This window comes from Oribacterium sp. HCP3S3_B9 (assembly GCF_052064255.1).
Classification (GTDB): Bacteria; Bacillota; Clostridia; order Lachnospirales; family Lachnospiraceae; genus Oribacterium.
Window position 1 is genome coordinate 1 of the sequence record NZ_JBQHVY010000005.1, and the last position, 108,294, is coordinate 108,294.

89 protein-coding genes, 2 pseudogenes and 1 riboswitch are annotated in these 108,294 nt (G+C 53.4%); of the genes and pseudogenes, 12 read left to right on the plus strand and 79 right to left on the minus strand.

The window, feature by feature from the left end; all coding sequences use genetic code 11:
• Positions 1 to 82: 82 nt before the first annotated feature.
• Together ACTNC3_RS04280 and ACTNC3_RS04285 are read right to left on the minus strand one after the other, a co-directional pair.
• Complete coding sequence (locus ACTNC3_RS04280) at positions 83 to 343, minus strand: helix-turn-helix domain-containing protein (protein ID WP_441226580.1); 261 nt, start codon at positions 341 to 343, stop codon at positions 83 to 85.
• A gap of 234 nt (positions 344 to 577) precedes the next feature.
• Entirely contained in the window at positions 578 to 2,281 is a 1,704-nt protein-coding gene (locus ACTNC3_RS04285; RefSeq protein WP_441226581.1) for an AAA family ATPase, read from the minus strand.
• Positions 2,282 to 2,556: 275 nt separating this feature from the next.
• On the opposite strand from ACTNC3_RS04285, the gene ACTNC3_RS04290 reads away from it, so the two are divergent.
• The gene (locus ACTNC3_RS04290; RefSeq protein WP_441226582.1) at positions 2,557 to 2,964 is read left to right on the plus strand and encodes a hypothetical protein; all 408 of its coding nucleotides are present in this window, start codon (positions 2,557 to 2,559) and stop codon (positions 2,962 to 2,964) included.
• Positions 2,965 to 3,214: 250 nt separating this feature from the next.
• Here ACTNC3_RS04290 and ACTNC3_RS04295 read toward each other — a convergent pair whose 3' ends face one another.
• The 13 genes from ACTNC3_RS04295 to ACTNC3_RS04355 form a co-directional block, all read right to left on the minus strand.
• A complete protein-coding gene (locus ACTNC3_RS04295) occupies positions 3,215 to 3,430 on the minus strand; it encodes a DUF3791 domain-containing protein (protein ID WP_410043510.1) in 216 nt (71 codons plus the stop codon).
• On the minus strand, positions 3,427 to 3,897 hold the full coding sequence (locus tag ACTNC3_RS04300) for a DUF3990 domain-containing protein (RefSeq protein WP_410043509.1): 471 nt from the start codon (positions 3,895 to 3,897) through the stop codon (positions 3,427 to 3,429). The genes ACTNC3_RS04295 and ACTNC3_RS04300 overlap by 4 nt, the downstream gene beginning before the upstream one ends.
• Entirely contained in the window at positions 3,894 to 4,133 is a 240-nt protein-coding gene (locus ACTNC3_RS04305; protein ID WP_410043508.1) for a DUF3791 domain-containing protein, read from the minus strand. Before ACTNC3_RS04305 ends, ACTNC3_RS04300 begins: the two co-directional genes overlap by 4 nt.
• Before the next feature lie 300 nt (positions 4,134 to 4,433).
• Entirely contained in the window at positions 4,434 to 4,646 is a 213-nt protein-coding gene (locus ACTNC3_RS04310) for a hypothetical protein (RefSeq protein ID WP_441226583.1), read from the minus strand.
• A gap of 99 nt (positions 4,647 to 4,745) precedes the next feature.
• Positions 4,746 to 5,222 carry a metallophosphoesterase family protein gene (locus tag ACTNC3_RS04315; protein WP_441226584.1) on the minus strand — a complete coding sequence of 159 codons (477 nt, stop codon included), beginning with the start codon at positions 5,220 to 5,222 and terminating at the stop codon, positions 4,746 to 4,748.
• Positions 5,223 to 5,377: 155 nt separating this feature from the next.
• Positions 5,378 to 8,464, minus strand: a complete 3,087-nt coding sequence (locus ACTNC3_RS04320) for a type III restriction-modification system endonuclease (protein ID WP_441226585.1) — start codon at positions 8,462 to 8,464, stop codon at positions 5,378 to 5,380.
• A gap of 13 nt (positions 8,465 to 8,477) precedes the next feature.
• Complete coding sequence (locus tag ACTNC3_RS04325) at positions 8,478 to 9,677, minus strand: site-specific DNA-methyltransferase (RefSeq protein ID WP_441226586.1); 1,200 nt, start codon at positions 9,675 to 9,677, stop codon at positions 8,478 to 8,480.
• Entirely contained in the window at positions 9,589 to 10,137 is a 549-nt protein-coding gene (locus ACTNC3_RS04330; protein WP_441226587.1) for a site-specific DNA-methyltransferase, read from the minus strand. The genes ACTNC3_RS04325 and ACTNC3_RS04330 overlap by 89 nt, the downstream gene beginning before the upstream one ends.
• A 17-nt stretch (positions 10,138 to 10,154) precedes the next feature.
• Entirely contained in the window at positions 10,155 to 10,340 is a 186-nt protein-coding gene (locus ACTNC3_RS04335; protein WP_441226588.1) for a hypothetical protein, read from the minus strand.
• A gap of 51 nt (positions 10,341 to 10,391) precedes the next feature.
• On the minus strand, positions 10,392 to 12,254 hold the full coding sequence (locus ACTNC3_RS04340) for a site-specific DNA-methyltransferase (protein WP_441226589.1): 1,863 nt from the start codon (positions 12,252 to 12,254) through the stop codon (positions 10,392 to 10,394).
• Between the two features lie 7 nt (positions 12,255 to 12,261).
• Positions 12,262 to 13,335, minus strand: a complete 1,074-nt coding sequence (locus tag ACTNC3_RS04345; protein ID WP_441226590.1) for an ATP-binding protein — start codon at positions 13,333 to 13,335, stop codon at positions 12,262 to 12,264.
• Positions 13,332 to 13,988 (minus strand): DUF4391 domain-containing protein, encoded by a 657-nt coding sequence (locus tag ACTNC3_RS04350; RefSeq protein ID WP_441226591.1) that lies wholly within the window; start codon positions 13,986 to 13,988, stop codon positions 13,332 to 13,334. The genes ACTNC3_RS04345 and ACTNC3_RS04350 overlap by 4 nt, the downstream gene beginning before the upstream one ends.
• A gap of 23 nt (positions 13,989 to 14,011) precedes the next feature.
• Positions 14,012 to 17,242, minus strand: coding sequence for a helicase-related protein (locus ACTNC3_RS04355; protein WP_441226592.1), 3,231 nt, complete (start codon positions 17,240 to 17,242; stop codon positions 14,012 to 14,014).
• A gap of 448 nt (positions 17,243 to 17,690) precedes the next feature.
• Between ACTNC3_RS04355 and ACTNC3_RS04360 the strand changes: the two genes are divergently transcribed.
• Positions 17,691 to 17,906 carry a DUF3791 domain-containing protein gene (locus ACTNC3_RS04360; RefSeq protein WP_441226593.1) on the plus strand — a complete coding sequence of 72 codons (216 nt, stop codon included), beginning with the start codon at positions 17,691 to 17,693 and terminating at the stop codon, positions 17,904 to 17,906.
• A gap of 207 nt (positions 17,907 to 18,113) precedes the next feature.
• Positions 18,114 to 19,367, plus strand: coding sequence for an ATP-binding protein (locus ACTNC3_RS04365; RefSeq protein WP_410043502.1), 1,254 nt, complete (start codon positions 18,114 to 18,116; stop codon positions 19,365 to 19,367).
• Between the two features lie 552 nt (positions 19,368 to 19,919).
• Here ACTNC3_RS04365 and ACTNC3_RS04370 read toward each other — a convergent pair.
• From ACTNC3_RS04370 to ACTNC3_RS04460, 19 genes are all read right to left on the minus strand, one after another.
• Positions 19,920 to 21,782 carry an AAA family ATPase gene (locus ACTNC3_RS04370; RefSeq protein WP_441226594.1) on the minus strand — a complete coding sequence of 621 codons (1,863 nt, stop codon included), beginning with the start codon at positions 21,780 to 21,782 and terminating at the stop codon, positions 19,920 to 19,922.
• Positions 21,783 to 22,002: 220 nt separating this feature from the next.
• Positions 22,003 to 22,704, minus strand: coding sequence for a histidine phosphatase family protein (locus ACTNC3_RS04375; RefSeq protein ID WP_441226595.1), 702 nt, complete (start codon positions 22,702 to 22,704; stop codon positions 22,003 to 22,005).
• 180 nt (positions 22,705 to 22,884) lie between these two features.
• On the minus strand, positions 22,885 to 23,259 hold the full coding sequence (locus ACTNC3_RS04380; protein WP_441226596.1) for a bifunctional adenosylcobinamide kinase/adenosylcobinamide-phosphate guanylyltransferase: 375 nt from the start codon (positions 23,257 to 23,259) through the stop codon (positions 22,885 to 22,887).
• A 116-nt stretch (positions 23,260 to 23,375) separates the two neighbouring features.
• Positions 23,376 to 24,176 (minus strand): adenosylcobinamide-GDP ribazoletransferase, encoded by an 801-nt coding sequence (locus ACTNC3_RS04385; RefSeq protein WP_441226597.1) that lies wholly within the window; start codon positions 24,174 to 24,176, stop codon positions 23,376 to 23,378.
• Between the two features lie 125 nt (positions 24,177 to 24,301).
• The gene (locus tag ACTNC3_RS04390) at positions 24,302 to 24,850 is read right to left on the minus strand and encodes a bifunctional adenosylcobinamide kinase/adenosylcobinamide-phosphate guanylyltransferase (protein WP_441226598.1); all 549 of its coding nucleotides are present in this window, start codon (positions 24,848 to 24,850) and stop codon (positions 24,302 to 24,304) included.
• Positions 24,847 to 26,250, minus strand: a complete 1,404-nt coding sequence (locus ACTNC3_RS04395; RefSeq protein ID WP_441226599.1) for a nicotinate-nucleotide--dimethylbenzimidazole phosphoribosyltransferase — start codon at positions 26,248 to 26,250, stop codon at positions 24,847 to 24,849. Before ACTNC3_RS04395 ends, ACTNC3_RS04390 begins: the two co-directional genes overlap by 4 nt.
• 57 nt (positions 26,251 to 26,307) lie before the next feature.
• Positions 26,308 to 27,828 carry a cobyrinate a,c-diamide synthase gene (locus ACTNC3_RS04400; RefSeq protein WP_441226600.1) on the minus strand — a complete coding sequence of 507 codons (1,521 nt, stop codon included), beginning with the start codon at positions 27,826 to 27,828 and terminating at the stop codon, positions 26,308 to 26,310.
• A gap of 24 nt (positions 27,829 to 27,852) precedes the next feature.
• Positions 27,853 to 29,178: a precorrin-6y C5,15-methyltransferase (decarboxylating) subunit CbiE gene (cbiE, locus tag ACTNC3_RS04405; RefSeq protein ID WP_410043494.1), complete on the minus strand. Its 1,326-nt coding sequence runs from the start codon at positions 29,176 to 29,178 to the stop codon at positions 27,853 to 27,855.
• Positions 29,179 to 29,236: 58 nt separating this feature from the next.
• Positions 29,237 to 30,316, minus strand: coding sequence for a precorrin-6A/cobalt-precorrin-6A reductase (locus ACTNC3_RS04410; RefSeq protein WP_441226601.1), 1,080 nt, complete (start codon positions 30,314 to 30,316; stop codon positions 29,237 to 29,239).
• A 32-nt stretch (positions 30,317 to 30,348) separates the two neighbouring features.
• Entirely contained in the window at positions 30,349 to 31,254 is a 906-nt protein-coding gene (locus ACTNC3_RS04415; RefSeq protein ID WP_410043492.1) for a precorrin-3B C(17)-methyltransferase, read from the minus strand.
• Between the two features lie 14 nt (positions 31,255 to 31,268).
• Positions 31,269 to 32,708, minus strand: coding sequence for a TIGR02679 domain-containing protein (locus tag ACTNC3_RS04420; RefSeq protein ID WP_441226602.1), 1,440 nt, complete (start codon positions 32,706 to 32,708; stop codon positions 31,269 to 31,271).
• Positions 32,698 to 36,930 carry a TIGR02680 family protein gene (locus tag ACTNC3_RS04425; RefSeq protein WP_441226603.1) on the minus strand — a complete coding sequence of 1,411 codons (4,233 nt, stop codon included), beginning with the start codon at positions 36,928 to 36,930 and terminating at the stop codon, positions 32,698 to 32,700. The genes ACTNC3_RS04420 and ACTNC3_RS04425 overlap by 11 nt, the downstream gene beginning before the upstream one ends.
• Before the next feature lie 108 nt (positions 36,931 to 37,038).
• Complete coding sequence (locus tag ACTNC3_RS04430) at positions 37,039 to 38,154, minus strand: TIGR02678 family protein (RefSeq protein ID WP_441226604.1); 1,116 nt, start codon at positions 38,152 to 38,154, stop codon at positions 37,039 to 37,041.
• 2 nt (positions 38,155 to 38,156) lie between these two features.
• Positions 38,157 to 39,638, minus strand: a complete 1,482-nt coding sequence (locus tag ACTNC3_RS04435) for a TIGR02677 family protein (RefSeq protein WP_410043488.1) — start codon at positions 39,636 to 39,638, stop codon at positions 38,157 to 38,159.
• A gap of 58 nt (positions 39,639 to 39,696) precedes the next feature.
• Positions 39,697 to 40,008 (minus strand): hypothetical protein, encoded by a 312-nt coding sequence (locus ACTNC3_RS04440; RefSeq protein ID WP_441226605.1) that lies wholly within the window; start codon positions 40,006 to 40,008, stop codon positions 39,697 to 39,699.
• Complete coding sequence (locus ACTNC3_RS04445; RefSeq protein ID WP_441226606.1) at positions 40,008 to 41,306, minus strand: AAA family ATPase; 1,299 nt, start codon at positions 41,304 to 41,306, stop codon at positions 40,008 to 40,010. The genes ACTNC3_RS04440 and ACTNC3_RS04445 overlap by 1 nt, the downstream gene beginning before the upstream one ends.
• 244 nt (positions 41,307 to 41,550) lie before the next feature.
• Positions 41,551 to 42,957 (minus strand): cobalt-precorrin 5A hydrolase, encoded by a 1,407-nt coding sequence (locus ACTNC3_RS04450; protein ID WP_441226607.1) that lies wholly within the window; start codon positions 42,955 to 42,957, stop codon positions 41,551 to 41,553.
• 107 nt (positions 42,958 to 43,064) lie between these two features.
• A complete protein-coding gene (gene cobM, locus ACTNC3_RS04455; RefSeq protein ID WP_441226608.1) occupies positions 43,065 to 43,859 on the minus strand; it encodes a precorrin-4 C(11)-methyltransferase in 795 nt (264 codons plus the stop codon).
• Positions 43,860 to 44,181: 322 nt separating this feature from the next.
• Positions 44,182 to 44,970 carry a ZIP family metal transporter gene (locus ACTNC3_RS04460; RefSeq protein ID WP_441226609.1) on the minus strand — a complete coding sequence of 263 codons (789 nt, stop codon included), beginning with the start codon at positions 44,968 to 44,970 and terminating at the stop codon, positions 44,182 to 44,184.
• Positions 44,971 to 45,841: 871 nt separating this feature from the next.
• Here ACTNC3_RS04460 and ACTNC3_RS04465 point away from each other — a divergent pair.
• Positions 45,842 to 46,957, plus strand: coding sequence for an SGNH/GDSL hydrolase family protein (locus ACTNC3_RS04465; protein WP_441226610.1), 1,116 nt, complete (start codon positions 45,842 to 45,844; stop codon positions 46,955 to 46,957).
• 56 nt (positions 46,958 to 47,013) lie between these two features.
• Here the strand turns inward: ACTNC3_RS04465 and ACTNC3_RS04470 are convergent, their stop codons facing one another.
• From ACTNC3_RS04470 to yiaK, 10 genes and pseudogenes are all read right to left on the minus strand, one after another.
• Positions 47,014 to 47,820, minus strand: coding sequence for a cobalt-precorrin-5B (C(1))-methyltransferase (locus ACTNC3_RS04470; RefSeq protein WP_441226640.1), 807 nt, complete (start codon positions 47,818 to 47,820; stop codon positions 47,014 to 47,016).
• 27 nt (positions 47,821 to 47,847) lie between these two features.
• A pseudogene (locus tag ACTNC3_RS04475) lies at positions 47,848 to 48,750 on the minus strand (cobalt-precorrin-5B (C(1))-methyltransferase); the annotation flags it as partial.
• Complete coding sequence (locus ACTNC3_RS04480; RefSeq protein ID WP_441226611.1) at positions 48,747 to 49,664, minus strand: ABC transporter ATP-binding protein; 918 nt, start codon at positions 49,662 to 49,664, stop codon at positions 48,747 to 48,749. The pseudogene ACTNC3_RS04475 and the gene ACTNC3_RS04480, both read right to left, overlap by 4 nt.
• Complete coding sequence (locus tag ACTNC3_RS04485) at positions 49,661 to 50,656, minus strand: FecCD family ABC transporter permease (protein ID WP_410043479.1); 996 nt, start codon at positions 50,654 to 50,656, stop codon at positions 49,661 to 49,663. The genes ACTNC3_RS04480 and ACTNC3_RS04485 overlap by 4 nt, the downstream gene beginning before the upstream one ends.
• Positions 50,657 to 50,716: 60 nt before the next feature.
• Positions 50,717 to 52,939 carry an ABC transporter substrate-binding protein gene (locus tag ACTNC3_RS04490; RefSeq protein WP_441226612.1) on the minus strand — a complete coding sequence of 741 codons (2,223 nt, stop codon included), beginning with the start codon at positions 52,937 to 52,939 and terminating at the stop codon, positions 50,717 to 50,719.
• Positions 52,940 to 52,941: 2 nt separating this feature from the next.
• Positions 52,942 to 53,550 (minus strand): thymidine kinase, encoded by a 609-nt coding sequence (locus ACTNC3_RS04495; protein ID WP_410043477.1) that lies wholly within the window; start codon positions 53,548 to 53,550, stop codon positions 52,942 to 52,944.
• A gap of 130 nt (positions 53,551 to 53,680) precedes the next feature.
• Positions 53,681 to 56,557, minus strand: a complete 2,877-nt coding sequence (locus ACTNC3_RS04500) for a glycoside hydrolase family 3 protein (protein ID WP_441226613.1) — start codon at positions 56,555 to 56,557, stop codon at positions 53,681 to 53,683.
• Entirely contained in the window at positions 56,554 to 57,552 is a 999-nt protein-coding gene (locus tag ACTNC3_RS04505) for a helix-turn-helix transcriptional regulator (protein WP_410043475.1), read from the minus strand. The genes ACTNC3_RS04500 and ACTNC3_RS04505 overlap by 4 nt, the downstream gene beginning before the upstream one ends.
• Before the next feature lie 368 nt (positions 57,553 to 57,920).
• Positions 57,921 to 58,373: a YhcH/YjgK/YiaL family protein gene (locus ACTNC3_RS04510; RefSeq protein WP_410043474.1), complete on the minus strand. Its 453-nt coding sequence runs from the start codon at positions 58,371 to 58,373 to the stop codon at positions 57,921 to 57,923.
• Between the two features lie 29 nt (positions 58,374 to 58,402).
• Entirely contained in the window at positions 58,403 to 59,488 is a 1,086-nt protein-coding gene (gene yiaK, locus ACTNC3_RS04515; RefSeq protein ID WP_410043473.1) for a 3-dehydro-L-gulonate 2-dehydrogenase, read from the minus strand.
• Between the two features lie 236 nt (positions 59,489 to 59,724).
• Between yiaK and ACTNC3_RS04520 the strand changes: the two genes are divergently transcribed.
• Entirely contained in the window at positions 59,725 to 60,435 is a 711-nt protein-coding gene (locus ACTNC3_RS04520; protein ID WP_441226614.1) for a GntR family transcriptional regulator, read from the plus strand.
• Between the two features lie 177 nt (positions 60,436 to 60,612).
• Here the strand turns inward: ACTNC3_RS04520 and ACTNC3_RS04525 are convergent, their stop codons facing one another.
• The 22 genes from ACTNC3_RS04525 to ACTNC3_RS04630 form a co-directional block, all read right to left on the minus strand.
• The gene (locus ACTNC3_RS04525) at positions 60,613 to 61,095 is read right to left on the minus strand and encodes a YhcH/YjgK/YiaL family protein (protein ID WP_441226615.1); all 483 of its coding nucleotides are present in this window, start codon (positions 61,093 to 61,095) and stop codon (positions 60,613 to 60,615) included.
• A 200-nt stretch (positions 61,096 to 61,295) separates the two neighbouring features.
• Entirely contained in the window at positions 61,296 to 61,967 is a 672-nt protein-coding gene (locus ACTNC3_RS04530; protein WP_410044016.1) for a cyclase family protein, read from the minus strand.
• A 339-nt stretch (positions 61,968 to 62,306) separates the two neighbouring features.
• Positions 62,307 to 63,224, minus strand: a complete 918-nt coding sequence (locus ACTNC3_RS04535; RefSeq protein ID WP_410044012.1) for a ketopantoate reductase family protein — start codon at positions 63,222 to 63,224, stop codon at positions 62,307 to 62,309.
• Positions 63,225 to 63,345: 121 nt separating this feature from the next.
• Positions 63,346 to 63,807: a threonine/serine exporter family protein gene (locus ACTNC3_RS04540; RefSeq protein WP_410044011.1), complete on the minus strand. Its 462-nt coding sequence runs from the start codon at positions 63,805 to 63,807 to the stop codon at positions 63,346 to 63,348.
• A 2-nt stretch (positions 63,808 to 63,809) separates the two neighbouring features.
• A complete protein-coding gene (locus ACTNC3_RS04545) occupies positions 63,810 to 64,589 on the minus strand; it encodes a threonine/serine exporter family protein (protein WP_410044010.1) in 780 nt (259 codons plus the stop codon).
• A gap of 112 nt (positions 64,590 to 64,701) precedes the next feature.
• Positions 64,702 to 65,658 carry a DNA-directed RNA polymerase subunit alpha gene (locus ACTNC3_RS04550; RefSeq protein ID WP_441226616.1) on the minus strand — a complete coding sequence of 319 codons (957 nt, stop codon included), beginning with the start codon at positions 65,656 to 65,658 and terminating at the stop codon, positions 64,702 to 64,704.
• Between the two features lie 184 nt (positions 65,659 to 65,842).
• Positions 65,843 to 66,694: a replication initiation protein gene (locus tag ACTNC3_RS04555; protein ID WP_410044008.1), complete on the minus strand. Its 852-nt coding sequence runs from the start codon at positions 66,692 to 66,694 to the stop codon at positions 65,843 to 65,845.
• Positions 66,695 to 67,681: 987 nt separating this feature from the next.
• The gene (locus tag ACTNC3_RS04560; RefSeq protein ID WP_441226617.1) at positions 67,682 to 69,181 is read right to left on the minus strand and encodes a hypothetical protein; all 1,500 of its coding nucleotides are present in this window, start codon (positions 69,179 to 69,181) and stop codon (positions 67,682 to 67,684) included.
• A 39-nt stretch (positions 69,182 to 69,220) separates the two neighbouring features.
• A complete protein-coding gene (locus ACTNC3_RS04565; RefSeq protein WP_410044006.1) occupies positions 69,221 to 69,613 on the minus strand; it encodes a hypothetical protein in 393 nt (130 codons plus the stop codon).
• 264 nt (positions 69,614 to 69,877) lie between these two features.
• Positions 69,878 to 71,020, minus strand: a complete 1,143-nt coding sequence (locus ACTNC3_RS04570) for a sigma-70 family RNA polymerase sigma factor (RefSeq protein ID WP_441226618.1) — start codon at positions 71,018 to 71,020, stop codon at positions 69,878 to 69,880.
• Positions 71,021 to 71,408: 388 nt separating this feature from the next.
• A complete protein-coding gene (locus ACTNC3_RS04575) occupies positions 71,409 to 72,086 on the minus strand; it encodes an MBL fold metallo-hydrolase (protein ID WP_441226619.1) in 678 nt (225 codons plus the stop codon).
• Positions 72,087 to 72,235: 149 nt separating this feature from the next.
• A complete protein-coding gene (locus tag ACTNC3_RS04580) occupies positions 72,236 to 72,763 on the minus strand; it encodes a hypothetical protein (protein ID WP_410044003.1) in 528 nt (175 codons plus the stop codon).
• 165 nt (positions 72,764 to 72,928) lie between these two features.
• On the minus strand, positions 72,929 to 73,492 hold the full coding sequence (locus ACTNC3_RS04585; RefSeq protein WP_410044002.1) for a hypothetical protein: 564 nt from the start codon (positions 73,490 to 73,492) through the stop codon (positions 72,929 to 72,931).
• A gap of 157 nt (positions 73,493 to 73,649) precedes the next feature.
• Positions 73,650 to 75,809: an ATP-dependent helicase gene (locus ACTNC3_RS04590; protein ID WP_441226620.1), complete on the minus strand. Its 2,160-nt coding sequence runs from the start codon at positions 75,807 to 75,809 to the stop codon at positions 73,650 to 73,652.
• A 138-nt stretch (positions 75,810 to 75,947) separates the two neighbouring features.
• The gene (locus ACTNC3_RS04595) at positions 75,948 to 77,984 is read right to left on the minus strand and encodes a HelD family protein (RefSeq protein WP_441226621.1); all 2,037 of its coding nucleotides are present in this window, start codon (positions 77,982 to 77,984) and stop codon (positions 75,948 to 75,950) included.
• 191 nt (positions 77,985 to 78,175) lie between these two features.
• Positions 78,176 to 79,645 (minus strand): C69 family dipeptidase, encoded by a 1,470-nt coding sequence (locus ACTNC3_RS04600; RefSeq protein WP_441226622.1) that lies wholly within the window; start codon positions 79,643 to 79,645, stop codon positions 78,176 to 78,178.
• A gap of 117 nt (positions 79,646 to 79,762) precedes the next feature.
• Positions 79,763 to 80,842 (minus strand): GTP-binding protein, encoded by a 1,080-nt coding sequence (locus ACTNC3_RS04605; protein ID WP_441226623.1) that lies wholly within the window; start codon positions 80,840 to 80,842, stop codon positions 79,763 to 79,765.
• Positions 80,843 to 80,868: 26 nt separating this feature from the next.
• Positions 80,869 to 81,792 carry a sigma-70 family RNA polymerase sigma factor gene (locus tag ACTNC3_RS04610; RefSeq protein WP_410043997.1) on the minus strand — a complete coding sequence of 308 codons (924 nt, stop codon included), beginning with the start codon at positions 81,790 to 81,792 and terminating at the stop codon, positions 80,869 to 80,871.
• A 15-nt stretch (positions 81,793 to 81,807) separates the two neighbouring features.
• On the minus strand, positions 81,808 to 82,356 hold the full coding sequence (locus ACTNC3_RS04615; RefSeq protein ID WP_410043996.1) for a histidine phosphatase family protein: 549 nt from the start codon (positions 82,354 to 82,356) through the stop codon (positions 81,808 to 81,810).
• A 135-nt stretch (positions 82,357 to 82,491) separates the two neighbouring features.
• Complete coding sequence (locus ACTNC3_RS04620; protein ID WP_441226624.1) at positions 82,492 to 83,943, minus strand: SseB family protein; 1,452 nt, start codon at positions 83,941 to 83,943, stop codon at positions 82,492 to 82,494.
• Between the two features lie 135 nt (positions 83,944 to 84,078).
• Positions 84,079 to 84,900 carry an HAD-IIB family hydrolase gene (locus tag ACTNC3_RS04625; protein ID WP_441226625.1) on the minus strand — a complete coding sequence of 274 codons (822 nt, stop codon included), beginning with the start codon at positions 84,898 to 84,900 and terminating at the stop codon, positions 84,079 to 84,081.
• 9 nt (positions 84,901 to 84,909) lie between these two features.
• Positions 84,910 to 85,500 carry an ECF transporter S component gene (locus ACTNC3_RS04630; RefSeq protein WP_410043993.1) on the minus strand — a complete coding sequence of 197 codons (591 nt, stop codon included), beginning with the start codon at positions 85,498 to 85,500 and terminating at the stop codon, positions 84,910 to 84,912.
• 209 nt (positions 85,501 to 85,709) lie between these two features.
• Positions 85,710 to 85,833, minus strand: a riboswitch (FMN riboswitch).
• Positions 85,834 to 86,150: 317 nt separating this feature from the next.
• On the opposite strand from ACTNC3_RS04630, the gene ACTNC3_RS04635 reads away from it, so the two are divergent.
• The gene (locus tag ACTNC3_RS04635) at positions 86,151 to 88,136 is read left to right on the plus strand and encodes a flavocytochrome c (protein WP_441226626.1); all 1,986 of its coding nucleotides are present in this window, start codon (positions 86,151 to 86,153) and stop codon (positions 88,134 to 88,136) included.
• Between the two features lie 1,459 nt (positions 88,137 to 89,595).
• Here the strand turns inward: ACTNC3_RS04635 and ACTNC3_RS04640 are convergent.
• Genes ACTNC3_RS04640 through ACTNC3_RS04655 form a run of 4 tightly spaced genes read right to left on the minus strand, consistent with a single transcriptional unit; the run spans position 89,596 to position 92,539 of the window.
• Complete coding sequence (locus tag ACTNC3_RS04640; protein ID WP_410043991.1) at positions 89,596 to 89,871, minus strand: acylphosphatase; 276 nt, start codon at positions 89,869 to 89,871, stop codon at positions 89,596 to 89,598.
• Between the two features lie 10 nt (positions 89,872 to 89,881).
• Positions 89,882 to 91,039: a beta-aspartyl-peptidase gene (gene iadA, locus ACTNC3_RS04645; protein ID WP_441226627.1), complete on the minus strand. Its 1,158-nt coding sequence runs from the start codon at positions 91,037 to 91,039 to the stop codon at positions 89,882 to 89,884.
• On the minus strand, positions 91,036 to 91,161 hold the full coding sequence (locus ACTNC3_RS04650; RefSeq protein WP_441226628.1) for a hypothetical protein: 126 nt from the start codon (positions 91,159 to 91,161) through the stop codon (positions 91,036 to 91,038). The genes iadA and ACTNC3_RS04650 overlap by 4 nt, the downstream gene beginning before the upstream one ends.
• Positions 91,162 to 91,171: 10 nt before the next feature.
• A complete protein-coding gene (locus tag ACTNC3_RS04655) occupies positions 91,172 to 92,539 on the minus strand; it encodes an MATE family efflux transporter (protein WP_441226629.1) in 1,368 nt (455 codons plus the stop codon).
• Positions 92,540 to 92,872: 333 nt separating this feature from the next.
• Between ACTNC3_RS04655 and ACTNC3_RS04660 the strand changes: the two genes are divergently transcribed.
• From ACTNC3_RS04660 to ACTNC3_RS04680, 5 genes are all read left to right on the plus strand, one after another.
• The gene (locus tag ACTNC3_RS04660; protein ID WP_441226630.1) at positions 92,873 to 94,705 is read left to right on the plus strand and encodes an NAD(P)-binding protein; all 1,833 of its coding nucleotides are present in this window, start codon (positions 92,873 to 92,875) and stop codon (positions 94,703 to 94,705) included.
• Positions 94,699 to 96,435, plus strand: a complete 1,737-nt coding sequence (locus ACTNC3_RS04665; protein WP_441226631.1) for a [FeFe] hydrogenase, group A — start codon at positions 94,699 to 94,701, stop codon at positions 96,433 to 96,435. The genes ACTNC3_RS04660 and ACTNC3_RS04665 overlap by 7 nt, the downstream gene beginning before the upstream one ends.
• Before the next feature lie 289 nt (positions 96,436 to 96,724).
• Complete coding sequence (locus ACTNC3_RS04670) at positions 96,725 to 97,477, plus strand: copper homeostasis protein CutC (protein ID WP_441226632.1); 753 nt, start codon at positions 96,725 to 96,727, stop codon at positions 97,475 to 97,477.
• Positions 97,478 to 97,554: 77 nt separating this feature from the next.
• Positions 97,555 to 97,896 (plus strand): arsenate reductase family protein, encoded by a 342-nt coding sequence (locus tag ACTNC3_RS04675; protein ID WP_441226633.1) that lies wholly within the window; start codon positions 97,555 to 97,557, stop codon positions 97,894 to 97,896.
• 91 nt (positions 97,897 to 97,987) lie between these two features.
• A complete protein-coding gene (locus ACTNC3_RS04680; protein WP_410043983.1) occupies positions 97,988 to 98,359 on the plus strand; it encodes a RidA family protein in 372 nt (123 codons plus the stop codon).
• Positions 98,360 to 98,564: 205 nt separating this feature from the next.
• On the opposite strand, the gene ACTNC3_RS04685 is transcribed toward ACTNC3_RS04680, so the two are convergent.
• The 9 genes and pseudogenes from ACTNC3_RS04685 to ACTNC3_RS04725 all read right to left on the minus strand — a co-directional run bounded on the left by ACTNC3_RS04685 (position 98,565) and on the right by ACTNC3_RS04725 (position 106,852).
• Positions 98,565 to 98,981 carry an Hsp20/alpha crystallin family protein gene (locus ACTNC3_RS04685; RefSeq protein ID WP_410044015.1) on the minus strand — a complete coding sequence of 139 codons (417 nt, stop codon included), beginning with the start codon at positions 98,979 to 98,981 and terminating at the stop codon, positions 98,565 to 98,567.
• Between the two features lie 264 nt (positions 98,982 to 99,245).
• Entirely contained in the window at positions 99,246 to 99,686 is a 441-nt protein-coding gene (locus ACTNC3_RS04690) for an Hsp20/alpha crystallin family protein (protein ID WP_410044014.1), read from the minus strand.
• 335 nt (positions 99,687 to 100,021) lie between these two features.
• Entirely contained in the window at positions 100,022 to 100,504 is a 483-nt protein-coding gene (bilS, locus tag ACTNC3_RS04695; protein ID WP_441226641.1) for a flavodoxin family protein BilS, read from the minus strand.
• A gap of 93 nt (positions 100,505 to 100,597) precedes the next feature.
• On the minus strand, positions 100,598 to 100,792 hold the full coding sequence (locus ACTNC3_RS04700) for a helix-turn-helix transcriptional regulator (protein ID WP_441226634.1): 195 nt from the start codon (positions 100,790 to 100,792) through the stop codon (positions 100,598 to 100,600).
• Entirely contained in the window at positions 100,789 to 101,310 is a 522-nt protein-coding gene (locus tag ACTNC3_RS04705; protein WP_441226635.1) for a hypothetical protein, read from the minus strand. Before ACTNC3_RS04705 ends, ACTNC3_RS04700 begins: the two co-directional genes overlap by 4 nt.
• A gap of 307 nt (positions 101,311 to 101,617) precedes the next feature.
• Positions 101,618 to 102,445, minus strand: coding sequence for an AraC family transcriptional regulator (locus ACTNC3_RS04710; RefSeq protein ID WP_441226636.1), 828 nt, complete (start codon positions 102,443 to 102,445; stop codon positions 101,618 to 101,620).
• Positions 102,446 to 102,537: 92 nt separating this feature from the next.
• Positions 102,538 to 103,491 (minus strand): beta-galactosidase small subunit, encoded by a 954-nt coding sequence (locus ACTNC3_RS04715; protein WP_441226637.1) that lies wholly within the window; start codon positions 103,489 to 103,491, stop codon positions 102,538 to 102,540.
• Entirely contained in the window at positions 103,475 to 105,379 is a 1,905-nt protein-coding gene (locus tag ACTNC3_RS04720) for a glycoside hydrolase family 2 TIM barrel-domain containing protein (protein ID WP_441226638.1), read from the minus strand. Before ACTNC3_RS04720 ends, ACTNC3_RS04715 begins: the two co-directional genes overlap by 17 nt.
• A gap of 111 nt (positions 105,380 to 105,490) precedes the next feature.
• A pseudogene (locus ACTNC3_RS04725) lies at positions 105,491 to 106,852 on the minus strand (MFS transporter).
• 217 nt (positions 106,853 to 107,069) lie between these two features.
• On the opposite strand from ACTNC3_RS04725, the gene ACTNC3_RS04730 reads away from it, so the two are divergent.
• Entirely contained in the window at positions 107,070 to 107,924 is an 855-nt protein-coding gene (locus ACTNC3_RS04730) for an AraC family transcriptional regulator (RefSeq protein ID WP_441226639.1), read from the plus strand.
• The last annotated feature ends 370 nt before the right edge of the window (positions 107,925 to 108,294 follow it).

The following is a 108,294-nucleotide window of genomic DNA, read 5'->3' on the forward strand; positions in this document are numbered from 1 at the left end:
GCCATGGTCAGATAAGATGAAGAAACTCTGCGCAATAGACACGAAGGCAACTATCGAAGACAAGGATGGAAACCCAAAGATCTCACGGTAGTAAGTTAGCGCGCTCAGCTAACACTGAGCGCTTACGGAGGTTATCAATGCTGGTATGCAACAGTCTGCTTAAAATCACGAAGTTATCGATGCTCGGCAGCGACTTTCCCGAAAGCCACTTGTAGATCGCCTGCGGATTATTAAAGCCCATCAGGCGCTGCACATCCCGCACGGTATACCCACTCGCATCGAGCAGCTTCTTGATCTTCTTTCCGGTCTTCTCAGGTTCAATCGACAAATAGATAGGTTCCATCACTTCACCTCCGTAATCGATCTGAAATCTGCCTTTTGCAGACTCCTCCACTCACTGCCCTTTTTAAATCAGTTTACCATTATAAGTCAGATTCACAGAAAATGCACTAAACTTCTGGTTGAAAGATCGTGGGCCAATGTCTCTGCCACCGCCCTAAACTCGAGCTTAGAAGGCTCGAGTTTAGCCCTTCGGGAGCAGAGCATAGCTCTGCTGGATATCGTTCCGGAGTCTGCCTTATGCAGACTCCGCCACTACGCGGCACCGCTTCCTGCAGAACGCGATCCCGTAAAGTGTGATATCGCTTCGCCCATCATTCAGCAGATACTCCTGATAACGACGGTCCCGGATCTGCGCAAGTGCGCGTTGACACGCCTGCTCCATCGCGCTGAAATCCTTCACATATTTCAGCTCCATGATGATGCCGGCATCCGGATTTTCTGTCTCCACGATGATATCCGCGAAACCATCACCCGCCTCACGATTTGACTTCACCAGCCAGTCCGCATTCCCGGCAAGTATCCCCACCAGCAGATTGTGGTACGCACTTTCCTTCTCGCCATCCACCGCCTTCGAGTCAAACACACTGATGGAATTACTCAGCAAACGATTCAGATAAGCTTCCATCTCGCTCGTGTCGCCGCCCTCGATGGCTTTCCAGAATGCCGTCAGCTGCTCTGTGTTACTGAATACCGCATTTTTAAACCACTCCTGAATCTGAAAACGGAACACCTCACGAATCTCATGATTCGGAATCACGAGTTTATAGTTTCCCGCTTCCGTCCTGCCCGCCTGCGTCAGATACCCGGTCGTAAAGAGCACGCTCCACAGATTCTCTATACTGCGATCGATCTCATCATAGGTCAGATCCAGACACAGCTGCTTCTCGATGGCCTCTCCGGCGATCAGACGCTCGATCTCGTCCCGCGTGGTTTTATTCGCCTTCGCAACGAAACGTTTTACGAGATCATTGCCACTGGTATTGATCCAGTATGCCTCCGGGCGCGCATCGATGTCATCCAGGACGCGGTCCACATGGTTGATCACATCCCACGGACAGTACACATCCACGTTACCGAAGCGATAGCCGTCGTACCACTCCTTCGTCTCCGCATACTTCGATTCCAGATGATAATCCGTGAGCAGCTTCCGCACTTCCGCATCCGTAAACCCGAACTGCTCATCGAAACGCGTATCCGTAATCGACAGAATCTTAAAATTATTCAGTCCGGTGAAAATGCTCTCCTTCGAAACACGAAGACAGCCCGTCAGCACCGCGAACTCCAGCGCGTCATTCGTTTTCAATGCTTTTCCAAACAGCGTACGCATGAGCGCCACCATCTCCCGATAGTAGCCATGCTGGAATGCCTTATCAAGCGGCACATCGTACTCATCGATCAAGATGAGCACTTTCTGCTGGTAATGTTTATACAGCAGCTCCGAAAGCGCCTGCAGCGAGCCATACAGCACATCCTCCGCCATGACATACATACCGTCCTGCACCTGTGTCAATGCTGCATAAATCTTCTGATCATCCTCATCGAGCTGCGGACTGCTCTCCAGCGCACGGTGTCTCCGCGCCTCCTTCGCAATCAGCTCTACCAGCTGATATCTCGCGCTCTCAAAACTGAGTCCCTCCACATTTTTCAGGGACAAAAAGATCACCGGATACTTCCCGAGATGCGCCGAAACCAGCGCCTGCTTCCCCGCGATATACAGCCCATCGAAAAGGGATGCATCCGTCCCGATCTCAAAGAAGTACCGCAGCATACTCATGTTCAGCGTCTTACCGAACCTCCGCGGACGCGTGAAAATACGCACTTCCCCGGAATCATTCAGAAGCTGCTCTATGAATCTGGTCTTATCAATGTAGTAATAAGCTTTCGTACGGATTTCTTCAAAGTTCTCGATTCCGATCGGTAGCTTTAAAACCTCGTTCATGTCATCCCCCTCCATGCATAACGTCTTTAGAACTATCCGGCATTTCACTTATAGTATCCGGCACTATTTTTACTATATCCGGCACTTTATCGGCGCTTTCCCGGCACTTTACCGGCGGTTTTCTCAAATTGGGTAAACACTGTTTCCCCAATTCGCCTCAATGAGCTTCTGGAGAGATTCTGAATATACCAGCCGTCTAATCCAGTGGCGTTATAAAGGTGTATACTTATCTCATACTGAATCGATAAACCCTATTCCGAAGGAGGCTTCATCCAATGCAGACATATGACACCTACCTGGAGCGTGTTTTCGCGCTTCCATTTGAAGATGCGGCGCGCATTTTCGCCACGATCAAAAAACAAATCGAAAACGATGAAGATATGACCGATTTATACCACGATCTTCTTTCACGCTCAATCGAATACGCTGCCATACGGGCGGAATGGCAGATGATGACAACGGAAGAAAAAGGAGCGATCGACAGCAGGCGTTCCGAAATCCATAATGCCGTCATCCGGGAATTCGACATCCTGGCCCGCAACCTCGGAAAACTCGGCCACGACACCAGCTGGCGTGACGAGCTCGGCGACCTCAATCGGAACCCAGACTACCGGAAACTCATCGGAGATATGGCCTGCTACCTCGTATTGTTCGAAGGGCTGAACGCACGAACCGGGAATTGACCACACAGGGGAGTCTGCGCGAGCAGTCTCCCCTCATTTTGACCATCTGCGATGGAATCAACTTATGAAAGCAGTTCTGGTCATGAAGCAAGTTACCAGCAAGTTAAATCAGGCACTTCCTGCTCTACTGATCTTTCGAAAAAGCGCATGAAAACGTGCTTCTTTTTAAGCGCCTTTCGAAAGATCAAACACAAAAGCAAATTACCGGCAAGTTACTTCCCCAGGCTTGACTCAAATGTCCCACAGATGATCACATAGTCTTCTCCGCATATTCCTGTCCCAGTTCCTCTGCCAGATATGCGTCGCTCATGCAATGCATATCTGAAACGCCGTCATGAATCAGCTGATAAACCTGGGAATGATAAAAGAAATCCAACCCCGCATCCAGCGAAAGCCCCTGCTGTTTGGCAAAGCACTCAATGACACGACTATATTTTTTCTGAAGCAAAATTGAATTTGCTGTCATAGTTTTTCACTCCCTTCAAAATGCAGCAGCGACAGTGCCTTATCTGTGCGGAAACAGATTTGCAGGTTCGGTTTTTCATACCGCAGGCGGTTGATTGCTTCCGTCTTATCAATCAATCCGTCAAAGAACAGCTCCACAGTATTAAATACCTTATCATTGGCAACACCACCTACAACAAGATCATAATCTGTCAAATCTTTTCCGCTACGGCAGTTCAGGATAAAATCCAGCCATTCTTCGGAATAAGAATCGAACTTCAACGTTTTCAGTTCGACTTCCCGTTTTTCATCGTACTCATATCGAGAGATAATGCCGTCTTTACCACGACGCTTGAACTTGCTACACCACTTCGCCGCCTGTTCATACAGAGGCGTGGCATAGAATCCACACCCGAAGTCTACATTAAGGCGAGAATGAACTAAATCCGGTTTTTTAATTTCCACAAAAGAACCATGATAGATTATCATACTGTCACGCCCCTTTCTTTCATCACATCCAGGAGGTCGTCAACGATGTATTCACGGCTCTGCGTATGCAGTACTTCATATTCCGGCACGATGTAACCGTTCAAAATATCACTCTGTTCAGTAAATGCCTTATAAACACGCTCTGCATTCACACCCAGCTTCGCCGCTACATTTTCAATGCAAAATACAGCGAATTCCAGCTCACTGGCATTTTTGATTTTTTCATCTGTCATCATGCGTAAGCCCTCCTTTATCAGGCACTTCAAATGCTCTTTAACCGGCAGTACTTTCTCATACTTCACTTGCAAAAGTCTGCTTCCTTTTTTACTTTATGTCGCCTATTATACCATATCCGGGTATAAATCCATCTCAGATACGAGAACGAGAAGAATCCCGACTCCGAAAGCGCATCGGAGACATGGCCTGCTACCTCGTACTGTTTGAAAGCCTGAACGCACGAACCGGGAATTGACCAATATCAGAGAGCCTGCAACTGCAGGCTCTCTGCGTACTTTTTTCACTTGTTTTTTCTTTCGTCACTCCACCTGCAGGATCGAATAATATATCGCCGTTTCCCTGTCGTTTATTCTTCGATCCTCATGATGGTGTCCGAAGAACCATCCCCGATACGTCACCGTCTGTCTGAGCTCTTCAAAATATTTATTTAAAGGATCTGCGGTGATTCCGCCTCCCAGCAGGACGAGATCCGAAATCGGTCCATCGTGCGATACGATAAAATCCACCTGCATGTTATGTTTCTTAAGATTCTCAAGTCCGGCATCCATTTCGGCCTGCGTCGGCATCTCTGCCCGCCACCAGTCCTGGTTTTCGATTCTCGCAGATGAGTATTAATTCCTGACCATTTTCAACTTTCCATAAAGGTGCGGATCATCCTTCTGTAGAATTCCGGCAGTGTAATCCTTCTCTAACTCCTCTTCGCTTGCGAGCCCGGCGATATCATGTGATCGCGCACCACCGAAAGCGAACACTGCAGTTCCGTTCAGATCGAAAATCTCTCCCCGCATCAGGTGGATGACATGATCTCTTACGAGGTGTACATTTCCCCCATGCCAGGAACGGACCGGCAGTGCATTTAAACGGTCGAAATTCTCGTGGTTTCCATCAATGAATAAGGTTGTAAAGTTCTTATCATTCAGCCCGTCAAGCAGATCGTTTTCCTCTTTGTTTTCTTTCAGCGACCAGAGCATTCCGAAATCTCCACAGATGATCACATAATCCTCTCGTGTCATTTCGTTCTGCACAGGAAATTCTTCTACTGAAAATCGGTCGGGATCTCCATGGATATCCCCGGTAATAAAAATCATATACTCACCCAATTTGATTTCTAAAACATTAAGAGTCAATGCTATTTCGGCACAGTCTTCTCCGCATACTTTAACCGACAGTTCCTTTTTATTGAATATCCGAAACGGTGTTTCGGATATTCATCTCCTATAGCTCAGATAAATCTTAACCGGACTCATCTTGTAACCAGCTCCAGCAGGCTCTGATAGCTGTCTACCACATCATAAACCACTTCACCATTGCTGATTGCCTTGAAATGCTCTCTGGCACAATGAATCTTGGACTCTTCGATCAAGCGCAACTGCATCGAATTCATCGAGCCCTTCGTTTCGGCCACAAAATAGATATGCTTGACTGTTCCCTCATAGAACGCGATCGCCCAGTCAGGATTATAATGCCCTACAGGTGTTGAAATGTAGAACCCGTCCGGAAGCTTCACATAGACCGCAACATTTGTATTCGTGTCCAGTTCCGTAGCAAATTTCTGCTCATTGCTGGAGTCGTATACGATATGGTCGTACAGATGCTTCTTTGCCTTCATGGCATTCACACCGAGACGGCCCTTGATGGTCGGATCCGTGAAAACATCCGTGCCATAGTGATCATCCATCACATCATAGGTAATGTGCTCAATAATCGCCGTAGCCTTTTCATCATTGATAAGAGCCGCTGCTTTCATGATAAATTCTTCCGGATTATCCTTAAACTGATTGAATACACTCGGTTGAATGCCCTTCAGAATCTGAATGACCGCCTTGCGGGTAAGTCCAGTTTCCTCCACAAGCTTTCCGATCAGATCATATTTCACATTTGTACTGACCGTTTTGGTGCTACCATAGCTTGCAGACTTCTCTTTTACAAAGGAAGTTCCGGATGCCAGCGCTTCCTTTGATTTGATCGTCTCCATGGTTCCGGTTTCCACTTTGAAGACAATTTTCGATACTCTGAGTTTGCAGTCAAGCGACTGAATGGCCTTGCGGATCAGCTCCTCGGTATCAAAGTCAACCACGTAGGTAGACTTGGAATTGATCTTCGCCCACAGTGCCTTAAATTCAGGCATTGCAAGCTTATTCTCATCCACATGCAGCTCCACGTTATTGCTCCGGGCATTTTCAGGCACCATGGATCTGCCGTCATAGATGGTGTCGATGATTTCAATGATAGAAGCCGCTGAGTCCGCCACCTCCTCGGCGACCTTGATCTCATGATTGGCCTTGTCGGCATAATATTTATCGGTGAGAATACCTTTCCTGTCGATATAACCGTTCACGATCAGATCAAAATAAATCGCTCGTGCTGTATCCTGATCAACCACCTGTTCATTGCCCTTATCATCCTTGATCACCTTACCAGCAAACAGATCTTCTGAAACCGCACGAGGTCGATCCGCCACGGCTTCGGCGATTTCCGTCTGCAGTCCCTTCGCGAAGCTGTCATAGCTTTCGCTGGCGATAACGGTCAGCACATTGACATTCTGAACGTCTTCGCCCAGCACGTTGGCGTCCATACGCTCACCGTCCTGATTCACGCAGAGGCGCAGGCCACGCCCGACTTCCTGCCGCTTACGCACCTCACTGTTGCTCTGCTTCAAGGTGCAGATCTGGAATACATTCGGGTTATCCCAGCCCTCTCTCAGCGCAGAATGAGAAAAAATAAAACGAACCGGAGAACGCTTCGGATCACGGTCCAGCAGCAGCTCCTTGTTCTTCATAATCAGCTCATAGGCATCGACATCATCCGTCGTAGTTTCCTTTCGGCCCACCTTAGAGTCAATCATCTTGCCCTTTTTGTCGATAGAGAAATATCCGGCGTGCGTCTTCTCCGCTGGGATCGCCTGGAGATACTTTATGTAGTCATCTTCGCCGATACCGATCTGCAAATGCCCGACGATATCGTTATACTCCTCTACGAACATCTGTGCATAGATACCATCTGTCGCCTGTCCGGCTTCATCATAAACGCGATATTTTGCCACTTCATCGATGAAGAACAGGGACAGCACCTTGATGCCCTTATAGAAAAGCTCGCGTTCTCTCTGAATATGAGACAAAATCGTCTCTCTGATCTGAATGCGTCGTAACTGGTCTTCGCTGACCTTACCGATCACATCACCGGCATAGATTTTGATGCCGTTCAGAAATTCAACGGAATCATCGCGTCCGTCGATGCGGGATACCACAAAGCCCTGTTTATACTCTTCCATATCGCCGGAGTTATCGTATAGATTGTAACCTTCCGAAACGGTACGGGTGATCTTGCGAATACCACTTGCGCCCTTAAAATCAAACTGAATCGTCGCCGTAGGCGCAGCCTTTGAAAGGTTTATACCTTCCAAATAAACATAGCTTTCTGTTGCCGTACTGCCGGATTCCTCGATGCCCTTTACAGCAATCTTCTTTACCAGTCGCTTGTTATACGCCTCCATCGCATCCAGACGGTAAACCATGTTGTAAATGCTGTCGCTCTTATGGGTAGCGGAATAACGAAGGGTCAGCAGCGGGCAAAACAGTTTTAGATTTTTCTTAGCCGCAGGTCCTTCGACCGACTGTGGCTCATCGATAATCAAAATCGGGTTCGTCTTTGCGATAATGTCGATAGGACGGCGGGAACGGAAACTGTCCAGTTTTCTAAATATTATGGTTGCATTTTTGTCCGCTCTTTTTCCACTTTCCAACTTTTCATTCGCATCAACAGACTTATTGAATGCCTGCACATTGATAATCATAACATTGATGGAATTGTCCGACGCAAAGCGATCAATTTCGGTAAGCTGGGCAGAATTGTAGATGAAGAAGCGTACCTTCTTACCATATTCCTCCGCGAAGTGCTCCTGCGTTACCTGAAAGGATTTATATACGCCCTCACGGATGGCGATGCTTGGCACGACCACGATAAACTTACTCCAGCCATAATGCTTATTCAGCTCATACATAGTTTTTATGTAGGTATAGGTCTTACCAACACCGGTCTCCATCTCAATGGTTAGATTGAAGTGCCCTTCCAGCTTCTCCGACGGCTTGAGCTGATTTGTCCGCTGCACCTTTTGCAGGTTTTCCAGAATGATTCGATCGGAAAGCTCTGGCACGATCTTATGGTTGCTCCAGCCGGTGAAATCCTCTTCATCGGTCAATGTCTGCTGGTAATATCCATTTCCTCTATCCATCATGTAAGAAGGCGTCAGATACGGCTGCCCGGCGAAAACATCCACCACTGCCTTCGCGGCATCCGCCTGAAATTTTTGATGCTTAAATCGTAATCTCATCGTCTTTTTCTCCTTACAACACCTTCACAGAAGTATCCGGTGCAAGTTCTTTAAAAATCTGTGTTACATTAATTTTGGCCGGACTGCCCACAAAACTGCTGTCACGGAACACAGCACGCAGCGGCTGGCGCTTAGCAATCGCCTTAATTACGCTATCAGGGATATCCTCGTCAAAGCAGGCAATCAGGTCGCCGTCATTGTAGTTATGCACCATGCAGCCATCGATACTTTCTGACTGGTACGGCAACGACAGCGGTAAGCCCCACTCCAAAAGGCATCCAAACAACAGGTCAAGATCGGTACGATCTTCCTTGATGTTGCTCTCCAACTGATCAAGAAAATTCTGCTGGTAATCCACCGGCGCATAGTACACATCCTTCATGTTAGTGCCGTCAAGCTTGAGAACGCGGAAACCTCCATCAAACTTTGCATCCGGATGTTCCTCAGTAATCTTCTTGGCTGCACGGCGGATACGCTCTTTGCCGATTTCGCAGATGTTGGAGTAACCTGCTTTGTAGGCTTCGCTTGCTTCGGCGCACTTTTCTGGAATCTGCACCATGATGAACTTTCTGTGCCCGCCGTCCTCGGCATTGAGCTGCATGACGGCGTGAGCAGTAGTAGCTGAGCCAGAAAAGAAGTCGAGAATAATATCTTCTGGATTAGAGCCTATCTGCAGCAATCTCGTTATCAACTTGACAGGCTTTGTGTAATCGAACACTCCTTTGCATTCCTCAAATAAGCTGTCAATTTGTTTCTTTGCTAGTGATGAATCTCCTGCAAATTCTCGCGAAAAAAGCGTTACTGGAACAAGCCCTTCTTGAACATCACATAAATAACGTTTAGCCAGCGGCGTACTATTGCCCTCGCCCCAAACAATAGCATTTTCGGCTATCATTCTTTTTATAGTGCTTTCGCTGTACGCCCAATATCTATCTTGCGGTCTTTTAATAACAACACCATTTGGTTTTGTTATCGTATAATCTGCTGCATAATAGTTGTGTGCAGTAATTGGGTCCGTTTTCCACGGGCCTTTGGGATCATTATCTGGATTTGAATATGCATCGGTATTATCACGGGGAAGCAGATTTCTTTTGAACCCAACTGTATCACTGCTATAATTGCGCCTAACCTTTGCATAACAGAGAATATACTCGTGAGATGACGAAAAATTGATTGCAGAGTTTTTTTCGTGTATGTACTTTTTCCCATACAATTTGTGCTATAAAATTACGCGCCCCAAACACTTCGTCACAGCACTTTTTTAGGTTTTCCTGTTCATTATCATCAATGCTGATAATGATAACCCCATCATCCGTCAGCAGATTTCTCGCCAGCAGCAGTCGTGAATAAATCATGCTACACCAGTCGGAATGATACCGCCCGTTGGTGTCCGTATTCCTAAACATACGATTACCATCTTCATCGTACACCCCACTATCCTCGTCATAATCTGTAGCAGATTGCTTAAAATCGTCCCGATAGATGAAATCACTTCCCGTATTATACGGCGGATCTATATAAATCATCTTCACCTTGCTAAGATAGCTCTCCTGCAACAACTTCAGCACTTCTAGATTGTCACCCTCAATGTAGAGGTTCTCCGTGTTACCCCAGTTAACACTCTCTTCTTTGCAAGGACGCAAGGTCTTGCGAATCGGCTTGTTGGCCTCCAAGATTGCCGCCTTCTTCCCTACCCAGGTAAATTCATAGGCTTCTTCGCCCCCCCAATCACATCGCCGGACAGCATCTGCCGCAGTAAATCAAAGTTAATAGCCTTCTTTGACTTGCCATACTCATCTTTCGTCTCTGTAATACAATTCGGAAATAAAGCCCCGATTTTTTCTATATTCTGTGCAGTCCTATCGATGGATTCCATACGCATTTTGTCCATTAGTACTTTCCTCTCTTATTCTGACCTCAAACCCAATTACAGTACCTTCACCGAAGTATCCGGCGCAAGTTCTTTAAAAATCTGTGTCACGTTGATCTTTGTCGGACTGCCCGCAAAGCTGCTGTCACGGAACACAACACGCAGCGGCTGGCGCTTTGCAATCGCCTTAATCACACTGTCAGGGATATTCTCGTCAAAGCAGGCAATCAGGTCGCCATCATTATAATTATGTATGGTACAGCCATCTATATTTTCAGACTGGTACGGCAACGACAGCGGTAAGCCCCACTCCAGAAGACAGCCAAACAACAGGTCAAGATCGGTACGATCTTCCTTAATGTTGCTCTCCAGCTGATCAAGAAAATTCTGTTGATAATCTGCAGGCGCGTAATACACATCCTTCATGTTGGTGTCATCCAGCTTTAAAACGCGGAAGCCGCCATCAAACTTTGCATCTGGATGTTCCGCGGCAATCTTCTTGGCTGCGCGACGGATGCGCTCTTTGCCGATTTCAGGAATAGTCTGGTATCCTTGTTTATCAGCAACACTTCCTTGAGGACATTTTTCAGCAACCTGAACCATGATAAACTTACGCTTGCCACCATCTTCTGCATTTAGCTGCATAAGTGCATCCGCAGTACTTGCCGATCCTGAGAAGAAATCTAAAACAATAAAATCTTCATCCTCTTTTTCATTTATCCTTAATGACAAAAAGTATTTGATCAATTCAGTTGGCTTAGGAAAGTCGAAAACGCCCCTTCCTAATAACTCTTCCATTTCTTTTGTTCCATCTTGATTGAAGCAAAATGTCAGTAAGGATAATGGCTTTCCCTTTCGCACAACACCATGTTCATCTTTCAAATATTGTTTGAATCGAACACTATAGTTCCCATTTTTTTCGTTAACAACAACTTCTCCGCGATCATATGCATCATAGAGCCGTTTTTTCTCCCATATCCATTGCTTATTTGGCCAGATTTCCTTTCCATTATGTATAAGAGGATAAACTAAATTAGGCCTGTCATCCTTACTTCTTGTTGCAAGAGGTTGAGTAATATACCCTCCACGAATTTCAAATTTATCGTCAGTCATCTTATATTTACTCATTTCCTCGTCAGACAGAGTTGCTTCCACGTTAGAAGGATAGTTTTTTCCATAACAAAGAATAAACTCATGTAACGATGCCACACCTTTTGTAAAAGCGCCTGGCCCATATTTATTTTTCCAAACAAATGTTGTTATATGATTCTCACTTCCAAACACTTCGTTGCAAATTTCTTCCAAATTGGCTTGTTCAATTTCATTGATACTAATAAAAATGAGTCCATCATCAGATAGTAAATTTCTCGCTAATAATAATCTCGAGAAGATCATAGAACACCAATCTGAATGATATTTCCCAGAAGTAACGCTATTTTCACGTGAATAATTTATATTTCCATTTTCATCTCGATATCCTGTTCCTTCACTGTAATCTTCGTTATCCATTACGAATGAATCTGGATAAACGAAATCATGGCCTGTGTTATAAGGCGGATCTATATAGATCATCTTCACCCTGCCAAGATAGCTTTCCTGCAACAGCTTCAATACTGCCAAATTGTCACCCTCGATGTAGAGGTTCTCTGTGCTGTCCCAGTTGACGCTCTCTTCTTTGTAGGGGCGCAGCGTCTTTCGGATCGGCTTGTTCGCCTCCACGATAGACGCCTTTTTGCCTACCCAGGTAAATTCAAAGGCTTCATCACCCTCAATTACATCGCCAGACAGCATCTGCCGCAGGAGGTCAAAGTTAATGGCCTTCTTCAGCTTACCATTCGCATCCTTCGTCTCAGTAATGCAGTTCGGGAATAAAGCCCCGATTTTTTCGATATTCTGTACGGTCATATCAATTGATTCCATTCTCATTTTATCCATTGTTTACCCGCTCCACTTTCTTTCGATTTTTATATGCACGGCGAATTTCTTCCAATTCAGTTGGACTGCTTTCAAATTCTTTCAGTTTCTCTCGGAGAAATTGCAAAGCAAAATTGGAGAATTTATGCGTCTTACCATTTTTTGAAACTGTAATCGCTAAATGGTATTTTTTTGCTTCTTTCATTTTGTAATACCATACTAAAGCGTAGAGATCTTGAGTGCTGATATCAAGTTTTTCCGCAAGTTCCTTCTGTATATATGGATGCGTCTCATCTGGGTTTCCTTCTGGGACAGGAACCTCTTCAGCTAAATCAATATTACCTGTCACCTTAATAACAGGAATACCATCAGTTTCATTAAAACTGCCTTCTTTTATGAATTTGGCTTTTTTCAACACTTGCGTTACTAATTTTCGGTCAAATGAAACGTCAACTCCATATGGTGTACTTATTTTCCCGTTAGAATAGTTCACAATCCCAAGATTAGCAGTTTTATTATCACGAATTATTTCAAACAGTTTCAGAAGACCTTCTCGCTCTTTTGAAATTCTTTCATCCATGATGCGACTCATTTCAGCAAACTTAATTTTTTCGCTTCTCGCACGATATCGGTAATATACATCACCACTGTTGATTTTCTCGCCATCATTTGGTTTTTGGGCAATAACAGGCTTATATTCTGCCTCTGAAGTGTATATCCATCCGATTTTCATATTTTGAACAGTACCTGTGCCATTAGCCGCTGCGATATCCATCGTGAACGTGCCACAATCCCAGTCCATAGCAGGTGCAAAGAGAGAATTAATTGCGTCAGAAAACTGTTCCTGACTCATATTTTCAAAATTATCACTCTTCAGTCCCACAATAGTTCGTGGATTATCTTTCACTCCAAAGATAATATATCCCCCTCGATTATTAGAAAATGCAGCCATCGTTTTTGCATATTTTGCAGTGCTATTCTTATTGAAAGACTCTTTGAATTCAACCGTATTGCTCTCACGGCTTTTCAATAAACCCGCAGCATTTCTACTGGATAATGTTTTTCTAACGATTTCTTCATGGCTCATCTGTAAAGTACCTCCAACCTTGTTTTCAATCGTTTTATCTCCGCCTTCAGCTCCATCTTACGATTTAGCTGCTTTTCCTTTTTCATCATTAGTTCCAGCGCAGCAATCTGCTTCTCGATCTGTTCTCGCTGTTTCTGCTGCTCTACGCTTTCTTTCAGTGTCGTGTTTTCACCACCGGCAAGCTGTTCCCCTGCAATCTGCCGGATGAAGTTTTCACAAGCTGCATCGATCGTCAGTCCTTCCAGATGCAGTGACAGTTCTTCCTCTGTAAGCCACTCTGTACGGTAATATCGGTCAACCTTAAAGGCTGCCTTACCGGAACCGGCAGTTTCTTTATATCCCATGGCAGCTTGATATTTCCCGTCATATCCCAGCAGGAACAGGATGTGATACGGTATCTCCCGGTCAATCAGACGAAGGACATTTTCATCGAGCGCAGGCGATGTAAGCCTGAGCTCGAATACCTCGATTTCTGTGACCAGCTCACCGGGTGAGAGATTCAGTGTGGTCGCTGCCAGCTTATTTCGCCAGTAAATGATTTTAATCTGCTCTGCGAATGCCGCTTTGATGGCCGGCGTGACAGACAGATGTTCGTAAAACTTCTGCTTCGGAATCCTCTTGTTGAACTCCGTCGACTTCGGTAACCCCAGCACGACGCACACCTCCTCACATAAGATTATTTCACAACCAGAAAACAGATCAGTTCAAAATCATCCAGTCGAGACACTGCACTCATCAGGGCTGAGGTGCCTCCTGCAGAAAACAGGCTGTCAATGTCGCTTTCTTCTTTCACATCGATGATGGAATTGATTGCTTCACTCAAGAGCTCCGACATATCCGCCATGTTGCGTCCATCGTCGGTTTCACGATTGAAACGCTCATATACTTCCGATATCGGCCTGTTTTTTCCACGGCAGAGTAGACGTACATCATCCAGCAGCTTCTTCGGATTCAGATAGTCACAGATGATCTCTCCATCGGTGCCGATATATACCATATAAAACGGATGGATTCGATTGCGGTTGTCTACGTTGACGCTGTCGTTGATGTTTTTCAGGACGAAAATCACACCCTCCGGTAGCTCTTCCGTGGCCGGAACGACCGCATGGAGTCCGCGCGGTTTCTTATCCATATCGCCGTTACGCTTCATATAATCCAGCAGATCGAGGCGGAATTCGTTTAAGCCCAGGTCCATGATGGAGATACCATCTGACATATCTTCGATATCCACGACTTCTTCCTGGAGCCGCTTGAGCTGTGCCTTACGATATTCCAGGTCACCCTTCTCCTCCGGATTGATCAGGTCATCGTCGCCCGTGGAGGTCATAACCGTAATCTTCATACGGGTCTCCACACGAGACTTCAGATTGATATAGTCGTCCAACGTAAGATCCGGCCAGAAGTTCACCAGCTGAATCACCTTATTCCGGCTTCCGATACGGTCGATACGACCGAAGCGCTGGATGATGCGAACTGGATTCCAGTGGATATCGTAGTTGATGAGATAATCGCAGTCCTGTAAGTTCTGACCTTCTGAGATGCAGTCGGTAGCGATCAGGATGTCGATCTCATTTCTACTGTTCGGCATCAGCACATCGCGGTCTTTGGAGATCGGCGAGAAACAGGTCAGCACGTTGTTCAGCGTTGCCTGAAATCCTTTGATCGTTGTGCGTCCGTCAATGGATCCGGTAATGACAGCCGTATCCAGTCCATACTTATCTTTTATGTATCTGCTCACATGGTCATACAGATACTCTGCCGTATCTGAGAATGCAGAGAATATGAGCACTTTTTTATTATTCGGATTGATGGGATTCGTAATCTTCTCATCCAGCAGCCGCAGAAGCTCCTGCAGCTTCGTGTCATGCTCCGGCGTAATATCGGCCACCATCAGTGTCAGAAGTTCCAGCACATCGGCATCCTGCTGCAGTTCCTTCCGCCAGCTCTTCCAGTCCATATCGGCAAGCTCGATTTTTACCTTCTTACCGACCGTAAAGAACTCTGTGTTTTCATCATCGATATCCCAGTCATCTCGAGCTGCTTCATACATGGATATGTCTGCGGAACCGTATTTTTCGAAGCGGTTGATGGCGTCAATCGTGCCCTCGATCAGCTCCTTGATGCGCGTCAACGTCAGCTGGAAGGAGTTGACAGAGCTTTCCAGACGTTTCAGAAGATTGATGCTCATAAGGCGCTGAATACCGCGCTCTCGTCCCGTCTGCGTCAGGTTCTCGCCCTTGTTGTGGGTGAGATCTTTATACTTCTGCAGCTTGCTTGGAAAGATATAGTTCGACGGCGTATACACGCATAGCGTCAGCTGCATCAGCTGGTCGTAAATCTCGTTATAATTGATCGCATCATTCAGGTCTGTCAGGCATGGGCGCAGCGAGATCGGCTTCAATCGTTCTGGAAATTTTCCGATTTCCTTCGTGTCATAATATTTCTCGATATGCTTACGCGACCGTGCAATGGTAACACTGTCCAGCAGCTCGAAGAAATCAAAATCCAATGTCCGAAGCAGTGCGTCCGTGGTGCGCTGTTCCGGCTCCAGCTTACTCCAGGCATTGAACGCCTTCTGCGCCTGCTTGAAGATATCTTCGAGGCTTTTTGTCGTATTCAGCCGCTCATCCAGATTCTCAGCATTGCCCTCATAGGCTATGGCGAGCTGATTCTTCAAGTCCACGAAACGATTGTTGACCGGCGTTGCGGAAAGCATCAGAACTTTTGTCTTTACACCGGCACGAATGACCTTTTCCATCAGCTTCTGATAGCGGTTCTCCTGCGTGTTGCTATGGGTTCCGATGCCATTGCGGAAATTATGCGACTCATCGATGACGATGAGATCATAGTTACCCCAGTTAAGGCGGCTCAGGTCCAGACCGTTCGACATGCCACCATCACGAGACAGGTCGGTATGAAACAGAACATCATAATTCAGCCGATCCGCAGCGATGGGATTATTGACGTAGTTATCCTTATAAGTATTCCAGTTCTCTGCCAGCTTCTTCGGACAGAGAACCAGAACCGATTTATTCCGGTTTTCGTAGTACTTCACGACCGCCAGTGCAGTGAATGTTTTACCCAGACCGACGCTATCCGCGAGGATGCAGCCGTTGTACTTTTCAAGCTTATTGATAATCGCAAGCACGGCATCTCTCTGGAAATCATAGAGCATACTCCAGATTTTGCTCTGCTTGAATCCAGTCGCCTCGTTCGGGAGCACATCCTCAGAAATATCATCCAGGAACTCACTGAAGACATGGTACAGGGTCATGAAATAGATGAATTCTGGAGAATTTTCAGCATAAACTGTACTGATGTTTTCCATCACCACGTCCGTGACATCCTGCATTTTTTCACGGTCATTCCACAGCTGGTCAAACAGCTGCATATACTTCTGGGAAAATGGAGTCTCCATGCAGTTAACCAAATTGTAGGTATTGTTACCGCGCTCACATCCGAGGTCGACCGTGGTGAACCCGGCCATCGGCGCATACGCTGTCTGTGCATCTTTCGCATCGACAGTCATAAAACCCATCATGTTTTCGCCCGTCGTGTTCGACTTAAATCTTGCTTTCCTGCGAATCCAGTCTGCGCATTCCTTCGCAATCGCACGCTGAGTCATCTCGTTGCGAAGCTTAATCTCAAACTCTGTACCGTACAGGCTGGTTTCTCTGGAAAGACGCGGGATATAAAACTCGCGCTTCTGCTTCTCAGCTTTTTCCTCAACAAAAGTTGGTGACGTGAAAATAAACCGGAATTCCTCTACGGATTCCAGCTGTTTCTTTAATTCCTGATATGCATACATAGAGAAGCAGGCTGCCGCAACAGAGATCCTGCTTCCTCGTTTTATCTCCTCCCGCAGATCATCGCGGACAGTATTCGTGATGTTATCTAAAACTTTCATGTCACCCACTCAATCACTCGTTCTGGCTTCATCTTTCGGTGTTAATAGCCCATTATTCGGGCCATAAAACATATTTTAAAATTATATCATATTCACTTTGCTAAGTAAGCCAATAATAGTGACTTGTCGGCTGTGCCATTGTCCGTGCCATCTTCCTTCCATGAAACACGCACCGGTCTCTGCCGGCTCCGTGATGAGCCTGCGGTCAGAAGCATTGGCCTATGGGCGCAAAGCAGAGCCAAGCATGATTGCGGAGTCACGGAGCTCAGGCATCAAACGGTCGTAATCGCGTTCTGATAATTATGTCGTAGCAGGGGTATCACGCAAAATATTGTACATGGCTCGCAAATCCTGGTCGAGACATGTTAAAATATGGAAAGCAATGACATTAAATCCAGCCCTCCGTTAAAAGTGGCGATGGAGAAAAGCTGTTTTAAGGAGAGTCAGGATGGATGAGAATAGTTTTTCCTTCACTGTTTACATGATGCATGCCTGCTCAAATCGCTGGAATGTCGCGCCTTCACGGGTGTATCAGGCATTGAAACGGAGCGGCTGTCTGGACCGGTATCTGCTCCCGAGCTATGACATCCTCCATACACTGAGTACGGATTATGTGGTGCAGGATATCGAGGAGTATCTGGAGGAGAGGGACGTACCTGTATGAACGGAGATGTGCTCGAAAAATACTACAAAGAGGCACTGTAGTTTAAAGCCATAAAGAAACCAGGCTTGCGATGAAGCTATGAAAGATTTTTGCGTATAACCGCAATAATCTTTCATATGCTGCTTGCAAGCCAGCCCTGCTCGGGGTATGATGCTATTAAAGATTTTTGCGTAAAACCGCAAAAATCCTCGATAGGAGGTATGCTATATGGAAATCAAAAGAGATCGCTACCTGAATACACTCATCAGCAAGGAGCATAACGGTCTTATTAAAGTTATTACCGGTATGCGCAGATGCGGTAAGTCTTATCTTCTTTTTACGCTCTTTAAGGAGCATCTGCTGTCAGAGGGTGTAGCTGAAGATCATATCATTGAGATCGCTTTTGATGCTTTCGAAAACAGGAAGTATCGCGATCCTGATGTACTGTACCCATATCTGAAAGAGCAGATCAAAGATGATGCGATGTATTATGTACTGCTTGATGAGATACAGTTGCTTGGCGAGTTTGAATCTATTCTCAACAGCCTGATTCGTATGAAAAATGTGGATGTTTATGTGACCGGAAGTAATGCCCGTTTTCTTTCAAAAGATGTCATTACGGAGTTCCGGGGACGCGGCGATGAAGTGCATATGCATCCCTTAAGCTTTGCTGAATTCATGTCCGTCTATCAGGGTACGAAGCAGGACGGGTGGAATGAGTATATGCTTTATGGCGGTATTCCTCTGGTGCTTGAGTTTACCACCCCGGATCAGAAAATTGCGTTTTTGAAATCTCTCTTTGAGGAAACCTATATTTCAGATATCGTTGGCAGGCATCATATTCGCAATAAGGCAGAACTCGAGGACCTTTTGAATATTCTGTCCTCGGCGATCGGCTCTCTGACCAATCCGGAAAAACTGTCTGCGACATTTCAAACGGTTAAGAAAAAAAAGATCAGCACTTCGACACTCAGGCGGTATATTGATTATCTCTGTGATTCCTTCCTGATTGACAGCGCTATTCGATATGATGTGAAGGGAAAGAAATATATTGATACACCGGTAAAGTATTATTTTACGGATATGGGGCTTCGCAATGCCAGGTTGAATTTCCGTCAGATTGAAGAAACGCACAGCATGGAGAATATCATTTTCAATGAGCTGAAAATGAGGGGCTTCAATGTGGATGTAGGTGTGATCGTGCAATACGAAACCAATGGTAAAGGCAACGGCACCCGCAAACAGCTGGAAATTGATTTTGTCTGCAACCAGGGTTCTAAGCGCTATTATATCCAGTCTGCTTATGCGATTCCTGATCAGGCTAAAATGGAGCAGGAACAGCGATCTCTGATGTTGACAGGAGATTTCTTCAAGCGATTGATCATCACCAAAGACACACCTGCCCCTTATTACAATGAGTCCGGCGTACTGATTATGAGTGTCTATGACTTCCTGCTGAACCAGAACAGTCTGGAATATTAATTGCTTCATGAGGTCACTTTATGGGACAGCCCCATTAAACCATCCGTCGAATGACAAACCCTGTCCGCCGCCGACCCGCGCAGCCCCGTGACTGCGCCCAGGCGTAAACATTGACAATCAAATACCGTACGAGACTTTACTATTCATGCTTGTGCATGGCTTCGGTTAAGGTTTATCGTAAATGCTTATCGGTTATCGGTTACTTCTTATCTGTGAAGGTGAAATGTTTCTAAATATTCAGGTCTGAGAACCATATCTGTTTACATTCTGTAAACGCTGTCTCGTAGAAAACCTGCAGGGAACTGCGTGCGGAGGTTCGGTTTCAAGCACAGACGGAGGGGTGTCACAGGGCACTCCTCTTCTTTTTATGCGTGGACACTTTATGGGGTCTGACCCCATCTTCCGATCTGTTCGTTACGGCAGCCTGCATTGGCAACTGAATCGGTAATCAGCTGATGCTGCTGAGGATATCAGAACCCGCAGAAGTAATCATAGAACTCCTGAATTTAACGGGTCTGATCACACGAAGAGATCCCTAAAGGTCTGTACTGCTTAATTCATACAGATATCAAGTTCCTTTCCGGAAAAAGCAATGCCAAACTTCAGCGTTCGGCTGACTCCATTTTCCTGCAGTTCTTCTTCGTAGTGATTCGTTTCGATCTGCGCCATGGCTTCTTTCGCCAGTAATTCCAGAGACTGACTGCTCAGATCCTTTTTCCATTTCATTTCCATGATGATACCAGGATACTGTTTGCTGCGTGGAATCATGCAGATATCATATCGGCCCTTGCCGGATTCTCTGTTTGACTTTATTTTGTACTGATTATCCATTAAAGCGATCAGGCCGAGCACCAGGCCATGATAAAAGCCTTCTGCACCTGCATCATGAAAACTGATGCAGTGATGCAGATAATCTGAGATAGCCTGCTGCAGCTTTTCACAGTCATTTGCATACAGGCTTTCTGCGATGCGGTTTGCAGTAGTTTTATTGATCTCGCCAGTATGCAGAAAATGCGATAATATCTCAGAGGCATATACCGCAGCGATTTCTTTGTTCGGGATCAGGACTTCGCACAGGTATGAGCCGTCAGCCTGCAGTTTCCTGCTGGAGGCTTTTAAATAGCCGGCGACCAACAGCAGGCTGTAGACATTTTCCGGATGCTGTGTCAGGGATCTGTAGATGACATTTTGATCGATTCTGGCGATCGCAGGCTTCCCCTGCAACAGAAGGTACAGCTTCTCTGTGATATCATCGGTCGCAGCATTCAGAACGTCCTCCAGGATTTCGTTTCGGCCTGTATTCGCCCAGTAGGCCTGCGGCATGCACCCATTGGCAACATAGTTAACGACAGACCATGGATTATAGATATCTCTGGTACCGAACAGGTATCCATCGTACCACGCTCTTAATTCCTGCTCTTTGTCCAGGACGCCGTAATAACGTAGCATCTCGCGTACCTCTTCCACGGTAAAGCCGAAGTACTGGTCGTAAGCGGCGTCCAGAACCGTGTTTACGGACAGATTATTCAGACCGCTGAAGATACTTTCCTGCGCGATTCGCAGGATGCCAGTCAGGAATCCATAGGACAGATTTCGGTTATCCTTGAAGGCACCCGAAAAGAAATTCCGCATGAATCCGATGATTTCCTCATAGAAATTTTTCGAATATCCCTCTTGGATCGGCGTATCATATTCATCGATGATGATAATCGGCGCCTGATGGTAATGCGCAGTCAGCATCTTTGAGAGTTGTTCCAGCGAGGCAGCGAGGTCCACCTCATCCGCGTTTCCGCTTAAGATCTGGCGGAAGAACTCCTTGTCGTAGTCCGCGATCGTGTCGTCGGTCAATATCTCCTGATGCCTGCCATACTCATCCTGTAATAAGCGCTGGATCTTCCGCACGGTGGCTGCCCATGTGTCGAATTTGACATCCTTAAAGGTCAGAAAAATGACCGGATATTTTCCCTGATATTTGCGATATGCCTCTCCGCACTTCCAGATTTTCTTATCCACGAAATACCGGCTTGTATCTTCATCAGAGATTTCGAAAAAGACGCGGAGCATATCCATGTTCAGCGTTTTACCGAATCTGCGCGGACGTGTAAACAGGGACACCAGCGGCTTTCGATCCAGAAAATCCTTGATCAGCATCGTCTTATCGACATAGTAATACTCTTCCTGCGCGCGTACATAATCTGAAATTCCGATCGGCAGCGCCTTTCGTACCGGTGCTTTCTTTCGTTTCATATAATTCCCGGAGCTCACTCTTCCATCCGCCGGCTTCACCGCATCATCCGGAATCCGCCATGATTTTCCTTCCTTAATAGCACCTGGGATCTCCCCTCTTCGGCACAGATCATTGACTGCATGGTCAGAAATTCCCCACTCGATTGCGATTTCTTTATTCGTCTTCATGGTCTTCCTCCTTTTTAGTGGGTCGTATCCCGTATTAATACATCTATATCATACAGCTTTTCTCCCGATTCATCAACGAGAATCCATATTTATCCCGTACTTTTTGGCATGTATCCCGTATGCTTGGTACTGATTCCACTTTATGGGGTCTGACCCCATAAACTTCTGTTTAGATCCTCTTTAGAAAAATTTAATGGGGTCTGACCCCATTACGAAATTCTTAAGATCGGCATGTTAAGTCGAGGCGGTAACCTTCCCCGGGTTTTACGCTCCACTCGAAGTACGGTTTGTGCGGCTCGGCATAGCGTTCCATCAGGGCCATGATCGTGCCGCCGTGGGCGACGATGGCGATGTTTTCGCCGCTGACTTCTGGTCGTTCTTTTTTTACGTTTTCTGAACTTCCATCGTACTGCAGTTTAAAGACAATCTCTCGCTCCATGCCCGCCTCTGTTTCACTGGCTACGGATGCATCCGCTGTCTTCATCAACGTCTGGATTCTCGGCAGTACGGCGCGTTCGAAGCCGTCACACACGCGTCTCGTAAATTCGGCCTTGCTTTCACCGCCGGGGAAGGCGGTTTCGCCGCCAGAGTCGATGTAGCGCTGGTACGCGGCGCGGTGCGCGGGGTCCGGGTCCTGGTTGATTTCCTGCCAGCTCATGTATTCGAACACGCCGAAGTTCATCTCCATGAATTCCGGGACCACGATCAGCTCCGGTGCGGTGCCAGGAAACAGGCACGCTGCCGTTTCTCTGCAGCGGCGTGCGGGGCTCACGAAGACGATCGCCAGGTGAAGATTCATATCCGCCGACTTCGCCCGCAGTCGTTCTTTCTCCTCCGGCAGGAGGCCTTCGTCGGTCGCGCCGACGTAGCGGTGCTCCTGATTTCCCTTCGTCATACCATGACGGATCAGCCACAGTTTCATTTCATAATCCCTTTCTTCCACTCATCCCACACAGATGTGGTCCCTCGCACCCAGCGTTCGACATACGAATCAGCTTCCAGCACTTTCAATCGCATCCAGCGCTGACATCACGCAATTCTTCGTAATCCCTCCGTCGTTTCGTCGCACCCATACGCTTCTCTTCCGGCGACTCCCGCTTCTCTACTTGATCCTCTGCGCGATGCCGGCGACCACGCGATACACCTCGTCAGCTTCGGCGGCGATGCGGCACCCGACACGCCCCACGGCTTCCCGCCACGCGCGCTCCTCCGGGTCCAGCGGGACCACGCCGCTGCCGACCTCCGGATAGATGAGGACGAGGTCCTGCGTTTTCGCGAGATCGTCTGAAGAGGTGCTCTCCCACATCGTGACGAAGTCGCGGACAGAGGCATTGGCCTCCGCCAGGGGATCACGCCCGGCCCGTACCGCGTCGCGGATCTGCGCGGCGAGCCCGTCGATGCAGCGGGCGTGCGCGAACTGTGCGGCGAAGGCGTGCTTGCCCTGCGCCATGCCGCCGATGATCATAATCAGTTTCATCTTACCTCCGATTCCGGCCTTTCTTCGGCCAATGTCTTCGTCCTCTGTGTACATACCCGCTCTCGTCTTCGACGGCTGCGAAACCGCGTGAGCCAGCGGGGTGTTCAACCTCCCGATCAGTGCGTGAACGCGCTGCTGAGAATCAGGCACAGCAGGTTACCGGCCAGAATCGCGCGCTCGCAGTTGCACAGGAAGTAGCCGCAGAGATCGCCGGTCGTACCGCCGAAGATCGGAAGGATGCGGCGGCGGTACCACCAGAAGCAGAGGCCGGCCATCAGGAGGGTCACGAATGGGTACAGGAGCGGGGTGCCGCCGAGAAGGGTCGGCACGAAGAGAAGCCCGCCGGCGACGATGAGCTCCGCGGTAAGGATGCTGGCCACGTGACGGTCCGCTGCATCCGCCATCGCACGGACCATTCCGTCCTTCCGTGCCTTCGGGAAGCGCACGACGCTGAGTCCGGAGAGGATGCGGGACAGCACGAAGCCCCAGCAGATGCACGGGAGGGCCTGCGCCGCGGTGGTCATGGTGGCGGTCTCGGTCCAGCAGGCGAGGACGCTCAGGATGTAAAGGAGGCCGTAGATCGCAGCGAATGCACCGATGTGCGGGTCCTTCAGAATCTCGAGCTTCCGCTCCTTGGGAGCGTAGCTGTGGAGCGCGTCCTGGGTGTCGAAGTAGCCATCGAGGTGGATGCCGCCGGTGAGCACGATCGGGAGCGCGGTGAGGCAGCTCGCGATGAAGAAGGCGTGCAGCCCGAGGCGCGTGAGGACGAGCCAGGCGAGGCCGCTCAGGAGCGCGAGGACGACGCCGACCAGCGGGAAGAAGCACATCGCGTATTTCATGCTGTGCTCGTTCCAGTCGGCCGGCGGGGTCGGGATGCGCGAGTAGGTCGCGAAGGCGATTTTCAGTGAATCGAACATAAAACTCCTTCTGAGCGCCGCCCGCAGTGGGGCGACGGAGTATCGGTGTGGTTTGTGACGGGGCGGTCAGCGTGCCCTGGGAAGCGGCGCGGCAGAGCGCCGTCGTGTTTCAGTACGCCGCTGTCTCAGGCTTTCAGCTGTACCGGGATGCCGTAAACGACTTCGGTCACCTGGTCGGCGGCGGCGCTGAGCGCCGCGGCGAGGTCGGCGAGATCGCGCAGAAAGCGGTCGGTCTCTGGCCCGTAGTCGATGCCGTCGCTGTAGAGCTCGTTGGCAACGATGATGAGCGCACCGGCCTGCTGCCTCAGCTCGAGCAGCGGGGCCACGATCTCGTGCGGATGGCCCGACGTCCCGTAGACTTCATTGGCATACAGATTCGTGAGATCCTCGAGGAGGAAGACGGCGTTGTTCAAGGCTTGCGCGCGGAGCTGCGCGATGTCCGTCGGGCACTCGATCGTCGTGTAGCCGCGGCCCGCGCGACGCTTCTGGTGCTTCGCGATGCGCGCGGCAGCGTCAGCGTCCCGCGGGGCGGGGTTCATCGTCGCGACGTAGTAAAGCGGCCCGCCGAGCTCGGTATGCAGGCGCTCCGCGAGCTGCTCCGCATATTCTGATTTTCCGGAACCGGCCCCGCCGGTGATGTAGTAAAGTCTGCCCATGTTGCTCCTGTTTTTCACTTAAATCGCTGGTACGCCTCGACGTGAATGTCATCGAAGCTGCCCATGCCGCGGTAGACCGCCAGCGCGGCGTCGAGCAGCGGCAGGAGAAGTACTGCGCCGGAGCCCTCGCCGAGGGACATATCTGCGTCGATGATGGCCCGCAGGCCGAGCGCCTCGAGTGCCTTCCGCGCCGCGCCATCCTTCGACACATGCGAGGCCAGCGTGACGTCGGCGACGGAAGCATGGATTTCAAAGTCTGGCAGCGCGTCTGCCGCGCTTTCTGCAATTCGCTTTACCTCTGGGTCCGACATCTGTTCTGGCTTCGATGCACTTACTGTGGCCACAGTTGCAGAGTTGGTGGTATCCGAAGCGTTTGACTCCGCCAGAATCCGGCTCGCGGCGAGCGCCGCTGCCGTCGAGATCGCGCCGTCGATCACGATCGGCATCTGCTCTTCGACCGCTCCGAGAAACATCCCGGCCATCGTCGCGATCTCCAGACCGCCCAGCTCGAACAGAAGCTGCTTCGCATTTTTATGGTTGACCCGGCGAAGCGCCCGCCGGACGCAGTCGCGTTTCCGCTCGAGGCCCTCGTCACTGAGGCCGGCGCCACGACCGACCGTCTCTTCCACCGGAAGCCCGAGATACGCCGAAAACAGCGCACTCGTCGGCGTCGTATTGCCGATCCCCATCTCTCCGGTCAGAAGGATGTCGTAGCCCTGTGCTTTCAGCTCCCGGACGAGGCGGCGGCCCAGCGCCAGCGCGCGCTCGCCCACCTCCTCCGACATCGCCGGCTCGATCGCGATATCACCGCTTCCATGCTGGAGGCAGCGATCGTTGACGCGATCTGTGCGGAGCGCCGCGGATGTAGGCATTGGCCCGGAAGAAGCGGAAATCTGTGATGAGCTGGTGGCTCTGATTTCGTCGTCTGCCGGCACTTCGGACGATCTGCTGTCACCTGCGCTGAGCATGCCGACGTCGATCGGGAAGAGGTCCACTGCGAACTGCTGCGCCAGCACGCTCGTCGTGGTCAGACCGCGCGCGAAGTTTTCAGCGACGATGCGCGTCACCGAGCTGTCCGTCTGCGTCACACCCCCGCGCACGCAGCCGTGGTCCGCGCAGAGCACCGCCAGTGCCCGCCGTGTGATGTGCGGCTGCGCCGTCCGCTCGATCATGCAAAGCTTCGTCACATGCTGCTCGAGCACGCCCAGGCTGTCGATCGGCTTCCCGAGGCTGTCCCAGTGCTGCTGCGCCAGGGAGCGGTAGTATTCTCGATCACCCGCGCACTCATGTGTGCGGGTGCCGACAGCGTCACATCCCTGGCTGCTGGTACCGGCGTACTTTTCATATTCTTCATGCACAGTATGACCGGCATGATCCATTTTCTGCTGATCGATGTCTCTCTTCATAGATTTTCTCAAGTTACTCTCTTATCTGTCGCTTTTATCACCCGGAACTCTCTCGTCACCTCTACTCTATCAAAAATTTCCCTGCTGTTTCTTCCGCCATGTCCGACAGCTGTCGAGGAAGTGGGCGAGGGCGGCGGGGTTACTCCAGTAGTAGAAGTGCGGGAAGCCGGCGGCGAGGCTGTTCGTGAGATAGATACCTTCGTAGCTGCGGGCGCTTGTCGCTGCGTGGCCGTGGCCGGCCGCGGGTTTCGTAAGCGTGCAGTCCGCGCCGTTGAAGTCGCAGTCGTAGCGGTGAAATTCGTGTCCGCGCAGCACCGTACTGGCAGGCCCGAGCACGCTGTCCCGTCGGGTCTCCGCCTCGACATAGCCGAAGCGCACCAGCCGCGGCTTCCGCTCTGCGTCACCCGGCAGAACGCCGCACATCGCGACCTGCTCGATAGCCTCCAGCAGATACATGTAGCCGCCGCACTCGGCGATCGTCGGGAGCCCCTGCCTCACCGCCTCCGCCACGGATGCCCGCATCGAAGCATTGGCGTGCAGTGCATCCTTGAAGAGCTCAGGATAGCCACCAGACAGAATCAGGCCGTCGACCTCCGCCGGCAGTGCCGCGTCATGCAGCGGACTGAACGGCACGAGCTCCGCGCCGAGCTGCCTAAGCAGCGCACGATTCTCCTCGTAGGTGAAGTTGAACGCTTCGTCCTCGGACACCGCGATCCGCACGGGCTGCGGCTTATCCGACTGCGGCTTATCTTCTTTCAGTGGTGACTCCACACCGGCGATCTCCAGCAGCCGCTCCACCTCCACGCTTTCTTCCATCTGCGCGGCGACGCGTTCCGTCCAGCGCTGGAAGTCTTCGATCTCTCCCGGCTCAACGAGCCCTAGGTGGCGGGACGGGACCTTCAGCTCCGGCAGCTCCGGCAGGTAGCCGAGAACCTCGATGCCCGGACAGTACTCTTCGATCACGCTCTTCAGGCGCGGATAGAACATCGGCGACACGCGGTTCAGGATCAGGCCGCGGATGCCGCTCTGCCTGCTGCCTGCCTTTTTCGCTGGCTCATGACGACGGCCTCCATCCGACGGGCTCGCTGCCCCGGAATCCCCAGTGCACGCCGGTCGGCCCGGCGTCGATCTGCCGTTCTCCGCACTCATCTCTTCCCTGAACTGCATCATCCCGCGTACGAGGGCGGCGATGCTCACACTGGCGCCCTTCGCGTCCATCACGAGGATGGTCGGGGCGTTGAGGATGTGCGCGATTTCCCAGGTCGATGCACGACTCGACACGCCGCCGAGCCCGTCATAGTACCCCATCACGCCCTCGACGAGCGCGAGCTCCGCACCGCTCTCCACCACACGTTTCGTGAAAATCCGCCGAAGCGTGGCCGCATCCGTGAAGAAGCTGTCGAGGTTTCCGGACGGCACGCCGAGCACCCGCCGGTGGAACATCGGGTCAATGTAGTCGGGCCCGCACTTGAAGCTCTGAACCTTTACGCCCCGTTTTTTCAGCACGGCAAGAAGACCACAGCTGACTGTGGTCTTGCCTGCGCCGCTTCGATCCGCGGCGATCACGATTTTCCGAAATGTATGTCTCATAGGGTTTGTGCTCTGAACGCCGCCTCACCGTCTCGAGATTCTCGTGATGGTGATCGGGTTTTCCGCGCGGTGCATGTGGTAGCTGCCGCGGCGCTCGAGGCTGGTCGCCTGGATCTCCACCATCTCGAACTGGTAGTCCGTGAGCCGGCGTTCGATCTCCAGCACCTCGGCGCTGGACTCGAGGGTCACCGTATTGATGACGATGATGACATTCGGATTGATGCCGATCGCCCAGTCGACGATCGCACCAAGATTGCCCTTACTGCCGCCGATGAAGACGCAGTCCGGGATCGGCAGCGGACCCTCGTCGGAGACATTCTTCCGCTCATCCGGTGCCTGGAAGCTCTCTGTCGCGAAGCAGGTCGGGGCGATGCCGCGCACGATGCGGATGTTGTCGACCTTGAACTGGTAGCGGTTCTGCTCGAGCGTGTAGATCGCGTCCTGATCCACCTCGACAGAAATCACCTTTCCCTCCGGACAGGTCAGTGCAGCCTCAATCGACACACTGCCGGTGCCGGCGCCGATGTCATACATGATGCTGTTCTCGCGAAGAGCGAGACGGCAGAGGCTCAGCGCACGCACATCGCGCTTCGTCATCGGGATCCCATCGAGCCGGTTGAAGCGCTCATCCGAGATACCGAAGCTTCGTATGGATGCACGGAAGCCGTCATTCTCAAACAGCGCGATGGCGAGGCGGTCGAAGCTCTGATTCCGAAGCTCGCGCGGGGAGCCGACGGTAAACTTCTCATCCTCGTAGCTCAGGCGCTCGCCGACCGTGATGCGCACGTTATTGAGGCCGAACTGTACCAGCTCCTGCGCGATGATGGAGACATTGTCCTCGGCACCGAGCAGGGCGCAGACGAAACGGTTCTCGCGGATCAGCGGCACCATGTCCTTATGCAGGCCGTGCAGGCTGACGAGCTTCACGTCCGCCATGCTGATCGAGCGCTTGCTGAGGAAGTACTGGATGCTCGACACGCCGGCATAGTTCCGGATCTCGAGCTGCTCGAGCATGCGGTCGTCCTCATAATTTTCGTCGTGTACCTCCGCCATGTGCTTTTTCAGCGCGCGACGCAGCGGAATCGCGCCAGAGTACACGCTGGTGTCGCCGGTGAAGACCGCCGAGATGGTTTTCTTTTCCGGGTGCGCGAGGATGTACTCGACCATCTCCTCCGTGCGGAAGGTCTCGAACAGCTCCGGGCCGCCCTCTGCCGGCAGCGCCGCCCGTGCCGTGTTCAGCGCCCGCGTCGCCCCCATCACCACATCCGATGCCGCGATGGCATCGACCGCACTCTTCGTCAGCATATCCGGATTTCCAGGGCCTACCCCGATCAGGTTTACGATTCTCATGTCCTACCTCCATATCTGCAGCTGTCCGTCCGTAGAGACGGCAGCGTCGCTTCGATCTTCATATTATGCCGCGGTCTGCTGCTTCCGCCTGCTCTTCGCTGCGTTCGGTCGCGTTTCTCCCGCACGTCCCCACTCTTACGATCTCGTGGATCCGTCGCAGCACCGCATCTGACTTCTCTCTATCATACCACGCCGCGTCCGGGATCGAAACCTCCTTTGGTCGGCCGACACAGATGACCTCCACACCGAGCGCGAGTGCCGCTTCACATTTCTCCGGGAAGCCGCCGGTCTCGCCCGACGCTTTCGTGACGAGGTAGCCCGCGTCGGCATACCGAAGCTGTGCGACATTCATCTCTTCAGAAAACGGACCCTGCATCAGGATGAGATGGTCCCGCCGGAAGCCGAGCACCTGACACTTCTCCAGCGCCTCCACCGTCGGCAGTGCCCGCACATAGCAGCGCGCCGCGAAATCCGGGATCTGCGTGTAGGGTGTGAGCTCCTTCGAGCCCGTCGTGATGAGGATGTTCGGACGCTGCGCCGCTGCAGAGGATGACCGGTCCGACTGTGCTAGCCACGCCGCTGCCTCCTCGATGGACTCCACCCAGTGAAACGCCGCACCCTCCGACGCACTGGCCTTTCCACCTGCACCGCTATCCTCCCGCTCCACGCGGATGCAGCGGACCCCTGCTGCCGCACACGCCGTCAGGATGTTCTCACTCACCACCGCCGCATACGGATGCGTCGCATCGATCACCAGCCGCTGTCCGGATAGCTGACATCGTTCAGCCTGCCTGCATTGCCCTGCTGATTTCGGCGATTCGGATTTCTCCAGCTCTCCGTCTGTATCATCTGGCATGAGCTTCAACTGCTGCCGGGCCGTCTCATCTGACGTGAATCCCGTCGCCTGCCTGGCTGCCTCAAACAGCGCCGTCATCTCCTCTGCGTCCAGTCGACCGACATGCACCGTGATCCCTGGCCCCGCCGGCAGCAGACTCGCCCCATACGCCGTCGTCACATACACCTCCGCAGCGATCGGCAGCCCCGAGGACTCATGCGCCGCCCACGCTCTATTCACTTCGACGATCGCTTCTGCGATCTTCCGCCCCTCGGTCGTCCCACCAAACAGAAATATATGCATCTCGCTCCTTTGATACTACACTTATGCTTCAGCTAAGCATCCAAAACGCGCTTCCGCTCATACCCGCGCGGGGTCACCATCCGCGGGCCGTCCGGCGTCTCGATGACGCGCGTCTCGCTGTTCCCGACGAAAATCGTGCTCAGCATGTCGATTTCCGGCTGTACTTCAGCGGCACTGTCTGCGGTCGCATCCTTTGCCGAGGCGCAGCCACCGCCGACATTCGCATTTTCTACCGCATCACCACACTCTCCAACCGTTACCGCAGCCGTCCCACCACTCGCGAGCCCGGCGAGCTCGTTCAGCAGGAAGATCCGGCTCTTCTGTCCGTCGCGGCCAATGTTTCGGACGTACGCACATACCCGGTCTTCCGGGAGCGTCTCCGAGAGGATCGCGCATGCCCGCTGGTACTGCGCCAGCCGCGTCCGGCTGACCGGATTATACAAGACGATGACGAAGTCTGCTTCTGCGGCGGCCTTCAGCCGCTGCTCGATCTTCGCCCACGGCGTCAGCAGATCCGACAGACTGATGACGCAGAAATCATGTCCCACCGGCGCACCCAGCACCGCACTGCCGCTCAGCACCGCACTGAGTCCCGGCACCGTCACGACCTGCACGCCCCGGTACGCATCCTCCTCGGACAGCGTATAGAGCAGCCCCGCCATACCATACACCGCACTGTCACCAGACGACACAACCGCGACATTCTGCCCCTCGTGCGCCAGCCTCAGCGCTTCACGGCAGCGCGCCTCCTCGGCATGCATGCCCGACACCAAAAACCGCTTCTCCGGAAACTGCGCCTCGAGAAGCTTCACATAGGTCTGGTAGCCGACGATCACATCGACCCCCGCCAGCACCTCCCGTGCCTCTATCGTCTCATAGCACTCATCGCCGGGACCGAACCCGACCGCATATACCGTTCCGCTATTCTCTCTACTCATCACGCAATCCCCCATCAAGTGTTTTCCTCTGAAAGATACATCTGCAGGATGTTCTCCTGGTATCCGGCGACGCCCTGCTTCCGAATCAGCACCGCTGTCGTCTTCAGCAGCGAATCCTGCAAATGGTCGAGCATCTTCATCCGCCGGGCTTCGATCGGTTTTCGGGATTGTGCCGAACGATAGTCCGCTTCCGACATATGCCAGAAGACGCACTGCCCCGGCAACAGGCTCTGCTGCACCTTCTCTGCGATGCAGAGCCCCTCCGGGTCGAAATCACCAGCATAGTATACGCGGGTTCCGGCGGCACGAAGAAGCCTGAGGATCAGCCAGGCACTTAGCCGTGGCTGTCCATTCATGCACATGAGCGAGCGCGTGCGTCCGAAGCGCTCGCAGAGCACTGCATACACCACCGGATTTTCCACGATCCAGAGGGTATTATCCCGACAGCGAAGCTGCGCCCACCCAGTGATTACCGAGAGCGGTACATTCACCGGTGCGCCATCGGCAGCAAAGCCTGCCATGCCAGCATGGACCAGTCCATCTCGTCCGATGGCTTCCACACCACAAAGCATCGCATAATTCGATACATCATCGAGCAGGATGCCGGCAGACAGGTACCTTGCCTGCCGCCGAAGCGACGGAATACTGTTCATCTCATCAGCTTCGACTCCCCGCTGTATCTCAAGCCACTGAAGTAAAAGCTGAAGAAGATGTGCATCGCGCGTTCCCGGATCCAGGCGATGCGGGTCTCCGAAAAGCACTGCTGCAAAGACTGGAAGATACTGATAACGCTTCTCTACACAAAGCCGATTCAGAATCTCCAGTGCCCGCACCAGTATATGCAAATCTTCTGTGAGTGCGCATAAAAGCTTGTTTTCCACCAGCTCCTGCCGTCCACTCATCAGCTGCCGGTAAAGCGCCGTCACCGCTTCTTCGGATGTGCATGTATGCGCAGTATTGTCAATCGCTCCGATGCTGGGCACATCCTCAGACGATATCGCAGGTTCTTCTTTCTCCGCCACCGCTCGCAGTTCATGCAGCAGCTGCCTCGACGCTTCACAGTCCGCATACGCTTCCTGCTGACCGATTGCTGCTTTCCAGCAGCGTGCGATGCACGCCTTTCGCCGGCTCTCTTCCTCCCGCTTTCCAGAAAGCGGTGCTCCTGCAAAGGCCTCCAGAATTTCTTCCGGCGACAGTTCTACGAAGCGGGTATGCTCAAGCGCCCGCCGGAAGGCCTGCGCAGAAATCGTCGCCGTTTTCTGATTATGATAGCTCCGCGCGAAGAAGCCCTCCAGCGCCTCCCGCTCATCCTCGCTTCGAATGTTCAGTCGGGCACTGCCACAGAAGCAGCCATAGGAGCGATACTTCTCGCAGAACTGAGAGAGCAGCCGCTCAAACACCGGCATGCTACGAAAGTACGCAAGGCACGCTTCCCGAAGTTCATCATTTTTCAAGTCGTTTACTCTCCTCTTCCATCTCTGCTGCATCCTCCATCAGCACACGAACATTTCCATTCCAAAGGAAGGAAAGCGCCGTGACGAACTTTGCATTGTTCGGGCGCACGAGCTCATAGATCGCCAGTGCATCGAGGGTATCCGCATCACCCCAGAGCACCTGGGAATTGATGATGAAATCGAAGTCGAACTCCCGCATGAGACGGAACATATCCCGGATATTTCGGTTATCGACGCCAGCGAAGGCTTCATCGAGGGATACGATCTGCGGCGCATCCGGACGGGCACCCCGATACTTCGCGGTCACCGCCGAGAACAGCGGAACATACATGGACATCGCCTTCTCACCACCAGAGAAGGTTCCGAATACCGAGTTCGTCAGCTCCTTCTGCCGCTCGCCCGGCTTCTCACAGAAGAGCTGGAACTCAAACCACTTCCGGTAGTCCAGCGCGTCCTGCATCACCTGATAGAAGGAAGCGCTTCCACCGCTGTCCTCCGCGATTCTGCGCGACTCCTCCACCTTCGAACGGAAATGCTGGCTGAGGCGTGCCGCCTCTTCCTCCTTCATGGAGCGGTAGTCCTTTCGCAGGAGCTCCACGAGCTCGGCGGTATCCAGCTGGGATTCACTCTCCGCTGTCTTACTGCGCCAGCGAAGTCGAAGCTTGAGACCGCTGGAGGTATTCATACACTCCATCTGCCGGTTCATGTTTTCGACCCAGCTCTGCGCACTGTTGATGCGGCTTCGAATCTTCCGACTCATCGTGTTCGACAGGATATCCTCGAACAGCTCCCGATCCGTCTGCTTAATCAGCTGACGCAGGCTCTCGAGCTCCTCATCGAGGATACCCGACAGCTTCTGGAACGGAATCCGACTGCCACGATAGCGCGCCTGGTAATCCAGTCGCTGTACCGGTGTTGAAAGCAACGTCTCCTGCGGACGCTTCTTCCAAAGCTCTGCAAACTGCTCGAAGGAGCTGATCTGATAATCGACCAGATAGCCGTTGCACTCAAAGTATACCTGCTGCACCTTCGTCTTCAGCGACTCGAGCTCCTCCGCAGACTTTCGGAGCTCGGCCACCGTCTCCTGCGCACTCTTGATATACACCACAGTTTTCTTTTCTTCTGCTTGCGCCAAATCCGCCACAGCATTATACGCTTCCGTGCCCACGCTATCCGATGCCGCACTTCCGCGCTCTTCCACACGCCTTTCGTCTGCCACGACCTCCTCTACCGGAAATACATAGCCAAGCTTATACTCCTCGATGTAAACCTCCTCCGCATATGTCTTTTCCGCTTCCAGCAGGATACGTGCCGCCGACAGGTTCTCGATTTTCTCCTTCGTATTCCGACATTCCGTTTCCTTCCGGCCCCGTTCGTTCTCACAGTTGCCGCGCGTCTCATCATAGTGCGCGAGCCACACGATACAGGTATCCAGTCGCTCCTGAATCGCCGCATAATCCGTGAGTGCAAGCTGCTTCTCGATAGACGCCCTGCGGTTCTCCGCATCGCGGATATCCTTTTCGAGGATGCCCTGGTCATAGCGAAGCTGCTCGAGATCGGCCTCGATGCTGTCGAGCTGATCCTGCTTCTGCCGGAGTGCTGCGACCTGATCGAGATACGATGCATGGGTAGGCACCAGTACACGGAGACCGCTCTGATATTCCATCGCCGCCTGCGAAGCCTGCACAAACACCTCCAGGCTGTTCCGGAGATACAGCCGTTCTGCAATCTTCGCCGCCTCGGTTCGATCCTCCTGCAGCGCCTGGATGAGCGCATGCACCTCTGCATCGAGCGCCTGCTTTTGCTTATTCTGAAGATCCAGCCACTTCTCCGCCTCTTCGCAGATATTGAGTGCATCCTTCAGCGCCTTTTCCTTCGGGAAGCCCTTATACTCTTCCTCGAGGCGCCCGATCCGATTCTGGAACTGCGCTGCTTCTTCCGAAAGTCTGGCGTTTTCTGCTTCCAGCTCGGTGATGCGCTCCTTTAACACACGAATCTTCTCTGCACGGTTCCGCTCTCTGGCCTGCGTGCCGATAAATCCGGCATGGTACTCCCCGCTGATCGTACCGGCCAGCACGCCGTTTCGCCAGCTGCCATTCGCGGAAATCACGGTCTCCGCATTGTCCTCCATCGAGATATGGCTGAGAATATCGGTCATCTCCATGTTCAGGAACACAGTGTTGACGCTATCGTTCAGGGTCAGCATATCGAGTGCGGTTTTTCCGAGAATCTTCCCTGCATTTTTGCGTACGAAAATATAGCGATCGCAGGCACCCGGGTCCAGCCGCAGTACCTCCTCCCGATAGTTCTCTTCAATCACCAGCGCATCCAGCAGCCCCATCTCGAGCATCGCCTCTTCGATGCGATTCCGCGTCTCGTCATCGAGCGAATCCGCGAATTCGAGCGTCTTATAAAACGCATGATACGGGATGCCGCGCTTCGTCAGTCGACGACGGTTTTCCAGCACCGCTTCACTCCGCTCCGGCTCCGGCTCACGTTCGTTCTCCCACTCGCGAAGCTCTGCCTCGCAGCCCGTCTTCTCTTCGACCAACATCCGGCTTTCCCGCTTTCGGGCTTCCAGTTCTTCCTTCAGGTGAATCCCCAGGTCCTGGAGCTGAAGGTCTACCGGACGCTTCGCCTGCGCATAATCCGCGCCTTCATCATAGCTGTCTGCGAAACGGCAGAGCCCCTGCAGTACCTCCTCCGGCAGCTTCAGCTCCTGGTTCTCGCCATGCCAGATATACAGAGCTTCCTTCCAGCTGCTCTCTGCTTCCGTGAGCGCCGCCTCTGCCTCACGCAGCTTCCGCTCAGCGCGGTCCGCGTTATCCTGCTGCCGGGCGAGCCCGTCCCGCTTCTCGCAGAGCTTCTCTTCCCCCTTCGCGAGGCGCTGCTGCACCACGAGACCTTCCTGTATGCCCTGCTTCGTTTTCTGAAACTCCGCCTCATAGGTTTTAAAGGAAAATGCCTCGTCGATTCCCTTTGTGAGCTCATCCTTGAGGAAGCTCTGCGCCTGATAGTTCATGTACTCTGCCTGCGCAGACATATTCTCGAGGCAGTTACCGATCTCTGCGCGCTTCGTCGCTTTTTTCTCATCCAGCTGCTGAAGCTGTGCCCGGCACGCACGCTCATCATCCTGCTTCTTTTCGATCCGCGCTTCCTTCTTCGCGTGATTCTCTTGAAGCCCGGAGAGCTGTCCGACGAGCCTCTGCTCCTCCTGCTTCAGCTGGTAGGCATCGCTCTTTCCAAGCTCCTCCCGTTCCTTCTCCATCGTCGCCTTCTGTGAGGAGAGCTGCGCCAGCTCGTCGGTTAATGCTGTCAGCCTGGACTCTGCCTCAGAGAGCTTCGTCTGCTCCTCCGAGAGGGCCTGGGTGTTCGCCTTCAGGCGCTTTCCTGCCTGGTCGGCCGCGCTCGCCTTCGCATACAGCATGCTCCGGTTATAGCGATCGAAGACGCGCGCGATATGGTCGACCGCCTTTCGCGCAACCTCCTTGGTCTCCAGCTGAAGTCGGAGGGAATCCATATTCTCGATGGCCTCCGTCATTGGCCGCAGATCCTCCTCGGAGAGCCCCTGCAGCGCAGAGCTCAGGATGTCGTTGATGACGGATGGCTTGAAATCGCGGGACAGCTTCGGCGTACGGAGCTGGATAAGAAGATCAAGCATCTCCCGGTAGGCATCCGTCGTCGCAAAGCCGAAGAGCTGCTGGTTCACGAACTCGATATAATCGGCCTGTCGATCATAGACCCGTCCGCCCTCCGCGAGGCGGTTTTCGAGCTCCTTCCGGGTCAGGGTGAGCTTCTCCGCGCCACTGCGATAGAGCGAAAAATCGACGCCGACGCGCCGACCATCGAGGATACCGAAATACCACTTGTCCAGTGGCTTTCCACGGCGGGCGCGGATACCCATGCCGATCGTGAAGTAGGCTTCACTCTTTTCACGCTTAAACTCCATATAGAGATAGCCGGTCCGCTCCTCTCGCTCATCGCCCTCCTCCAGGAGATAGCCAGACATCTTACGATCACGGGAACCGAATGGATCCAATCGCTCTGGATTCGCATTACCATCGAGGAGAAGCGGAATCGCACTCTGCATCGTAACGGATTTTCCAGAGCCGTTCGAGCCGCGCAGCAGAAGCCGCCCCTTTGCAAAGCAGAATTCCTGCTCATCGTAATACCAGAAGTTGATGAGGCCGAGCTTATTCGCATGCCATCTGTTTTGTCCCATAATCTATATCCTGTCTTTCTGCGCGGCACCCGGCAGGTGGAACGCGCGATTAAATAATTCCAAATGTTGTAGGCGTGCCGGCAGGGGCCCCGGAGGACCGGCAACGAATTATGCTTCCACATATCGTCCTGCGAGCTTCGCGCAGGACGGCTCCAGGCGGAGCCGTCCGATCTCTGCGTCTCTCGAAAGGAAGGTCCAGAGCATCATCTGTGCCTTCACTTCCTTCAGGAAGTCCCCCTCCGGAAGGTCGCGGTAGACCTTCGAGAAGCGACTCAGATTTTCGCTTCGCACCTCGCGGAGCAGCGCATCGAACTCCGGCTCCTCCAGCACGATGCAGTCCCGGACATCCGTCTTCCAGACCTCACTCTGCACGCGCTTCTGGATGGCGTCCAGCACCAGTAGCAGGATATCCGACATCGTACTGGAGCCCGGGAACGCTTCCCCCAGCCCGCTGTCATCGCTTAAAAGCAGCATGGCGCCGCCCTTCGAGATCTCGAGACGAAGCGAAAGCAGGACGTTTAGTTCCTCCCGCATACGGGCACCCTGATTTTTCAGATACTCATAGTCGCCCTCCGCGCCCTCGGAGCGGTACAGCCCCGGTGCAAAGAGCAGTCGTCGGTAGACGCGGTGTCGTCGCACAAGGCCCTTATCCTCATCCACCTCGTACCAGCCGGAGTTCAGGAAATCCTCCAGACCACGATAGTGCATGATGTCCTCTGAAAAGCTGCGCATGTAGTAGAGGGAAACGCCGGTATTTTCATAGAGTACATCCTTCTGCGATTCCACGAAGCTGTCCTCCGAACCATCGGTCCGCTTCAGCATCCCCTGGCTCTCCGCATACTGCAGCACGCGCACCAGCCGCCGACGCTCCTGATAGGATGTCCAATCCACGCCACCACCCGGGAGATTCCCAGCGATGAATTCCGTGAGCTGCGAAAGGATAAACTGATCCTCGGCATGCTCCTCGAGAAACATGAGCAGCATCGAAAAGAACGCATACTCCCGCGGACTTCGGAACTCCTGTATGCCCATAAACGGCTTCGGCACCGCCGGGATCCGCTCGACCTTGATGAGCAGCTGATTTTCGATCATCGGGCAGCCCAGTCGCTCCGTCACAAATTTACGGATCTCCTGCGCATGATCGCGGATCTGATAGTACAGCTCCCGATCCTCCGATTTCAGTATCCAGTGCTTCGACAGCAGCGCTTCCAGTTCTTCCTGCATCCTCAGTTCTCCTCTTCAAAAACGATGCGCATTTTCGGCATCTCGAAATCACCGTCCTCGCAGTGAACCACACAGCGTTCACCCCGGCCCGCACTTTCCAGGGTGAACCGCCGTCCATCCTCGGTACGTGCCGCCCGTCCCGGATCCTCCAGCGCATCAGATACCCAGCGAAGCAGTACCTCTCTCAGCTCTCGGGTGAGGCAAGGCAATGCTGAGAAATCGATGCAGCCATCCTGCTCGAGCTCCTGCAGCGCTGCATTTCGTGCTCGCTGCGCCTCCAGAATCTGCTGCCGCATCGCTTTTTTCTCTTCGCTGTGATCCGTGATTGCACTTCGATTGCTCCGCTCTGTGCCCTTCCGGGAGCGGGATTTCAACTGCTTCCGCTCCGGCTCCAGCGCATAGGCGCTCATATTCATGCTCTGGCTGTTCGCCTCCACCTCACTTCGAAGGTGCCGCGGTGTCTCCACACCGAAGATGCATGCACTCAGCTGATGTGCTTCCGCCAGATCCTCGCAGGCGAGAAAGAGCTCCGCCACCTTGCGGTACTCTTCCCGTCGATTCGAGCCCATCGCACTCTTCTCACTCATCTCCATGGCGAAACGTGTGATGCGACGGATGATGTCATTCGTCGCATCGAACAGCTTTCCGGCCTCATTGTCCTCGCCCTCAGAGGTCTGGAACCAGCGGCGGATGCTCTCCAGCTTTCCGCGGTTATTCTCCGCGATGGTCTCCGGTGCCACCTGCTCCATCCGGGGTATCGCGGCTTCGTAAGCATTGACCTTCTCCAGCACCGCCTCACAGAGCGATGGACTGAGGACCTGCAGCAGCTCCTCGATCACGCCGACGTTCCGCTGCAGACTCGTGACGAAGTTCCGAAGATACTCGACGAGCTTATCCTTAAACAGCAGAAACTCCTGTGTATGCATCATCTCTTCCGCACGCACGCTGCTGAGGTCGCGGATGTAATCATGGTAATTCTGATTGAGACGCGTGAAATTCCGCTCGAGATCATCCCAGAAATCATAGGCCTCTGCCGGCTCGGCATCGACCATCTCCGGGAAGCGTTCGATGGCCCGCCGGATACGCTCAAGCAGGGTCGGCTCCAGGGACCCACCCTCGATTTCGAGATGCTCGAGCCGAAGGACTAGACGCTCGATTTCTACGCTGTAGGGCGACATCTGGTAGCGGTAGCGCCGGCTCTGGAACTCCTCGAGGGAGCTCACATGACGCGTGTCCTGCAGTGTTTCGAGATTATGCCAGTTTACGAGGCTCGTGAGATCCTGCTGGCACTGCTCCAGCCGATAATCGCGGAATTCCGGGAATGCCCGCAGCGCATCATACACCTCCTCCTGGTACATCCAGTTGTGAAGCTTCTCCGTATTTTCATAGAAGATACGCATGATGCAGCGATACCGATCCGTATTTTCGGTATTCAGATACTGCACCTCCGGCAGCGGCTTCAGAAGTTTTTCTGTGATCTGCACGCGTTTTGTCCTTTCCGATGGGGCACCCCATCCTCGTTTCTTTATTTAATACAAGTCATTATATACGCAAGCCTGACAAATAAATGATCGCCTCATGAACATTCGAAAAGGTTTTGCAGTTCTTACATAGCCATTCATTTCTCTCATCTGTATCTTCCACCCCCGGCAAACCTTCCGGCAGAAGATTCTTCATCGTCTTTGCCGCATTCGTTACCGCCGTCGGATAATGCTCTGCAATTTTCTCCGTTGCTTTTTTATCCCCCTTTACATAGCCAGGTTCGAGTCGTTTAAGTTCTAATATCATCTGCTCACTCTCACCTTCACAAAACACCACGATGTACGGTTTTTGTTTTCTGAACTGGCGAGGCATCACTTCACCTCCTCGATGTCAAGGTCCGGAATCGCACCGTACTTTCCCAGCAGGTATCCCTTACGGATATTCTCTGTCGTTCTGGTTCCGAATTCGCTGATGCTGTAAAGCTCTGATGATCCATCCTCATGATTTTTGTCCGCAAAATATATCTGGTCCTTGCGAAGAAGCTCCATATTCAGAAGCTCTGTATTATGCGTTGTGAAAATCAGCTGCGCCCCCTTCGGATTTGTTTCCTTGCTCTGGAATTTTGCGACAATGTAATCAACGAGCAGCGGGTGGAGACCCTTTTCGATTTCATCCGTCAAAAGAACGCCGCCGTTCGCAAGCACAGATTCGATAGCCGGTGCAATCGACATCAACGTTCTGGTGCCATCCGATTCATCCGAAAGATCCAGTGGATAAAGCTGCCCGTTACCATGCTGATCCTTGCCCTGATGCATGGATATAGCCTTTACTTCATTCATCGCGATTTTGGCATCTGCATTATCTGAAGTCTGCGACAGCGCCTGAAGAAAACGTGCAAGCGCCGATCTGACACCTTCCGGCAGATCCTCTGGCATCTCCAGTTCCTGAATCTCTTTACTGTTCATTTCGAACTGCATATCTTCGATGCCAAAATCTGCTGCCTTTGCATAATCACTGATGGCCTTCAACATTCCGGGATTATCCGAATAATCGAGCAGCTGCTTCGGAATATCCGAATAATCCCTCGAGAAGTAAATCCGCTCTCGGAACCATCGCATCGCACTAACGCAGGCTTGATCATTCATCGTGCAGGCAACCGAAAAGAACAGCTGATTCGGTGCAACCATCTTTGCAATCAGTTTACGCTTAGTTTTTTCTTCCGTAAAATCAAATTCCTGCCCTTCTCTCGTAAAAACAAGTGCCTTCTGTCCCTTCGGCGCATAGTACAGGGACTCGGAATAGACCCGCTCACGATCCGCAGAAAACGCATACCAGTATTTGATACCCTCCAGTGTATAGATGAATTCAAATGCACTCGGTGCATTCTGAGAGTAATCATTTAATCGAAATGGATGGACAGGAATCGGTGCATCTGCATGCTGGGTTCTCTGCGCATTTTTAATAAACTGAACCGCCAGCCAGAATGCACGGATGACATTACTTTTTCCACCACCATTTTTTCCATAAATCGCGACACCCGGAAGAAGACTGGTTTTACTGTTATACTTGATCAGGGAATTTTTATACATTCCCAGACCGCTCGCCTCCATGGATAAAACCGCCTCGTCACGGAAAGATCTATAATTTTTAAATCGAAATTCAATCAACATCCCGCTCACCTCCACCACCAGTATAAATCCAGAGTTCGTGATATTCAAACGTTTTTATCACATTTTATGATTTTTATTGCTCAATTTTGAACGTATTAATCGGTTTCTTTCTTCTGTCGGAAGATACAGCTGTAGGATTCCTCTTTAGGTTTCCCTCTTAACTTACGTATATTCTTCGTGACCAGCGTCGGCTTGCACGCACCGGAGGAACCTGCGTATTAGCTTGCGTATATCCTTCGTCCCCCTACGCTTCCACCGCGACGGCAGTCGTCACGCTCCCGTGGATCGTCTTATGCACCAGCACCTCAGCGTGGCCGCTCCGTCCCGCGGCATAGGCCGCCGCCCGCTCGCAGACATTGGCCACCCCCGTCACCGACTGGACGAAGCTGCTGCCCGCGAAGGCCCCCTCCACCGTCCGAAGCTCCTCCGCCGTGTAGGTCACGAACGGCACGCCGCTTTCGTAGCTGTACGCGAGGATCCCCGCCTCCTGCTTCTTCAGGTCGATGCTCGCAAGGGCCACCACCGCGCGTGGGTCAATGCCGGCATCCTCGAGGCAGGTGGCGACTGCCGCTGCGACCTCGGCCTGCGTCACGCCCTTCCGCGCACCCAGACCCACATGAACCCGCTTCGCGATGAGGCGGAGGCCTGTAGCCTGGTTCAGCAGCTTCGTCCGATAGCTGATCACGATGTCAGCGCGGTCGATGTCCTGCGCCGGGACAAGCTCCGCCTCGTGGCGAGCCGGGCGCTGCACGAGACGCTCCATCGGGATGTCCGAGTAGATCCGCAGCTTCTCGCCGCGAAGAACCTTCGCGCTCACCTCCTTCGCCTTTCGGAGATCCGTAAGGAGGAAGCCGTTTTCCTTTGCGAAGGTATCTACCGCGAAGGCACTCTCCGCGTCCGTCGCCGTCGTGATGATGGGCTCCGCCTCGATCAGCGACGCCGCCGTGCGGGCCAGCGCATTGGCTCCACCCAGGTGACCGCTCAGCAGTGAGATCACGTAGCGCCCCGCCTCGTCGATGACGAGCACCGCCGGATCCACGGCCTTCCCGTGGATAAACGGCGCGATCGCACGCACCGCGATGCCCGTCGCCCCCACGAAGATGATGGCGTCGCACGGATGCCTAGTACCGGCGTCTCTAGTCCTTGCATCCATCTCACAGGCACCAGATTTTTCTGATTCGAAGCCATGCTCAAGTCCACCAGCACCGAGGGCGCAGATCTCCGGCTTTTCTTCGAAATCGGATAACGAAACACGCTTTCCGTCTGTATCGTCTGCCGGCTTCGTGAACCACTCCCCGACGATGTCCTGCAGGCTCCGCGGATCGGAAATTGCCGGCAGCGCCTCCGTCTTCGCATGCAGCTCGATACGTGGCGGCTGTGAAACCTCCTTCGACGATCCCCTGTACGACAAATGCAAATCCTCAGAAAGACCTGCGGCCTGTTGCCCTCCGACAGCTGCCCGGGAGACATCCTGATCGACAGCAGGATCTGAACGCCATAAGGCCTGCTGCCCTCCGGCAGCTCTCTGGGAGGCATCCTGATCGACAGCATTGGCTGAACCTAACGTATCCGACGCCGTGATCCAGCGCGTGCGCAGCTCCTCCGCCAGCCGATATCCCTTTTCCGTAAATGCGATCATCTGAATATTCATCGATATCCTCGCTGCTTTCTTCTATACTGAATTCACAAATTCTATACTACGCACGTCACATCGTTCGCATGCTGTTTCCACTCGCTCATAGCACGCACTATCATAGCTTATTTCGACGATGCCGATGTACTCCCCTGTCGAAACGCAGTCGTGAAGCCCGGGTCGTAGAGCTTCGAGGCTTCGTAGATCGTCGCGTCGCAGGTGGCGCGGCCGACGATGATGAGTGCTGGCTTGAGACGCCCGGCCTCGTTGCGCGCCTCCGGAGTTTCGAAGGCCTCCGGCAGCTTCGCGAGCGTCGTGCGTACCACGCGCTCGTCCGGCCAGGATGCACGGAATACGACCGCGGTCGGCGTATTCTCCGGATAGCCACCGGCGAGAAGCTCGGTCTTCACCTTGTCCGCGAGGGTTGCCGACAGAAACAGCACCATCGTCGCCTGATGCGCGGCGAGCTTCGCAAGCTGCTCCCGCTCCGGCACCGGCGTCCGCCCCTCTGCACGGGAGATGATCACCGTCTGCGTCACGCCCGGCAGTGTATATTCCGTCTGAAGCGCGGCGGCCGCACCACAGAACGCACTGACGCCGGGACATACATCGTAGTCGATGCTGTGCGCCTTCAGAAAATCCATTTGCTCTCGGATGGCACCGTAGAGCGAGGGGTCACCCGTGTGGAGGCGGGCAACATTGGCCCCCGACTGCGCGGCCTCGAGATACAGCGCGCAGACCTCGTCGAGATCCATGTCCTTCGAATCATATATGCGCGCATCCGGCCGGCACTCCTCGAGCAGCGCCGGATTCACCAGCGAACCCGCGTAGATCACGATCTCCGCCTCGCGGAGAAGCCGCGCGCCCTTCCGTGTGATCAGCTCCGGATCGCCCGGACCCGCCCCGATAAAATGAACCATACCTGCCTCGTTTCTTTATGTGATAGAAGTCATTATATACGTACGTTTGACAAAAAAATGATCAGCTCCTGGGATTTGAGAAAATTTTCAGTCCCTGCAGCGCCATTTTTCATCATTCATTTTGACACCTGACATTTTAGCATAAAATGTATACACTTCGTGAAAATATAAAAAAGTATGGTGACAGTGTTACTGTTCACTCGTGACTCAGCCTCCGGCTGCTGTCCGCCGAGCCGCGCCTTGACTTACCTACGTTTGAACAGTAACGTGACAGTTCAGGCAAGCAGGCAGGGGACCCGGCGGGGCGGCAACGGTTTTTCCTTCACCCGAGCGCCACGTCCAGCACCATCATCACGCTGAAGCCGGCGGCGAAAAGCAGGGTCCCGACATTCGAGTGGCGGCCCTGCGACATTTCCGGAATCAGCTCCTCCACGACGACATACAGCATGGCACCGGCGGCGAAGCTGAGGAGATACGGCAGCAGCGGAACGATGAGCTGCGCGGCGAGGATCGTCAGCACCGCACCGATCGGCTCCACGACGCCCGACAGCACACCGCCGAGGAAGGCCTGCCGCTTACTCTCCCCCTCCGCGCGAAGCGGCATCGAGATGATCGCCCCCTCCGGGAAGTTCTGAATCGCGATACCAAGCGAGAGCGCCAGCGCACTGGCCGCCGTGATCTGCATGCTCCCCGACAGGAAGCCCGCGTACATCACACCGACCGCCATGCCCTCCGGGATGTTGTGGAGCGTCACCGCCAGCACCATCATCGTCGGCCGCTTCAGCCGCGTCTTCGGTCCCTCCGCCTCACTGCTGCCGACATGCATATGCGGAATCAGGTGATCCAGCACCAGCAGAAACAGCACGCCGATCCAGAAGCCGACGAAGGCCGGCACGAAGGACAGCTTCCCCCAGCCTGCCATCTGCTCGATCGCCGGAATCAGCAGACTCCAGATGGATGCCGCCACCATGACCCCCGCCGCGAAGCCGGCCAGCGCCCGCCGCACCAGCTCCCCCAGCGCCCGCTTCATGAAAAACACACACGCCGCCCCGAGACTCGTCCCCAGAAACGGAATCGCGATACCGATCACTGCATTCATTTCGTTCGTCATTTCTACCCTCCCTTTTATCCATCGGATGTGCTGCGTAGCGCCGCCATCGTCGCACACGCGTATATATCGGATAGGCGCGCGGAAACCGATGTTCACGTTCTGCCATCGTCGCGTATATATATCCTGTCCAGATAGTTAGTTTATATTAACTTTTTGGCAAATGCCACTGTTTTCTACCATTTATCTAATCTGGCCTGATTTTGAAGATATTGGATATGCTTTTTGTCTGGAATCGTTGGAAGAAACTGGAAATTATCCAATTTTCTAAGATTTCAAAAATACTGGATATCAGACGCTTTATTTCATAAGAGAGCTCTGCTCCCAGGTATCCAGCTTTTAGGAAAAAAGCGATTATTGGATATGCCTTCAACGAAATGCTTCACCGAAGCTCCAAATACATATCCACTTTTTTGAAAAGCAACGGCTATTCGATAGTACGCATATATGCGTATGTTTCATTTCGAAGAAAACTATCCAATAAGTGTCCTATTTTAAAATCGTAGATATTTTTGCCCCACTCTCAAAAATGATAAAACTTGTTATAAATATCCATTATCTCAAAAACCGACAGCTATTGGATAGTGCCACCGATTTTCATTTATTATGGCCGCGCTGCCCATGAAAAACCCGCTCAACATTACTGTTCAACCGTAGTTAAGTCAAGGAGACGGCAGACGAGTGGAGTGGCTCGGCTGCTGTCCGCCGGGCTACGTCTGAACAGTAGTCGCTGAACATTACGAATCTATGAAGAATTCTGCCTTCACTGGCTTTTCCCCATCGAACTCGCTACAATGAAATCAGTAAATCAATCGAATCCTGCATGCCTTCGAACGCACCTTACTTTTTGAAACCTCAACGAAAGGAGCTTCCCATGACCCACCCGAAAAAATCTCTGAAACGAACCCTTCTCTTCACCTACCTGCTGCTCGCTTCTTTCGCATGTAAGCTCAACGCCTTCGCCGGTGTCGCCGGGCGTGGCATCGATCCGTCCGTTCTCGAGGCCAATGCCTCCGGACCGGGCGCACATACCGATGGCGCTTCTGCCTTGCCCGCCACCACCCAGAGTGCCACGTTGACTGCCGGTCAGGTGATAAATCAGACAGGTAGCGGCCAGATGACGACCCAGACAGGCAGCAGCCAAGCCATGGTACCCGGCACCCAGGCATCCGCAGCTACGACTGCAGCTGGCGCCGGCCAGATGACGACCCAGACAGGCAGCAGTCCGGCCATGGTAGAAGCGACGGGCGCAACCGCAAATGCATCATCTGATTCCGGCGCGCCGACCGGCATCCCAGAGACGCAGCCGGTGCAGTCACTGCTTCCGCCGACGGAGGAGGAAATCGCAGCTTACTTCCAGGGCGCCTACGTCACCGGTGACTCCGTCGCCTACGGCTTTCAGCTCTACGCAAACCGCCAGAAGGGAAACAGCGCGATCCTTCAGAACCTCGGCTTCCTCACCCGTGGCAGCTTCTCTGCACACAACGCCTTCATGGCCATCTCGAAGAAGTCCGTGCATCCGACCTACAAGGGCGCACAGCACCACATCTGGGATTCGCTTCAGCTGGTCGGCGCGAAGCATGTCTTCATGTTCTTCGGCCTCAATGACCTGAACATCGGCGGCGTTGACAGCACGGTCGACTACTACGTCCGCCTCATAAACCAGATTCGGGCCGTGAATCCGGACATCGCCTTCACCATCATCAGCACGACCCCGATGTACCAGGGCTCCGAAAAAGGCAAGCTCACCAACGCAAACATCGATGCGCTGAACGCACGCATGCAGGCCTTCTGCACAGAAAACGGCTGGGGCTACCTCGACATCGCCTCTCACCTGAAGGCCGCCAACGGCACCCTCGCTGCGCAGTACTGCTCTGACCACTATGTCCACGAAACCAATGCCGCCTACGCCATCTGGCTCCAGTGCTTCCACGACTACGCACAGGAAAAACTGCTCGCTGAAAAACTCGACACACAGACGAAGTCCTGAAAAACAAAAGATGCCAACACAGAATGGAAATCCGTGTTGGCATCTTTTTCATTTTATCAACTTTTGATGCAGCAAAATCCTTCCAGCAGCCGCTCCGCGCCCGCGGTTTCCCCGACACGCCCGAAGCGCTCCGAATACACGATCACGCCGAAGTTCATCTGTCCGCGGATCCGATGCGCCATGTGCGCTTCGATCTCCCCCATGATGGAGGCCATCACCGGCACCCGCAGCCCCATCTCTTCGAGCCGCGTCAGCATCTCCTCGGTCGTCGTCGCCTCCCGCATCGCCGCTACCTGCGCCCGCGTACCGCCGCACAGCGCGAGATGCGCCGCGAAAATCTCCCAGCGCCCGTCCGCCACGCGACTGTGTGTGTTCATGATGCCCGCCGCGAGCTTCACCAGCTTTCCGACGTTTCCGACCAGCAGAAAATCCGTCGCCCCATAGGACACCGCGAGGTCGATCGCCTCGCCGATGTAGTTCGACACCTCGACAACCGGCACCCCGCGGAGCCCCAGCTGCTGCTCGACGTAGCGCTGTCCGTAGTTCCCCGGCACAGCCAGGATCCGCCGCGCGCTTCGGCCAATGTCTCCATCATCTTTCCGCCCGCTGTCTGTCGTCTCCGTCTGTTTGCCATGCGCTGCGGGCGACTGCAGCCGTCCCACAGCTTCATCTGCTGCCGTCCGTTCTTCGGAGGTTTCCGTTTTCTGGTCTGCGGACACCTCTTCCTTCCGCTGCGTCTGCGTCTCTGAAACAGCGACATCCTCCATCGCCAGCACCTGCCGAATCAAAGTTTCCGTTTTCTGGTCTGCGGACACCTCTTCCTTCCGCAGCGTCTCCGTCTCCGAAACAGCGGCATCCTCCATCGCGAGCACCTGCCGGATCGAGGTTTCGATCGTCGCGACGATCGCGGCCTCCGACATCGGCTCTACGATGCCGGTCGTCCCGAGGATCGAGATGCCGCCCTCGATCCCGAGCATCGGATTAAAGGTCCGCTGTGCGAGCTCTGCGCCCGCCGGCACCGAAATCGTGATCAGATAGCAGGGCTTCTCCGATCGTTCTGATTTTTCATTTCCTTCATTCAGGCACTTCGATCTGATGTATTCAGCGTCCGGTTTTCCATCCACATGTTTCAGCTTGTTTTCCATCTCGAGGGATGGTGTACATCCCTCGGTCCGACGCTTCTCGTCATCCTCGAACGCGTCCAGCACCTGCTGCACCGCGTCAAAGATCATCTGGCGCGGCACGCGATTGATCGCGCTCTGCCCGACCGCCTGCTCGAGCCCCGGCTTCGTCACCCGGCCGACCCCCACGCCACCGGTGAGATACAGCCGCCCGTCCGCAGACGCAAACGCGCCTTCTGGCACGACCACCACATCACAGACCTGAATATACGCCCGGATCTCCGTGCCGTTCGTGACATCCGGATCATCGCCGGCGTCCTTTCTGGTCGCGAAGCCGCCATCCGCCGTCGGATACACCGCAAGCGTCACCCGCTGATCAAACGATCTCGAGTCACTTTCCGCGGATCCCACCCGCTGCAGCGGTGACCGTCCATCGCTGTTCTGCTGCGTTCCACGATTCGCTCGATTATCTGCAATCTCCGCATGAAGCTTCGCTGCAGCGACGTCCACCTGCACGCGCTTCCTGCTCTCCGGCAGTCGCACGGTCACCTCCGACCGGACCTGTCCGGTGAGGAGCCGCAGCATCGCAGCCTGCGCGCACGCCGCTGCGCAGGTGCCGGTCGTCAGCCCGCAGCGAAGCTTCTTCTGATTTTTGAAAACAAATTCGTTCATGTACGCTCCTCCGCGCGTCCGTACAGCAGCCGGAATTCCTCCGCACTGATGTCATAGAGCGGCGCGATGATCTCCTCGCGGAAGATCTCCTCCGGTGTGCCGCTGTGCCCGGCATGGCCGTCCTTCACGGTCAGCAGCTGATCCGCGAGCAGCCGTGCGAGCTCGATCTCGTGAAGCGACGCCACGATCGTCATCCCGGCCTGTGCCTTCGCCCGCAGCACCCGAAGAAGCTGCAGCTTATAGTGGATGTCGAGGTAGCCGGTCGGCTCATCGAGGATGAGAAGCTTCGGGTCCTGTGCCAGTGCCCGCGCGAGCAGCACCCGCTGCTTCTGTCCGTCACTCAGCTCCCGGAAATCCCGCTCCCGAAGCGCCATGACATCCATGGCCTCCATCGCGTCCTTCACCTGCACTTCGTCCTCTGCATCGAGCCGCCCCAGTCGCCCGGTATATGGATAGCGACCGAGCGATACCACATCCCGCACGGTCATGAGCTCCGGCTTCGCCCGATCCGTCAGCATGACCGCGAGCTCCCGCGCGAGCGCCTCCCCGGAGTAGCGCTGCAGATCCCGGCCATCCAGTGTCACGGTCCCCTGCATCGGCAGAAGCGCCCGGGACAGCGTCCTCAGCACGGTCGACTTCCCCGCGCCATTCGGCCCGATCAGCACGAGGATCCCGCCCCGCGGCACTTCGAAGCTGAGCCCGTCCAGCACGACCTTCCCATGATAGCCCGCTATCACATCGCGCACAGCCATGTGATGCGCTCCAGCCATCTCTGCCCCCGTGCTTTCCGTCGCCAAACTGCGCAACACATCGCCCGTACCATCTTCCATCACAGAAGCGTCCTTCCCAGCCGCATCGATGGTCCGCATTTCCTGCACTCGCTGTTCCTTTTTTCGATTCTGTTCGCGCATCATCTCCCCCTCTCCTGCAGCAGCATCCAGATGACGACCGGCGCGCCGATCAGCGAGGTGACGGTCGAGATATTGAGCTCGGTCGGGCTGAGCCATGTGCGCGCCAGGAGGTCGCAGGCCGCCGTGAACGCCGCGCCGCCGAGGAATGCTGCCGGTATCAGCACGCGTGGCTCCGAGGTACGGAGCAGGCGTCGCATGATGTACGGGGCCGCCACGCCAACGAAGCTGATCGGGCCGGCGAAGGCGGTGACGGTCGCCGACAGGATACTCGAGAGCAGGATGAGGATCGTGCGGAAGCGCCGGACATCGACCCCGAGGGAGCGCGCGTAGCCCTCCCCGAGCCGGAACGCGCCGATCTGCTTCGACATCGCAAAAATCAGCGCCATCGTCACGCCCACGACCGCGAGCGACACGCGCACATCCTGCCAGTCCGCGCCCGAAAACGAGCCGAGCGACCAGCCGTGCAGGTTCACGATGTCCGCGTCCTCCGCGAAGGTGATGAGGAAATCGGTGATCGCACTCGCGACGTAGCCGATCATGATGCCGCCGATCAGAATCGACGCCATGTGCTGTACGCGCTTCGAGATCAGGAGGATGAAGCCGGTCGACAGGAGGGCGCCAATGAAGGCGGCCACGACATTGATGGCTGCGCTGGTGGTGCGGAGCCTGGTCAGGGTGAGCAGCATCGACAGCGTGACGGTCAGCTTCGCACCACTCGAGATGCCGAGAATGTAGGGCCCGGCGATCGGATTTTCGAAGAAGGTCTGGAGCAGGAAGCCGCTCAGCGCGAGCGCACCGCCGAGGATCATCGCGAGGCAGACGCGCGGCAGGCGGATGCGCCAGAGGATGGTCTGCGACACGAGATCCGCGCGCAGTGCGACCGTACCGACGGAGACATTGGCATAAAAAATAAGAAGAAGCACGAAAAAGAGGCATGCGAATACGATCACATACCGCCGCGTGCGTCTTCGGTTTTCCCGCTGAAATTCACTCATCCGCGCGTCCCTTTCTGTATACAGCATCGTTTGATGGCTTTCAGTATACTCGATTTTCGTTTACGCAACCTTTTTCAGGAAATGCATGTCATCCTGGTCCTGCAACATCCGGCTGACATCTTCAGCGAAGTCCGCCATACGGTCGCTCAGCTGGTAGAAGTCCTTGTCGGTCGTGTAGACATGGCCCTCCTTTACGGCCTTAAAGTCCACGAAGAGCGCATTCTTTCCGAGAAGCTCCCGGATGGAGCTGAGCGGGCGGTCGAGGGTTGCGGAGTAGATGAGGTAGTCGGCATCCTTACAGCTACTGTAGAAATCCTCAAGGGAAACCGTAACGTTGCTCTTCCGACTGCCACTGAGGCTCGACATGTCCGGCGCAAGGTAACGCGCACCGGCAAGCTCGAGCAGCTCCGGGATGTAGTCATGCGGCTGCCGCACCTGGATCTGCCCGGAGGAGTTCACATAGAAGTAGACGACCGTCGGACGCTGATCCGCTGTCGTATCTGTACCGGCACGCCCACTGCTGGTTTCGGTAGACGACGCCTCGTTTTTCGAGTTCCTGGAAGTTTTTGTTTCTGATTTTTCTGCAGACTTCCCACTCTGAGAAGCTTCACCAGACGACGTCTCCGCATCCTTCTGTATCGCACGGATGCGGTCGCGCTCCGTCTGATACCACTGCTGCGCCTCCTCTTCGTGGCCGAACAGCGCGCCGTACACACGGATCCACTCGAGGCGGCCGAGCACGTGCGGCTCGTAGCTGGAGTAGTCGATGTAGACCGGGATGCCGAGGGCACTCAGCTTTTCGATGACCTCCGGTGAGCGGTAGATCATCGTGGATTCCAGCGCGAGGTCACAGCCCTCCCGGAGCAGCGTTTCATAGTCCGGCTCCGAGTACCTGCCGGCGAAGAGCATCGAGCCTGCCTTCATCGCAGTGCGTGCCTCGTCCACGTACCAACCCTCCTCCCGGAGACCGGAAAAGCGGATCTGGCTGACCGCGCCGAGATCACAGAGCGGGGCCATCACGGCACTCGCCGCGACATACGTCGTCGTGAGCGGCTGCTGCAGCACTGTCAGCTCCAGCGCATCGCCCTTCTTTTCCTTATTCGCGCTGTTCTCCTCCGACGCCCGCGCCGTGAAGTGACCGTTTTTTTGATCGACGCCCTGTTTTGAGCCGGACTTCGCCGCTCTGGTTTTCTCGCCGATGTCTGCTGGCGCGCTTGACTTCGCCGCCTTCTTTTCACTTGAATTCTTCACGGAATCCGCTTGCGCTGAGGCCTTCGGCTCAGCTATTCCCGATGACTTGTCGGCTGCCTGCGGATCTTCCGGCGCGATCAGGTAGCGGTGCAGGCCCCCGGCGGTTTCCAGCAGCTGGTACTTCGCGCCGGATGCATCCTCATAGACGCTCAGACGGAAGTACTCTGCCACATCGTTCTTCTCAGACGAAACGAACCTGAGTCCGTCGATCTCCGGTGCCGCTGACCAGTGGACACTGCTCTCCCCCACCGTACCGGAGGCGCCAGCGGTTTTCGTGCTCGTCTCTGCCAAGGCGGTCGTGCTGTTTCCACTTCCTCCGGCGCTGCCGGAAGTTTCCGCATCTGTCACCTGCGTGGTGGCCGACTGCATTGTCCGATTCACCTCGTCGCTCGGCAGGGGATGCGCCTCGGCCATCGACGCGTCCGCCATCGGAAGCAGCGCGCTGCCGTCGAAGCTCAGCTGGTACTCGATTTCGTACGGCTTCGACATCGCGGTCGTATCGGCGAGCACCGGGATGGCCGTGTTGAGCGCTGACACCGGGATCGTCATCGCGGAGTGTCCGGCAGCGTCGGTGAAGGCGTCGTAGCGGACGCCGTCGAGCTTCATGTAATCATAGCTTGCGCTCGACCAGTGGATGTCTGCCGTCGCCTGCCCTTCCTTTACATAGAAGCCCGTCGGCGAGCTGATCGACGCGCGGCCGGAGCCCCCCGTCATCGACACCCGGATCCAGTAGCTGCCATCCGGGATCTCGGAAAGCTCGGAGAACGACAGCAGGCCGGCCGCGGTCACGCTGGTGCCGGAAAGCTGCGCACCGGACGACGACTTGTCAGTATCAGCAGCAGATGACGATTCCCCCGATACTTCTGCTTTTCCCACGACCTGCGCTGATTTCGTCACAGCCACATCCGCGGCCCCTGGACGGGCACCGCATCCGGAAAGCAATAGCAAGAACACAACCATGACTACAGCGAGCATGCGCCGCGCTGTCCTCCGATCTCTGCTGCTGTTATTCACCTTCTGCTGATTTTGCATGGTCATACCCCCGCGATGTCCTGCGTCAGGTCCTCATGTGGGCGATCGCCGTGCAGCCGGCCTTCGAAGTAGTGCTTTCGGCACAGTGCCACGTAGGATTCATTGCCACCCAGCATAACCTGTGCACCAGTGCGCACGATCTTTCCGTCGCTGAAACGCGTGTTGAAGTGTGCCTTCTTGCCGCACCAGCAGAGCGTCGGGATCTCCTCGAGCCGGTCCGCCAGCTCACAGAGGCGCTGCGAGCCCGGGAACAGCCGGCTCTGGAAATCCGTCATCAGGCCATAGCAGATGACCGTAATCTCCCGCTCGTCGACGATATGCGCGAAGGCCTCGACCTCCTCCGGACGCAGGAACTGCGCCTCGTCGATGATGATGACGGTTTCCTTCACGAAATCGATCGTCTCGAGCCGCTCGAGAAAACTCGACACCAGCTCGCACTCCGCGTGCAGCCCGATGCGTGACTTGATCTCACTCTTCCCATCACGCGTGTCCGTCGCCGGCTTCAGAAGATACGGCACATAGCCCTTCTCCAGATAGTTGTAGCGCACCATCAGTGCATTCGCCGTCTTACTGCTGCCCATCGCACCGTAGCGGAAAATCAGTTTTGCCATAACACTCTCCCTTACAAATATACTGCGTCTACTATAGCGGTCCCAGCCTCCAAATACAAGAAGCGCTCCCCACAAAAAGAACGGCCTCCATCACCGAAGACCGTTCTGATCATAAAGCGTAATCCACACATCACGCGAAGCGTGCGTAGTAACTCGTCGCGTCCGCATATCCGTTCGTCCGGAGCACGATGTTCAGTACGCGCTCCGCACAGCTTCGGATGTCCACCTCGCTGAGCCGTCCCTCCGCATACGCCTGCTCGATATTCTCGAGGTCAGAGGTCGCACCTGGCATGATGAGGTCGTTGCCCGCCGCCACGCAGCCGGCTGCATCTGCTCCACCGAAGTCCAATGTTGTCGCCCAGTCGGTCATAATCACGCCCTGGAAGTGCCACTCCCGCCGCGCGATCTCCGTGCAGAGGTCGGCATTGTTCGCACTGTGCACCCCGTTGATCTCGTTGTAGCTCGTCATGATGCACATCGGCTGGCTCTCCTTGATCGCGATCTCGAAGCCGCGCAGGTAGATCTCACGCAGTGCCCGCTCGGACACGACGGCATCGACACCCATGCGGTTGTTCTCCTGATTATTGCAGGCGAAGTGCTTCACCGTCGTGCCGACACCTGGAAGCGTCTGCACGCCCTTCGTGATCGCCGCCGCCATCTTTCCACTGAGCAGCGGGTCCTCTGAATAGTACTCGAAGTTTCGTCCGTTCAGCGGATTCCGCTGGATATTCATGCCCGGTGCGAGCCACCAGGCGACATGGAACTCCTCCATCTCGATGCCCGTCGCGCGGCCCACCGCCCCGAGCAGCTCCTCATTCCAGGTCTGCGCGAGGTTCGTGCCCACCGGCCATGCCGTCGTGAACTGGTACCAGCGCTCATACTTCTCCGGCTCAGCCGGTTCCGACGCGAAGAAGCCGTTCTCGAAGTTCGCCTCGATGCCGGTGCTGAGCTTCTCGCCCGTCGCCCGCTCCACGAGATACGAGCGGCTCAGGCGCAGGCCCGCCGGCCCATCCGCCATCGAGATCCCCGGCACATGAAGGAGCTCCTCCAGGGAGCGGCTGGTCTCGCCCGCCGTTCCCGGCACCCGCTGCCCCGCGGAGCCGAGCGCCGACGCATGCATGTCGAACTCGCCCATCAGGAGCGGGATCAGGTCCTTCACCTCGAGCGCACTGGCGATTGCATGCGCCATCCGGTCGAGGTCATCCTGTGCATTTCGGAACACCGGCTCCTCGCCCGGCGCCCACACGGTCTCTCCGAGCGCCTGCGTCCAGCCCAGCTTCCCGCAGAGTCCCGCGATCCGCTTCCCCTGCTGCGCCGCCTGCTTCATCGTCGCCCAGGTATCGCTCCAGGCCTGCGTCTTCCGGCGGAGGCTCTCCACCGGCGCCGCGCACTCATGGAAGTCCGCGTCCTTCACCGGACAGATGTGCGGCACGATCTCCAGCACCTTCTCCTCCGCGACCTCGACCACGCCCGCGAGCTGCAGCCGGCTCTCCTCCGAGCTGCTGCCGACGAAGATCGCATAGCGACCGGCCTCGATCACCCACGCGCCATGCGCCGCATCGTAGTCCGTACGGAAGCTCGCGAGCGCGCGCCCGTCCACATGGAGGGTCATCGTCTCCTGCTCGCCCGGTGCGAGGAGCCGCGTCTTCCGGAAGGCCACGAGGCGCTTATATTCCTTCGCCTCGACCTTCGCCTGTGCCGACGCCTTCACGCCTGCGCCGCCTTTTCCAGCATCTCCGGCCAATGTCTCCGCCGTCTCACCAGATGCCGCTGTCTTCACGCCATCCTCACCGGAAATCACTGCCGGCTGCGGGCAGGCCGCATACACCTGCACGACCTCCTTTCCGGCATACGGATTTCCGGTATTCTCGACGGTCACCGGGATGTACAGTCCATCCGCTGCGGCCCGCGGTGCCTCCGCCGTGAGGACGAACGAGGTGTAGCTCAGGCCATGACCGAAGTGATAGCGCGGCGTCACCCCGAAGGAATCGAAGTAACGATAGCCGACATAGATGCCCTCTTCATAGCGTGAACGCGCAAGCAGCGCGTCCCGGTCGATCGTCTCCGCAGCCGCCTTCTTGCCCTGCGAAGCGCCGTCCGTCCCAGCCATTTCACCCCCGTCAGAAACATTGCCCGCCACTGCACGACCGTCGCATGACGATGCAGCGCCGTAAGCATTGTCCTCGTCGAGCTGCGCGCGGACATCACTGAACTCCATCGCACCCGGATAGTCCATGTAGCTCCTCGCCCAGGTCGCGGTCAGCTTCGCCGACGGATTCACGAATCCGAGCAGGATGCGCGCACAGGCGTTGCCACCCTCCTCACCGGCCTGCCCCATAAAAAGGATCGCCTTCACCTCCGGCATCGCCTCGAGCACCGTAAGATCGATCGGCGCACCGGCATTGATCACGATGACGATCTTCTCGACCAGGGTCGCGAGCACGCGGATATCCTCGAGCTCATGATCCGTGAGGTAGTAGTCGCCCTTCGCGAGATAACGGTCGCTGCCCTCGCCGGCCACGCGGGAAATCACGTAGACCGCCGTCTTCGCATCCTGCACATCCGTGTCCTCGATCGGACGCCCCTCCGGCATCTCGAAGGCGTGGCTCGTATAGGTATCGAAGAAAAGCTGCCCGTCGGTGGTGCCGCCGCACTCGTCGAGGATCTGCCTCTTCCACGCCTGCCGCGCGAGGTCATAGCGCTCCTCATAATCCTCGATCCAGTCCTTGCTCGTCACCCGCACACGTGCGAGCGTGAAGCCGTCATAGATCGACACACTGTGCCGCACATTCACATCACCGGAGCCGGTTCCACCCTTGATCGTGAGCCCCGCACCTGCACCGAACAGCGCCACCGGAATCCCGGTCGGAAGCGGCAGCACCCCGTCGTTTTTCAGAAGGACGATGCTCTCCTCGGCCGCCTCCCGCGCGAGGATGCGATGCCGCTGCTCCCGCTCGGAAATCTCCTCGGATGTCGTTCCAGTTCTCGTAAATTCATTTATTTTCATTTCGTTTCCTCCTGATATCTCGCGGCCATCTCCGCGATGTCTGTTCGCAGCTTCTCGCGAAGCTCCGCCGGCTCGAGCACCGTCACGTACTTGCCATACTGGAGCGCCCAGTACTCCATCGCCTCCAGATTACAGCGGAGGCGGACATCCATCATCCCGTCCTCGTACTGCTCGACGATCTGGAAGTCCTTTCCGAACCAGTCATAGAGCATATCCATACTGCGCTGACTCGTCCGAAGCAGCACCGTCACCGACTCGCCGGAGAACATATAGACATGCTCCGCCATGTGCTTCGGCAGGTCGAGGCCATGCTCCATGCCCTTCACCTCCCGCGCCGGCTTCCGCTCCTCGTCGAGGATCTTCATGTTCGTCATCTTATCGATGCGGAAGTGCGAGATCGTGTCATACTTATCATAGTTGCCGACGAGATAGAAGTTTCCGTTCGACATCACGATCTGATAGGGATTATAGATGTACGGCTCCTTCCGCCGCGGATGCATCCGCCGATCCGTCCCGTAGCTGTTGTAAATGAAGGAAAGCTTCTGCTTTCGTTCGATCGCCTCATCGATCAGGTCGAGGTTGATCATCGCCTGCTTGTTCTCCGTATGCTGGAGCGTCGTGATATTGGCGAGATGCGTGAAGCGCGGCTTGAAGTGTCGGCTGCTCTCATCGACCAGCTTGTCGATCAGCTGCTTCGCCTGTGCCTTCGTCAGAAATTTCGAGAAAACCACCGAGTTGATGAGCATCTGCAGCTCCGCATCATCGAAGGTCCGGGACATCAGCCGATAGCCCTTCTCCGTATCGATATCGAAGCCGTACTCGATGAGACAGTCGATGTTGTTTCGGACCGAACGCCGGTCACACACCACCCCGTAGTTCTCCTTCAGAAGCTGCAGCACCCGCTGCTGCGTAAGTGCATGCTCCTCATCCGAATAATCCTTCAGGACCTCAAGTATCAGCAGATTCAGATTTTTCTTACCGCCACCGTCGTACATAGCCCTACCTCCCGAACACAAAATCTCTTTTTATCCTATCATAAAAGCAGCGCCTGCACGACTGCGTTTCGCCATTTTCGCTCATTCGTTGTTACCGAGCAGAAGCCCCCGCACCATACGGCGCGTGGGCTTTTGCTTTATAGGATAGGAAAAAGTGTAGTTAGCGTGTTAATCATCCATGAGAGGGCCGCGCGAAGCGCGGAGAGGCTCGTGGATGCCCCCAGGCGGCGAGGCTGTTTTTTCGCAATAAGCGAAAAAATCAAGCGACGATGCCTGCGCCGAAGGCGCATTATCATGGCATCGTCTCTTTGCACTAATCCATGAGAGGGCCGCGCTTCGCGCGGCCCTCTCATGGATTAATGTTCAGATTAAACAGCGACCTTTACCACTACCTTGCGGACGAACTCTGGTCCTTCTGCAGTGCAGGTACGTGGCTTATGTGCATCCTCCGGTGCAACGACGATCATGTCGCCCGGAAGCAGCAGTACGGTACCGCTGAGTGCCGGCTCCTCATAGAACTTGAGATCATTCTCCGGATGATCCTCCTTCAGTACGAGACCATCGCGCTTGCAGTAGCCGAACTGCTCCTTGCCGGAGATCACATACTGGATGTCGAAAAATTTATCGTGGGTCTCGAAGAAGCCCTCATTTGCAGGGAAGCTGGTGTACTCCTGTACATTTGCAGTCACGCCCTCGCATACCGGATAGCTTCCGACCGCTGTGTGATCGAGGTCGGTCTCTGCCAGCCACTTATAGGCTGCCTGAAACTTCTCATCGAGGTAGTTATACTTGGTTGAAAGATTTAATGGTGAAAAAAACATAGTAAACTCCTTCTCACATTCAGATGTGATTACTTCTTCTCTTCTTCCTGCATGTTGTCGAGTACGCAAGCTGCGGAGATGTCCTTCGTTTCCATCTTACCGGCGGCGAGATCGAGACACTGCTGCCAGATCTGCTCATCGACCACGACGCCCTCACGGAGGTTACGCTCACGGGTCGCAGCGGTACGCTCACCAGGGCAGGTTACGTGACCACCCTCGTGATCCGGCTCCGTCGCATCTGCAGCGGCTACACGATCATCGAACTTCGCCTGGATCTCCTCTTCATCACCGAAGAGATACGGATCATATGCGATGAAGATCTGGCAGCAGCCGGTGCAGCTTCCACGACCCTCACGGTCCATATCCGCACCTGTCTTACCGTTCGCCATCGCAGCGGCTGCGAGGTCGAGGGCGATCGCCATACCGGTACCCTTCCAGTAACCGGTCGGAAGGATACGTCCGCTGGCCTCGATCGCACCCGGATCGCTGGTCAGATTACCATCCTTATCGAAGCCGCCCGGATATGGAAGCTGCTTACCAGCGAGACGATATACGCCGAGCTTACCGTATGCATACTGGCTCATCGCCATATCGAGGACGATCGGGCCGCTCTTCCGCGGAATCGCGATACAGAACGGGTTATTACCGACGCCCGGCTTCTTCGAGCCCCACATCGGCATACAGCTCTCGGTGTTGGTCCAGCTGATACCGATGAAGCCGGCCTGTGCTGCCTGCCATGCATAGGAACCACCACGCATCCAGTGGGTCGTGTTCTTCAGTGCGACGCAGCCGATACCATGTACCTTTGCAAGCTCTACGGCACGATCCATGCAGAAGGTAGCATTCAGTGTACCGATGCCGAGGTGACCATCGTAGTTCTCGACTGCACCCTTCGCACCAACCAGCTCCGGCTTCGCCTTGATATCGACCCAGCCCTTCTGAACATACTCCGCAAAACGAGGTACACGATTGAGGCCGTGGCTCTCGATACCCTCGAGGCTGCTCTCGGTATGGATCTCTGCGCACTGCTCTGCCTGCGCCTCTGTTAAACCGAGGTTCAGAAATGCCTTCTTGACAGTTGCCTTCACCGTTTCTACAGGTACACGAATACTCATAATTAACTCTCCTTTTCTTAATCGTCAAGCTTTTCGCCATAATATATCAGTTGTTTTTCATTGGTGCTAGCATAGCACAGTTTACAGATGCATTTCAAGGCATATTTGACTGATTTTTCTATATTTATCTTTTAAATCACCAAATATTTTATGCGATTTTTGTATACATCATCTTGAAAAGCACCCGTTGCACTGATATATTAGTTATATTGAATCTCATGGAAGGAGTCCTGCACATGAACCTGATCATCCCATCTCCATATAAAAACGAAAACAACCGCGCCTACGCTTCCCGCGTATTGCGTTCGAATATCATGACGCTCCGGCTCAAGCCGGGGGAGTCGCTGAACGAGATCGAGCTCGCGCATGCGCTCAGGATGAGCCGTACACCGGTGCACGAAGCATTGACCACCCTGCAGAGCGAGTGGCTGGTCGACATTTTTCCGCAGCGCGGAACCCGGGTCAGCCGCATCGATCTGACACTCGTCAAGGAGGGCCACTCGACCCGCCTTCTGCTCGAGAGTGCACTGCTCCGGGATGTCGCCGGAAAGATCGACCGCAGTCAGATCCAGGAGCTGATGGAGTGCATGCGGAAGCAGAATGCCCTGATCAGCCACATCGAGGACTCAGTGGACGAGATCATCCAGCTAGACGACGAGTTTCATCGTATGATGTACTACTTCGGCGGCCGCTCTCACACCTGGCTCGCGATGCGCGGCCTCGTCTCCCACTACGATCGCCTCCGCTACCTCGATGTCTCCGAGGGCAGATGCGATTTCACCCGCGTCAACCGCCAGCACCGCGAGTTCTGTGACTATCTCCTGCTCGGCCTCCCGGATGATGTCTGCGCCGAGACGAAAATCAGCGAGCACCTGACCAGCTTCCGCGGCAATCTCATGGATACGATCGAGCGGCATCCGGATTACTTCACCGTCAGTGAAACATAAGACGCTCACTCCACCACTCCAAAGATCAGCTGTATTACGGCAGGAGCCCGGCCCACCACTTTATGGGGTCTGACCCCATAAACTGCGGTTTAGATTCTGTTTAGAAAAATTTAATGGGGTCAGACCCCCTTACGAAATTCTTAAGGTGATGACCGGATGCCCGCGACCCCCCTCCGCTCAGAGGCAGGTGTCGAAAGCCACCTTGATGACGATCTTCCGGATATGCGCCGGTGCGTCGACCTGGATGGCTGGTACGTGCACATCCCATGGGAAGAACATCGCGTAGCTGCCCGGCTGCATCTCGATGATGCCTTCACGGGCATGCGCGTTGTTCTTATAGAAGCAGATGTCACGCGGGGTATCGAGCAGATTCTCGTCGGTCTCACTATCGCCGAGGTCCGGATACCAGCCGATGCGCTCCGGACCGCCGGCTGCGAGGAACTGTACATCGACATACTTGCGATGGCACTCCGGACGCAGCTGCTCGCGTGGAGCGGTGTCCTGGTCGATGACCTGGAGGATCATCTTATCACCGTCAAGCTCGAACTTTCCCGGCTCGTGCGCCGCGAGGTCGTTCTCCTTCAGGAACTGCACGGCACGCTGTAACGCCGCCGGCAGAAAACGCAGATTTTCGTTTTCATGAATATTTCCGGATATCATGATGTTCTCCTTTTGTTAATATTACATAACCGTTCGTGTAGCGGGTCCCCGGCTTATAGTTCACCGGTCTCGGAGTACTGTGCCTCCGTTGACGCTCCTCCGGGTCCCCCATTCTGAATAAACCCATTTCACAAAAAGGCCTCCCGGAAGGGGAAGCCTTTTCGATTATCTTAGATTGTGATGCCTCATCGCACCCGCGATCAACGAGTGAAGCCCGGCATACCCTCGATCGCGTACACACGTGTCGGGCAGGAGTCGAGGCCGATGATGTTCATCGGAGCATAGCTGATGAAGAACGTATCCGTCTTCAGAAGCTCCAGGTTGCACAGAACCTCGAGGAAGGTAACGTTCTGCGCCATCAGAATATCATGGAACGGCTTTACGTTGCGAACATCGCCCTCGATCGCTACACCATCACCGAAGCCCACGCACTGTACCTTGTGATCTGCGAGCCACTGCGCCATGTCTGCACCTACCTGAAGACGATGGTCGGTCGGGCCGCCGGTCAGCTTCGTGAATGGCGGGATCTTGTGCGGGCTGTCGAGGATGACGGTGTCGCCCTCCTGGACCCAGCCACCGAGTGCCTTCTCGAGATCCTCAGCGGTGATCTGGTGATCCTCCGGAAGATCCAGTGTGCAGTAGATACCACGACCCATGAACTGATCGAGTGGAAGCTCTGCAACGCTCGGCCAGCTGCTGTCATGATGGTACGGACACTCACAGTGCGTACCGAGGTGGCTTCCGATATCTACATTCGTATGGAAATCAGGTACGACACCACCGGTGTTGAAACGCCATAAGTTGCAACGACGACTCTCGGTGCTCGGATCGATGCACTTGCTCAGGTCGACGATATGAAGACCACCCTTCATGTACTCCTTTGGTGGAAGCTGATCTGCAGCGACGGTCTTCGGCTTTCCAGCCTCCCAGTCATAGGTTACGAACTCTTCGGACATAAAATATTCTCCTTACATAAATTTGTCGTTCTGCGCTGGCCGCCCTTCATCGAAACGCAGGTCCCGCGCTGAACAGAAACTTGATTTATCTCACGATGCACCCGAGGTGCATGATGATTCATATGATTTTATCTGCCGGTGTACACCTGCACTTCCGTGCCGCCCTCGATCCCTTCACGAGGGCAATGCTGCCATGAAAGTGCCGCCCTCCGTACATCTTCACGAGGACAATGCCTCCATCCGGCACCCGCCCGCTTATGCTCTCGGACGGTTCTCCATCGCATGGATGAGGCCCACCAGGAAGCGGTGGCTCGGGGTCGGTACGCCGGCCTTGACACCCGCGCGGACGATGCTACCGCTGATGGTATCCACCTCGCTGCGGCGGCCATCCCGAAGATCGGCATAGATGCTGGTGAGACCATTCGGGCTCTTATCGCATACCGCCTTGACCTCCGCGACCTTCTCATCATAATCGAAGTCCATGCCGAGCGCCGCTGCGACATCCACCGCCTCGCGGATCAGCTGACAGCAGAGCTTCCATGCATGCTCATCTGCGGAAATGAAGCCCAGTGGAACCTGCAGGGCACCCGTCAGCGCACTGGCAGAGACATTAGTAAACATCTTGTTCCAGATCATCTTCTGCACGCCGTCGGATACATCCGCATCGAGACCGCACGCCGTGAACGCATCTGCGAACTTCTGAAGCCGCTTGACATCACCGGTCACACAGCCCATGTGGGTCATACCGCTGCCACCATGCTTCGTCACACCGAAGCCGGCGACGCTTGCATTATGCTGTGTCGTACCGATGATGATGTGCTCCTGCGGTACGAACTTCCCGAGCATATCCTCGTGGCCGCTTCCGTTCTGCAGGGTCATAAGATAGGTCTCCGGACCGATGATGCTACGGTTGTTATTCAGCGCGCTCTCGCTGAACATCGCCTTCACGAACACGACGATCAGATCGACCGGCGCCATCCCCTCGGTGGACAGCACCGCATGTGGATGATACACCTGAGACGTACCATCCGGCTCCTGCACCTCGAGGCCATCTGCATTGATCTTCTCTACGACCTGTGCGTTGACGTCGATAACCGTCACCTCGTTGTGCCGGCTCAGGTACGCACTGTACAGACCGCCCATGGCGCCTGCACCTAAAACTGCAATTTTCATATATCCTCTACTCCTTTCGGGTTTTCAAAATACTGTGGATACTACTGCTGACACAGCGTGACAGTCTCCTTTATTATAAGCGAAAATGCATCCAAACTCCACCGCAGATTATGAAGACAGCTCAGCGGTTTCTGCTCACTTTATAGGCCTTCCGAAGATTTGTCAGAAAGCCTGCCACGTAGGCAGCGATGATGATGCCGAGGGCGATCGCGCCCGCCTCGGCCAGCACGAGCTTCAGTGTCGCACCGAACTGTGCTGTATCTCCCTCGATCAGACTGTACATCGCATAGTAAAGACCGCCGCCCGGGAATTCCGGAATCAACATCGGTCCCAGCATCACAACCACTGGAGTCTTGATGATCCGCGCAAGGATCTCACTCCACGCCGCGATCGTCAGCCCAGAGGCCAGCATGCCGAAGGTTTTTCCGTAACCGGCGTACTGACAGACGATATAAGCTGCCCAGCCGATCGCGCTGCCGATCACGATAGAGATCAGCGCTTTTCGATTTCGTACACCAAATAAAATCGCGAAGGCGAGCGAGCTGATCGCCCCCATCAGCGTCTGTATGATATCTGCCTGCATCCCTAACCTCCTGCCAGAAGCACGATGGCAAATCCGAGGGCCACCGATACGGCCTTCAGAATCGCTTCACTCAGATTCAGCACACCACTGACGGTGTCTCCGTTGATCATGTCACGAAGAGAGTTCGTCAGCTGCATCCCTGGAATCACCAGCATGATGTTTCCGATCATGATTTTATCCGGGTGCACACCGATCCCGAGACGAACGAGAAGCAGCACCGCGATCGCCGTGACCGCACTGCAGATGGAGGTCTGGATCAGGCTGTTCATCTGAAGATGTGCACTCATACAGATCATCCCATACAGTACCATGCCGGAAAGAGCGGATGCGATGCCATCTGGAAAAGTTCCGCCGAGAAAAATCGAAAGCGAGAACGAAATGACCATATACATCAGAAGATCGAGCCACCACGGGCTGGTCTTTTCTTCCCGGACACGCCTGAGTTCGTCGCGGAACTCCTCCAGGGATATCTCACCATGGCAGAAGTGGCGGGACAGTGCATTGACCTCCTCGACCTTTCCGAGACCCGTGACACGGGCTTTTATACGACGACTTTCGGTCATCGTCGTCCCGTCCGGAAGAAACGCTGTAGCGGCGATATACGAGGTGATCGTAAACACATCCACGCGCTCAAATCCACATGCCCGTCCGATGCGCTGGACGGTATCCTCCACGCGGCTGACCTCTGCGCCGTGGGTCAAGAGAAGCTCGCCCGCATTCAGCGCACTGCTGAGACAGCTGCTGAGCTCCGCTTTCTGCGCAGTTACCTGCTCTTCCATCATGCTTTCCTCCTTTCGTTTTTCTATAACAAAAATGGCTGCTTCCCGGAGGAAGCAACCATACAGTATGCTATTACTCTATATCGGTCTCACTTTTCAGGTCAACATCAGACGATTACTCTGCCTCTCTCGTCGCAAGAGAAAGTCCCAGAGAATCCATCTTTGCGAGGATCTCATCGATCGACTTGCGGCCCATGTTACGAACCTTGCTGAGGTCCTCCATGGTCTTCGCACGGAGATCACCGACGGTGTTGATGCCGGCTCTCTTTAAGCAGTTGTACGAACGAACGCTGAGCTCGAGCTCGTCGATGCTCATGTTATCGATATCACCTGCATCGGTCTCCGTCTCACTGCCACCCTCGGTATCGATGCTGGTCGACTGTGCAGTATCCATGTTTGCAAACAGCTGAAGGTGAGACTCGAAGATACGTGCGGAAAGGGATACGGCATCCTCCGGTGACATCGCACCGTTGGTCGTTACATCGAGGGTCAGCTTATCCTCCTGACCGCCTTCCAGCGGATCGATGGTCAGGTTGACCTTCGTCACCGGGCAGAAAATAGAGTCTACAGCGATCACACCGATCGGCAGATCACTGCGATCACGTGTATTGGCACCGTCATAGCCACGGCCCTTTACGATCTTGATCTCCATGTAGAGTCTGGTTTCCTTACCGGAAAGGGTAGCGATCACCTGATCCGGGTTGATGATCTCGACCTCGGAGCTTACCTTGATATCCGAACCACGTACGATCCCCTCGCCGGCATAATCGATGTATGCCATGACTGGATCATCGCTGGTTGCGGTGTTTCTGATCGCAAGCTTTTTTAAATTAAGGATGATATCGCCGACATCCTCCTTCACACCAGGGATGGATGAGAACTCATGATAAACGCCGTCGATTTTCACCTCGCTGACTGCAGCACCCGGCATGGATGAAAGAAGAATACGTCTTAAAGAGTTACCGATGACGGTACCCTCACCCTTCGCAAGTGGTGAACATACGAAACGGCCAAACTTCTTATCATCTGAGAGCTGCTCGACTTCGAGAACCGGTTTGATATCTACTGCCATTACCCTACCTCTTTATATAAATCTATGAACGAATTGACAACAGCAGATCCTAGAAGCACCCATGCACATATCAAAGCACATAGTGATGCTATTTTTAGAATCAAGCTATTCCATTATAGCGTTAATTTTTTTCTTGTCCAGCTTTTTCACAGAATTTGTTAAAAAAGCGTGGTTCCGAGTGGAATCACGCTATATCTACCAGTGTGCCGGTGCTGTCGAAGTTCAGACTCAGCTGGCCGCGGAACTGCTGATTCCGCTTTTCGATCTTTCCGACCGTCTTGTTATAGGTCGCGAAGCGATCGAGTGTATCCTTGTTTTCGATGTATAAACGTATATATGTTATACGTTTGCCCTGCAGGCGGCCCTTGACGAGCTCACCCTTATCGGTGATGCAGTCGTAGGAGACGGTGATGTCGGTGTATTCATTGATCTCCTTAATCGCCGGGGCGAGCACACGTTGCTTGAAGTTTCCGAAAGCAGTATAGACATCCGCCATCAGATTCTCCCGGAGGGCATCGACCGAGATGTCAACCCAGCCCTTATAGGCATAAGACTTCGCAAGCTCATACAGGCGCGGGGAGTACTTACTGGTCATCGCGAGGATGTTATACAGCTCATATTCCGTGAAGTTGTTCTGGATTCCGAGAAGGTAGGTCTTGATACGGCTGTCGAGGATCAGGCTGATCGTGCCCTTGCGTTCGTTATACTCCGGTTCGTTAAACCAGCGGAGCTTGATAACACGGTTATCGAGGTTTACCCAGAAGGCCTTCTCATCGATGGAATCGATCATGTTTCGGAAATCACGGTATACGTTCTTCGGATCGATGCCACAGAGACGTGCGAAATCCAGGGCACGAATCTCATATTTTTTAAACTCTTCTTCGCCCGGCTTGATCATCGTGATCACGTAGTTCACAAGCTTCTGTTCGTTGGCGGTGAGATTATACTTCGCCTTCTGGATCAGTGCGTTATCCTTTACGACCAGATAGCTACGCTGATCGTCCATCTTCTCTTTCTGTGTTTTAAAAGCTGCCATACGTCTCCGTCTCCGCGCACGAGCCCCATGATAAGTACCGGCGTTATATGCCTGCGTGTGAAATTCAGCACACAATAGCATAACTACACGATTCTTACCCTTTAGGTCGGTGCAATGATATGTCAATATAGTAAAACGCTGCGGGGTAAAAATCAATGACCGTAATTTTGTTATAATTCAGACCTCGATTTGTCGTCCATAATGACCGTAATTATGTTATATCTCCTGCGGGTGGCGTTTCTGAACCTGCGATTCCCACCCACGCGCGCGCCTTGCTATTTGATTTTCGTTTAATTTTTTATTTTGCTTATTTAATATTTAATATATTTATATATATATACAAGGGGTGAAAGCACAGAATTGCGTCGTTTTTTATCCACAAAGATAACATTTTGATGGTAAGGCATAACGAATTTACGGTGAGCTGTAACAGAAAGACGGCAGCTTCTAACAGATTTACGGTATGCGCCGAAGCGCCTGCGAGGGGGTTTTTCCAGCCGGATCCGGGGGCTGTGTTATCCCTTTTTCGCGCTGAAAGCCGGACTGAAAAGCGAAATTTCTACTGCAGGTCCGCCGTGGTCTGTTTCTTTTCAGACATTTTCCGGTAAAAAATCAGCAGTTTCACGATTTTCACGCGATTCTTTTGGCGTTTTTACCGTATAACAAAATTACGGTACCTGCTTCGCTTATAACGCGATGACGGTCGAAAGATAACAGATTTACGGTCGATACGCACGGTCCAGTTGTAGGCACTTTTCTACCGTAATTATGTTATAAGCGATGAAAAGATAACAAAAAGACGGTATGAATACAATCCATACCGTCTTTTTGTTATCTTTTATGACCGTAAATTTGTTATCTTTTCAGATCTGGCTGGTTCTGTCTCTGCATTCTCCGATATGCATCAGAACGTTCATCAGTACTTCAATGCTTCGAGTTGTGCTACGATGTCGTCTCTGTATTCTCCGATATGCATCAGCGTTTTCATCAGTACTTCAGTGCTTCGAGCTGTGCCCGGATGTCGTCGCATGGCTCGGATGTGAGAATCTCCTGCAGTGCGGCGCGCATCGCGTCTCCCGGCTCGTAGCCGTCCTTACACCAGCTTTCGAGGACGTTCAGAGCCATCTGTCGGTTGGCATTGACCGGGCAGCGGAGAGCGCTGATGACGAGGTCCTCGCCCTCTCCTGTGCTGTCAGCGAGGTTCTGTACGAGGTAGCTCAGCTGATGGTACGGGCGGTAGGCTTCGCCGATGCCCAGCTGGTCACGCGGACCGGAGGCCATCATCGCGAGTGGCAGGTGGCGGCGGTAGATGTCGAGCAGCTTCCGAAGTGTGTCATTGTCTTTCGGGAGGACATCGACGAGATCGGCGTAAGCATTGAACTCCGTGTCCATCGCGTGCAGCATCTCATCGGTGCACTGGATGCCCATGCGGCAGGCGGTACGGAAGCCCTGTCCCTTTGCGAGGAGCTCCTGGACGAAGCTGCGGATGTCGTCGGTATGCAGGATCTCCTCGGCACGCTCGTGGAGCTTACCGCTGCCCTGGAAGATGTTCTGATCGAGGTAATCGCGCACGCTCAGCACGGTGTTCAGCGTCTGCTCGCTCATGCGGCAGCGTCTCGCCTGGTGAAGATAGCCATCGAGGAGCTGTGTGCGGTCCGGCATGGCGGTGATGCCCTGCATGCTCGATTCATCGAGGAGACCGTCCAGGATGGCGCTGGCGAGCACGAAATCGTCGTCGTTAAAGGCCGGGTTCGTGAGGACGGTTGCGAGGTGGATCTTATCGGCCACGGTGCGCGCGGAGTAGGCGGCACCGATCGTGTTGTGCACGCCCTCATGGAAGAGCCAGTCCTTCACGCGGCCGCTCTTCGCCTCCAGATGCTCGACGGCGTGGATGCGGCCCCAGCCGTGCACCTGCTGTCCGAAGCGGAGGATCTCCTCTTCGGCGTCCTGCCAGGTCTCCGCGACATGAATCGCGAAGAGCGTGAATTCGTCGGAGAGCGCCAGTGTGCGGACCGCGTCCTTCACCGCGTCGTTGTCGTCGGTGTCGAGCATCGAGAACAGCACGAGGGCGAGCTTCACACACTCACAGCTTTCCGTCGTCACGAGGAGATTTGCGGCCAATGCAAACAGCCCGTCTGCATTGACCGCGTCCGTATGGTCGCTTGTCCACTGAAGAAGCGGGGCTTCGAGCGGAAGCATACGGTGGCCCGTGGACGGCGCGAAATACGCCTCGATGGCCGCCTGAATGCTCTCGGTGTCGCCCATGGAGGTCGAGCTTATGAGATCCGCGAGCGGCGTACAGTCGGCCTCCTCGGACGGGCCGTGGAACAGCGCGATGCCGTCCAGCGCACCATCGACGAGCTGCATGTCGGAGAGTGCGCTGTGGGAGCTGCTCGCCTCCGCCGGTGTGCGGCCCGGCAGCTTGAAATCCGCCGGCAGCGTGCCGGACGGCGTCAGATGATCACAGATATATTCGTAAATAGACATGATTTCCTTCCTTTAGCAATAGGAGACGATGCTCATGGATTAGTACCCAAAGTGTTCGCGCTGCGTGTCGGCGTCGAAGACCTTATGGTAGGCTTCGCTGCCCTGGTAGAGGATGCGGACGAGCGTCCACTCGACGGCCTTGATGGTGACGCGGTCGCCGACCTTCTTCTTACAGAACGGGTGGCTCGCGAGGTTCACACGGGTCGTGATCTCCTGCTTTCCGTCTGAGATGATGACGTAGTCGCCCGGCTGCGCACCTGTGCGGCCCTGGAGCTTCGTCTGGTAATAAGGCTTCGTGCTCGCTGCGCCACTGCTCTTTCGCGGGCTGCTGAAGCCGTTTGCGGAAGCGGTTCTGCCGTTCTTTCCCTGTCCGCGCTTCGCTGCTGCGCCTGACTTTTTCGGCTGACCGGAGCGTTTTCTGAAATCGTTCATATCGTACCTTTCTTTCTCTATATGCTGGTTCATGTTTTATGAGCCAATGTTTCCATCGCATACGCATATCGCCGCAGCGAATGCTATGCGTTCCCGTGATGGGTCCGCTGTTTCCATCGCATATCGCAGATCCGCAGGCCATCCGGCGGGTGCACGAGTGTATGCATTGGATACCGTAAATCTGTTATCTGTTTCGGGCGTTTGATCGCCTGGTGTGAAAAAACCGGCCTTTCTGCCATTATAACAGAAAGTCCGGTTCGTGAATCAGTTATTCTCCAGGAAGCCTTCCAGCTCGCGCTTGTACTTCGGATTCTGCAGCTTACGAAGTGCCTTGTTCTCGATCTGACGGATACGCTCACGTGTGACATGGTACATGGTACCGATCTCCTCGAGGGTACGCTCACGTCCATCGACGAGACCGTAACGCATCTCCAGGACCTCACGCTCACGCTCTGAAAGGTTACAGAGGATCTTCTCGACCTGTTCCTTCATCATCACGTTCGTCACGTTCTGCTCCGGGGAGATGATCTTCTCGTCGGCGATGAAGGAGCCGAGATCAGAATCCTCATCCTCACCGACCTTACTGTCGAGGGAAGCAGGACCGGCATCGTAGTTGACGACCTCCTGTACACGCTCCTCCGGGATGTTCAGGTACTCGGCGATGTCGGCAGTGGTCGGCTCGTGACCGAGGGTCAGCGCCAGCTGACGGGAGGTCTTCTTGATCTTATTGATGAGCTCAACCATATGTACCGGCACACGGATGGTTCTCGACTGATCGGCGAGGGCACGCGCGATCGCCTGACGGATCCACCAGGTCGCATAGGTGGAAAGCTTGAAGCCACGCTCCGGCTCGAACTTCTCGACACCACGCATGAGACCCATGTTGCCCTCCTGGATGAGATCCAGGAAGCTCATGCCACGTCCGGTGAAGCGCTTCGCGATGGAAACAACCAGACGGAGGTTGCACTCGATGAGGCGCTGACGCGCATACAGGTCGCCGTTCTTGCAGCGATTCGCGAGGTCGAGCTCCTCCTCCGGTGTCAGCAGCGGGTAGCTTCCGATTTCCTTCAGATAGATACGAACCGGATCATCAGCGGATACATTCTCGAGGTTTGCGAGTGCTTCCATATCGAGGGTTCGTGCTTCGCGATCCTCATCGGAAAGCTCCTCTTCCTCGAGGTCCTCATCGCTCACATCTTCATCCTCGTCGACGGCCACCTGCGTCAGCTCATCGGAAAGCTCCAGCCCGTTCTCCATGTCTGCTTCGTTTTCGAGCTCGTCGCTGTATGCATCCTCCAGCAGCTGCTCCGTCTCCTGCTTAATCACCGTACTGGAGCCATCGCGTCCATTGATTTTGATGATGAGATTCTTGTTACCTTTTGTGTTCTGTGTATTAATTTTAGCCATTGAATAACCTGAAACGATAAAGACGACCTGAGTCGTGTGAATTATATTGCTACAGATCATCTGCAGCGCAGATGAACATGCTGATATTTTTAGACAGCCTTGCTATTTTATGAGGAAAGAGAAATCTTTACAAGACAGTTTGGAAGAAAGAGCATAAAAATTATTTTATATATATGATAATATTTTTTATGTCCAAATTTTCGTAGAAAATTTGGACATAAAAAATCCCGGGAAGCAACCGGGATTAATTATAAAGGATTTAGTTTTAAAAAAGGATTGTGCCTGATGTCTTTCTCAAGCATCTTTATCATAACGGAATCTGTTCCGAAGTGCTTGAAGAAAAGCGAAATGTCTCATTATGAAATTCTTAAGATGATTCTTAACTTTTTTACGCGTAGCGCTCCATACGGATCTCGACATGCACCATCGGTGCGGATTTTCCGACGGCCTGACGGAAGACCTCCTCGTCCTCCGGCTCTCCGGCGACGGAGCCGTAGTGTGTCGGGATGACCAGCTGCGGGCGCAGGATGACGGCCAGTGTCGCCGCTTCATGTGCGTTCATGGTATAGGTACCGCCGATCGGAAGCAGCGCGACATCGCAGCGTACCGCCTCGGCTTCCGGCGTGATGTCGGTATCGCCGGCGATATAGATGCGACGTGTACCATCATCGAGCAGATAGCCGATCCACTGCTGTGCCGCCGGGTGGAAGCGCTTCTCCGGATTATAGGCCGGGATAGCGGTGATCTTTATGCCACGGAAATCCAGGCTCTCGTTCCATGCGAGAAAATGCTCCTGCGCATCGTCGATACCGGAATTCCCGGTCTCCCCGCGCATCGAGGCCGGGTAGATCGCTTCACTGCCACTCTTCCGTACCTTCGCGATGTCCTCGACCGAATAGTGGTCATAGTGCGCATGCGTTACGAGGATGAGATCGGCATCGGCTGTGGTTTCCACGAGGTGAAACGGGTCACAGTAGATCACGACATCCTCATGATGCTCGTCCTTCAGCACGAGCCGGATCGCGGCATGGGTTAACACACGAATGTCTTCACGTAACTGCTTCATACATACTCCTTCCCGGATGGTAATAGCACCATCCATCCTGGAACGCCCCTTTATATTCTGTTTTTCTATCCCCTTTGTCTGCTTCTGTGAAGCGCCATAAACAGAAGCAGACTCGATACGTGCCCGGCACGCATTGATTTACTTCTATTTTATGCGTTTTCGCGCAGTGTCGCAAGTAAAAGCAGGCTCGAAACGTGCACCGCGCGGATGCCGGCGAGCTGCAGCTTATCGAGGACGCCTGCGCTGTCATCGATGAACAGATGCGGTGTCTCGAGTCCCTGATGGTTCTTTTCCAGCGCTTCCCGCACAGCCTCCGCCTTCACATCGCTCCGTGTAAACAGGATATGGTCCTCCGGGAACAGGCCAGGATAGCAGCGCTTGAGAAACGCGAGCTTCTGCTGGTCCTGCGCCTCGGTGCCGGACTGACTCACCACATAGTTCAGCGTCGGCGTCGTATACTGCTCGATGTACTCTTTTATAAAGACCGGCGCAGCTGCGTACTGATAGAGGTCATGGGTTTCCATGAAGGCATCGAACGCCTCGTCGCGTACCGCGTTGATACCATCTGCTCCATAGGCATACACCGACAGCACCCCGTCGATATCGAAAAAACGAACCAGATCCCGCTGCTTCAGAAGCGCGGTGTCAAGGCCCAGCTGATAATCTGGATTAAACATGCGTACTCTCTCCATTCTGATAAGAGCAAGCCCGGAATCAGCGATTTTCCGGGCTTGCAAAACATACCGTTATTTTGTTATATGTCCGCAGCGACCCATCTGGATCCGCCGCATCCTCGCACCCAGGGCGCGGATAAACGAGCTGCTCGACGAACGCCGGACAGATCAGTCCTTCGGCTCTCGTGCAGCGTCGATCTCCTCCTCCGTCATATGGTCGAGCATCGCATAATCCATATTAAAGGTCAGAAAATCGTCGTAGTCATACATATCCTCGAAGCTGGCGAGCCGGACATCCGGGTCCATCTCATCCTTCTCCTCGTCGGTGAGGTACTCGTTTTTCAGTACATTTATAACATATTGACGGGCTTCCTGCGGCATCGGACGCGCCGGACTCAGTCCCTTATCCTCGCAGTTATGGATGTAGCTGTGGATCGCCGCGTGGAGCGCATACTCCTCGTAGATGTTCGGGATGAACGGATCCTTCGACTTCACACCCTTCAGCAGATTCAGAAACGCCGTTGCGCCATCCTCTCGATCATAGTGATCCGGGAAGTAGAAGTGGATGTTCTCCTGGTATTCCTCATCGTCCGGCCGCACCTTGAGATAGCTTTGGCCCGCCGCCCACTCGATATCGTTGATCAGAAGGGACATCACCCGATCGTTGATGAAGTCACGGATGTAGGCATCCGCCTGCGGATCCCTCGTAAATGCTGTATTGATCTGGAGCATGGATTTTCCTCCTGTAGATAGAATTACTCTAGTATAGCATATCTTGATTTCGAAGCACAGCTTAGGAAGGGGACCGGAGGGGCGGCAAACGGAGTACTGTGCTTCGTTTGCCGCCTCTCCGGATCCCCTGCCTTGACTTATAACAAATTTACGGCACTCACTCTTCCACCTTCTCCATCTTCACGCGGAGACTCAGCCGGCGCTCCGTCGGGAGGTCGTCGAAGCGGATCGTGTAGGCCGACTGGTCGAGGTCCACCTCCTGGATCGTACCGAGTCCGAAGGCGCGGTGTCGTATGCGGTCGCCAATGTGAAAGACCGCGGCATCGTCACTGCGCCGGAAGTGGCTGTCGACCAGCTGGATATAGCTCTCCGCCTCCTTCAGAAGCCCTGCCTTCGGTGCCTCGGTGAAGTGCAGGAGGTCCCGGTCGATGTCCAGGATGAAGCGCGACGGATAGCGCGGCGAACCATCGAAATTCCGGCCGGCAGCTTCGGAGAGATAGAGTCCCTTTTCGGCACGTGTGATCGCGACGAACGCGAGGCGCCGCTCCTCTTCCATGCCTTCGAGGGTGTTCACCTTCTTCGACGGGAAGATACCCTCACTCATGCTGCAGAGAAAGACGTATGGAAACTCCAGGCCCTTCGCGGTATGGACCGTCATGAGCTTCACGCGGTCGTGGCTGTCCGCGATATCCATATTGCTGAGCATCGCAACGCTCTTCAGGTACGCTTCGAGATCCGTCTCCTCGCCGGCGCTCGTCTCGAAGGAGAACACCGCCTGCTTGAGCTCCGCGAGATTATCGAGACGGTTCTGCGCGCCCTCCGTGCGCAGCAGCTTCTCGTAGCCGGACTCATGCAGGATGCTCGTCAGCACCTCGGAGATCGTCCGCTCTGCATAGATCGTCGCATATTTCTCGATGAGTGCGACGAATTCCCGCGCCTTCGTGCCCCGGAAGATCTCATGCTCCAGGTTCTTCACGAGGGCGTCATACAGTGTGCCTCCGTGGTGCTCCGTGTACTCCTCGAGGAACTTCATACGGCGCACACCGAGATTCCGCTTCGGGACATTCGCGATGCGTCGGAAGCTGAGATCATCCTTATAGACGATCATGCGCAGATAGCACAGTGCGTCCTTGATCTCCATGCGCCCGAAAAACTGCACACCGGAGTAGATCGTGTACGGAATCTTCGATCGAAGAAGCACCTCCTCGATCGTCCGCGTGACATAGTGCGCCCGGTACATGACCGTCATTTCGTTATAAGCGACGCCCATCTGATGCAGGGTTTCGATGTTTTTCACCATCCACTCGGCTTCCTTCGTGCTGTCCTCTGCGAGATGACAGACGACCGGTACGCCATCGGGAAGCATCGGGAGCAGCTCCTTCTCGATCCGCTTCCTGTTCTTCCGGATCAGAGCATTGGCCACCCGGAGGATCTGCGGCGTCGAACGGTAATTCTCCATCATCATGATCGTCTGCGTGCCCGGATGATGCTGATCAAAGTCCAGCAGGTACTTCACGTTCGCACCGCGCCAGGTGTAGATGGTCTGGTCCGGATCGCCCACGATGAAGAGGTTATGGTGGTAGGCGCACAGCACCTCCATGAGCCGGTACTGCAGCGGATCGATGTCCTGGAACTCGTCGATCTGGATGTACATGAGCCGCTTCTGCCACTTCTCCGCGATGTCCGGATGCTCCTGGAAGATGTAGAGACTCAGGATGATGAGATCGTTGTAGTCGACCGCAAAGGTTTTCCGCTCCTGGTAGAGATAGCCGTAAAAGAGGATGTCATTCACCTCGGTTGCCTGGAGATACTTCTCATGCAGCTCATCGATCGGGAGCGCGATCATGTCGAGGAAGTAGCCCGGCTCCGTGAGACACTTCCGCATCTCAAACATATCCCGTGCGCTCGCGAAGGTCGTATCCCGGAGCGTGAGCCCCCGCTCCTCATAGATGATCTTCAGCATCTCATCGATGTCGCTGTTATCGAGCACCATGAAGCTCTTCGGATAGCCGATCGCATGGCTGTCCTCCTGCAGGATGTTCACACAGAAACCATGGAAGGTGCTGATATAGCCCGTATCATTATCGCCCGTCAGCTGATGGATCCGCTGCCGCATCTCGTTGGTCGCCTTGTTCGTGAAGGTCACACAGAGGATGTTTCCCGGCAGCACCCCGAGCTCCGTCACGAGATACGCGAAACGATGCGTCAGCGCCCGCGTCTTCCCGGATCCCGCCCCCGCGATCACACGCACGAAGCCCTCCGTCGACGTCACCGCCTCCAGCTGCGCTTTATTTAGTCCTTCCAGAATCTCTTCCATTTCTCGCTCCGTTTTCGCATAATAGTTCAGTTAATAAAAATATAATAGCACAGACGTTTGTTGAATACAATATATGATTCGACGTGTATATGCCGGAGGGGGAATTATACTGTGATTTCGATGTCTCCCCTCCGGTGATTATACATGAACCAGCGGCGACAGCTCCCCATCCGCCAGGATGATCAGCTTCTCCGTCGCGCGCGACTCCGCGGTATACAGCCGGTGCCGGTACAGCGCCCGGTCCGGATAATCCCGCACCGACACATCCGGCAGGATGACGGTATCGAATTCGAGCCCCTTCGCGAGCTTCAGCTCCATCATCACCACACCACTCTTCGGCAGTGCCTCATAGGAGCGGATGATGTGCGGCGTGTCGTCCCCGAGTGTCCGACGCATCATATTGATGCCGGTCCAGTCGCAGCATACGATCGCCGTGAGCCCCTCCGTGCGGTCGTTCTCCCGGATCACACGACGCAGCTCCTCCACGTAGGTCTCGTGGTCGGCGCAGGCCAGCACCGTCGGCTCCACACCCTCCCGCTGCACGGAATTCGTCTGGATCCGAATCTCCTGCGGCAGCAGGCTCGTGAAGAGCTTCGTGATCTCCGGTGAGGAACGATAGCTCGTCATCAGCGAGAGCTCCGTCACCTCCTTACCCTGCTCCGTAAACATCCGGCGGATATCCGCGAAGCTCGCCGTACCACTGTGGATCGACTGGAACTCATCGCCGAGGAACATGAAGTGCGCGTTACGGAAGTAGCGTGCGAGCAGCATGAGCTGCGCCTCTGTGTAATCCTGCACCTCATCGACGATCACGTAACGAGTGTTGCGATCCGAGGTGCCGGTCAGCGTCATCTTGAGGTAGCTGAACTCCGCCGGCGTCAGATCGTCCTTTCCGAGAATCGACTGACCGATGGCCTCCATATCGAGCCAGTCGAGGTTTCGGATCTTCTCATAGACACCACCCATCTGGCTCTCATCCGGCTCCTCGTCATAGAGATCGTCGAGGCCCTGATCGTGCTTCTTCTTTTCCTGCTTCTGTGCGTTGCTGCGTGCGAGCTCCTCGAGCTCCTCCACCGCAGTCTGGATCAGCCAGGTCGTGGATGAGGTTCCCTTATGGCGGCGAAGCACACCGAGAATCTGCTGCTTATCGAGCACACGTGCACGCTTCAGATTGATATTGTGGAGATGCTTCGCCTCGATAGAGAAGCCCACCAGGCCCTCATCGATCTGGTGCAGCGCATCCGCTTCCGTGATATCCGCCTCGCCGAGGCTCTTCACCCCGAGATCATCGAGGAAGTCGGACCAGGTCATGGTCACTGGATTCGCCTCACCCATCTCCGGCAGCACGTGGTCGATGTACTGCTGGAAGACCGGATTCAGCGTGATGAGCGCCACCTGGTTCTGCCGCAGGGTATGCCGGCGGCGGTAGAACAGATACGCGATACGCTGCAGCAGCACGGAGGTCTTACCGGAACCCGCGATGCCCTGCACGAGCAGCACCGGCACGTCCGGATAGCGGATGATGAGGTTCTGCTCCTTCTGAATCGTCTCCGTGATGGACTGCATCTTATCGCTCCGCTTCTTCGTAAGCGAGTGGATCAGCAGTGGATCCTCCAGCGCGATTTTCGTGTCGAAGTAGGCCTTCAGCACATCGCGCTCCAGATCGAACTGCCGGCGAAGCTTCAGGTCCACCGGGATCTTACGTCCATCGACCATATAGGAGGTCTCGCCCAGCGCCTGGTTGTAGTACACCTCCGCGATCGGGCTTCGCCAGTCGATGATCTCCGGCTCATGATGCTCGTTTGACACCGAGGACGAGCCGATATAGAAGCTCTCCTCTTCCGTCTCCTCCGGGAACTGCACGGTGATGCGCGCGAAGTACGGACGCGGCAGCAGGCGGTTCACGCGCTGCAGCCCCATCGATACCGTCCGGCTCGAGATATTGAGCTCCTCGACGGCACGGCTCATGGTCTCAAACTCGATCAGTGTCTCCTGTGACTCCTCGATGCCGACGAAGTCGTACTGGAGGTCATCCGCGACCGTGTTCTTCTCCTCCTGTGCCTGTCGCTGGAGATCGACGAGCTCGGCCTCCATCTGCTCCTTCATCCGCGCGAGCTTTCCGTACTGCTCCGTCAGATGCGCCTGTTCTTCTCTGAAAATTCTATCTTCGTTCATTCCTTACCTATTACTTAAATCCATGTTTTTCAGGCCAATGCTTCCTGCGTTACATCGTCACATCGCCTGAGATACCACTGCCGGAGAAATCGCTCTCTCCGGCAGTCTGTATCGTATACGTTTATGCATCCGAGCGCGCGAACGCGTTCTTCATGTGCATGCTGGCCTCATATCGCAGTTTATCAGGCGGCTTATGCATCCGAACGCGCAAACGCGTTCTTCATATGCATGCTGGCCTCATACAGTACCTTGTCCAGCACGTCGTCCGTCTCTCTCCGAAGCATCTCGGCGATGGCCTCATTGGCCTCCTCGAGCGTTGTGTCCTTCGTGTCCATGAAGCGCTGGTCATACTCCCGGATCAGGCGGTGACCGGCGATGGCTACCTTATTCTGGTAGCGTTCGATGTGGGAGGAGGTGTAGCTGTAGGCAGCGTCCGACAGGGCCGCGATCATCCGGCTCGCCCAGTAGAAGCTGTCGGTGGACACCTGTGCGGTGGTGCTGTTCATATACGCCGGGGTTCCGTCAACATTGGCATAAAATGGTACAAATGCGTTAAATGCGTTGGAGCCGTAGCAGATCCACTCGATCGCCTGAAGCTCGGCCGGTACGTATGGGCGGAGCTGGAGACAGGCCATGAAGCTCGTGCGGTTGATGCCGATGGTCCGGTAGGTGCCGCAGAGCGACTTGTCCCCGTGCTTCCGATACGGATCATATGGGGTGCCCTGATAGTGGTTTGAAAGCGCCCACTTCACCTCTTCCACCGTGATCTTATGCTCCGGCACGAGGGACCATGGGAGGTCGTCGCTCACCGGGGTGAAGTCTGCGTCCGGGCCATCCCAGCGGTACGTGCGCGGGTTGAAGTAACGGAACAGCGCCCAGGCACGTGGGGTGTTGTAGGTGTGGTCAGAATCGTCGTGGCTGCCGAAGGCGAGTCGTGGATTGAAGGCGTCGCCCTGATTCAGATTCAGATGATTCTTCTCCACGAACGCACGGAGATCCGCGGAGCACATGAACTCCTTCTGCGCACCGAGGGCATCCTCGAAATCGAAGTGATCGATGCCGAGCTGGTTCGGCATGATGACATACTGGTCATCCGGTACGCGACGTGCCATCCAGTGGTGTCCGCCGATGGTCTCGAGCCACCAGATCTCATTCACATCCTGGAAGCCGATGCCGTTCATCTCATAGGTGCCGTACTGCGCGAGCAGGCTGCCGAGACGCTCGACGCCCTCGCGAGCAGAGTGGATATACGGAAGGACCAGGAGGACGATATCCTCCTCGCCGATCCCGCCGGCCTTCTCCGGTGTATGCTCATCGCCCGGCTCGAAGGTGACGAGCGGATCAGCACCGAGTACACGTGCATTCGAGGTGATGGTCTCAGTGGCGGTCATCGCGACGTTCTCACTGTTCACGCCGGCAGCCGCCCAGATGCCCTCCCCCTTCACGGCGTTCGGCATCGCGGTATAGCGGAGCGGATTCTCCGGCAGCGGAATCTCCACATGGCTCAGCACCGAGCGGTATACCCGCGGCTGCTGGGACGGCTCCATCACAACCCACTTCTTCGCTGTGAACTTTCCCGCACCGGAATCATCGTTCCGGGCGATCATCGTCGAGCCATCATAGCTCGCGTTTTTACCTACTAAAATCGTCGTACAAGCCATCGTACGTTCCTCCCTCACATATATTAAGATGCCTGTGTTGCACTGCATCAAAAAAAGTACTAACTATTTTAACATAGTTCGTACTTTCCTCAAATAGTCAGTTTTCAGCTTTCGGTATCAGACGGTGACAGCACCCGGGAAGTAGCCGGCGACGATGTCCTTCCGGAGTCCTTCTCCGATGACGATGATGACGTCCTCGGTCGGCGCGGTAAGCGGCCTGAAATGACGTTCGTCCTTTGTGACGTTCAGCTCGAAGCCACTGGAGAAGCCCTTGATGCGGAGGACGTGGCCGGCAGCGGGATCTGCGAGGAGCTTCAGCACACGCGCCTGCAGGTCCTCCGGCGTCGTTTCATAATGCATATAGAAGAGCGACTGGTACGCATCCTCCTCGGCGACGGCCTTCTTCAGGAAGCTGACGTGCCGGTAGCCGGCGGCTTCGAGCATCTGGAAATCGCTATCCTCGAGCTGATCCCATGGCTTCGCGAGGACATCGGCGGGATATGCGAAGCGACGCGCGCACTGCACCTCTTCCATCACCTGATTCAGGATCGCGAGCGTCTGTGCGATTACATCGTTCTGCGCACGCTCTGGGTGCTGGTCAATGTTGTCGACCGGTGCGGTCATCGCGCGCTGTCGGCGGTCATTTCTGCGACCAGTGTCGATACCCGCAGTGCGGTTCGCCTCTGGCCGCGCTTTGTCGTGTTTCGGTGTCGACAATGTGACGGGCAGCTTACTGAGGATGATTTTTCCAGCACCTGCGGCCTCCGAGGCGAGCAGATAGCGGGACGCAGGTGAGAGGCCCGGATCGAGCCGGGCGTCGACGATGGTGAGCACCGAGCCCACCTCGTACCAGCGGTCGAGCGGCTCCTCATAGAGCGAGTCGAAGAACTCATCGATATCATAGATCCCGCTCGGTTCCACGAGGACGCGGGTATAGCCGAGCATCGCCATGCTGATAAGCTTCGTGCGGAAACGTCGCTGATGCGCTACGGCCCCATCGCCGCCGACCACCATCTCGAGCTCGCAGTTTGGCCCGAGGAGGTCCTGCAGCAGGACGCGGTCGATATTGATTGCCCCGTAGTCATTCTCGAGGATGCAGACACGCTCGCCCTTCGCGACGAGCCAGCGCGCGTACTTTTCGATAAAGGTCGTTTTACCGGAACCTAAGAAACCGGTGATGAGATCGATCGTAATCATAGAAGCCCTCCTGATGAAATATCGGATTACTCGCCGCTCATCGCGTTTCGGATCGTTTTGATCGCGTGCTGCTCCCGCTGCCGGATCGCCTCCGGGCTCACATGGTAGAGCTCGGCGATCTCCCGCAGGGTGTGGCGCTTCCCGTTAAAGAGACCGTAGCGGAGCACGAGGGTGTTTCGGTCCTCCTCGCTGAGCTGATCCAGTGAATCATAAAGCTCCTGAATCTGCTGCTCATCGAGCACCTGGTCCTCGACATTGTCCGGCGATACGGCGATATCGCCGAGCTCCGTCGCTTCGCCATCATCGTTTCCGACCTTCGTGTTCAGTGAGGTCTGGCGCAGCACCTCCTGATCGAGCTGCAGACAGCGCTCCACCTCCTCGCGGCTCAGCCCGGAATCGCGCACGATGGCGTCGATCATGGCATCCCCCTCGAGGTGCTCGAGATCGTAGCGCTTCTTGATGGCCTGCACCTTCATGATCCGCTCGAACTGATGATTCGAGACCCGGATGTTGAAGCCGGTGTTGTAGATCTCCTTCAGGATGCTGTCGCGGATCCAGTAGGTCGCGTAGGTCGAGAACTTCGCGCCCTTCGCCGGGTCGTAGCTGCGTGCGGCCGTCATCAGGCCAATGCTTCCGGAATTTACGAGATCATCGAGCCCGAGGGTGTGGTTGAAGAGCTTTTCGTACTTCTGTGCGGCGTGAATCACGAGTCCGCGGTTGCGCTCGAAGAGTTCCGTCTCCTCTGCCTGGGCGGACTGACCTGCCGCGGCCTTCGCCTGAATCTCGGATACGAGGCGTAGATTCTGCTGCTCCTGTTCGTCCATGGGCGGAGAGCCTGCCGGCTGTTCGGTCATATCGTTTACCTGTACGTCAGAAACAGGCAGCGACTTCGGTGCTTCTGCTGTACCGGCGGCTGTATTCTTTTTATTTTCTTCAGATAATTCAGTCAATGGCGTCCTTTCTTTCTATGGCATGATGAAGATCTGCTCTTCTGCATTGCCCTGAGTGAAGGTTTCGAAGCCTTCGTTTGACATCGGCTGGAAATAGCTCGTGATCATACGGCAGATCCCGTTATGTGTCACGAGGAGGATGGTTTCGCCATCGTGCTCGCGACGCAGCTTCTCGAGATACGGGTAGATGCGGGCAGCGATGTCGAGGAAGGATTCCCCCTCCGGATAGCGAGCGAAGTAGCGATGCTTTTCGACCCGGTACGCCTCAGAATCCCGCAGCAGTCCCTCACAGGTACCGAAGTTCATCTCGATGAGCTCGGCAGCCTCCACCGGTGCCGGTGTACCCGTGCCCTTCTGTGCGGCGACGATCTGTGCCGCCGTCTCCTTCGCCCGGCTGAGCGGTGAGCAGTAGACATGATCGAAGTGCACGTCGGCAAGCTTCGTACCGAGTGCCTGTGCCTGCGCGATGCCGCGTTCGTTCAGCGGGATGTCGGTCCGGCCCAGTACCCTGTTTTCCTGATTCCACAGCGTTTCGCCATGGCGTACGAGATAGAGTTTCAGCATCCTGCCCTCCTCTTCTGCAGCACATCGTCAGATCGACCCGTGTCTGCGATCACATATCTTTTAGAATCAAAGATCGGAGCCGGCTTCGCTTCCGGGGCATGCTGCCCCTCGCCCGGCTCCGATCGTTCACTTATCTTAGGCCTTTGCGCCCGTGCCCTGTGCCGGTGTCTTTCCCGGGTTCGGGTTCTTCTGGCGCTCGATCACCATCGCCTGTCCCTGCGGGTTGATGATGAAGCCGTCATAATTTCCCATGAAGCGGGAAATCGTCTGGAAGTCTGCACGTGTCGGACGGAAGCCGCTGTTGGCAAACTTCTTCGAAAACTCGAAAATGTCGGTGTAGACCGGCATGAAATTCTTTCCATTCAGTGTCACCATCGGAAGCTGCACGCGATGGTTCTTCTTCGCAGCTTCTGCGGACTCCGTAGCGGCATCGGTCGTCTTCGCCATACCATCATGGGTCGGGGTCGCCGGCTGCTCTGCCGCAGCGCCATCTGCGTTCGGGTCGCCTGCATTGGCCGCATCCTCGTCGAGGTTACGGAAGGGCAGGAGGTAGGTGCCCTTCGGCACGAGCTTCATGACGGAGTTGAACTTCGCCTGCAGCAGCTCCTTCCGCTTCCCGTACTGTACCGGCCAGCGGAGCTCGCCGACGTAATCGGTGAGGGCGAAGGAAATCGCCGGGTTGTATGGCGGAATCTTCTCCGGATCCTCGTTGATGTAGAACGGCGCGGAGATCTCCGAACGGCGCAGGAAGCCCTTGTACCAGCCGTTGTCGATGACGATGTTCTCGGCTCCGAGGAAGAAAAGATAATCGAAAATCTTCATCTGGATCTTACCGTCGTGCTGCGCCGGCTCTGCGGCCATACCCGGCACCTCGATGATTTTCACGGAGCGGAGCTGCTCTGCATAGAGCTTCGCGGCGATCTCTGCATGCTCTTTGTCGAGGTACATGAGGACGAAGCTGCCGTCGAGCAGCGGATAGCCGGTGCGTGCGTCATAGAGCACATAGATCTTCTCCTGCGCGCGGACCATGTCGAGGAAGTGATTACGGATCACCTGACGATTCTGATCGTAGTTGTCAAGCGGATGCTGCTTGTGGGCGATGAGAAGGGCCGCCTCGAGGAAAAGCGTCTCCTGGAGATTCAGCTCCTTCAGCATATCCGGCTTCAGTGTCGGCTCATACACGAGCGCGCCCACCTCGTCCTTCCGCTCCGGCGTCAGCGGATCCGAAAGAATCGTCGGCTGCGGCTGCGCAGTGGTCGCTGCGGAAGCTGCGGTCGTTCCGGCATTTTCGGTGTTGGCAGCCTCGGCAGTATGCTCAGCATTTCCTGCATTTACGGTGCTCGCCGTTGCCGCCGCATTTTCACTGCCCGCGGCTGTGTTCGCACCTGATCCAGCTGAACCCGCCGCCGGCGTCTCGCCCGGCTTCTTCACGAACATGTTGATCGGCGTGATCACCGGCCAGTGCATCTCCGGATGCTCCTCCCGCTGACGCGCCACCGCCTCGTCATGCTGCTCCTGCTTCTGCTCCTCTATCTTCTGCTCGGCCTCGGCCTTCCGCTTACTTCCAAAAAAATCAAATAATGCCATGTCTCTTCTCCTAACCACGATGGTCCGAATGCATGATGTCATCGTTTACAGATATCATAAAATATCGCACAACTATTAATTATACCAAAAAAAGAAGAGGTATGCACCTGTTTCGTACATACCTCTTCCGGAACCTCACAGCAGCCCGAGCTGCTCCATCGCATAGAAGATCCCATCCTCCTCGACCCGCTTCGTGTTGAACGGATGATAGGCCTCGAGCACCTGATCATGCTGTCCCATCGCGACCGGGTGGCCGACTGCCCGGAACATCTCCTCGTCGTTCGAGCTGTCGCCGAAGCCGTACGCATCCGCCCGCGTCAGATGGAGATAATCGAGGATACGATCGACCGCCGCGCCCTTTCCGTGCCCGATCGGTACATTCTCATAGAAGCCATGTCCACGGTCGATGATGATAAACTCATCTCCGAACGCCTCCCGGAAGCCCTCCATATCCGAAGGATGTCCGGACTCGGCGCCGTCATCCGTCTCGATGCAGAACTTCGAGATCTCGTACGCGCCGTCGTACGGCGTCGGATCGATGCCGCCTTCCATTCCGATGAAGCCCGCGAGGTTCTCATAGAGCGCCTGATATCTCGGATGTTCCCGGAGCAGCTTCTCTGACGGCTGACAGTGCCAGCCATGCTGCCCCTCGAGGTGTACGAGGACACCGTAGCGGTCGGATGCGTCCTTGATGCGCTGCTTCATCGCAGGCGAAAGCTTCTTATAATAAATGGACTCTCCTTCATAGATCAGCTCCGTGCCACAGCCACAGAGGAAACCGTCGACCTCGACCATCTCCATGATACGCTTCAGCATTCCGGCGGTACGTCCCGAATTGATAAATACTTTATTGCCTTTTTCACGTGTGCGACGGAGCGCTTCCAGTGTGCTCGCCGGGATCTCGTGCTTTACTTCATCGATCAGTGTGCCATCCACATCAAAAAACAGTGCTTTCATATATACCTATTATTTCCTTCCGTGAAGAATCGGACTGATATAAGGATATACAACAAATGTGATCACTACGTCAAGAAGTCCTTTCACGATCGTAAACGGAAGGTTGAAGCAGAGGAGGCACTGAAGGATGCTCTTCATCGATGGGATGAGTGCCTGGTAGGCTGCGAGGATGACCTCCTCTGGCATGAAGTTGTAGTAAACCGGATACACAACGAAGTAGTTGGACGGAACAGATACGAGGCCCATCACGACAGCACCGGCGAGGGAACCGAGGATGGCACCCTGCTTCGTCTTCTTATGCTGGTAGATGCCACCGGCCACCGCGGTCATCACGGCACCGAGGATGAAGTTGGAGATCTCACCGACACCGAAGCTCTGGGAAGCCATCGAGTGCAGGAGGTTCTTGATGAGCTCGATCAGGATACCAGCGACCGGACCATACGCGAAGGCACCGATCAGGGCCGGCAGATCCGAGAAGTCAAACTTGATAAAGGTCGGCATGAACATCGGGACCGGGATCTCGATGAGCTGAAGCACGAAGGCAATCGCGGACAGGATACCGACCGCGGCGATGTAACGGGTGTTTTTTACGTCTTTCATGATGTTTCTCCTCCACATTTCGTGTACTGTGTTTCTTCCGGCACGCCGGGACTGCGTCAGGCAGGCCCAAGTCCCATGCAGAAAGCCACGCGTGATTCTTCAAGTGAGTAAGGAGGCGACGTAAAATCGCTGTGCCCGCCGGGATCAACCCGCTGCCAGCATAAAAAAGTCCCTGAGCATACACTCAGGGACAGAGATATCGTCATCACTATACTCTTCTTCCATCCAGACTATACTGTTGGTACCGGAGTTTCACCGATTCAGCCTGCCCGGGTGAGCAGGGTCGCGGACTTTACCGCCAGTGAGGAATCGCACCTCGCCCTGAAGAACTATTTTTGATTACGTCTACATTCTAGCGAATCCCTCCGTGATGCGCAAGCCCTTTTTCTCCAGGGGCCAATGTCTACATCCTGCGCCGCCCGCCTGCTGCTGACACAGGCGCTTATTTAAAAAGCACAACTTTTTTTACTTACTAAAGCTAATTTCGTAAGTAAATAGATTTACTAAAAATTTACTCTATGCTATAGTAGTCCACGCCAATGATAAAAAAATATCAAAAGGAGTCGGATGCGCGCATCTATGCCGCTCCACTACGTATAGGCTCCGGTGTCAAGTGGAAGCATTGGCAGAAACAGAGAGAGGAAAAAGACATGAAAAAAATGAATCTGGTGCTTGGATTCGCAGCAGCTGCCAGCCTTCTGGTGACAGCGTGTGGTTCCAGCAAGACCGAGACGACGGCAGCTGCGACAGAGGCAACGACCACCGCTGCTGCGACAGAGGCAGCAGGCGAGATTCCTGCAGACGCTGTGACCGCGACCGGTACAGCGAAGGGAAACAACGGTGACGTAACGGTAGAGGTTACCATGACGAAGGATAAGCTCTACAAGATCGAGGTTACCGAGCAGCAGGAGACCGAGGGTATCGGTGATAAGGCCATCGCGGAGATCCCGGGCAAGATGATTGAGAACAACAGCGTAAAGGTAGACGCCGTTTCCGGTGCGACCAATACATCCAACGCCATCATCGAGGCTGTAAAGGCAGCGATCAAGAGCGCGGGCTTCGATCCGGCTGATTTCGAGAACGAGATCGCCACTGCTGCGAAGGCAGAGGATCAGACACTCGACGCAGATGTCGTTATCGTCGGTGCCGGCGGTGCCGGTATGACGGCAGCGATCGAGGCAGCAGACGCTGGTAAGACCGTTGTGCTCGTAGAGTCCCAGGCGATGGTCGGCGGTAACTCCGTACGTGCAACCGGTGGTCTCAATGCTGCGAAGACCAAGTGGCAGGATGAGAACGAGTTCGGTGAGGATGCCGGTGTAGAGGCGAAGCTTGCAACTGCGAAGGAGAAGTACGCAGATAACGCGGACATCACCGCACTTGCAGAGACCGTCGAGAAGCAGTACGCAGATTATCAGGCAAACCCGACCGGTTACTTCGATTCTGTAGAGCTCTTCGAGCTGGACACCATGATCGGTGGCAAGGGCCTGAACAACTTCGATCTCGTAAAGACCCTCTGCAGTGAGTCTGCAGATGCGATCGACTGGCTCGACACCATCGGCGCAGAGATGCACAACGTTGGTTCTTTCGGTGGTGCTTCCGTAAAGCGTATCCACCGTCCGGTAGATGAGAACGGCAAGACCCTCGCTGTCGGTGCTTACCTCATCCCGATCCTCGAGAAGAACATCGAAGATCGTGAGAACATCACTCTTCTTCTCGACACAACGGCTGACAAGATCCTCATGGATGGCGATCAGGCAGTTGGTATCCACGCAACCGGTAAGACCGGCAACAGCGTAACTGTAAATGCTGCTTCTGTTGTTCTTACATCTGGTGGTTTCGGTGCAAACCTTGCGATGGTTGAGCAGTACAAGCCGGAGCTCAAGGGCTTTATGACCACCAACGCACCTGGAATCCAGGGTCAGGGTATCGAGATGGCAACCGAGGTCGGTGCTGCTACCGTCGATATGGATCAGATCCAGATTCACCCGACCGTTCAGTATGACACCGCTGCACTCATCACCGAGGGTCTCCGTGGTGACGGTGCGATCCTCGTAAACGCCGAGGGTCAGCGTTTCATCGATGAGGTTGGTACACGTGATGTCGTATCTGCTGCAGAGATCGCACAGACCGACTCCTACTCATGGCTCGTTGTAGACCAGAAGATGGTAGACGCTTCTGCCGTTATCCAGGGCTACATCAAGAAGGGCTACACCGTTACCGGTGAGGATTACAAGGCACTCGCAGAGGCGATGGGCGTAGACGCTGCTGCTTTCGAGGAGACCATGACGAAGTGGAACGGCTATGTCGCTGACAAGAAGGATCCGGACTTCAACCGTACCTCCTTCGCAGAGCCACTTGACACTGCTCCATATTATGCAATCAAGGTTACCGCTGGTGTTCACCACACCATGGGTGGTGTAAAGATCAACACCTCCACCGAGGTTCTGAATGAGCAGGATGCTGTGATCCCAGGTCTCTATGCTGCCGGTGAGGTTACCGGAGGCGTACACGGTGCAAACCGTCTCGGCGGAAACGCTGTTGCAGACTTCACCGTATTCGGCCGTATCGCAGGTCAGAACGCCGCTGCCCATGCTGGCACCGCTGAGACTCCAGCCGAGACCAAGGCTGCTGCATAAGGCAGAAAACAGAACGCATAAGCCGCTCGGCTTTGCAGATATCGCTATAGGCGAAAAGAAAAAACTGTCGCGCGAGCAGATGGAAACATCTGCTTGCACGGCAGTTTTTCTTTTTAAAAAGGCACTCTCCACTCGGAGGGTGCCTTTTAAAATACAAAAAAGAAGCAACGCAAAACCCCAGTACCAAGTCATCTTCACTAGTACTGGGGCCTCACTGATCATTCGGGCTTCTGTATCCCATCGGGCTACCCTCCCTTTAATTTTTAATGCAGATCTCGAATCATTGAAGCATCGCCTATGACTTTCTACCATCTGCACTACACTGAGTTAAGAATCGAATTGATGAAGCATCGCCATCGCATCTCTTCTTTTGTTGTCTTTATTCTACGAAATAAAAAACACTTTGTCAATAATAATCTGAAAAGAAATTATTTTTATTCTGACTGCTAAGGAAACTGTTCAACGGGGTGAATTCTCAACCTGCTGATTTTTAAAGGATGTCCATAGCGGACGCCTCTTTTTGTTTGCCTGCCCACCCCAGGCATATATCTTTTATCTACTTACATATTGGCCCACCCCATGCAGGCAAACCAAAAAATCGGCGCCTGTGTTAATCCAAGCGGGTGATGCTGTATCAAAACCGCGAAAAACGGGTATGATGCTAACGGTAAGCGGGGCTCTGTGTTCAAATGGTCATGTTCCTATCCAATATGGCTTTATTTTGAAAATACTGGATATGTTTTTTGCCTGGAATAATCGAAGATGGCTGGAAAATATCCACTCTTAGGAGATTTTGAAAATACTGGATATAAAAGGCCTTATTTCATAAGATGAATCCGGGCTCGAGTATCCAGTATTTTAGAAATAAAGGTTTATTGGATATCGGCTTATGGAAATTCTTCTCTGAAGCCTGAAATACATATACACTATTTAAAAAATTCAGGGATATTGGATAGGGCGCTTATATGCGTATGTATGATTTTACAGAAAACTATCCAATATGTGCCCGATTATGAAATCGTGGATATTTTAGCATCGTACGCAAAAATGATAAATGGTGTTAATATTATCCACTATTTCATAATCCACCAGTTATTGGATAGCATCATCGATTTTCATCTATTTCACCCGATCTGCCAGTGAAAATTTCCGGGCCGCGCGCAATAATCACCTGAAAATCGATCCGTATTCCCGCGCGGCAGCATCAGATGCAGAAAAACAAACGCACATCCAGCAATTCAAATGGACAAGCATCCTAAAGCAGGCATGATGATGACTTTTGAAGCTTATCATGCCTGCGCTTGTAAATACTTTTTGCAGCATCGGACATGTAGCAGTTTGAGGCCTCCTCATGAGCTGGGGCGGGACCGAAACGTATAAACATCCGTTGAACTCTATGGGGTGGGCGAATGAGGAGCAGCCTCAAACTTCCCAAGTGAGCCGAGGAGTGTTTGAACTGTTACCGGATATGAAATCCGCTCTCTTCTACGCATGGAATCTCGCTCATCTCGAGATCTGTTATGTCGATCCAGCGCTGCTGCCGGATGCGGGCCAGCAGTTCCTGAATCGCGCTTTCAGAGCCCTGCACTTCCATCTCTACGCGGCCGTCCCACATATTCTCTACCCAGCCGGTGAGTCCCAGTGACTGCGCGATGTAGTAGGAGCGAAAACGGAAACCGACACCCTGGACATCTCCGGAAAAATAGATGTGTTTTCTCACGATGGATTCACTCATATACGACCTCTTATTCCTCGAATCTGCCCTTCATGCGCAGTTCCTTCTGCCACAGCGCGAGCTGTCCTCGCGCGAAGAGGCTGTCGATCTCGAGCTCCTCATCCAGTACTAGGAGATCTGCGTCGGCGCCTGCGGCGATGCATCCCTTTCGGCCATCCTGCGCGAGGATCGTCGCCGGTGTGGTCGTCAGGAGCTTCAGCGCCTGCTCGAGCGGCATCCCCATGCGCACCAGCGCCTGGATGGTTTTATGCAGGTACTTCGGCGACGCATAGGTCAGTCCCACACACTCTCCTTCTTCATTAAAACGCGGCTGGCTTCCGTAGGCGTCACTTGACAGGCTGACATGATCCGGGTTCACACCCTCGCGATGCAGTAAATCAAAGAGCTTCATGGCATCCTCTTCCACTGCCACATCATCCGAGCCGGCGGTGCAGTCGATGTAGCCACCCCGCTTCACGAGCGCCACGCCGGCGTCGATGAGCTCAGAGGATCGCAGCATATGCGTCGGGAGCAGGTTCTTCGCCGGTACATCCGAGTGATCCAGTACGTAGAAAATCGGATCCAGCGTCGCTTTTCCGCTGCCCATATGCATCGTCACGAGCCCCGGTGTGCCGCTTAACAGACCGGCGCGGCGTGCAGCCGTCGCCAGTGCGATCAGCTCCTCTCCGCCCGGATTCGAGCTTCGGTGATCGGATACCGCGACCTTCACACCGATCATCGGCGGGATCAGGACGATGTCCCGCTCGACACTGCCGGTGATCGTCGTCGGCGGGTAGCCGTAGGACGAGGTCAATGTATACACCGTCATGCCTTCCTCGCTCAGTGCACGGGCCTTCGCCACCAGGTTCTCGAGGCTTCGCGTGATGCCGTCCGTACCCAGCAGTCCGACGACGGTGGTGATACCGTTCTTAAAAAAGGTGCTGAGGGAAGACTCCGGTACGCGGGATGCCGGTCCCTGCTCTCCGCCACCACCGGTGATATGGACATGCAGATCGATGTAGGCCGGCACGAGGGTTTTTCCCGAGAGATCATAGACCTCGACATCCGGAAGTTCATCATAGCCTGTGATTTCTTCCGCGATCCGAAGAATCTTCTCCCCCTCGATCAGCACATCCCTTTTACCGAGAGGCGCTGGTGTGTAAACGCTGGCATTCTTTAATAATTTCATAGGGTCATCCTTTCTATGGCGACGTAAAACATGATTTTTGCGATGTATTCCGCCTCGTCGCCGGCGGTGATGGAGCCGGTATTCGCGACGGTGACCGCATATTTCAGCTGTAAAAGAGTCATAACTTACCTCTTATTTCGTCCTGCCTTTCTTCAGTATACCATCAAACTTCAGCATGAAGCAGCTGGTGGTGACGAGGGCGGCGATGAGATCACTCACCGGCTCTGCGAGGAATACGGAGAAGACCTGATTCGACAGGAAATGCGGCAGGATCAGGATGAGCGGGATCAGCAGGACGATCTTTCGGAGGCAGGCGAGCAGCAGGCTGATCTTCGCCTGGCCGAGGGCCATGAAGCTCTGCTGGCATCCGATCTGCGCACCGAAGGCGAAGATACCGGCCATATAGATGCGGAGTGCCCAGGATGTATAGCTGCGAAGCTCCATATTGCTGGTGAAGATGCCGGCGAAGAACTGTGGCTTCAGCATGACGATCGCCCAGAATAGGGTCGCATAGCTGAAGCAGGCCGTAAACTGTGCGGCGAATGCTTTCTTCACGCGGTCTGCATTGCCCGCACCGAAGTTGAAGCTGATGATCGGCTGACCGCCCTGGCAGATGCCCTGCATCGGCAGTGTCGCCAGCTGGCTGACGCTGGTGATGATCGTCATCGCGCCGACCGCAACATCCCCGCCGTAGCGCGCGAGGCTGGAGGTGAAGCTGATCGAGAGCAGGCTCTCGGTCGACAGCATCACGAATGTGGAGATGCCGAGACTCAGGCACGGCAGGATGATCTTCGGGTCGAGCTTCATATTCGCCCTGCGAAGGTGCAGAAGGGTCTGCTTTCCGGTCAGGAAGCGGAGGATCCAGACCGCGCCGACCGACTGACTGAGCACCGTGGCGAGCGCTGCGCCCTGCACACCCATCCCCAGTACGAAGATGAAAATCGGATCCAGGATGATGTTGATGACGGCGCCGATGACGGTCGTCAGCATACTGATTTTTGCGAAGCCCTGGGTCGTGATGAAGGGGTTCATGCCGAGCACGGTCATCACGAAGACGGTGCCGAGGATGTAAATGCGCGCGTAAGCCAGTGCATATGGTAGCGTGACCGCACTGGCACCGAAGAGGCGAAGCAGGGTCGGCGCGAGCGCATAAAATACGATGGTCAGCACGAGGGCGAAGCGCATCAGGATGGCGAAGCAGTTGCCGACGATTTTCTCTGCCGTTTCATGGTCCTTCGCACCCATCGAAATCGCGGCGCGCGGTGCACCACCGGCACCCGCCAGCATGGCGAAGGCGTTGATCAGCATGAGGATCGGTGCGAAGAGGCCGACGCCGGTCAGTGCATGGGCACCGACGTCTGCCATGTGACCGATGTAGATACGGTCGACGATGTTATAGAGGAGGTTGACGATCTGGGCGACGACCGCCGGAATCGCGAGCTGGGCAAGCAGCTTCGGGATGCTGCCGCTGCCCATGTCCTGTGTTTTGGTCTGCATCATATAAATCTGAAATCCTTTCTGGCGCGTAAGATGCTTGGGAAGCGCAGTTGTGGCTATGCAGCGCTTCCGCGTTGTAAAGATATCTCCATTTTTATTATCTCCATTTTTATTATACGTGAGCATATCTCTCCTATTATAGCCAAAGATGAAAAATATACCACGTTGTTTTTGCGTAAAACTGCATTCGATATAGCTTGCGATTCGTGATTCGCATGTCAATATTCTATAAAACGTGAACCGAAATTCTCAAAAACATGCACGAATATGCTATAATCTACACAATTGTATCCTTGGGTGAAGGATGGAGTATCAATTTTTGAAAGGACATAGAATATGAGTAGATTGACCATTTTTACGAAGAATGAAGCCGAGAAAACGGTGGAGTCTCTCTACAAGGATCTCGAGCGTCGCGTTCAGGCGGCCCAGCCGGGACTCTGCCCTGTAGATCTCGCGTCTTCATTTCTGCACCTCTGCCATGCCCAGTCCTGCGGTAAGTGTACACCATGCCGTGTCGGCCTCGGCCAGCTGGAAGCACTGATCGGACAGGTGCTGGATGGTACGGCGGACATGTTTACACTGAAGGTGCTGGAGGACACGGCAGAGAGTATCTATATGTCGGCGGACTGCGCGATCGGTTCCGAGGCGGCACGTATGGTGCTCGAGGGACTGCTCGGCTTCCGCGATGACTATGTGGAGCATATCAAGCATGGCCGCTGCAAGAGCATGCACAGCCAGCCGGTGCCATGTGTATGGCAGTGCCCGGCACATGTGGACATCCCAGGCTACATTGCCCTCATCCATGAGAAGCGTTATGAGGATGCGGTGCAGCTGATCCGTAAGGATAACCCGATGCCGGCGACCTGCGGCCTCATCTGTGAGCATCCGTGTGAGGTTCGCTGCCGTCGTACTCTCGTAGACGATCCGATCAACATCCGTGGACTGAAGCGCTTCGCGGTCGAGCATGAGGATACCATCCCTGCGCCGAAGCGAATGCCGGCGACCGGCAAGCGGGTGGCTGTCATTGGCGGTGGTCCGAGCGGTCTCAGCTGTGCCTACTATCTCAGCATCATGGGCCATGAGGTTACCGTGTTTGAGCAGCGGAAGCAGCTCGGCGGTATGCTGCGCTATGGTATTCCGGCCTATCGTTTCCCGCGTGAGATCCTGGATCGCGAGATCGAGGGTCTGAAGCTCGCAGGGTTCGAAACGAAGACGGATATCTCGATCGGCCGCGACATTTCCGTGGCAGAGCTTCGCAGTCAGTATGACGCGATGTATGTAGCCATCGGTGCACATACCGACCGGAAGATCGGTATCGAGGGCGAGGATGCCGAGGGCGTCATCTCCGCGGTGGAGATGCTCCGTGCGATCGGTGATGACCACTACCCTGATTTCACCGGCATGGATATCGTCGTCGTCGGTGGTGGTAATGTCGCGATGGACGTCGCACGTTCTGCGATCCGCTGCCATGCGAAGTCGGTCAAGGTCGCGTACCGTCGTCGGAAGCAGGATATGACGGCCCTCGCAGAGGAGGTCGAGGGTGCGATCGCCGACGGTGTGGAGATCGTCGAGCTGAACGCACCGGTACGCATCGAGAAGGATGCTGAGAATCGCTGCACCGGCCTCATCGTGAAGCCGCAGATCCCGGGTGCGGTCAAGGGTGGTCGTCCATCTCCGAAGAACAGCACGAAGGACGAGGTGCTGCTTCCGGCCGACCGTGTACTCGTGGCGATCGGTCAGGGTATCGAGTCCGGCAAGTTCGGCGAGTTCGGTATCCCGGTTCAGCAGGGCCGTATCTCCGCCTTCGATACCTCAGATATCGCGGACAATGAAGGCATCTTCGCAGGTGGTGACTGCGTGACTGGTCCGGCGACCGTCATCCGTGCGATCGCAGCCGGAAAGGTAGCGGCCGCCAATATCGACGAATACCTCGGATTCAACCATGAGATCACGACGGACGTCGTGCTGCCGCCGATTCGTTTCGACGATCATAAGGCACTCGGCCGTGTGAACATGGTAGAGCGTCCGGCGGATGAGCGCAGATGTGATTTTAAGCTGATGGAGTGTCCGATGACGGAGGAGGAAGCACTGCAGGAGTCCTCGAGATGTCTGCACTGTGATCACTTCGGCTATGGCATCTTAAAGGGAGGCAGAGATACGAAATGGTAAATTGTACGATTGATGGCAGAGCTGTCCAGGTCCCGGAGCGGACCACCATACTGAATGCTGCCGCCGCTGCGGGCATTCACATCCCGACACTGTGCTACTTAAAGGATATCAACGAAATTGCGGCATGCAGAGTCTGCGTCGTCGAGGTCGAGGGCTATGAGCGTCTGATGACCGCCTGCAACAACACCGTGACCGAGGGCATGGTCGTCTATACGAACTCCCGGAAGGCACGTCTCGCGCGACGCGCGAATGTGGAGCTGATCCTCAGCCAGCATGACACGAACTGTGCGATCTGTGTGCGCTCCGGAAACTGTGAGCTGCAGAAGGTGGCGAATGATCTAAATATCCTGAGCATCCCGTTTGAGAAGCAGCTGCCGAAGAAACATCGCAGCTCGCTGAACTTCCCGCTGATCCGGAATTACGACAAGTGCATCAAGTGCATGCGCTGCGTACAGATCTGTGATAAGGTGCAGGACAGCCATATCTGGGATGTCATCAATACCGGTTCCCAGAGTACCGTCGATGTGAAGGATGCCTATGATCTCGAGACCAGTAAGTGCGCGCTCTGCGGCCAGTGCATCACCCACTGCCCTACTGCGGCACTGCGTGAGCGGGATGACACCCACGACATCCTCGACGCGCTCGAGAATCCGGATAAGATCGTGGTCGCACAGATCGCACCGTCGATTCGTACGGCCTGGGGCGAGGGCTTCGGTCTCACCCCGGAGCAGGCGACCGTGAAGCGTCTCGCCGCTGCGCTGAAGATCACCGGCTTCGACTATGTATTTGACACCAACTGGTCCGCCGACCTCACCATCATGGAGGAGGCGACGGAGTTCCTCGAGAAGCTGACGCATAAGGAAGAAAACAGGTTCCCGATGTTCACGAGCTGCTGCCCTGGCTGGATCCGCTTCTGCAAGGCACACTACCCGGATTTCGTTGACCAGCTCTCCACCTCGAAGTCACCGCAGCAGATGTTCGGTGCGATCATCAAGAGCTACTTCGCGGAGAAGCTCGGCGTAGATCCGTCTCGCATCTACTGTGTATCCATCATGCCATGTCTTGCGAAGAAGGCCGAGTGTGGCTATGAGACGATGCGGAACGACCAGGGGGATCCGGATGTCGATGTCGTACTGACGACCCGTGAGGTGAACCGTCTCCTGCGTATGGAGAACATCGCGCCGGGTGAGATCGACGAGATCGAGCTGGATAATCCGTTCTCTGCGGGTTCCGGTGCAGCCAATATCTTCGGCTCCACCGGTGGTGTCATGGAGGCTGCGCTTCGTACCGCTTACCACAGTGTAACTGGCGAGAATCCGGATCCGGATGCGTTCCATGATGTCCGTGGTCAGGAAGGCTGGAAGGAAGCGACCTTCGCCATCAAGGGTATCCCGGTACGTGTCGCGGTCGTAAACGGCCTCGGCAATGCGGCAAAGCTCCTCGATGCACTTCGGAAGAAGACCGTCGAGTATGATTTCGTCGAAGTCATGGCCTGCCCTGGCGGCTGCGTCGGTGGCGGCGGACAGCCGATCCACGACAGCGTCGAGATGGCGCCGGAGCGTGCGAAGACGCTGTATGCACAGGATGCAGCCGGTGCTCTTCGCTTCAGCCACGAGAATCCAGATGTGATCCGCTGCTATGAGGAGTATCTCGAGAAGCCGCTCAGTGAGCGTGCTGAGCACCTGCTCCACACCGATCACCACGGCTGGAAGATGCCTGGCGAAAGATAAATACGTTTTTTATGAAGAGAAGCCGGCGCGAACGCGCCGGCTTTCATTATGCTCGTATAACTGCGTTGCTTTCGTCATGCCCAGTTCTGCCAGACGTCCGGCTGGTATCCCACGGTAAGAGGGGCCGAGGATCATAATGCTGCATCAAAACAGCCTAAAATGGAAATGATGCTAACGGTAAAAGCGTATCTCATATGCTTCTTCGATACGCTGAAGAGACTTGCAAGACTACTCCTGTGGGAGTATGCTCATTTCAGGACGTTATGGAGAAAATCAATTCGGAGGAGTGATGATGACGGACTATATCCTGGAAGTATGTGTCGACAGTGTAGAATCTGCGCTGTCTGCGAAGGCCGGCGGTGCGACGCGGCTCGAGTTGTGCGCAAGCCTCATCATCGGTGGCACCACGCCGGGCTACACTCTGTTTCGGCAGGTGCAGCAGGAAACCGGGCTTCCGATCCGGGTCCTGATTCGTCCGCGATTCGGTGACTTCCTGTACACGGCATATGAATATCAGCAGATGTGCGCGGATATCCGCTTTTTTGCCAATGCTGGCGCCGATGGTGTCGTCATCGGAAGCCTGCAGGCGGATGGCGGCCTGAACGAAGCGCAGATGCGCGGCATGATCGATGCGACGGACGGTCGCTGTGGCATCACCCTGCACCGGGCCTTCGATGTATGCGCGGATCCGATCGCCTGCTACGAAAAAGCAACCGACCTCGGTATCGATACGATCCTCAGCTCCGGGCAGGAAGGCGACGCACAGACGGGAATCGCGCTGCTGCGGAAGCTCGTACTGATGTCGGAAGAGAATCCGACGATCCTGGTCGGTGGCGGCGTAAAGGCCGACAACATTGCCGAAATCGCGGGTATGACCGGTGCCCACGCTTTTCATATGTCGGGCAAGAAAATCCTTTCGAGTGGCATGCGCTACCGGAATGAACATGTCCATATGGGCCTCGAGGGTATCAGTGAATTCGAGCTCTACCGGACAGACGAAGCGGAAATCCGGCGCGCAGTGGAGATACTCAGATGTCTATAAATAACTCTACGGTGTCGACCAGGAAAGCGGATTAAAACACAAGTAGAAAAACGAATGCATAGAAGAAAGGGAATTCGATGAATATACAGATTTTCGGCACGAAGAAAAGTGCCGACACCAGAAAAGCAGAGCGCTTTTTTAAGGAGCGCGGGATCAAATTCCAGTCCGTCGATATGAAAGAGAAGGGTCTCAGTAAAGGCGAACTGAATTCGGTCCTTCAGGCGGTCGGTGGCTTAGAAGAGCTTCTCGATGAGAAGACGAAGGACCAGAAAGCGTATCTGCTGATCAAATATCTCGCGCCGGAAGATAAGTTCGAAAAGGTACTCGAAAATCCGATGGTGCTGAGGCAACCGATCGTACGGAATGGCCGCCAGGCCACCGTGGGGTATCAGCCGGATGTCTGGAAGAACTGGGAATAAGGCCAAAGAGAAGCCGCGGAAGTAGGATTCTCTTTGCAGAACGGACCATATTTCGCTATAATGTATACAAATCTTAAGGAGGATTACTATTATGACAACTGTACACACTACCGACGCTCCGGCTGCGATCGGACCATATTCCCAGGCGAAAATCGTAGGTAACTTCGTATTTGCTTCCGGTCAGATTCCGGTGAATCCGGCGACCGGCGCTGTAGAGAGCGAGGATATCGAGGGACAGGCTGCACAGAGCTGCAAGAATGTAGCTGCCATCATGGAAGCTGCAGGCACCAGCATCGAGAAGGTCTTCAAGACCACCTGCTTCCTCGCAGACATGAACGACTTCGCGGCCTTCAATGCGGTTTACGAGCGGTACTTCAGCTCGAAGCCGGCACGCAGCTGTGTCGCCGTCAAGACCCTGCCGAAGGGCGTGCTTTGTGAGATTGAGGCGATCGCAGAGCTGTAATGAAAAAACCGGCTGGATACACCGTGTATCCAGTCGTTTTTTATTAAACAAAAACCGGGCGGGCACTTTACGTGTCCACCCGGCTTAAGTGATTGTGTATATATGAACTGCGATTTCTGCCTCGCAGGGTCTGGGCATTCTATAGATGTTCGTGCAGCCACTCACTGAAGCACCCTGCATTCATCGGGCAACTGCTTTTCGGGTATCATCCCTCGATCTCGATATAGCTCTCTTCCGGCAGTGCCTTCTTCGCTTCTGCCTTCGGAAGACTGATCTTCAGCACACCATTTGCAAAGGATGCCTTCACATCGTCCTCCGTAAGTCCATCACCTACATAGAAGGACCGCTGCATCGCACCCTCGTAACGCTCCTGGCGAATCAGTCTGCCGTGCTTCTTCTCGTCCTTGTCGAGACCCTTCTCCGCGGAGATGGTCAGATAGCCATCGGACAGTTGAAGCTTTACTTCATCCTTCTTGAAGCCCGGAAGATCGACCTCCAGCTCATAGCTGTTATCGGTTTCCTTCACATCGGTCTTCATCAGGTTCCGTGCACGCTTACCAAACAGTGGATTGTGCTTACCGAAGAAGTTCTTATTCCAGTCATTACCCCACTCGTTCATCATCTCATTCATCACATCATCACCATCACTAAATACACTAGGCATAAACATATTCATATCCTCCTGTTTATTTACTTCTGGTTCTTCCTGTCCGTTCATCGAACGGATGCGAACCGCTCTGTTTTCCAGCTCTCAGAGAGAACTGTAGAGCAGCTCTGGATGTAGTTCAGAACTTACGGATGGAGGCCAATGTCTCCATCGGGACACCGCCCGCGAAGGACCACACGACCATCCACCTGCGCCATCGGGACACCGCCCGCGAGGGAATCAGCCCTCGATAGCGATGTACTTCTCTTCCGGCACTTCCTTCTTCGGCTCCACCTTCGGAACGGTCAGTGCCAGAACACCATTTTCAAACTTCGCAGCGATGTCGCTCTGCTTTACATTCTCACCGACGTAGAAGCTTCTCTGCATCGAGCCGGTGTAACGCTCCTGGCGAACGACCTTGCCGCTCTTATCCTTCTCATCCTTGTTCTCATTATGCGAAGCAGAGATGTTCAGATAACCATCCTTCAGCTGAAGCTTCAGATCTTCTTTCTTGAAGCCCGGAAGATCGATCTTCATCTCGTAGTTGTTCTCATGCTCCTCGATATCCGTCTTCATGAGATTCGCTGTCGACTTGCTGTAGGCAGGCTCATAACCAAGCCAGCTTGTATCATTAAAGAAATCATCCATTAAGTTCTCACCGAAAATACTAGGCATATACATCATAATCACTTACCTCCTGTATAACCGGACTCCGGGATTCTGTCCCATCGCCGAATGCTTTATGTTTCAGAGTTTCGAAACCACCGGCTCGGAATGCGCTTCCTTTCGGATTGCTTTTCCTTTGCTTTCTGTTCCTTTTCTCCTTACAACTAACATAATACTCGTTTTGTTAGCACTTTCAAGAGGAGAGTGCTAATTATTTTGTGAACTTTTTGTGTCGATCTGGAACTCATCATTTTACCATTCGTATCCGGCACTGTTTTACTCTATCCGGCATTTTAACGGCGGCTTTCCGGTCATCCTTATTTGTGTTTACTGATTCCGGGGGGAATGCCTCATCCTGTAATCTTTCTTCGAAGGTCATTCAGATCTGCCTCGTCCGGGTGTGAAAGTGCTCGATCGAAGTTCGCGATCAGCGCATCCAGATTCGGCTTTGCATCTGGCATTTCCTTCATCTTCACATAGCGGTCCCGTACAGACTGAGGCATTTTACCCTGGCACATGTACTCTCCGACGACGGTGTTACTTCCATCGATGGCGGCATGTACATTGGTAAGAATCTTCTGATAGTACGCTTCGCTCCCACCGAAGCCCGCGGTTCCAAATAGAAAAATTTTTTTATTTCGAAGCTTTCTGAGAAGCTCTAAGCACGCCTTATCCGCCGTTCCCTTATCCGTCCAGAAGCCCACATAGACCAATTCTGCGTTCGTTTCTGCAGATTTCGCTTCGCCGAAATAATCACACAGCGCTGCCGGCAGTGTCTCATGGATCGTATCCGCAAGTTTTCTTGTATTACCTGTTAAACTACTAAAAATAATAGCCTATCTTTCTTCACTCATCGTCCTCTCCTCTCTCATCGCTGAGTACAGCTTATGCTTTTCTTTATGTATCTGAAATCTGATTGTTTCCATTCACGCCTCCCAGAACAGTTCATCCAGTGTCCGGTTCAGTGCCTTGCAGATCGCGATGCAGAGTCGGATCGTCGGATTATAATCGCCCTTTTCGATGGCGTTAATGGTCTGTCGCGACACACCGACGAGATCTGCCAGCTGCTGCTGGGACAGGTCCAGCGCCGCCCGTGCCGATTTCATCTTCAGGTTCTTCATTCCGCCGAACCTCCCCGTTTATCCATCCACGCTTTCAGTAGCAGATTCACGATGATCAGCGCAAAGAACACGAAAATCAGCAGACAGAGGCCGCCATCCCAGGTGAGGACGCCATGCACGATCACGTCGCCGAGCTTCACATGCCCCTGGAAACCGAGGTACTGCATCACCATCACCGCCACCATGAGTACGATCGCGGTGTTTGAGCCAGATGCCTGCCGGATGCCCCAGTATGCATCCTTCCAGATGTCATAGAGGATTACCACCAGACATCCCACCATAAGGCAGGCCATCATGAGAAGTGAAAACTCGATCGGCAGTGCACCGACGCACTCCTCCCACAGCACCACAGCCGCAAGCGAGAAGGCCAATGTCAAAAAGCCGTAACGAAATGCTCTTCCTCGAATCAGCTCCTGCCGCTCATCATAGCCACTGTAATCCTTATCCTTCTTAAACATGATGATCTTGAATATCTGAACCACGATAAATGCAGCCGTGAATGAAAAAATCTCTGACATATCCGTCGTCCTCCTTCTGACATAATGTAAATTATATCTTACATTCACAGCATATAATAGAACATGTCATTATGTCAAGAATATTTTACATTTCAGGGCATCAGTTATCAGTTATCAGTTATCCATATTTTGGTTACTATTCAAACGTAGTTAAATCAAGGCGTGGCTCGGTGGATAGTAACATATTTTGTCTATTTAATGATGCTTTCAAACGGATCCAGACAGTGGCAGGTCATGAAATTAAAAAAACCCGGAAACGACGCATCTACGTCATTTCCGGGTTATGAAGGGGTACACATATCTCACCCTATAAAGAAAGCTGGCAACCGGAATCGGACCGGTTATCTACACACTCCATTTTTTTCCTGTATTCTCGAGGTGTCAGTTTATATCTATCTTTAAACACTCGATTAAATGTTCTTTGACTTTCAAAACCACAATTCAAGCAAATATTTGTAATTGAATCCTGTGAATTTTCCAATTCAGTAACTGCATTATTCAAGCGAACTCCGTTCACATATTTACTAAAATTGCAGTGAAATGTCTTTGCAAACATTCTTGATAAAACATACTTACTTACACCTAAATCATTTGCCATCTTTTCGAGTGTTATTTGCGAACCATAGTTTTTAGCTACATATGCTACCGAACTATAAATTAAGTCATCACTTCCAATTGCATTCTTGTCAATCATTGGCATCTCGGTAAAGACATGTGCCAGTATCATATGTACATATGCTTTCATCAGTAATGGGCTTTGGTCGTTTTTGTTCATCAGAAATCTTATAGCATTGACAACATCCGGATGAACATGCTGACTTTTTATTACTGGATACTTAGGGCTATACATCTGAACTTCTTTGTAATAAGAAGGTACTATGGATGGATCCAAATACAGATATATAACCCTATTTTTTCCTTGATTAAAGACTTGATAATGGTGTATCACATTCGGAAATACGATTGCAAAATCCCCTTTTTCCATATGATACAGTTCCTGACCAACACCAAGTTCAATACATCCTTCCGTTACATAGACAATTTCAATTGCCTCGTGTAGATGCGGTGGCATATGAACAGGCGTTTTCCACTCTACCGATACCATTTGTTGTTTGTTTTCATACACCAATAACACTCGTAATAGCTCCTTCCGCCTATGTGGTCATCTTTGGTTTCTTACGTTTTATAAAATCAGTGCTGAAATCAGAATAACTATGCCCTTCCTTATCAGCAGATATAGAACGAATAATCGATATCTTTTTCTGCACTGATATGGTAAGCATCTTCGACATCGGTTCCCCAACTGTCTATACCACCAACACCGCGAACTGCGCCATATATGCACAATACAGTTCTTCTCGCTGGAGGTAATTCTTCATGATGCAAAGCATTCTCAATTTCACTTGCCGTATATGGCAGGCAGGAAAAGTCAAATGGTGTATCGGCCATTTCTATCCGCAGCTTATGATTAGGGGCCTCCATTCTACTATTATCCATACTTGTATGACGAGTGATTTCAAGCCATTCCGTATCCATTCTCATGCCGCATTCCTGAGGTACGATATATGGCGTCAAGCTAAGATCCGTAACTTCAAATTCGCCATGCTGTGCACCTGCTTTTCGATCTGGATATGTCTCTCCTGATAAGCCTTTATAGATATACTTATCTGCAAGTGTTGGCATAATAAATCTCATACCAAATACCGGAAATTCAGGAAGCCCTGTTTTGCCATTGTAGTGCACATCTACTTTGATTTTTCCAGATTTATTCACAGTGTAAGATACGATAACCTCCGTAGAAGGAATAGAAATAGTCTTATAAAGATACTTTACAGTAATCTCATTTGCTGATACATCTCCGCCATAGCTGTTATTATCCGGTGCCTTGCAATTCTGAACAGCTCCATCCATGATCACCTTGACATCCTGAAAATCGATGAACATATCTGCAGCAAGCCAGTTACCACTTTTAATATGGAATTTGCTTCCTCGGTCATTATCTGTCAAGGCTCTCCAGAACGTAGGTTTCGGGCAACGATAAAGCCATTCATATCCATCTTTTACGATAGATTCAAGGCCACCCTGTGCATAAGAAAAAATATAATCAAACCCTACACCATGTACACCCAGGGTAAAGTCGCCATAGACTACTCTTAATTTTTCATTATCTGTATAAGCCATAGTAATACCTCACTTCCTGCATTGCCGGTTTTTCTTTACGGTCTGCGAATAGAATGCCATTTGCTGAAAACTCATAATCCGCAGGTCTGTCTTCAAAATCGCCACCATACCGAAGAACTTCCTGGCCTGTTACTGGGTCCTTTACCAGAATTGCCTGATCTATAAAGTCCCAAATAAATCCGCCCTGATAGAGGTCAAACTCATCAATCAGTTTCATGTAATCGCCAAGTCCACCCATTGAATTACCCATATCGTGCATGAATTCGCACAGAATGTAAGGCTTCTTTGGTTTATCGCTTAAATATGCCGCAACGTCCTGTGGCTTCGGATACATTCTACTTTCAATATCTGAAATTGTATCTTCATATGCCCTATTGTAGTAGGCGCTTTCATAGTGAACTAAACGGCCATCCTTCTTGTTCTTAAAGTACACGTTCATGGCCTCGATATCATCGCCTGCATAGGACTCATTTCCGAGAGACCAGAACAAAATAGAAGTATGATTTTTAAAGGTTTCAAAGTTGGTTCTTGCACGGTCCATAACAGCCTCTTTCCACTGCGGAATAGAACCCGGAACATTACAAGATGGCTCGACAGCCCCAAGCTTTTGGAAAGTACCATGGCTTTCAAGATTGCACTCTGCCATCACATAGATTCCAGCTTCATCACAAAGGTAATACCATGGGATTTGATCTGGATAATGACAGGTACGCACTGCATTGATATTATTTTTCAGCATGCAGGCTATATCGGAATGCATCTCTTCTAATCCGATACATCTTCCGGTCTTTGGACTCCACTCATGGCGATTAACGCCCGTGATAACAAGACGCTTTCCATTCAGATAAATGACTTTATCAATGATCTCTACTCTTCTAAAGCCAATATCATACGGGATAATCTCTAATAAATTTCCATTTTCTGCATTTTTCAATTCAACTGTTGCATGATATAGATATGGATGATGATTATCCCAGGATTTAATCACTCCTGTTTCCGTGTAAATATCACCTGTGAGATTTCCGTTTGAACCGTGTAATTTAGTGCTGTTCTCTACAACTACATTACCTTCTCTATCCCTTAAAACAAACAGTGCATTTACAGCGACCTGCATAGTGGCAGATACCTTCATACGTACCGTAACACTACCACACTTATTGTCATAATTCAGTTCAGGCTGAAACCATACATCCTCCATATGAACATCCGGCACCGCTTTCAATGTGACATTTCTAAAGATGCCAAAGAAGCGGAAGAAATCCTGATCTTCCAGAAATGCTGCTGTACTCATTTTATGAACCTGCACAGCAAGGACATTATCTTTTTCGCGAATATAAGGCGTAAGATCAAACTCTGACGGTGTAAAACTATCCTCAGCATAACCAACAAACTGACCATTGAGCCATAAGTACATTGCTTCCTCTACGCCTTCGAAGCAAATACGTATTCTTTTTCCCATCATGGTCGGTTTTAAATCGAAATGCTTAAGATAGGATCCTACAGGATTATAATTTGCTTCTGAGAACATGCCGGCTTCTGCCCCTCTGCTCTCTAAACTGTAAGCGCCTCTATGGTACTCTTTTCCCTCCCAAGGGTACATGGTATTGATATAGCGAATCTTATCATATCCTGCCAATTCAATATGACCAGGTACCATGATTTTATCAAAACCAGAATCATCAAACCCTTCTTTGTAAAAATCGCAAGGTCTGCTTGCTGCGTTTTTACTAAACGCAAACGCCCACTGACCATTCAGCGACTGCGATAAAGGATTATCCTTTTCTTTCATATCCGCATAGTCCACATAGTACGAATGATCGCTATGTGCATCCAATTGATTCACACGGAATATTTCCGGATTATCCAACCATTTTATATTAGCGTTCATAGTGCTCCTTTCTTTTTCACAAGACTCTTATGCTTATTCATTTCTGAATACACTATCATCATCTATGCGAAGCGTGGAAAAACCACTTCTTCCATGCCCTCATAGTGCATATCAACATTCCTCCAATTGAGCTCTTAACTTCTGATTTGCTGCTTCAACATTCATTTTAGACATGATGAATGTAATACATAATGACAGGATCATCGGAATCCATAAATACATCACATAAAGCATATTCAGGCAGGATTCCGGCTGTACTGCAGACTCCTTGACAAAGCCGCTGGCGTCAAGCAGCCATCCGCAAAGAGCAACTCCGATACCGCCTCCAATCTTGGTTCCAAAAGACGTACATGAGTACATAGTTCCATCAATATGCTTGTGTTTTGTAAGATATGTATACTCAGAACAGCTCGCTATAACTGCGCCCATATCCCCCTGCCAAGGTGCCATTCCTAAAGCAGCGATTGCTGTAAAGGCAAGCATCATCGGTACACTACCCATAATACCGGCAAAAATAACGCCAATACGGCCTGCTGTTCCTAAGATATAACCAGCAAGGTTCATATGATATAAACCCTTCATCTTTTCAACAAGCATTGGCGTGATGCACATCGCAAGAATAACCGGGATGTTAATTGCCCATGAAAATACAGAATATAAGTCTTCATTCTTAAGAATATAAATCATATAGTAAATACCCATATTCAGCATAGCAGTGTAAATCTGCTGGCAAATATAAGTCATACAAATCATGAGATAATATTTATTTGAAAAGAGGAGCTCTGCAGCTTCAATCAAACCGTATTTTTCTTCTGAATGCTCTTTTCCTGCATTTAATTCTTCTTCAGGCAGCTCCTTAATAGAAAAAACAGAAATGGTATTAACGACTAATCCTATAACGGCATATATGATGGCAACTGTTCTCCATGCAGCAGCACCGCCGCCGAGGTGCCGAACCAACTGAACGGTGACAGACTGAATGATTAAACTTGTTGAAAACGCAAAAATAAAGCGAAATGATCCCATTTCGACACGTTCCTTACTATTTTTGGTGCAGAACGTAACAAGAGAAGCCTACGCAATATTGTTAGCGGTAAAAAACACTGCGTTTAAAAGTGTATATGAAAGGAAAAACCATGCATACTGTGCAGTCGTTCCGATACTATTCGGAATTGCGAAGTTAGCTACGAGAGTCACAGCACAGCCAATATATGCGTAAAGCATCCACGGTCTTGCTTTCCCAAGCTTACTCTTTGTTTTGTCAATCATGGTTCCAAAAAACATATCGCTTATGCCGTCAAATAATTTTGACACCATGATTAAAGTACCTACAATACCTGGATTTAACCCCACTGTATTGGTAAGGTATAACATTACAAAGGACGAAAGGAATGCATAAACCATATTTCCTGCCAGATCACCCGAACCATAGCCAACCTTGTTATACCACTTCAAATACTTTTTTTCATCCATCAGAAATTTGGCCCCCTTCATCTATTTTTATATTCTATAAATGCCAATTTACCAAAAGATAGAATATAGAAACCGTTTCCAAAAAGCCATATCATAAATCATTTGAAACATGCACAAAACAGTATGTTCAGCAAAGGTGTATTTGCTGATTCTTCTTTTTTGTCGTATTTGCTATAATATTTGCAATAGACATTTGCTGACGGATTATGGAGAGAAAATGTATATAAACAGTGCATATTTAAACAACTCGGTTATCGACAGAAAAGACAGTTCGAAACCACTTATCGTCACCATGTGTGGAACATACAGATTATACACGAAACAAAAGTTACCCACTTGGCGTCCACGTGGAAGACTGGATTTTCAGTTACTTTACATCGCGTCGGGGAAGGCACATTTTCATTTTGGCGATGGCGACGAAGATACCATCGTTCAGGCAGGGCATATGGTTCTATATCGTCCCAAAGAACCGCAAAAATACGAATATTATGGGGTAGATCAAACAGAAGTGTATTGGGTACACTTTACCGGAAGCAACGTAACCAATCTTCTACGCTCTTATGGATTGACAAAAGATAAAAAAGTCTTTCATTGTGGTTCCGGATCTGAATATCAACATTTATTTCAAGCCATGATCAAGGAATTACAAATGTGTCAGGACGGATATCCAGAAATGCTCGAGTTGTATTTAAGGCAAATTTTCATACGACTGCAGCGGCACTTCAAATGCTCGACAATTATTGATCATTCACAAGCTTCAGAAGAAATCGCAAAGGCGATTTCTTACTTTAGCGAGCATTATAATGAAGCAATCAGTATTGATGATTATGCTACACAAAATCACGTAAGTACAAGTTGGTTTATACGGATGTTTAAACTATATGCTGGTATTACTCCGAAACAGTTTATTTTACAAAAGCGAATTTGTAATGCTGAAATTCTTCTTCAAAACCGACACTATAACATTAATGAAATTTCTCAGATTGTAGGTTATGAAAATCCGCTGTATTTCAGTCGTATTTTCCAAAAGATAAAAGGCGTATCTCCTTCAGAGTATAGGAAAAACAAATAGATCAACACGTGCTTCTTCGATTTTGAACTTGCAATTATTGTCTATAAATTCTTCTATTCTGGCACGTAAATCCATCGATACTTCTGTATGATGAATATGAAATCAGAAAGGAGATAACTTCTATGAAAAAATTAATTAGAAATTATATTGACCTACTGCTTACATTTTACGCAGACCACTTTACTCACTATTCTTATAACTATTGATTCTTCGAGCTACCATAAATATCCATAATAGTTTTTTTGTAAGCGCTCAGTGCTAGCTGAGCGCGCTAACTTACTACCGTGAGATCTTTGGGTTTCCATCCTTGTCTTCGATAGTTGCCTTCGTGTCTATTGCGCAGAGTTTCTTCATCTTATCTGACCATGGC

Bases quoted from the DNA above. Each gene is read 5' to 3' on its own strand.
- ACTNC3_RS04280 (WP_441226580.1), bottom strand. From the start codon at position 343: ATGGAACCTATCTATTTGTCGATTGAACCTGAGAAGACCGGAAAGAAG.
- ACTNC3_RS04285 (WP_441226581.1), bottom strand. From the start codon at position 2,281: ATGAACGAGGTTTTAAAGCTACCGATCGGAATCGAGAACTTTGAAGAA.
- ACTNC3_RS04290 (WP_441226582.1), top strand. From the start codon at position 2,557: ATGCAGACATATGACACCTACCTGGAGCGTGTTTTCGCGCTTCCATTT.
- ACTNC3_RS04295 (WP_410043510.1), bottom strand. From the start codon at position 3,430: ATGACAGCAAATTCAATTTTGCTTCAGAAAAAATATAGTCGTGTCATT.
- ACTNC3_RS04300 (WP_410043509.1), bottom strand. From the start codon at position 3,897: ATGATAATCTATCATGGTTCTTTTGTGGAAATTAAAAAACCGGATTTA.
- ACTNC3_RS04305 (WP_410043508.1), bottom strand. From the start codon at position 4,133: ATGATGACAGATGAAAAAATCAAAAATGCCAGTGAGCTGGAATTCGCT.
- ACTNC3_RS04310 (WP_441226583.1), bottom strand. From the start codon at position 4,646: ATGCAGGTGGATTTTATCGTATCGCACGATGGACCGATTTCGGATCTC.
- ACTNC3_RS04315 (WP_441226584.1), bottom strand. From the start codon at position 5,222: ATGATTTTTATTACCGGGGATATCCATGGAGATCCCGACCGATTTTCA.
- ACTNC3_RS04320 (WP_441226585.1), bottom strand. From the start codon at position 8,464: ATGAGATTACGATTTAAGCATCAAAAATTTCAGGCGGATGCCGCGAAG.
- ACTNC3_RS04335 (WP_441226588.1), bottom strand. From the start codon at position 10,340: ATGGAATCCATCGATAGGACTGCACAGAATATAGAAAAAATCGGGGCT.
- ACTNC3_RS04340 (WP_441226589.1), bottom strand. From the start codon at position 12,254: ATGGAATCAATTGATATGACCGTACAGAATATCGAAAAAATCGGGGCT.
- ACTNC3_RS04345 (WP_441226590.1), bottom strand. From the start codon at position 13,335: ATGAGCCATGAAGAAATCGTTAGAAAAACATTATCCAGTAGAAATGCT.
- ACTNC3_RS04355 (WP_441226592.1), bottom strand. From the start codon at position 17,242: ATGAAAGTTTTAGATAACATCACGAATACTGTCCGCGATGATCTGCGG.
- ACTNC3_RS04360 (WP_441226593.1), top strand. From the start codon at position 17,691: ATGGATGAGAATAGTTTTTCCTTCACTGTTTACATGATGCATGCCTGC.
- ACTNC3_RS04365 (WP_410043502.1), top strand. From the start codon at position 18,114: ATGGAAATCAAAAGAGATCGCTACCTGAATACACTCATCAGCAAGGAG.
- ACTNC3_RS04370 (WP_441226594.1), bottom strand. From the start codon at position 21,782: ATGAAGACGAATAAAGAAATCGCAATCGAGTGGGGAATTTCTGACCAT.
- ACTNC3_RS04375 (WP_441226595.1), bottom strand. From the start codon at position 22,704: ATGAAACTGTGGCTGATCCGTCATGGTATGACGAAGGGAAATCAGGAG.
- ACTNC3_RS04380 (WP_441226596.1), bottom strand. From the start codon at position 23,259: ATGAAACTGATTATGATCATCGGCGGCATGGCGCAGGGCAAGCACGCC.
- ACTNC3_RS04385 (WP_441226597.1), bottom strand. From the start codon at position 24,176: ATGTTCGATTCACTGAAAATCGCCTTCGCGACCTACTCGCGCATCCCG.
- ACTNC3_RS04400 (WP_441226600.1), bottom strand. From the start codon at position 27,828: ATGAGACATACATTTCGGAAAATCGTGATCGCCGCGGATCGAAGCGGC.
- cbiE (WP_410043494.1), bottom strand. From the start codon at position 29,178: ATGAGAATCGTAAACCTGATCGGGGTAGGCCCTGGAAATCCGGATATG.
- ACTNC3_RS04410 (WP_441226601.1), bottom strand. From the start codon at position 30,316: ATGCATATATTTCTGTTTGGTGGGACGACCGAGGGGCGGAAGATCGCA.
- ACTNC3_RS04415 (WP_410043492.1), bottom strand. From the start codon at position 31,254: ATGAGTAGAGAGAATAGCGGAACGGTATATGCGGTCGGGTTCGGTCCC.
- ACTNC3_RS04425 (WP_441226603.1), bottom strand. From the start codon at position 36,930: ATGGGACAAAACAGATGGCATGCGAATAAGCTCGGCCTCATCAACTTC.
- ACTNC3_RS04430 (WP_441226604.1), bottom strand. From the start codon at position 38,154: ATGCAGGAAGAACTGGAAGCGCTGCTGTCGAAGCACTGGATACTGAAA.
- ACTNC3_RS04440 (WP_441226605.1), bottom strand. From the start codon at position 40,008: ATGCCTCGCCAGTTCAGAAAACAAAAACCGTACATCGTGGTGTTTTGT.
- ACTNC3_RS04445 (WP_441226606.1), bottom strand. From the start codon at position 41,306: ATGTTGATTGAATTTCGATTTAAAAATTATAGATCTTTCCGTGACGAG.
- ACTNC3_RS04450 (WP_441226607.1), bottom strand. From the start codon at position 42,957: ATGAATATTCAGATGATCGCATTTACGGAAAAGGGATATCGGCTGGCG.
- cobM (WP_441226608.1), bottom strand. From the start codon at position 43,859: ATGGTTCATTTTATCGGGGCGGGTCCGGGCGATCCGGAGCTGATCACA.
- ACTNC3_RS04460 (WP_441226609.1), bottom strand. From the start codon at position 44,970: ATGACGAACGAAATGAATGCAGTGATCGGTATCGCGATTCCGTTTCTG.
- ACTNC3_RS04465 (WP_441226610.1), top strand. From the start codon at position 45,842: ATGACCCACCCGAAAAAATCTCTGAAACGAACCCTTCTCTTCACCTAC.
- ACTNC3_RS04470 (WP_441226640.1), bottom strand. From the start codon at position 47,820: ATGGAGGATGCCGCTGTTTCGGAGACGGAGACGCTGCGGAAGGAAGAG.
- ACTNC3_RS04480 (WP_441226611.1), bottom strand. From the start codon at position 49,664: ATGATGCGCGAACAGAATCGAAAAAAGGAACAGCGAGTGCAGGAAATG.
- ACTNC3_RS04485 (WP_410043479.1), bottom strand. From the start codon at position 50,656: ATGAGTGAATTTCAGCGGGAAAACCGAAGACGCACGCGGCGGTATGTG.
- ACTNC3_RS04490 (WP_441226612.1), bottom strand. From the start codon at position 52,939: ATGCAAAATCAGCAGAAGGTGAATAACAGCAGCAGAGATCGGAGGACA.
- ACTNC3_RS04495 (WP_410043477.1), bottom strand. From the start codon at position 53,550: ATGGCAAAACTGATTTTCCGCTACGGTGCGATGGGCAGCAGTAAGACG.
- ACTNC3_RS04500 (WP_441226613.1), bottom strand. From the start codon at position 56,557: ATGAAAATAAATGAATTTACGAGAACTGGAACGACATCCGAGGAGATT.
- ACTNC3_RS04505 (WP_410043475.1), bottom strand. From the start codon at position 57,552: ATGTACGACGGTGGCGGTAAGAAAAATCTGAATCTGCTGATACTTGAG.
- ACTNC3_RS04510 (WP_410043474.1), bottom strand. From the start codon at position 58,373: ATGTTTTTTTCACCATTAAATCTTTCAACCAAGTATAACTACCTCGAT.
- yiaK (WP_410043473.1), bottom strand. From the start codon at position 59,488: ATGAGTATTCGTGTACCTGTAGAAACGGTGAAGGCAACTGTCAAGAAG.
- ACTNC3_RS04520 (WP_441226614.1), top strand. From the start codon at position 59,725: ATGAACCTGATCATCCCATCTCCATATAAAAACGAAAACAACCGCGCC.
- ACTNC3_RS04525 (WP_441226615.1), bottom strand. From the start codon at position 61,095: ATGATATCCGGAAATATTCATGAAAACGAAAATCTGCGTTTTCTGCCG.
- ACTNC3_RS04530 (WP_410044016.1), bottom strand. From the start codon at position 61,967: ATGAAGGGTGGTCTTCATATCGTCGACCTGAGCAAGTGCATCGATCCG.
- ACTNC3_RS04535 (WP_410044012.1), bottom strand. From the start codon at position 63,224: ATGAAAATTGCAGTTTTAGGTGCAGGCGCCATGGGCGGTCTGTACAGT.
- ACTNC3_RS04540 (WP_410044011.1), bottom strand. From the start codon at position 63,807: ATGCAGGCAGATATCATACAGACGCTGATGGGGGCGATCAGCTCGCTC.
- ACTNC3_RS04545 (WP_410044010.1), bottom strand. From the start codon at position 64,589: ATGATGGAAGAGCAGGTAACTGCGCAGAAAGCGGAGCTCAGCAGCTGT.
- ACTNC3_RS04550 (WP_441226616.1), bottom strand. From the start codon at position 65,658: ATGGCAGTAGATATCAAACCGGTTCTCGAAGTCGAGCAGCTCTCAGAT.
- ACTNC3_RS04555 (WP_410044008.1), bottom strand. From the start codon at position 66,694: ATGGCAGCTTTTAAAACACAGAAAGAGAAGATGGACGATCAGCGTAGC.
- ACTNC3_RS04560 (WP_441226617.1), bottom strand. From the start codon at position 69,181: ATGTCTATTTACGAATATATCTGTGATCATCTGACGCCGTCCGGCACG.
- ACTNC3_RS04565 (WP_410044006.1), bottom strand. From the start codon at position 69,613: ATGAACGATTTCAGAAAACGCTCCGGTCAGCCGAAAAAGTCAGGCGCA.
- ACTNC3_RS04570 (WP_441226618.1), bottom strand. From the start codon at position 71,020: ATGGCTAAAATTAATACACAGAACACAAAAGGTAACAAGAATCTCATC.
- ACTNC3_RS04575 (WP_441226619.1), bottom strand. From the start codon at position 72,086: ATGAAGCAGTTACGTGAAGACATTCGTGTGTTAACCCATGCCGCGATC.
- ACTNC3_RS04580 (WP_410044003.1), bottom strand. From the start codon at position 72,763: ATGTTTAATCCAGATTATCAGCTGGGCCTTGACACCGCGCTTCTGAAG.
- ACTNC3_RS04585 (WP_410044002.1), bottom strand. From the start codon at position 73,492: ATGCTCCAGATCAATACAGCATTTACGAGGGATCCGCAGGCGGATGCC.
- ACTNC3_RS04590 (WP_441226620.1), bottom strand. From the start codon at position 75,809: ATGGAAGAGATTCTGGAAGGACTAAATAAAGCGCAGCTGGAGGCGGTG.
- ACTNC3_RS04595 (WP_441226621.1), bottom strand. From the start codon at position 77,984: ATGAACGAAGATAGAATTTTCAGAGAAGAACAGGCGCATCTGACGGAG.
- ACTNC3_RS04600 (WP_441226622.1), bottom strand. From the start codon at position 79,645: ATGGCTTGTACGACGATTTTAGTAGGTAAAAACGCGAGCTATGATGGC.
- ACTNC3_RS04605 (WP_441226623.1), bottom strand. From the start codon at position 80,842: ATGATTACGATCGATCTCATCACCGGTTTCTTAGGTTCCGGTAAAACG.
- ACTNC3_RS04615 (WP_410043996.1), bottom strand. From the start codon at position 82,356: ATGCTGAAACTCTATCTCGTACGCCATGGCGAAACGCTGTGGAATCAG.
- ACTNC3_RS04620 (WP_441226624.1), bottom strand. From the start codon at position 83,943: ATGGCATTATTTGATTTTTTTGGAAGTAAGCGGAAGGCCGAGGCCGAG.
- ACTNC3_RS04625 (WP_441226625.1), bottom strand. From the start codon at position 84,900: ATGAAAGCACTGTTTTTTGATGTGGATGGCACACTGATCGATGAAGTA.
- ACTNC3_RS04630 (WP_410043993.1), bottom strand. From the start codon at position 85,500: ATGAAAGACGTAAAAAACACCCGTTACATCGCCGCGGTCGGTATCCTG.
- ACTNC3_RS04635 (WP_441226626.1), top strand. From the start codon at position 86,151: ATGAAAAAAATGAATCTGGTGCTTGGATTCGCAGCAGCTGCCAGCCTT.
- ACTNC3_RS04640 (WP_410043991.1), bottom strand. From the start codon at position 89,871: ATGAGTGAATCCATCGTGAGAAAACACATCTATTTTTCCGGAGATGTC.
- iadA (WP_441226627.1), bottom strand. From the start codon at position 91,039: ATGAAATTATTAAAGAATGCCAGCGTTTACACACCAGCGCCTCTCGGT.
- ACTNC3_RS04650 (WP_441226628.1), bottom strand. From the start codon at position 91,161: ATGACTCTTTTACAGCTGAAATATGCGGTCACCGTCGCGAATACCGGC.
- ACTNC3_RS04655 (WP_441226629.1), bottom strand. From the start codon at position 92,539: ATGATGCAGACCAAAACACAGGACATGGGCAGCGGCAGCATCCCGAAG.
- ACTNC3_RS04660 (WP_441226630.1), top strand. From the start codon at position 92,873: ATGAGTAGATTGACCATTTTTACGAAGAATGAAGCCGAGAAAACGGTG.
- ACTNC3_RS04665 (WP_441226631.1), top strand. From the start codon at position 94,699: ATGGTAAATTGTACGATTGATGGCAGAGCTGTCCAGGTCCCGGAGCGG.
- ACTNC3_RS04670 (WP_441226632.1), top strand. From the start codon at position 96,725: ATGATGACGGACTATATCCTGGAAGTATGTGTCGACAGTGTAGAATCT.
- ACTNC3_RS04675 (WP_441226633.1), top strand. From the start codon at position 97,555: ATGAATATACAGATTTTCGGCACGAAGAAAAGTGCCGACACCAGAAAA.
- ACTNC3_RS04680 (WP_410043983.1), top strand. From the start codon at position 97,988: ATGACAACTGTACACACTACCGACGCTCCGGCTGCGATCGGACCATAT.
- ACTNC3_RS04685 (WP_410044015.1), bottom strand. From the start codon at position 98,981: ATGATGAACGAGTGGGGTAATGACTGGAATAAGAACTTCTTCGGTAAG.
- ACTNC3_RS04690 (WP_410044014.1), bottom strand. From the start codon at position 99,686: ATGTATATGCCTAGTATTTTCGGTGAGAACTTAATGGATGATTTCTTT.
- ACTNC3_RS04700 (WP_441226634.1), bottom strand. From the start codon at position 100,792: ATGAAGAACCTGAAGATGAAATCGGCACGGGCGGCGCTGGACCTGTCC.
- ACTNC3_RS04705 (WP_441226635.1), bottom strand. From the start codon at position 101,310: ATGTCAGAGATTTTTTCATTCACGGCTGCATTTATCGTGGTTCAGATA.
- ACTNC3_RS04715 (WP_441226637.1), bottom strand. From the start codon at position 103,491: ATGGCTTATACAGATAATGAAAAATTAAGAGTAGTCTATGGCGACTTT.
- ACTNC3_RS04720 (WP_441226638.1), bottom strand. From the start codon at position 105,379: ATGAACGCTAATATAAAATGGTTGGATAATCCGGAAATATTCCGTGTG.
- ACTNC3_RS04730 (WP_441226639.1), top strand. From the start codon at position 107,070: ATGTATATAAACAGTGCATATTTAAACAACTCGGTTATCGACAGAAAA.